The following is a 115,343-nucleotide window of genomic DNA, read 5'->3' as shown; positions in this document are numbered from 1 at the left end:
CCCTTTTTATACCCTGACCATTATCCATCACATGGATAAACAGATCTGCGTTACGCTGACGGATGACAAGTTGAACCGTTGGAGTATGCTCGCGCCGAAATTTAAAGGCATTGGAAAGCAGGTTGAGCAATACTTTTTCCAGCTGCTGAGGATCAGCCATAAAATAACCTTCAAATTGATTGTCCAAGACATAGCCTATCCCCGATTCTTCTGCTATCACAACAAAGGATTGATGTATATTCTCAAAATAACTTGTTGCGTCTATAACAACTTTATTCAAGATCAATTTTTGGGCATCCATTTTATTGAAAGACAATAGTTCTTGCGTCAAATGTAGCAGCCGCTTAATATTACGTCTCACCTGTTGTAACTGCGCATCCACCTGATTGTCGAGCCTTTTATCCAGCAATATTTTCTCTATTGGGGCATGGATTAAGGTCAGCGGGGTGCGGATTTCATGACTGATCTTGGTGAAGAAATCAAGCTTTGACTGCATCAGTGCAGCTTGATCCTGATGTAGTTTTTCCTCATAATATAACTTTGTTTTAAGCTGCTTTTTGTCCAGGTTATAGCGGTAGAAAAAATAGACAATACCCATCAGTAGCAGTGTATACCCGGTATAGGCCCAGATAGATTTATAAAAAGGCGGAGCAATGTTGAACACCACAGATTTGCTCACGCTACTCCATATTCCGTCATTATTGGCCGTCTTTAACTGAAGTGTATATCGTCCGGGGATCAGATTGGTATAAGTTATGGAAGGCTGATCGGTCAGATTCCATTCTTTTTCGAGTTCTTCAATTTTATAGGCATAGCTGTTTTTTTGCGGATTGATAAGGTTGTCTGAACTAAAGTCGATCGTAAACGTATTTTGGTCATGTTTCAGTGCAATTTCCTCCGCCCTGTCCGGATTTAGATAGCCCAACACTTTGTCGACTCTCGTCCTGGTCAGACCGTTGATAGAGAAGCCCGAGATCAACAATTTGGGCACCCCCTCATTTGACTGGTGATGAGACACATCGAGACTGATCAAGCCTTTGTGCGAACCGACGAGCAGCTGCCCATCCCGGCAAAAAATGGCATTTGGTAAGAATTCATTTGTTGGGAAACCATCCTGAATATCCATATAGCGTTTTGCTCCCGTCAGCTTATTGTAAAACACGAGTCCATTATTTGTGGAGATAATAATTTCGTTGGCATTGTTTTCGGCAATCCCCAACACATGGTAATAGCTATGCGTTGGAAATAACTCCACCCTGTTTACCACTCCTGTTTTCGGATTATAGTTGTAAAGTCCCTTTTCTTGCGTCCCAATCCATATCTGCGAAGTCCTATCTTCAAAAAGTGTGTTGATATAATGATCTTTCAGAAGATCCTCAGAGCGATAGATTCCTTGTTGTTCAATACTATTGCGGAGCTGACCAAGCCCCTGGGCCGTTCCAATAAATAGACTACCGTTTCGGCTGGCTAAAATGTGCTTGATATAATTGTTGGCGGTATTTTTTGTAAAAGTGCTGGTAGGTTGAATAGTTGTCGTAAACTGACTATTGATCATTTGTAAGCCTTTGTTGCCGGTCCCGATCCAAATATTCCCTAGGCGATCCCGGTTAATGCTGCTGATGTAATTCTGGAGCAGCGTAATGCCATTTTCACCGGTAATATTGTAATAGCGAATATCTGTGGTATTTTGACGGCTAATGCGAGCCAGACCTGCGCCGAACGTACCTACGTAAATATATTTATCATCTGTGAGCAGACATTTGATTGTATTGGACCGAAGCTCTATTTTCCGATAGACATCACTTCCCTTTTTGCGAACGTTCAGTCCGTCCCGTTCTGTTCCCACCCAAGTATTTTCATCATCGTCAACGGCAATGGCGCTGACCAAATTTCCGCTCAGATGTTTGGAATTGCCGTCTGCCAGATCTACCTTAAAGGGATATACCGATGGATGATGATAGTTTATTCCGCCAAAATTTGTCCCCATCCAAACAATACCCTGTCGATCAATATAAATCGTCTTGATGGAATTATCATTGATACTGAAAGGATTGATGGCACTCGATTTTATCTGCTGTATCTGACTCCCGTCGGGCTGTAGCAAATTGGCCCCTTCCATTGTCCCCACCCAAATATTTTTGGCTTTATCTATCGCTATCGCTCGCACATAGTCGCTTGATAGTCCTGTTTTGCCTGTATAATGCGCAGTCTGCTGAAATAAGATGTCCAATTCAAAAAGACCATGTCCATCCGTGGCAATCCATATTTTATCTGTAGCCACTCGCTTAATATCCTTCACGGATATCGCTGAGCTATTTGTATGACTCAGTTTAATTGGTTCAATTGTTTTTTGATCCCGCCAAAGATACAATCCCCTGTTTGTCCCGATCAAGATATTTTTTCCCAGCTGTAATAAGGAGTAGATTTCCAGTCCGGGGAGAATATTCACGTTTTCTATCTTTGGATGATCGGCATTTTTAATGCACATCAGACCATTGTTTGTACCGAGCAAGACGCTCGATTCAATAAAATAAATTGCTAAAACGGCAAAATGGTTGCTATTTTTAGGTTTGACATGCTCAAAGCTAATTCGCTGAAAACGGTCTTGTTTAGGCTGATAAATATTTAGGCCCTGCTGTGTTCCGATCCAAAGGGTCTTTTGGCGCGGATGTTCAACAATGGTGTAAATATAGTTGTTCGTGGAAATGGTGTTAACATCGTTATTATCCGAACGGTACTGTTTAATGCGGTTACCATCGTATCTATTAAGTCCGTCCCTGGTACCTATCCATAGAAAACCTGCATTGTCACGGCATATACTCAATACGGTGCTATTCGAGAGCCCTTTATCATAAGTTAAACTACCGAAATGATACTGGGCTTGGGCATGTTGTGCAAATAAACAGCAGATTAGCGTTAAATAAATAATGCATTGGACATATCTTTTTGTCATTTAGATCCTTCAACTGGTAGTAGAGACAAGTATACGATTTTCTCTGCAATGAATGAAAAATTACGTGCCATTAGTTGGTCCACAAATAAAAGATTTATCGCGTATATTTTGGGGCTTGCGTACCCTTTCGGTCCCAGCATCTTAGGCGTCGTTCCGGTCGCAATAGTCGCATGTAAACCCGAAATTGAACCGCAGCCGATCACGATAAAGATAAATGACAGCACAGGTCCGCCGATCAGAGGCCCAGCAACAGGGATCAAATCGGTCAACGCTGGCGTCTGTATGGTTGGATGCACAAAGATGATGCCTATGACTACGATCAGGATCGTACCGATCTTGAGATAGGTGGAAACTAGAAAAATACCTTAAAGAATTGGATACAAATCAACAAGGTATACTTAATGCTTTCCTTACGATTGCAAATTCTTTAGAAGAACCTGGATAGATACCTTAAAAAGAACACTTATTATCACTATTTTTCATATTTTGTCTTTAACTTCAATTTAAACAAGAAATTATGACCAAGTTCCTATTCGTTCTCATTTTCACCTTTTTGGCAATCAGCAATAATTATGGCCAAAACATTCGGTTAAAATTTAAAGTCTATGCAGATACCTTACCAGCATATAGTTACGTATTAATTAATAATGATGTCTTTAAAACGGAAGTTAAAAGTGGAACTGGCGAGTTTGTAATAAACAAGATTCTTGATAAAGGTAATTTCAATTTTGCGCAACTAGCCCTGTCAGACAGTGTATTCACAAACCGAGAGGATTTCTCCAGTTTTTTCCGTAGACACCAGATTTTCCCACCAAACTTCTTTTATTCTTTTATTATGGATTCCAATGATCTAACGATGGATATAAATATAAACACACATCAATTAAAAGTATATGGAAGCGATTTGAACAAACAATTTACTGAATTTGAAGCCACAGCAAAAACGCTCGATTTAACTAATATTCCAGCTTTAGAGGAACAGATTAGGGGTGATAACAATAGAATGACCGAATTCCTGAAAATTTTTACAAAATATTCGGCAAATAAGCTCAGCGAAGAGCATCTCACATTTCTATTGGAATATCCTAGCTTATCTTTTTACAATTCTAGTACTGTCTTCCAACATAAAGATTCGATTTATCAGCTCATTCAGCTGCTGAAGAAAGAAAACTCTCCATATTTTGACAGTGAACGGGTTTTAAAAAAATATCAGGATATGGTTACATTATATAAACCAAAAGAAAATGTACCTGTCCCCAATTTTACCATAATAAACTCGCGTGGAGAAAAAAAATATATCAGGGAACTTTACAATAGTACTGAATACCTAGTTATTGATTTTTGGGGTACATGGTGCGGCCCCTGTATAGCTCAGCACCCTGAGCTACAGCGCATCGTGAATGAGTATAAGGATAATGGAAAATTTAAATTTTTAGGCATAGCTGTTAATGACAAATTTACAACATGGAAGCAGTATTTGGAAACACACCAATATACCTATGAAAACTACATTTTTGAGAACAGAGATTACCCCAACCTTCAAAAGGAATTGGGTATATATTCATTTCCACGCTATGTCATCGTTAATACAAAGGAAAACAGGGTTGTCCGATCCAATTTTAAAATTGATCAACTTCGTGACATATTAAATACTTTTTAACTATACTATGGTACCTGCCTGACGAACTATAGGTCAGTTGGTTTCTTGAAGTTGTGCACGTGAAGGTCTTTTATATTTTTGTGGTCTATTGATGATATTTGCTTTTATATCTTCATGCTTTTCTAAGTTTTCATTAACACAAATATCGATTGTGGTACTAAAATGTATTCCCTACAACTGATAAAATAAGACATTCTCTTTTTCCGGCCCCTCACTGCGCGATGCTCGAAGGCTCTGCTCAAGAGAGTTCTTGCCGATTAAAGAGAATACAAAAAAAATGGTGCTGCTCTCGTCGATTTCCTTTTCGCTATACCAGGCTACTCTTTTCTCTACTAGTCAACTTCATTGATGTTGCTCACTTTTACAGCAGGCATCGTCTTGAAAATGTCCTGCATGTATTTTCTATGATTGGCCCCAGCTAGGACTACGACTCTTTTCGCCCCTACCACCTTAGCCCTGTTGACAACATTATGGCACATGCCCTCATTTCTCATAATCCACCAATGTATTTTTGACAACATTTCTTCTTTGGGAAATCCATTCATATTATATAGAACAGGCAAGTAAAAATCTCCCGAGGCGGAAATCTCCGCGGCCTCATCCGTGTTCAACCATTCCGTTACCCTATTTGAAGACTTTTCGATATGAGCATATTTTTCAAACCCCTTGTTAATAGCAATCAAAGCTGATTTTAACTGATTTTTAGAGGAATCGGCCATATCTTTCCTGAACAAGACAAATTTCGCGTCAAATGCTCCCCACGATGCTTGCCAATTCAGATCATAGTCCTGGCAATCCATAGCCATCAGTTCCTCGATGCCTAGCTCCTGCATCATCGGGAAGGCGATATAGGCATACTCAGAAGTTTTTAGCCTTTTCATACTTCGTCCAGTGGTATCTACCCCAGGACTAAGCAATTTTTCGATATAATGTTCTATTTCAGCATTAGGTTGATGCCGCAGGAAATTATAAACTTGCCAAAATTGATAATGCCCATTTGCCACATCCTGATCAAGATAATAGGCATGCGCTAAATCGGCTTTTACACGATAATCATTGGGTTGCTGATTGGATCGTTTCTTCAAGCTGTCAATAGTATGCTGCAGTAATACCTCTTTTATAGGTCGATTGCTCCTAAGTTTGTTTAGCCGGTTTATATTCGGTTGTTTGCACCAATAATCCATCAGCAACCGCTCGTCTTCGCTACTCAGGAACTCGCCAAAAAAGGCATCGGGCTTAAATTTTCTAATTTTATGATGGATGCTGGAAAAATCCTGGGTAGGATATTTACTATAATCATGGGAAACACCAATTAATAAAACCTCAATATCCTGTGCTTTTGCGTTGATCGAGATTAAGAAAAATAAATAAAAGATATACTTCATATTTTGTGCCTTCTTGTTTCGTTATTGGATGTTTCCTTATTCAGCTACACACTTGGCATTACGGTTTACAAATTAGCTTACAAGCACTTATGCCATCTACAGGATTAAAAATACAAATAAATACGTATAGTTTAACCGCATCGGCCTATAATCCTCTTTTACCCGCTAACCAGTAGCCGTGTAAAAAAACATGGCCATTGGTTTTTTGTTTAATGATTTTTCTAAGCGGCTGAGCCGATTTTGCGTTACCTGTCAACACGAAATTAGCTTCTTGCCAATCCGGGGTATTGACCATTGGTAGCTTGCTTATACACTCGATTAATCGTGGTTTTTGCTACGAAATGGCAGAGCGATGTTTACCTCCGCTCGGTAAACATCGCTAGCAAATTATCAAGTCCGCCTTCAGCGTGCAATATTTCAGTGTTTTGCAACGTATCTTTTGTTACTGCTGCCGCCCTTGCCTGCATTTGTTTTTCGTAATTTGAAATTGCAGTCTGAATATCCGGAAAATGGTCGCATGTCAGATTCTCGGCCAATTCAAAAGCATCCTGCATCGCCTGGTTTACACCCTCACCGGCATATGGCGGCATACGATGAGCTGCATCACCAAGCATGGTCAAGTTTGATAATGTTGTCCAAGTCTGGTCTAACGGAAAGTGGTATTGTGGTCGCGGCATAAACCAAATTTCATTACTTGCAAAAAGTTCCTGCCATTTTTCGCTCCAGGAGGAGAACGCGACTTTAAACCATTCAAAAACCTGTTGCTTGTTATTAAAGTCAATTCCGCTTTCCTGCCCCCAATTTTCGGGAACTTTACAACCGGTATAAAACGATAAACTGCCCTCTCCTTTTGCACTTAAAATAATGGATTGTCCGTTTCCAAGCGCAAAGACTTTTCCGCCTTTTGTTATTTTCCAAAGTTTCGGTGTGTTTTTTTCGGCCTCGTAGATATTCCCTTCAACAATTGTAACGCCAGAATAAATCGGCTTAATATCGGTTAGGTAAGGGCGAATTTTTGAGTTTGCACCGTCGGCTGCAATGACAAGGTCAGCGTAAAAAGATTTTCCGTTTTTGAAATGCAGAAGCCAGCCATGATCCTGTTTTACCATTGAAATAAACTGACTGTCCCAAACAATGGTATCTTCATGCAATGCGTTTATTAAAATATCACGCAAAGGGGCACGATCAATTTCAGGGCGATCTTCCTGATCCTTATCTTGAAGCTCGTGCTCATCCATTTTGATGATGGCCTGCTCGTCCAACACCCTTAAACGTCCCGCGTCGGGTCGAAAGCTAGCTTTAAATTCATTCATCAAATTTGCTCTTCGAAGAGCTTCCAAACCACTTTCTTCGTGCAGATCCAGTGTGGCTCCCTGCTGGCGAACTTCTTTATTGCTATCACGTTCATATACGGTTACATTTACTCCTTTTAATTGTAAGAGTTTGGCTAATGTGAGTCCGCCAGGACCACCGCCAACAACGGCAACTTTCTTGTCTTGTAATTTCATATCCAGTAAAATTTATTTTTTTGACTGAACAAAATTACGTGGGCCTGAGCGTTGAAAATTGTATAAAACGCTCATTTTGGTTCTTCAACAGTTCTTTTGGTGAAACACCAGCAAGTTTCTTGACTTCTTTAATAAAATGGGATTGATCGGCAAAATTTTGTTGTGGAAACAATTTGCCTTCTTTGATATGCTGAAAGGAAGCACGGAAGCGGATAATATTGCAATATGCTTTTGCCGTAAGTCCGAACTGCTGATCGAAATAACGGTTGATCTGTTGCCGACTCCAAAACGATTGCGCGGCAAGTTCTTTAATTGTAATCGCCCCGTTTGATGCATAAATGAGGTCGAACAGTGTCCGTTTCCTGTTGTCAACTTCAAGCGGCAAAAGCGACTGTATTTTTTTTGTCGCTTTCGCGCAGAACAAATCAAAGTTATTCAGGTCGTCGGCACTAAAGTTCCAAAAATTAGGAGGCAAGAGAGTTGCCCTGTCCACCAAGTTGGCGATGCTGGTCTGAAAAACAGATTGGACTGCAAGCGGGTTAAAACTGATGGCGTAAGTCTGTCGCAAAGGCGCAATGGTCGCCTGCCCCGGCTGAGTTTGGATACCCAAAAGCGTCACGTGGAAAGGCTCTGTTGCAGATTGCGTGAAAAATAGATCAACTCTTCCGTCTGGCAATACAACAACCTCTCTATTACAATCCGATTGGTTTTGTAAAAGCCAAAAGCTTTCAACAAAATCCGCTAACGGCTTGTCAGATTTTATTGCCTGGTATTTTAATTCATTTTCCATTGTTTTAGTCCGTTTATAAGCCATGACCTCCCCCTCAAAATTTACTAAGGCACATCCGGTTAAAAGTTCCACACCTCCAATCAAAATTAAGGATTATTATATAATCAAATATGAAATAGATCAAACACTAAGCCTATTCGGATGAGGGTAGCAGCAATCCTCGCTTTTCAATGACAAATGCTTTAAGCTCTGCCATTTTTCCATCTTCGAATCGCCAAATGTCGCAATAATCGAAATGATCATATTTCCCTTCCTTATTTCTCAACCGGATTTCTCCGGTCACCATAACAAAATCACCTTCCTCGATAGATTTTTCAACATTAAAAACTGGCGGTTCCTGATAGAACTCTTTCATATAAGCGCGAACTTCTTCTTTCCCATGGAGAATACGCTCCCCTACAAAAAACCATTTCGTCTCTGCAGTACAATAAGCTAAGAAGCTTTCATAATCTCCTTTTGCAATAAATTCATTGGCTGTGTGTAAAATCGTTATATTTTTCATTTTCAGCAATTTGTTTTGAATCATTAATTTTTGTCGGTCCACACGCTTTAAATGTTATAGTGGATCAGTATGATAACGCCGCTACGTTCATAAAACCACCCAGGGCAACAAGTTGTTTTAAACGATGAAATTAGATATATTTAATGCTACGACGAACTACGGAGATCAGGATTTAAGTAACTACTTCTCTTTCCTAAAAACAAATATCGAGCAAATCGCTGCCAGTAAAAGGCACCCGCCGAACACCTGGAATGCGCTTTCCAGACCGATATTGATAATCAGGCTCAGCAAAAGGCTCCCAAGGCCATAACCCGAGAAAAGAAAGAATGCAAAGAGCCCTGTCGCCGCTCCTTTTTGCGCACTGAATGTGGTGACAATAGCAGCAAACAAAGGATGCGAGAGGTCAAATCCGAGTGAAAGTAAAGCCACTAAAACACAGGATGCTGCAAGATTTAGATTTTGGCTGAGCAGCAATACGGTAAGTGCTCCCAAAAATAAACCTAAAGGTATTATTCTCTGTCTTCCATAGTGGTCCGCAAGCTTTCCGAGTAATGGACCTAGTAATAGGCCCGGAATACCATACCCCAACAAGGCTAGCCCAATCTGTAATTCGCCGAGGCCATAGTTTCTATAAAAAAAATAAGCCAGCCAGGCAAAAATACCACCATGGAACATACCGTTAAACAAAACATAGAAATAGGTAAACCTAGCTCTTCCGCTTGACAGGATATTGCAGAAGACGAGGAAAATGTTCTCCTTAACTCCATGGACCGTCTCATTTACTTTAAATATGTCCTTTTTATAAATAACAATCAGCAGCAAGATAAGCAGCGCAATGCTCGCAACGCCAATAAAAAGCCATTGCCAACCGACTAGTGATGTGATCAAAGCGCCTGCGCTGGATCCGAAAGCTGTGCCACCTGCCATGTTACCAAAGAATATCCCAAGCGCGTGCCCCCGTTTTTCGTACGGGTACCGATCGCTGATCCAGCTAATGGTTGTGGGGGCAATACCGGCGGCACCGATGCCGGTCAGCAAACGAAGGAAAATCATCTGGTTAATTCCATGGGCGTAAGCGGTCAGTAATGTCAATACGGAAAAGATGATTAGGCACAGCGTAATTATCCGGAACCTGCCAAAGCGATCACTTAGAGGCGCATATACCAATGTAAACAATCCATAGCCGAGTAGGTAAGATGGTTCAATAAAACTCACATGCCGGGTAGTCGTACCAAACTGTTCGGATAGCAGTGGAAGCAATGGCGCGACCATGAATCCCTGAAAAAAAACAATGAAAGTTGCCAATGAAAGAATATAAACCGGAAACATAGATACGTCTGTGGCCGTTCTGTCATTTGTAATTAATTTGTACATTTCTATTATTTGTTAAATGATACAAATTTCAAGAATGTTAGCCGCAGAAGACTTATACGGATTGAGGCGATAATTGGACTTTTTATCGATTTAAATAGTAAGTGGACTTTTCATAAGCTGCAAAGCGTCTTGACGGTATGCTGTAGGAGTTAGACCCGTCATCTTTTTAAAAAACCGGTTAAAATAATTTGCTTCATTAAATTGTAATAGATCAGCTATTTCTGACACCTGCAGATCGGTGTGTGTTAAAAGACTTTTTGCTTCCAGCACTAGCTTTTCATTAATATGAAACAACGCCGTGTGCCCGGTATATTTTTTTACTAAAAAATTCAAATGGCTAGCTGTGAGATTCAGTTCATCTGCGATTTTTCGAACCGTTGGCCTTCCTTCTTTTCGTATATCGGGGGCGTCAATAGCATAAGCATCGAGCACTTTTCTAAACTTGACCATCAGGGATGCCTGTTTTAACTGAAAAGGAGTTTTTACCTCCTTATCTTTATAATACAGACGACGGATTTGGATAAGCAACGCCTTTAATAAAGTTTGCATCATTTCAAAATTATCCTCCTGTCCCGATTTCATTTCAAGAAGCAGCGTTTCGGCTGTATGCGATACCTTGTCCATATCTTGCTGCGAAAGCCTCAGAAGTGAATTGGCCCCACGCATAAAAAATGGGTAATCTTTTTCAAATTTAGGTTTTAGAGGGTCTATTCCAGCAAATTCGGACGTAAAACAAATGAGATAGCCATAAATCGTTTCCTCACGCTGCCAGCTTTCCATTTTACCGGGATATGCGAAGTAAATACTGTTAGCTGACGTATAGATGGTTTCGTCAGGAAGCAGGAATCTGGGGCCCTGTGTCTTGCAGATTAAAATACGAAAAAAATTACCTCGGAAAAGCGGCATGAAAAGCAATTTGCCTTTTGCCTGGTCTTCAATCCGCATGACGTTAAATAAATCATTCACAGCTGTGCCAATCCTAAAAGTATCGAAAAATTGACTAATGGTATCGAGCCATGGAATTAAAGCCTGTGTCTTTTTGTTTTTCATGCATTAAAGAAATCTATCAAATTTAGCCAATAGCGCGCTATAAAATAAAAAAGTTATCAACTTTGACTTAGCGACAAGTTTAAACCTCGTTAACCCGACTAGCCATTATTAACTAAATCATATACAAGTCTTTCATACCTAGTTATTGCTGTCATTTATCAACCATTTTCTCAAAAGCTCCAGCAATGTTTCTTTAACAAAAGGCTTCACAGCAAAATCATCCATTCCACACGAAATGCACCTTTCCTTTTCGTCCTTAATATTACTGGCTGTCAATGCTATAATTGGCGTATGTATCCTCCCCTCTTCATTTCTTCTAATCAATCCAGTTAACTCATAGCCATTCATTTCAGGCATCTGTATATCCATGAAGACCAAATCAGGCCTATTCTCCTTGAACAATTCAAATCCCATTACCCCATCGACCGCCTCTATGATTTCCACATTGGGAAGAACATTCTGTACAATGGTTCTAGTAAGCAACATATTAAATTTGTTGTCTTCAATAATTAAAATCTTGTATTTTCTTTCCAAAAAGGCCGTTTCTTTTTCGGCATATTTGATCGTTTCTTCATCCTGCTGTAATGCAGCAACTAATGTTGAATACAGTTGATCTACTTTAACTGGTTTATTAATACAATGAATAATATGGCTGCTTTCAGCAATACGGGCTGGGTTGGTCTCAAGGACGGATAACATTAAAACTACGGGCTGTCCAACTCCTTTGTAGAGTAACTTTTCCCTAATTTTTTTTATCGTATCGATACCGTTCATTATAGGTAGATCATTATCAATAATAATCGCATCATACCGCTCACCTTTGGCCAACATTTGAAGAACTTCAAATCCGTTATCGGCCAACGAGACATTGACTTTCTTCATATGCAACATCAATGCAATATTAGCTCGATCGGCATCTTGTCGGGCAACTATCATAATCTTTAAGGATTCTAAAAGTTTCCATTCATACACATCACCTTTTTGCGACCTTAATGTTATTTCAAAATAAAATTGGCTCCCTTTCCCATATTCGCTTTCCAATTTCAGTTTACTATCCATCATTTTTAACAATTGATTTGAAATACTAAGTCCAAGCCCTGTTCCGCCAAATCTCTTGCTTATTGAAGCATCTTCTTGAGAAAATGCTTCAAATATTTTTTGCTGTTTATCTGGTTTAATACCTATTCCGCTGTCCGTTACACTGAAGCGCAGCGTGGTGGAGTTTTCGTCCGAGGATAGTACATCGACATGTAGTGCAACACTTCCCTTGTCCGTAAATTTTATTGCATTACTTAGAAGATTCATGAGCACCTGTTTGAGTCGAAGTGAGTCAACCCAAACATAATGCGGTAGCGATTCTGGTAAATTTACCCGAAAATCCAATTTTTTGGCCTTCCACTGAAAGTCAATCAAACTTGTAACCTGAGCAAACATCTCATACAAATCATTTTTTTCAATCGAAAGCTCCAATTTGCCAGCTTCAATTTTAGAAAAATCAAGTATATCGTTTATGATGCTCAAAAGAAGATTAGCAGACTGATCGATAATAGAAACATATTCTTTTTGTGTATCGTCTAGTTTTGTTCGACTCATCAAATCCGTAAAACCTATAATTCCGTTAAGAGGTGTACGAATTTCATGACTCATATTGGCGAGAAACTCTGACTTCGCCACGCTACCCTGGTCAGCAAGCTTTTTAGCTTTCTCTAATTCTTCTCTTTGAAGAACAATCTTCGTAATGTCTGTGGCAATGCCAAGATAACCTATAATCTGACCATAAATATCGCGCATTGCAGTGACTGCTAGAGATACGTAAAGTCGCGTAAAATCTTTTTTTATATAAGTCCATTCTCTTTGCTCGGATCCGTAGCGCTCCGCCATCTCGACAAACACCCTAAATTCACTAATCGGATACCCAAATTTACTTTCAAGTTCCTTCGCTCGATCTTTAACTTCCCTACTGCTATGAAATAATGTCGGCGTAATTTTACCGATCACTTCATCACCTTTATACCCTAATAAATTTTCTGCGCCCCGGTTGAAAAGGGTTATCAACCCTTCTGCGTCAGTTGCAATGATAGCGACTGCAGTAGTGGCATTCAATACATCTTCGAGCATTTTCTTAGAACGAATCGATTCCGCCTCAGAGCGTTTACGTTTATCGATATCCTGAAAAGTGCCATATAGTCGAACGCACTTCCCTTTTTCAAAAGTTGCTTTCCCTAGTGCTCTAACCCACAAGCTTGTACCCTGATAGGTATCAATTTCTAATTCAAGGTCCCATGAAGCTCCTGTAGCGATTGCACTATTGATAGCCTGAACAATTTTAATCCTATGTTGAGGATCTTTGTAAAACTCAATTGCTGTTTCAATAGACGGGCGATAATCCTTTGGAACCCCATGAATAATCTTCGTCATTTCAGACCAATCGATATAATCATCAACTAAATCATACTCCCAGCTCCCCACTCTGGCCACCTGACTGGTCATGTCTAGTGTAGACTTCACATATTCCAATTTACTAGTTAACTGGAGGTGCTGGTTTTTCTCTTGAAGTAAGCCAAGAACTTCTGTGCACAATAATGAAAGAAGAGTCTGTTGATTATCAGAAAGCTTGTTTGAGCTACTATCCATAACGCTTAAAAAACCAACTATTTTTCCTTCGTGATTGATGAGCGGTGCTTCATAATAATACAGTATTCCAAAATTCTGGAAAATCACTGAATTGCGCTGCGAAGGAAGTTCATTGCTAAGGTCTGGAAATTCTAGCGTGCCGTTGTCATCAAACACATAGTCCAAAAATACTTTATCGATACTTATATTTCCATCGACATCATGAAAATAGGTCTGCACAAAATTTTGACTATTGTCAAATAAAGTCAACACTGCCATTTCCGTATTACAAATCAATTTTGCTTTAAGGAGCACTCCAAAAAGATCTTTCTTAATCATGTCAGCGACCAGCTTATAATCATTATCCAAGATGAGATGGTCACTGTTATCGTTTTTGGGGTACTTTTGATTATGCATAAGGTTGTAATATGCTATAGAAATTTAAAGTTTATAACAAAACAACAATTTTATTTGAATAGTTTTTTAATAAAAAAAGAATTAATTCAAATTAAAATATTTTTGAAAAACTAGGCCGACGCGGAATCACAATAACAAAATAGGCCATTGTGACCATTGAGAAAACTATTCCTAAAAGTATATATTGCATTAATGCCGTCGTTTTAAAATTTCAATACAATCTCCATCGGAAGGAATAAATATTTTTTAACTCAAGGTAGATCGTAGGACTTCGATGCAGCGGGAAACAAGTTATACTGGCCCGGACACTTAGCACTTATCTTACAATACCGCTGGCCAATAACTTTGCGATCAATTTAGTTACTGAACCACAGCCTAACATAGAAATGATTAACAGTGTGGCCGGTATGGCAGACGAACTCAGAAGGCCTATGATGCTGATTGTGTCAGCACAAAAAAGGCCGGAATAAACCAGCCCTGATATATATAGTTATGATCCCAATAATGGGATAGTCGGTTTCAAAAAATGCTGGCGTGACAAGTGCAAATCAAGCCAGCAAAAGCAATAGTCTCATTTTTCGTATAAAGGACAACCGAAATATAATACTCGTTTGAAAAAAATAAAAAAAACCTTGAGGAGGGGGATCTCAAGGTTTTTACTACCTGTTATTAACCTAATTTATGAAAAGTACCATTATAACAATGGTTAGTTCGCTTTCGTTTTATCTTTTAGAAAAAAGTTGAATTTTCTGAGGTTCAATTTTTTTACGACGTCGAATACAAGGATCACCATATTTCCCCCACCTTCCTTACGTGCTACTTTTCACAAATATTTTTTAGTCGAAACAGCATGGGTTTTGATATTGTTATCTCTTAAAGATTTATAAAATGTGGAAAGTTTGATATTCGAAGCTTTTCAATAGCATGAATTACAAACAATAAAAAATATTACTATGTCCTTATTTTCAAACGATTTGAGCAAAGAGCCCGTATTTGACGGCATTGGTTATGAACCTTCTTTTTTTTCAAGAAAGACGATGGTTACGACCAAGACAAATTACAGCAAAAAAAAGTACAGTGATATCAACAAGGACACCAGGAAAAAGATTCTTGTGCTTTGCACAGAAGAACGGTATATGACAATGAAAAATGGAAAGAAATTTTCAACGGGCAATCATCCGGTCGAAACACTGGTTCCCATTCTTCATTTCGAACGGGCTGGATTTGAGGTTGACTTCTACACGCCAACAGGTGCTCCTGTAAAATTTGAGATGTGGGCTATGCCGTATGAAGATGAAAACATCGGTAAAATCCTCGACAAGTATAATACTCAATTTTCAAACCCGCATAACCTGAGAGATTTTATAGCTGACACGAATAAAGGATATGTTGATTACGTTGCCGTTTTTATCCCAGGCGGGCATGGCGCAATGCTCGGACTACCTGAAAATAATGATGTCAAAGAACTTATCAAATGGGTAGTAGCGGAAGATAAATATCTATTGGCAATCTGTCACGGCCCCGCAGCGCTCTTAAGCGTAGCAGATTGCGGAGACGCTGAGTTTCCTTTTAAAGGATATAAGATTAATTCGTTTCCTGATGAAATGGATAAGACTTTGCCAGAAAATGGATACCAGCCGGGAGAGATGCCATGGTTTTATGGCGAAAAACTCAAACAACTTGGGATTGAAATTTTAAATAAAAAAATTGCCGGCGATTGTCATGTTGACAGAAAACTGATTACTGCTGATAGCCCATTAGCGGCCGATAAATTCGGGAAAATCTGCGCAGATGAACTTCTTGCCTATGAAAAATCAAAAGTGGAAAATGAATAGGTAGCGGAAGCCATGCGGATCAAAAAAGGCTCCCTTATTAACCGATAAGGGAACCTTTTTGGCTAGATGTCTGCTTGAGCCAAATATTAACTACATTTGGGTTTTGCTCTAATTTAACGTTAGGTATATTTTTGAATTTCAGCTTATTCTTTCGTTAATAAAAGGGCTATCTCCTATTTTGCAAGCACACGGCCTTTATGGACAATTTTACTCTTGACACAAATTACCTCTGATCCAGGCACTCGGTAATCATCTTCGAAACCTTTCAATTATTATAGTGAAGTGTATTTACTTAAACTGCTTGAAGATGAAAATTTATACCTCAAAAGACGGCTTAGAATATCGTGATCGCATATAAAAAAAGCCTCCATTGGAGACTCTTTCATCTTATTATCTGGTTTTTATTTTACCAATTGTCATTCGACTTACTCGTATTTATACTATTTGTAATCGCTCTAATATAATTATTGATAAACTTTTCCAATTCCTGCTTCGCTGCTTCTCGTCTAACTTTACCATCGGTATTGAAAAGGGCTGTTTTTACCCAAAGATTACTTTTTTTGACTAATGGATATTCAATTCCATTGTAGTTTTCAAGGTATTTATAATTTGGAGCAAACCTCAGCCGTCCATCCTTAAAATCCATGGTAATCTTATAAAAAAAATCAAGAGCATTACCTCTACCCCAAGCCGTTGCTTTTTGTTCCATCGCATCAATAACAATCTGCTCATCTTCGATCTTGGTCGCAACTTTCTCTGGGTTATTGTAATGCGAGTTTACAAATTTCAGCACTGCTTTGTACAAATCACTTTGCGATTTTCCTGCAAAATTCAGAACGATATAATTCTTCGATTCGTCTGCAGCATCTACAAAGTCATTCGGAGTCAATTTCATCGATTGCGCATTTGCAAATGTTGTTGCAACCAAAAACAGTAAAACAACCGAAAGGCTCTTTATCATTATTAAGTGTGTTATCTAAATAGAACTTATTACATCAATATACGCTGCTAAGGCAACAGATATTGTGCCAAAATTATATATTCGAATATTTAAATAAGTAAATCCCCAACGCTTATTGGATTTTTATAAACTCAAAAGGAATTTTCCCCTCTCATTCTCGAGAATCTGAAACAGAATTATTTAACTAGCAACCACGGACTTGACTGAACAACTGGACACGATCTTTTTACCTAAATCAAACTCCGGAGGTCGTTATCTTCAATCAAACGTTTCTGATCTGCCAAAACAAGAAATCGGTTATAGATATTTTCAAAATGTTCAGCAGGGAAATCTATTTTCATACTTTTTAACCGATCTTTTAATGCTGCACGTCCACTCCTTGCGGATAAAAACAATTCAGGTAACTTTCCTCCTATGATTTGGGGATCAATAATTTCGTAGTTTCTACGGTCTTTCAGCACGCCATCTTGGTGGATGCCAGAAGAATGCGCAAAAGCATTTTTCCCAACAATGGCCTTATTGGCCTGTACAGGATTTGACATCGCCCGTTCTACCATACTACTTAGTTCTACAATATATTTTGGATCAATTCCAGTCGCAATCCCTAGATTTTCCTTTACAATAAGTGTCAAAATAATTTCTTCTAAGGCAGCATTTCCCGCACGTTCTCCCACACCATTAATCGTTCCTTCAACCTGAAGTGCACCCGCCATTAGCCCAGCTATGCTATTCGCTGTAGCCATACCTAAATCATTATGACAGTGGACAGAAAGGATTGCGTTCTCTTTTTCCCTTCTATTTTGATTCACATAGGCTATCTTTTCAAAGTACTCAAAGGGTGTACAAAAACCGTTGGTATCAGGAAGATTCACAACTTTCGCCCCCGCTTCGACCACCGTATTGGTCATTTGAACCAAGAAATCATTGTCTGCGCGGCCAGCATCTTCGGCAAAAAATTGTACTTCATCACATTTATCCGACGCATAAGACACCATTTCATAAGCTTTCGCCAAGATTACCTCACGAGTGGTATTAAACTTATGTTTAATATGAATGTCCGATGCTCCAATTCCGAGCTGAATCCTTGCCACCTTTGCCTTAACCAAGGCCGAAGAGGCTTGTTCAATATCTTTCCTATTGGCCCTAGCTAATGCACAGACTGTTGCCTTTTTCACCAGTTTACAAACCTCTGTTACAGCTTTAAAATCTCCAGGAGAACTTATTGGAAACCCCGCCTCTATCACATCTACCCCCATTGCATCGAGTTTTTCAGCAATTTCTAATTTATCATTAAGTGTCAGCTGGCAGCCCGGTCCCTGTTCTCCATCACGTAAAGTAGTATCGAAAATCTTAACTTGTTTCATATTCAACTTATTTTTATAGTTCAAAAGTACTTGAACTACAGAATTTAATATATTTGAAAATAAAACAATTGTTATTCAATAATGCCAAAATCCAACATTCCCTTCGTTCAATGTGCCAAGAACTTCCGCGATGGCACAATTGAATTACGTAACTATGGACAGTTCAATACAGAAATGCACGCTCATGAACAAGTACAGGTACTTAGCCCAACAAATGGTACCCTCTTTATCTATACAGAAAAAGCCAGTTTCTGTGTACCAAGTACTTTCTATGTATATATCCCAGCACATGTCCCACACAAACTCATTTCCCGTTCCCAGCAACTGTCACTAAAAACCATTTTTGTGGATATGAACAATATGCATGAAGAAGTTAAGGTGTATCCATCAAATGAATTGTTGAATCATTTTTTGATTTTTGGCCAGCAACATTGGAAGCTGAAAGACCACGACACGCTTACAACATCTACTTTGGAGGCCTTCAAGTCTATGCTCCCCATACTATTGGCTAAACCGATCCTATTGCAAATCACGCCGGCAAAAAGTGAATTGATGATCCAGGTATGCACGTATATCCTTCAACATCTCGACAATAAATTGTCAATCGCTGAGATTAGCGCTAATTTTTTTCTTTCGGAGCGAACACTTTTCAGACAGTTTAAGGAAGAAATGCAGATCACCATATTCCAGTTCATAAAACAGCATCGACTTCTAAAGGCGCTTCAATTATTGGAAAATAAGGATATGCATATCGCTGAAATTGTCTATCAAATTGGGTATGAAAGCGTACCTAACTTTTCCAATCTATTCAAAGAATATTTTGGACTGTCACCTCAGCAGTATAGAGCGAGACTATAATAATAAATACTATATAATTATTAACTCTATTCTCGTCAAGACCGAACTAGTATGACCTGGAGATATGAATGAAGATAGATCCTACATTTTTCGATAGTTTTTAGTATTTTGTATCGTAATTTGTTAACCCTATCTAAATATGAAGAATCCTTTAGGCATCAAGGATATCGCCAAGATGCTCAAAATTTCGGTATCGACAGTTTCGCGGGCTTTTCGCGATACCCACGATGTCAATCCCGAAACCCGAAAAAAGGTGCTGGCACTCGCCAAGAAATTAAACTTTAAGCCTAATAAAAATGCTTCCGCCTTAGCTTCCGGTTCAACAAAAAATATAGGTGTGGTCATTCCCTTTATCACCAATTATTATTTTTCGATGGTGATTTCAGGTATTCAGGAAGAAGCTTATGAACGCGATTATAATGTGATTCTCTATGTCACCAACGATCATGTCGCACGGGAACAGAACCTATTGGAAAACCTATCAACGAGCAGTCTAGATGGACTTCTTATTTCGATCTCTTCCGATTCATCCACAAACGATCATTTTGAACAATTGATGGCCAAGGGAATGCCAATCGTATTCTTTGACCGTGTACCTAAAGATATAAATGCCTCCAAAGTTGTCCAAGATGATTTTGCAGGAGCGTTACAGGCGACCGAATACCTAATCCGACAAGGCTATACGCGCATTGCTCATATTGCCGGACCCGAAAATCTGCAATTCACACAGCAACGGCTAAATGGTTATTTGCAAGCACTGGAGCAGCACAATATGGCTATCGATCAGCGTCTTATTGTATATTCAGGTTTTTCACAGGCTCACGGCGCCACTGATGCGTTGAAGTTACTTGCCCTCCCTGATCGTCCAGATGCGATCTTCGCTGCGAATGACCGCAAAGCCGTTGGTGCCATTCAGACAATCAAGCAGCAGGGGCTCCGTGTAGGCCAGGACATTGGCGTCATCGGATTTACCAATGACCCTATTGCTACTGTGGTAGAACCCAATTTAAGTACGATTGAAGAACCTGCCATGGAGATCGGCAAAAGGAGTTGTGCGCTACTCATCCGTCATATAAAAAATCGGGATTTTGAAATTCAGGATATGATATTGCCTGGAAAATTAATCGAACGGGATTCTACCAAACGATCCTCTTAGTCGTCTTTATTTACTGTACCGTAATTCACCAGCAACAAAACTGTGATGAATGACCACATCTTCATCAAAAAGTACAATATCTGCTTCCATTCCTGTAGCTATTGCTCCAATCTTATGATCCAACCCAAGTAGTCTTGCGGGGTTGATCGTCATCATCTGTACGGCTTCTACCAAACTGACGCCTCCCTTGTTGACCATGGTGCGGACAAGGCGATCTGCCGTAGCCACACTACCTGCAAAAGAAGAACGATCGGTCAGCTTGGCTACTCCTTCCTCAACGATTACTTCAGTTCCGTTACGCAAGCTTCCCAACACACTTTTACCCTCGGGCATACCAGCTGCACGCATCGCGTCAGTAATCAGGATCATTTTATCCGCGCCTTTCACTTTATGAATTAGCCTCAGAAAAGGCTCGGGCAAATGGACACCATCTGCTATAATCTCCACATCGATCTGGTCCAATAGAAAACAGCTCTCAATAACTCCGGCATAACGATGCGCGTGAATGCGCTTCATACCGGACATACCAGAGTAGAAATGGGTTGCCAGGCGATATCCAACTTCGACCGCAGGTAATATCTCCTCATACACTGCATCGGTGTGTGCCAGAGCCAATAAGATACCATGACTGCGCACAGCCCGTCCAAAGTCTAGTGCTCCGGGCAGCTCAGGAGCCGCACTCCATCGACTGATGAGATGGTGATAACGTTCAAGTATAGGCATGTATTCTTTTGGATCCGGATTACGGATATACTTGGGATCCTGCGCCCCCCGTTGATTCATCGCAAAATAGGGGCCTTCGAGATGCAAACCCAAAAATCGGCTCCCTTCGACATTCTGCTCCCTGGCTGCTTCATAGACGGAGAAAAGTTCCAATAGCTCCTCGCTTTCACTGGTCAAGGTGGTCGGCAGCATGGCAGTGGTACCATGGCGTAGATGCGTTTCGGCAACAGTTAAAAATGCAGACACACTGTTATCCATAAAATCAGCGCCGCCACCGCCATGGACATGTATATCGATAAAACCTGGTGCAAGATACAGCCCCTCGGCATCCATCCATTGGGCAGCTGACCAACCTTCTTCGACAGCTTCTTTTGCCAAATAGCCTTCGCTAATATGCACAATTTTCCCCTCGGCAATCCATACTGTCCCATCCGCGAGCACGCGGTAAGGTGTTATAATATTGGTATTTGTTATAATCCACATATCAATTCGTTGATTTTTTTGTTTGTCCTGTCCATGTCTGAATCCGATACCCTTTAAAGGCATAAAATAACAGGTATAAAAAACATGGCGTCAATATCCAATAGGCTGATTTAGGATCGATCGTATCGGCCAGTACCCCATAGAGGAGCGGAAGTAAAGCATTGCCACATAGTCCCATAATTAATAGTGCTGATCCTTGTTTGGCCAATGGACCGAGCCCTTCAAGCGCCAATGGCCATATGCCTGCCCAGATAAGTGCATTAGGAAACCCAATTAATACAATAAACCAGATAGAAATATCCAGATCCATATTAAACAGGAAAACATGTCCATGAGTCGACACGACTAAGATAGACAAAATCAGACCAACAACTGTACTGAAACGCAACATACTGCGTTGACTGAACACTTTGGGAATCAAGACAATTCCCGACATGTAGCCTAGTATTGTAGCCGTTAGCGTATAGGAAGGTAGTGCTTTGGCTTCCAGTAGGGAGAGGCCCATCGCCCCTGCATAATTGATGATCGTATCTATCGCGATAACCTGTGTACCTACATGGAGGAATATTGCCACAGCCCCCAGAATAAGGTGTGGGTATTGAAAAATACTTTTCTTGATTTCCCTACTGTCATTCCCTACTCCATCTTGTTGTTGATCCAATTCGGGAAGAATAGAAAACTTAACAAACAGCCCAATCAATAGTAAGATAATTCCGACCACCGTATAGGGGCCAACCACGCGTAAGATCAATTCATCCAAAGCCAATGTACGAGCCGTTTCTGTCATCTGTGGAAGCTGCTTAAATAGCTCATTGTCCTGAGGGCGCAAAATAATATAGGAAAATAGTAAGGGTGCCAGTATACCTGCTCCCTTATTACAAATGCCCATCATACTAATCCGTTGCGCTGCTCGTTCCTTTTCACCGATCAGGGTAATGTATAGATTGGCGACTGTCTGTAACAGGGCTAATCCACTTCCCAACGTAAATAGACCAATCAAAAAGATCGGATAGGCCCTATTATAGGCCGCAGGAACAAATAAAAATGCCCCCAATGCCATAATCCAAAAGCCTACCATAATTCCATTTTTATATCCTATTTTTTTGAGCAAATACGAGGAAGGCATCGACATCAGTAAATAAGAGATATAAAATGCAAAAGCGACAAGGTATGATTGAAAATTGCTCAGTTCACAGGCTATTTTAAAATATGGAATGAGAATGGCATTAATCCAGGATACAAATCCAAAGATAAAAAACATTGTTCCAATAATGCCTATCGATACCCAGGTAGTTTTCCTATCGCGTGCTGGTGCTGTCATAAGATACCGTCATTTTAAAAGCGATGCAGATCCCGCATCCAAGTAGCAGGTGCAGTCGTCATGCTGCTGCAGGATACTCGCTGGATTCAAATTGGAAACAGGTTGCGTGAGGCAATTTTTCACAGCAAGTGCTTTACGTTCATCCGGCACAGCGCAGATTATTTTCCGAGCTGATAGAATCTGTTGTATGGACATACTGATAGCTTGCAACGGCACTTCGGCGAGTGAGCCAAACCACCCTTCTCCCAACTGCTGCCGACGACACTGCTCGTCCAGATTGACAATTAGATAAGCATCTTTTACATCAAAATCAGCGGGAGGATCATTAAAAGCCAAATGACCGTTCTCTCCGATCCCCACAAAGGCAACATCGATGGGATGTGCTTTAATCTTGTGGTGCAGACGTTCACATTCTGCAGCTGGATCCGCTTCACCATTAATCAGTACAACTTCCTTCAGTGTCGCCACCTGGGTGATAAAACGCTCGGTTAAGTATTTCCGAAAGCTGGCTTTATGGCTAATTGGCATGCCAATATATTCATCGAGGTGGAACATGCGCACCTTGCTCCAGTCGATATTGCCAGTAGCCACCAGCGTTTCTAGTGTTTCGAACTGGCTCTGTCCGGTTGCTAAAATAATGTTGGCTTCTCCCCTCGCCGCAATAGCAGCATTAATAGCTTCAATTCCTGCAGCTCCTGCATGTTGTCCCAGCTCTAACCGGGTGTTAAAAGTTTTAATGTTCACGTCTATTGATTTAATTATAATATTCTCGTTCTGTTTGTTTATGATAATACAGTGCTCTTTTCACCTGCCAGCTCAATATCATGTACCTGATTATTTTTCCAATGACCAGCAGTAAAATCAGGCACCTCGATTGGCTGGGAACCATTGGCGACCGACCATTCACTTAAAGGGCCAATGACACTCCAACTGGCGGCATCATAGACATCCATGTCCATCGGTAAACCATTGCGCAGACAATCGATCAGGCGCCAGTCCATCATAAAATCCATGCCACCATGACCTCCGATCTGCTTAGCCAGTTCTCCGATCTTTTTTACAATACCCGGTGTATATTGCTGTTCCAGTTTGGTCATCTCTTCAGCAGACAAGAAATCGGCATGGCCAATAGCGATTTTGCCGGGCAGAGGATATTTCTGCGCAAAGGCCTTGGTACCACTAATCAGATGGAGGCGTGAATAAGGCCTTGGCGAACTCACATCATGCTGTAACATTATCGTACTGCCGTTATTGGTGAGGATATTGGAAATATTCATATTGCCCCGGAAGGGTTTGTCTATATAAGATTCAAATTGCTTATCAGTCGCAGCCATTTCTTTGGCTTTCTGCCCGAGCATAAAATCTTTTGAAGACATCGAACTCATATACTCCATCTTATTACCGCGGTTGACCTTCAGAATCTGGCAGATCGGTCCCAGACCGTGAGTGGGATAAAGATTTCCGTTGCGCGTCGCATTTTCCTTTAAGCGCCAAAAATCAAAACGTTTTTCGGCATCAAAAAAACTCTCCAGAATGTCGTGGATATAAGCCCCTTCGCAGTGGACAATATCTCCAAAAAAACCTTGTCTAGCTAGATTTAAGGTCAGCAGTTCAAAGTAATCGTAGCAACAATTTTCCAGCATGACACAATGTTTTTTGGTCTTCTCGGAGGTTTGTACCAGTCGCCAGCAGTCTTCCACCGTTGTCGCTGCAGGAATCTCCAAAGCGACATGCTTCCCTTGTTCCATGGCATATATCGCCATCTCGGCATGCAACTTCCAATGGGTTGCAATATAGATCAGATCATAATCCTCCTGTTCACACATCTTTTTCCAGTGCTCGGCATTTTCTGTAAATAGCTCCGCGCGGTGACCCGCTGATTTCATCCTTGCCTTTGCTTCAATCGCCTTTTCAGCCCGTACATCACAGATGCCGTTGATCGCAACACCTTCAATCTGGCTCATCCGTTCCACTGCAGCAGATCCCCTATTGCCGACACCGATAAAACCGACCCTTACGGTTGGTATTTTGGGGGCCGCGTAGCCCGACATATTAAATGTAGCTGTATATTTCTTTGACGCTTCCAGCCGGATATGATCCAGATTTGTCTTTGCTGAAGCCTTATTTTCCTGTCCACAGCCAGCCATCAATCCAATTCCGGCTAGCCCGGACAGTTTTAAAAATGATCTTCGATTTGTTCCCATAATATTTAATTGATAAGGAGTGTTCCTTGGTTCTTTAATTGCTTCTTATAGTGCTGCACTTTGTTTTTTAATTGCTCTTTGTTGGCTATTTTGCAAGGCTTACCGTCCAACTGGTAGAGTCCATCGATCATGACTCGCTGCTCATTAAGCGCGAGCAGCATTGGAATATCGCCCCAATGGAGAATACCGGGAATATGGATCGCCATATTGTACCTATCCAGCGCTCCCGTTGCGCCCGGCAGATAACTGATGGGGAGCTCGCGTAGCAGTAATTCCTGTTCTGGGGGATTCAGCACATTGCTGATCAATGCTGCTATGGCCGTCTCACGGTCCGCAACCAAGGTCTGCTTGCTGGACTTATATTCTTGCTGCAGATAAGCATTGATAAGCCCAATTTCAGACGCCCAAATCCCCATCATGCTACGACCCATCCAGAGCAGTGAGCGCGAAAGTGTATGAAAGCGCGGTAACGCTCCATCGATTTTATCAGCAGTAGTTGAAGAGCGCTCTCCGAGCCCAAAGAGATCTATGAGCACCACCCCCTCACCTTTGTTGCGAAGGGCCTCAATTTCCTGCATAGCGACCTGTTGCTTACCCATCGAGGGGAAATAGACATGTAGTGTATTTGAGTCGGTAAGAGGCGGACTAATCAATAACGGAATCAGCTGTCGCCTCGATGTCTCCAACATAACCCGTTGCCAGCCCTGCTGCGACTCCAACGTCTGAACACGCAGCAAACTATCGGTACCGCCTGTATAAAGTAATGCCCGCAGTTGTTTTTTATAGTCCATTTTATCCAGTGTGGATGTCGCAATCCGTGATTCAGTCCGACTAAATTCACGGCTGATAAAATCCGGTATACTGAGGATCAGCTCTTGCTTAACCCCATGTTTCAGTAATGCGAGCTCATTTGTATCCAAGAGAAGCACATTGTCCAACTGCAACCCTTTCTCACGCATCACTCCAAATGCCCCATCAAACCATTTTATCATACTTATATTCATTTCTGTGGTATAGCTATGTGGTTCATCAAAAAGCTCATAATCGATCCGTTCTGGTACCCCTTGCCGCGCAAAAGCTTCCTTGGCAATACGAAAAGACTTGAGCATCTGATGGGCGTTGAAAGCAGCGTTACCATCTTTAAGTGCCGAAATAATCTTAATAGCCTTAGGAGCCATTGTCTGTAACAGTTGTCCTTCTTCAAAATGCAGGAGCCCATTGGGATGGAGTTCGCAGACACAATTGCTGTTCATGATATACGCGCGGAAAGTTCCGACGCTGACTACAGGAACGGCCGCTTTGATCCGCGGATCCATAGCCGCGAGCCACATCGTCTGATTGCCACCACCACTGGCTCCGGTAGCCCCAATCCTTTCGGGATCTACCTCAGGTAAACTACAGAGCAGGTCAATGGCACGACTGTTTTCAAGTAGCTGTATACCCATCAGAGGTGTCCCCAGATCGAGCAGTGCCGACCCAAGATTAGCTCCATGATACTCATGCTCATGCTCACGTCCGCGCTCGCCCGACCCCATGGCATCAATACAAAGACATACATAGCCGTTGGATGCCAACATATGGGCCGTACGCTGAACAATTTCACTTCGCCGCCCCGGTGGCCAATGCCCGTGGCTATTGAGTATCGCCGGAAATGGTCCGTTGCCTTTTGGCACATATAAACTTGCAGGAACATATAGCCCTGGCAAGCTCTGAAAGATCAGGCTGTGAACGGTATAGTTGTCCTGCTCAATTGACGAAATTAGCTGCATGTCCAGTGACGGAATAGCATATCCGTCCAGTTTCAGGTTTTTTCTGACCAACTGGATAATATCTTGCGGATTTGCAGCTTTCTCGCAATCCAAAGCCCCGATAAGCTGTTCTGCTTGATCTTCCACCATAACCTTTATCGGGTCTATCTCAGCAGGTATGGCCAATACGCTGGGCAACGCCGCTCGTCGTTGTTGTTGTTGTGCTTGAATGCTCGAATTTAATCCCATAAGTATACCGAAAGAAACTAAACAGATCTTGAAGTCTATCATTGTAATTTACCCAATTTAGTCCACATCCCACCAGAGTTTGGTTGCCGCATTGTCTGTACCGCCAAGCAGTGCACGTCCTTTGCTCAGTTCAACCTGATTGTCTGTCGCCTCGGTAAGTGGATAAGGCAATCTTTTAATAAATGTCCCAATAGGCAGGTCTGGGTTGTCGGAGTGGATCAATGAATACATTTTTGGGAATCCTGTACGCCTATATTCTGCCCAAGCCTCCATACCATTGGGATAGATCGCTAACCACTTCTGTACGCCGATCTGTTCACGCTGTTCGGCCACGGTTGTTGCCCATTTGACGGGGATACTGGCTACAGCTGGCGAATTATGATAATCGCCGGGAGCGACAGGCTCATGGTTTGATGCGATATAATTACTGATCTGCGTCGCATCTGTAACGCCCCATTGTTCCATACTCGTTTTGATGCCTTCCTCGTACAGTTGCTTAGCCTCACCGCCCATATTCCAGCCATTCAATGCCCCTTCGGCTCGTAAGAAGAAAGATTCTGCAGCACACATCACATGGAAATTCTGGGTAAAATTTCCTTCAATAGCCACGCCATTGTAACGTACCCAATAGGTGCCAACATTGGAATTGGAGCCTGACTGATTACGTACGTTCCCTAGATCCGTGGCCGTAGCACCATTTCGCACGCTATTGAATGTTTTTCCAATATAACTGGGTTGAAAATAAATGCCTAAACGTGGATCGGCATAACCTTTTAGGTATGAAGCAATAGTGGAACTCATTGAAAATTCGTTCCATACGGCAACTTGCGCCAATCCATTGGTATCATTTCCAGAAAGGGATTTGAGCATACTGGCATTGTGCGTATTGCTAGACATCAGACCGGCAGCAACAGCTGCTTCTGCTTCGACTTTTGCTTGATTTGCATCTACCTTAGCGATACGCAAGGCCAACCGCAAGCGGAGCGAATTAGCAAATCTGATCCAGTTTTCGGTGTTTCCATCGAAGATCAGGTCGTATCCCTGAAAGATTTTCGTTCCGGCTGGCAAGGCCTTCAGATTGGCTACCGCTGTAGTCAATTTTTCAAAGAAATCTGCATAGATCTTATCCATGGAGTCATAAGGAATAACATCGTTGGCCTCGGCAGCACCAAAATAAGGGATCGGTCCAAATTGATCTGTTAGCCGATGAAAGGCATATACCCACATGATATTGGCCAATGCGGCCTCACCTGATTTGGATTCTGTATTTTCGAGAATGCTTTTGAGCTGTGGTGCGGTATCAACATAAATAACTGTCCAAAACCGGCGCTGCCAATCTGGAGTAAGCAGATAACGGTCCGTACTAAAGGAATTCGTAGTAAGTGCAAAGTATTGGGCATATAGATCCGGCCCCAGGTTTTGCACTGTTTGATAAAAAGATCTATTCATTGCAGCCGAAGACTGTGCCTTGGCAAACATAAAGGGCAATTCACGCTGTGTGATCACCGTGATATTGTTGGGATCGGTATTGATATCCTGAAAGTCCTTGGTACAGGACAACAAGCTTAGTACTAATAGCGAAGTAAATAGGGTACTTTTATTCATTGTTCAAGGATTTAAAAAGTTAACTTAACATTCAGTCCAAAGGAACGGACAGCAGGCGGCAATCCCACTTCAATTCCCTGAAAATTACCTGCTCCCAATGCCGCCTCAGGATCTATGGGGTTGTCTGTCTTGCCTATTCCCGGAATATCCAATTTGGATTTCCCTCGATAAAAGAAAAATAGGTTACGGCCTGTCAGCATAAGCTGTGCACTTTTGATCGCAGCGGTATTTTTTAAGTTAAATTTATAACTGACAGATAGTTCACGTAAGCGGACATTGGTCATATCATAGGTAAAGAATTCTCCCCAGGCATCGCGTCCGTTCTGCGATACACGGGTCCAAAGCTGCTGAGCTGTGATAGCCTTTGTATTAGCTGCGCCGCTCACGTCCACCGCATCCAGCACAAGCCCCCCTTCCCGGTAATCTGCGGTATAATCCGCTACTCCGAAAGCCGCTAGATAAGCTGAGGTACCCGATACGATCTCACCACCAATACGTGTATCAATCAAGGCATTGACCGTAAAATTCTTATAGCGGACCGAATTTGACCAACCCAATAAGGCCTTAGGGTTAAAATTCCCCAATTTTTGATTCGCTTCTACCACTGGCAACCCGCTGTCGTCAACCACATATTTCCCTGTCGCCGCATCCGTTTTCCATTTATAACCGTAAAGATCACCGTATTTCTCTCCTTCATTGACGACAACTGAGGCATATTTGGTATTTTCGGTAATCGTTGCTCGTTTTGTCCGCTCGTGCAGTTCAATCACTTTATTGGTATTGGCTGCAAAATTGAAAGTGGTATGCCATTCTAGGTATTCTTTTTTTATAGGCGACGCAGTTAATTGGACCTCAATTCCCTTATTTGCTATATTTCCCGCATTGATGTATTGCCTGCTAAAACCGCTTGCCATTGGCAATCCAAGAAACAAAAGCTGATTAACTGTATTACTTTTGTACATCGTCAGATCAAAACCTAATCTGTTGGCAAAGAATTTCATATCCAGTCCCGCTTCATAGGATTTGGTCAGCTCAGGTTTCAATTCTGGGATTGCCTTTATTGGTGAACGAGAGATAAATCCTTTTCCCGCACCTAGCCCAAAAGAATACAATTGTTGAAGCAGATAGGGATTCGCATCGTTACCGACCTGTGTATAGGAAGCCCTTAGTTTACCATAACTGATCCAGCTTGGCAACTTGAGCCATTCATTGAAAATAGTAGATACACCGATTGAGGGATAGAAATAACTGTGTGGAGATTTTAAGGTTGAGGTCCAGTCGTTGCGTGCCGTCATATCGAGAAAGGTATGATCAAAAAAGGCCAGCTGTGCACTTCCATAGACCGAATTTAGACGTCGTTGGTAACCATTGATCAGTAGAAATTCTGGCGTGGTAGCCATCGTTAGGCTAAACTCATTCGGTACGGACAGGCCATTGGCCATATTCTGAAAGCTACTGTACTCCCGATTTAAGGAACTTGCACCAACATTATAGCTAATTTTGACCGCCTCGTTAAGTATATTATTTCCATTGAACAACAAATCAAAGTTGCGTTCCTGATAGCGCGCATGGGTTTCATAATATTTACCTCCAGGACGGACATCGCCAAGAGAAACAGTACCTGCGTAGAAGGCCCCTGTTGTCTTATCGATGTATTTATCATAACTGAACCTTCCCATTACATTTAGCCAATCCGTCAATTGATAGGTTGCCGAACCCAATGCGGTAATGCGATCGCGCACTTCATTGACCGAGGTGCGGTTGGTACTCCAATACGGATTGTCGTATACAGCAGAACCGGACCAGTACTTCCGCTGCGGCTCACCGGTAACCGGATCAATATCCTCAAAGTCTTTAAGTTCAGACTCATCCATATCCCGCGGCATCACGTACACTTCCACGGGGATTCCCATATCGCCTAAACGCGGACGATTGTCGATCTGCTGGTTAACGTAATTGAGTTTTACATCTGTTTTTAGTTTTGGGATCAGTTCCGTATTTACGCGAAGATTCAAGTTATTACGTTTCAAGTCGTTGCCAGGAATAATGCCTCCGATTTTATTGTTTGTATAAGAAACATAACCCTGCACTTTTTCCGTCCCTCCATAGGTGCTAATGCTATTGTTGAAGGAGGCCGCATTTTCAAAGAAATCGCGGACATTATTTTTATAGGTTTGCCCTTGTGGTCCCCAGCTCTCACCGACATTCGTACCACTGACACCTCCATTTCCCCGCCCGTAGGTATTCTGGAATTTACTGAGCAAGTTGACCTGATCCAAGGATGCACTACCATTGTAATCAATATTATACCGACCAGCCTTACCTTGTTTAGTTGTAATCAATATGGCACCATTTGCGGCCCTGCTACCGTATAGCGCAGCAGCCGAAGGGCCTTTGAGCACATTGATGGATTCTATATCGTCCGGATTGATATTCGCAGCACCATCGCTCGTCCCATAATTGTAGGTTGTTCCGGTAGCTTGTTGTGCACTAGAATTATCATAAGGTATACCATCCACCACGATTAACGCATTGTTATTACCGGAGATGGACTTGTTGCCCCGCAAAACCACTTTGGCGGAGGCACCGGGTCCCGTAGCCGCTGTAGTCACGACAGCACCAGCGACTTTACCCGTCAGACTACTCATTACGTTGCCACTGTTGTCGCGGGCATCATTGACTGCACTTCCATCCAGCTGTTGTGTCGCATAGGTCAGCCCCCTGGTCTGACGTTTGATACCCAACGCGGTAACCACCACCTCATCAATCTGTTGACTTTCTTCCTTAAGAGCTATCTGGAGATTACCTGTTGAAGGAACAGCAATTTCGAGTGTCTTAAAACCCAGCAACGAAACTTTGAGCCTATCCCCTGCATTCGCTCTGATATTAAAATTTCCCTGATTGTCTGTCCGTGCTGCAACATGCATACTCAGATTAGTGATCGTTACACCTTCCAATGCGGCATGATCGGTAGCATTGGTGACACGTCCCTGTATTGTTGTAGTCTGTGCCGTAGCGAGACCTGTCCAAAGGAAAAGACAGCTCAGCATCATGCCTACTGAAAATGTTGGATTACTGTGGATACGAACTATCATAATTTATCCATTTAGGGTTAAGATTTTTAGTTTATTCAATTGCGTTATACTCCAAAGAAAAACCTAAAAGCCTAAAAATCCAACACTTTCACCGGATAAAGTAGCGGTAACGTTATCGAAAATCACAGTCCCTGTAGCACCCAACATGGCACTTAATTAGGAACACATTTCCCATCAAAAAACTTACAATATAATTTTAGGAAGTTTGAAATTTCCGCTTAACGATCAACCAATTCCTTTACAGATTCTCCATTTTGGTCGATAAATTTAGCCTCAATTTTAAACAACTGATACCATTTTCGGAACGTGCCTATAAAGACAAGCAGCATCAACAACATGGCCAAAATCGCTAAGAACGCAAATAGCAGCTGTCCCACCAACAACGCGACCGATCTCCTTGGACGCAATGGTAGCAAGACTTTGCCCTTTGTGCCGTACGGAAGCAAACAGGACAACCATATCATGAACACCACCGCCCAAGACACAGCCGATCAAAATCCAGAGTGCCCCTGGAAGATAACCAAACTGTGCCGCTAGCACCGGGCCGACCAATGGTCCTGCCGCTGCTATTGCGGCAAAATGATGCCCAAACAAGACCTTACGATCCGTCTTAACGTAATCATGCCCATCAGCAAACTCGACCGCTGGAGTCGCTACCGCATCATTGAGCCGTAGCACTTTCTGCGCCATAAAAATTCCGTAAAAGCGGTATGCGAGCGCAAATATCAAAATCGACGCAAAAACCAGTGTGAGGGCATTCATATTAGCTAAATCCATCATATATCTAAGTCTAATGCTAGCACCATATATTATTTTTGCTCCAATACTTGTCCTACTTTCAACAGTTGCTTTTTTAATAGCCCGTAGTCGACATGCTGCACAATATGATCATTATCAATCGCTAGGACTGCAGCGGCACCAGCACTCTGCCCCAACACCATAAATACGGGTTCCATACGAATGGAACCAAAGGCAATATGTGAGCTGGATACGCAGACAGGGACTAGCAAATTTGTACATTCATCGATCTTCGGGATGATTGATCCATAGGAAATGGCATAAGGCTTGGGTACCTGAACGCCAATATCGCCTTCATTTTGAACATACCCTTCTTTGGTCACATAGCGTTGTACATTGTGGGAGTCCAACGTATACGAACCCATGCCGATCGGATCTTCTACCCTGCACTTTCCTAGAATATTATGCTCAGTCGTCACATACTGCCCTATCATCCGTCTTGCTTCGCGGATATACAGCTGAAAAGGCCAGTTATCGTTATCCTTAAATTCGTCTTTTGCCAACCCCCATTCGGCCATCCTTGTCCTTATTGCGAAGGGAACAGTGGGATCATTTGCCATAAAGTAATATAGACCCTGCTGGTAATGATGATGGGCCTCGATAATGGATTTTCGCTCGGCATAACTCGCTTCGGGATAGTTATAGTTCATCCCGATAAAATCGGTACTGAATGGACCATGGTTGTTGGCATCGGTTTTATGGTTGGGCACCAGATCAAATTTTTGAAAGGCTTCGTCCCAACCGGCACGAAATAAACGTTGTAGTAAAACGTAATGTTGTGGATCGTAATCGAGAGGTTGGGCGAAGGGCTTCCGATTGCGGACATCATTGGTCAGGCACATGCGGAAGCAATAGGCCTGCAGCTTCTGATCTGCTGTGCCATATTGCCCGGGATCTTCCGCAGAAACGCCGAATACCAGTCCACTGTTGGTGTCTCCCTCGCGTTTATAGGGGCTGATCTTCGCGATAAAGTGATGCCGGTGCTGAAAGACTCCGGTCTGCACACCGCCCCACCGCTCCCCATAAGTCTTATTGGCCTCCCGCCCGATCGTATAGCTTACTTTGGCCAGCGCCATCAGATCGCCTTCATAGGTGGCATCAATAAATATCTTCGCCTCGTACACTGTTCCGTCCAAGGTCTTAATCGATTTGATGGCTGTACCTTCTTTTTTAATGGCACTTTCCTGCCGATCTAAATAGGCCTCGCGCACCACATCAATCTGATAGTCCCGCACCCATGTATCAAAAATACCCTCGGCGACATGGGGTTCGAAGATCCACATCGTCCCATGCTCACTATCCATTGCCACAGTGCCCTGCCCTCGATTGCCAAATGAAGCCCTCGATTGCCAATTCCAGCTCGATTCCTGTGAATAATGATCGTATACGTCCTGATAGAATTTTTTGGCAAAGCCACCGATAACGGCTTTATTGCCCGTGTCTGTAAAGCCGAGCCCTCCAGAACTCAGGCCTCCTAAATGTCGATCGGGCGATAAGATGGCAACAGACTTGCCGGCCTGCTTTACCTCCAATGCAGCTGTAATCGCTGCCGGGGTACCGCCGTAAATCACGACATCTACCTTTTTGGCTACGTGCTGTGCTTCGACCTGCATAAAAGCGAAAACAAGTGCTAATTTTAAACCTATTTTTATCTTTTTCATACGTTTAATTTTGATCGGTGACCGGAACCCACAATAGCGCATTTGCCGCCATAACGCCTTTTTCGGATGACATAATCTCCACATAAGGTTTGTTACTTCCTTTCTCAAATTCGTATTCACCGAGCGCTACCCAGGTACTGGTTGTCTGTCCCAGAATATGGACTTCCTTGAAATTTATATCTTTTTCGATCCTTGTCTTTCCGGTATGGATAATGAACTTTCCAGATTCCGTGCTTTCGGCCGTTTTCGGAAAATAGCTGTAAAGCTTATATTTCCCCGCGGTAAAATCCTTTCCAGGAGCAAAACGTGCTACAGCAGAAAGATCATTATCCACTTCCTGATAACTCATACCATAACCTTTTTTTGACGATTTATGCCAAGCTCCCTTCAACATAACCTGATCCTTATCATCAACATGAATGATATAATCGGCCTTACGGCCATCCGCTTTCGGGTTGTCTCGCAGTATTTTCTCCACGCGTTTAATATCAACATCCTGAATAGCTATTTTGTTATCGATCGCTTCGCAGGCAGCCACAGCACCGGATTGCCCCAATACCATAAATACGGGCTCCATGCGAATGGAGCCAAAGGCAATGTGACTTGCCGACAGGCATACGGGAACAACAAGATTGTCGATTTCCTCTTTTTTGGGCACAATAGCCCTATAGGAAATCGGGAAGGGAGAAAATCCGCCAACCTCAACGTTACCTTCATTTTTGACCATGCCATTGACGATCACACGGTCACAATTGTGCGAGTCCATGGTGTATGCAGCATAGCCTACGCCATCGGATACTAGCTCACGACCCTGACAGTGGTCTTGGGTCATAACGACATCTGCGATCATCCTGCGGGCCTCCCGAATATATAATTGTGGAGACCAATGGCTATTGTCGGGATATTCGTCTTTGGGGTATCCCCATTTTTTGAATTCGCTTCGTATCGCCTCCGGTACCGAAATATCGTTGGCAACAAAATATAAGAGACCCTTGGTGTAATCTTCGTGGGCCTTGATAATCTCCTTCCGCTCGAAATAATCGGCTTCGGGATAACGCCAGTTCATGCCGATCATATCTGTTGAAAATCCATTCCTATTATTGATATCGGTCTTTCCATTGGGCATAAGGCTCCAAATAAATACGTCCTGGATACTCTTCCAAGGCTGTATTTCTTTTTGGCGCTTTAAGAGTTCATAATTGGTTGCGTCGTAATTATCTGGTTTGGTGATTTCTATTCTGTTTTCAGGGACATTGGTCAATGTGATCCGATAATTATAAGCTTGAACCTTAGCATCACCCGTTCCATTTTGTTTTAAAGGCTCCGTATTGATCCCCCATAAAATACCACTCTGAGGATCACCTTTTATCTTATAGGGATCTACACCATCGGGAAACTGATGGCCATCAAGCAATTGAACACCATTAATCGTCTCTCCATAGGTACTATTTGACTCTCGCCCAACATGATAGGACACGCCAGCTTTGGCCATGAGGTCACCCTCGTAGCTGCAGTCCATAAATATTTTGGCGGCTACAGTTATTTTTTTGCCATCCCTGTGCTCACTTGGAAGCAGTGAAATGGTTTTAATCGATCGATTGTCAGTCTTAACGGCTACCAAACGATGTCCCATTAACATTGGTGTATTAGCATGTACCATATAGTCCTTAAAAATAGATTCGGCTACCTTGGGTTCAAAAATCCATTGTTCAAAATTGCCATAGTGCTTGCCCATTTTGCGATAAAAATCAAGAGCGAGCCCTGTGACGACATATTTGTTTCCGATATCCGTTTGCCCTAATCCACCGGAGCTGAGCCCTCCTACCCGTGTACCAGGATCGATCAGTAAGACGGATTTTCCGGCCTGTGAAGCGGTGTAGGCGGCTATTACGCCGGCTGAGGTGGCACCATAAATACATAGATCTACCTGTCTGTCGGTTTGCCCTATGACTAAATGCCAAAACATCGTCAAAAGTCCAATGATCATTACGCGTGTTTTTTTCATCATCTTAGGATTTAATAGCCTGGATTTTGTTCCAGGTTTTTATTCGTTACAATTTCAATATTCGGGATCGGCCAAAGATAATTCTTGCTGGGATCGAACTTTCGGAGCTCGATAACCCGCATGTCTTTCTGATTAGCGACATTTTTATAATTCACGTAATTATCCCCATCGATCGTCGGCGCATTAGTCAGCAAGCCTTTTGGAATGCGGCCATAGAGCGTCGAATTCATAAATTTATCGGCCAGTTTCCACCGTCTCAAATCGACTAAGCGAAAGCCTTCATTGGCTAATTCGTAAAGTCTTTCTTTCCGTATGATCTCGCGCAGCTCAGCTTGCGTTTTATTACTCGCGATTGCCGGCATATCGACAGTAGGGCGCTGCCTGATGCTGTTGATTGCGTCATAGACGGTTTTGTCGATCGTATTGTTTTCGACCATCGCCTCGGCGTAAATCAACAACACTTCGGCATAGCGGCTCTGAATAATATTTAACTCCGATTCCATCGTAAAATCTTTGTCCTTTATATCGACATATTTTTTCCAACAATAACCAGAAAAGGTCGCATAAGCATTGATCGCATCCTGATTTTGGATACGTACTGCCGTGGATGTATTGTATGTATAGTTCCAGCAGGTTATACTATCCTTATGGGTCTCAAACTGAAAACCAAAAAACGTGCTACCGGGAAGTGCGATGGTATACCCCAGACGCGGATCTCGATTGGCGAATGGTTTTTTAGGATCAAATCTGGAAGATTTGTCAATGGCAAATCCATCGGTGCAGAGATAGCTATCAACAATGGATTGCGATGGGATTTTGTTGGAAGTCCCTTGCGCGTTGCGCAACAGAAATCCGCGCGTAGCACTGTGGGTCTTTGTTTTTTGTAATCGCAGATATTGAAAAGCAAAAATAATCTCCTTGGAAGCCTGCCCATCGTACGTAAATAATTGGCCGAAATCGGCGTGTAAGGCATATACATTTAGGTCCATGACTTCTTTAGCCGAACGGGCTGCTTCATCCCAAAGTCCGTTATTAAGTGCTGCCCGAGCACGTATGGCCAATGCTGCCCCTTTGGTCGCACGCCCAACATCTGCCGAACCATAGCTTACCGGTAAAATAGCGGCAGCTTCATCGAGTTCTTTGAGGATGAAGCTAGCAATTTCAGCCTTAGACGTTTTCGGAACATTGGCATCGGCAAGGCTTATGCCGCTCGTAACCAAAGGTACTCCTCCAAAGTAATCGATCAGATATTGGTAAACATAAGCCCGGATAAACTGTGTCTCGCCTTTATAACGCTGTTGGAGTTTGGCATCCATCTTTCCATCCAACTTCTGGATATTGTCCAGGATGAAATTACATTTGCCAATGACCTTATAAGAATTGGTCCAGATATTCCGGATGTAGCCATTGTTGCTGTCGTGATCTCCCCTTCCCACAGCTTGTAAATCAGAGGTATTACGGTCCCACCCAATATCGGTGGCATCATCAAGGGTAAGGTTAATGGGCATGTCGTCCGTGGGATGAAATGCCAGGGCACTGTACAAACCATTGACAACCAATGTCAGCTCATCCTGATTTTTGAAATAATTTTCGTCCGAAGGGCCATCCAAGGGCGATCTGTCCAAGTATTTTTCGCATGCCCCCACCAAAAGGAGAACTGCAATCGATAGCATATATAACGCGAGTTTATTTAGAGTTTTCATACAAGCCAAGTTTATAATGTAATATCCAATCCAAAAGAATACACCTTTACCTGTGGGTAAAAGTTACCATAGCCTACTGGTGCTTCGACGTCATAACCGTCCCAAAATTTATCTACGCTGAATAAGTTTGAACCATTAACAAATACCCGAAGTTTATTCAGCCCGATGGACTTTAGTAGCTCAGCCTGAAAGGTATAGCCAAGCTGCAAATTTTTCAGGCGAAGATAGGCGGCATTTTTCATCCAAAATTGGGAAGACTGCTGGTTGTTATTCTGTCCGAAAGCCAATCGGGGATATTTCGCTGTAGTATTATCGGGTGTCCATCTATCTTTATTATCCTCACGAATCGTTCCACCGATTGCCCCGGTCGTCGTAAAGGGCTGAATACCGGCCCCGTATAGGTAGCCATCTGCTTTGCCTACACCTTGCAAAAGAAAACTGAGGTCGAATCCCTTGAAACTAAAATTGGAGTTGAGCGAATAGGTATATCGTGGAATGGTACTACCAATGATAACCTTATCGGACTCATTAATCACTCCGTCGTCATTCTGATCACGGTATTTGAGATCACCTGGTGCTAAGGTACCAAACTGTGTGGCATGAGCTTTTACCTCCTCCACTGTTTGGAAATAGCCATCGGAAACATAGCCAAAGATCGAATTAATGGGATAGCCTTCCCGATTGACCGTTAGACCAGTCTGATTGATTCCGCGCATATCCAACACTTTGTTTTTGACATCAGAGAGGTTGAGTGTAAAATTATATTTAAAGTCTTTGGCCGGATCGCTTCGATAGCCCATGGAAAGCTCCCAACCTTTATTCTCGACGACGCCTGCATTTTGATAAGGCTTATTTAAACCAATGATGAGCGGGATATCCAGCTGTAATAATATATCACTGGTTCTTCTATTGTAAAAATCTGCTGTAATAGTCCATCGCTTAAATAGGGTAAGATCAATACCGATATTTTTCTCCTCGGTAGACTCCCATGTAATATCAGGATTAGACATATCATTTAGCGCTGCCGTATTGACGATGCCATTGCCTAATGTGTACGAACCTAGGTTTAAAGATGCCACGGCTGGATAGGTCCCGATATTCTGATTTCCCAGTTTACCCCATGATGCCCTGATTTTCCCCTCAGTAAGCCATCCCTTGGATGCGGTTAGGAACTGCTCCTCGGAAAAACGCCATCCGGCGGATGCCGATGGAAAAAAACCATAGCGATTACCTTTGGCAAACCTAGACGAACCATCGTAGCGTGCATTGAGTTCTAAAAGATAACGATCTTTGAAAATGTAATTGATCCTTGAAAATAAAGATTGTAATGCCCACTCGGAAGCACTTCCTGTCGCTGACTGATTTAATGCCGAACCCGCATTGAGCACTTCATAGTCAGGGAGAACGTAGGTGTCCCTAAAACCCTGGGAGTAATCAATCTTGTAGTCTTCCCGCGAACCACCAACCAATGCTTTCAACTGATGTGGACCAAAATCTTTGTTTAACGTAAGGGTCGCCCGCATATTATTAAAAAGTTCTTGGCTATTGTACTGTGTAAGTGCTGTACGCACAGGGACCGAGAAGCTCGGCGTACCATCTGGAAAATAGGACTGCACTGCTTTCCGGAAATTCTTATTTACCTGTGTCGCATATTTAGGTGCATAATTGACCTCAGCGGTCAGCCATTCTTTGGGTCTATAGATCAATGATGCATTGATACTTCCAAATGGACTTTTGTTGGTAGCAACACCGCCATCAGCGGCGGCGGAGACGGGATTATTACCATTCCAGCCCAGTCCCCATGTACCATTGGAGTTTCTGAAGGATTGATTGGCAGGAATACTGCTCATCCACTGAAAAAGTTCTTCGATGCTCGCTGCTGGTGAGGTTACGATCGGATTGACGTATTGAAAGTCAAATTTAACGGCGAGCTGATCTGAGAATTTAACATCTACGTTGTTGCGGATGGTATAGCGCTTAAACGAGCTATTTAGTGTCAAACCCTTCTGGTCGAAATAACCGACCGAAGTCAGCATTTTTAATTTGTTTGTGCCAGCATTGACCGTCAGAAAATGGCTTTGCTGAAATCCATTCCCCTGCAAGGATTCCTTTTGCCAATCGGTATTGGGATACTCGTCCGAACTGCCATTGCCCTGACTACGATAGGCGGCAATGATATCCTCCGGATATAATGGACTCGCACCAACATTGGTATACGCTTCATTCGTCAGCAGCATATGGTCCAGGGCATTGACGATTTTGGGCATATTGGTCGCCGACTGCCAGCCGAAATAATTATTGTAGGCAATAGCGACTTTATCAGAACTTCCCCTTTTGGTCGTGACCAAGATGACACCATTGGCAGCTCTCGAACCGTAGATCGATGCGGAGGCGGCATCTTTTAATATGGAAATATTCTCTATTAAATTGGGGTCGATATTATTGATAGAACCTTCGATCCCATCAATCAACACTAAAGGTGCTGCGTTGCCAAGTGTACCGATACCGCGGATACGGATATCCGCACCGTCCGCTCCCGGCTTGCCAGAACGCTGTGTGACGGTTACTCCCGAGGCCATGCCTTGAAGGGCCGAAGAGGTTTGCCCTGCGGGCCTATTGTTCAGATCTTCTCCCGATACGGCGGAAACAGCACCCGTCAAATTGACCTTTTTCTGAACACCGTAACCGACGACAACAACTTCGTCTATTATTCCAGTGTGTGATTTCAGACGTATAAGCACTGTATTTTTGCTGTTAGCCGTTGCCACAAAATGCTTAACAGAATCTGTATCGTAGCCGAGATGGTGGGCATAGATCGTATAATTTTCGCCAGCAACAAGTGGAGTTAAAACAAATAATCCGTTGTTATCGGCCACAAAATGGATTTTTTTACTGCTCTTATCGTGGACAAGATCAATAGTTGCGCCGGGTAATGTATTACCTTCGTTGTCAACTATTTTACCATTTACTTTCAGGTTTGATTGCGCAAATCCTACAGAAAAGTATGGAAATAGCAATCCCACGAGCATTAATTTGATTAGAATATGCTTCATAATTGTTTACAGTTGGTTATTCTGATTTATATATTGGTTTATTTTTCTGCGTTGGGTTGATTCTCTCCTACTGTACGTCCTCCTTTCTTCCCGAATTACTGATGTTAACAATATCATTGTTCACTTGGAATGTACAACCGTTCAATTGACAGAAGCTGTTCAAAAAATTGGCTAGCGATTCTTTGCTATTTAAACTTCCTGTAAATGAACTGTTGAGCAAATCAGGATTATCACATATAATCGAAACATCATACAGGCTTTCGATTACTCTTAAGAGTAGAACGTTTTTGGTTTGGTTAAATTTGACAGACTGATTGGTCCATTCGACATTGGCAGTTAGATGTGGAATGAGTTTTCTTAACTCCTTATCCACACGATCAGGCTGAGATTTTGTCAATTCAGGCTCCGAAAACTTAATCATCTGCTGCAGTTTTAAGTTGACCAATACTTCCTCTTTTGGTTGGAGGTATATTAAATTTCGACTTTCCGCTGTAACTGATCCGACCGAGATTTTGCCCTCCATTAGTCTTATCAGTACATGATCGGCATCCTTGGGATCTACGCTAAATATTGTCCCTAAGGCAGTGGTCAAATATCCTCTGTAATTGACTTGAAAAGGTGCATTTTTGTTTTTGTGCACCTTGTAAATAACCCGACCTTGCACCTGATGTACATCGCGGTGGCCTCTGCCAGTATATTCGAATCCAATTTTTGCATGTGGATAGAGGATAACGGTCGTGCTATCAGGAAGCTGAGCATTGATTGTATAAGCATTTTTATTTTCATACCAGGTAACCTGTTCTTTTGTTGAGGTCGAGAAATTTTTCAAAAAGAGAACCGACAATACGCAAATTAGCACGGCGGCACAGGAAGCCCAGGCCCACGGGCTTATTCTCTGAATTAGCATAGGTTTTGGCGGATCTACGGCATAAATATGATCGAGCACTTTCTGATGAACCATGCTTAAATCTGGTAACGGAATTTGTTGTAATGCTTGTCCTTCATCCTGATCTAGCATCTCAGTGATCCATAACTCTAGAATTGCAGTATCCATCTCGGCCATTTCGTCAAAAAATGACTCATAATACTGCGCATCCAAGCGGTTGTGGATATACGCCAACAATTGATCTTTAAAGGATTGCTCTTTCAAAATTTACTATAATTAGTTCAATACATTGCTGTATTTGTTACTCTATACGTTTGACAAAGAGAATCACACTATTACTTTTTTTATTTTTTTTATAGCTTAAATAAAAAGGCCGCAAAAAGACTGATTATATACTCATCTCGGTAGTTTTCTTGAATATATTTTTTGATATCTTTGAGTGCACTCACCAATTGATTACTCACAGTAGATACTGAGATACCCAGTAAATCGGCTATTTCTTTATAACTTTTGTCTTCAAATTTATTGAGGATCAGAATCTCCTTTCGTTTGGGGCTCAAGGAGTCGATTGCATTGGTCAACATCTGTTGCTTATCTTTGAAAAACAGTTTTTCTTCGGTATGATAATACAATTCTATAGCTGAAGCCCATATTTCCAATTGAAGAGCCTTGTCTCTCTGTACTTTTCGAAAAAAATCCATGGCCAAATTATCCGCAATATGATTGAGAAATGAGACAAATCCCTTATTAGGGTCAATCTTTTCACGTTGGAGCCATATTTTGGTAAATACTTCTTGTAAGATTTCTTCTACAATAGTTTGATTTTTCACCAATTTGATCAATCTAACATAGATCTTTGGCGAATAATGGAAATAAATTTCATTAAACGAATTTAGGTCTCCATTTTTAAGTTTTTCCAGTGTAGCAGCTTCTTTAGGAGATTTCATTTGGCAAATTCTGATAATTGGTACGAACGACGAACTTAATATAGTGATAAATTTACTAAATCAAAATCATTGGTACCCACAATAAAATTTTATATTTCCTACGAATTGACCTCCCTCCGCAAAACAGGACATTTTAAAAGTAGAGAATTCGGGCCATATCTTCCCTAGTTTCCTTAATTAAAAATTGATTTACCATATCTTTCGTTTTTATGAGTAAAGCAAAAATATGAATGTAGAACTCGCTATCTATGGAAAACAATATCTATCTAAGCGATATGAAGGAGATATCGAAAAGTCTGTTAAAGGATGATGTTTTCTTTAATTGAGATGAGGCAACCGGTAAAAGACATTTTTAGTTAGTAGCAGGATTCTTTCCCTACCTGTAACGCATAAAAATCGAACATTTTAAAGGAGGAGCTATTATTCTCTATTTTGAAATAAAGATAGAAGTTTCTGAAAAGGTGTAATCAATTCCTAAATTTCTTAATTTAGGAAAATAACTAAACAATGAAGATCTCCATTTAAATAAAGACCAAAAGCTATGAAATACCTTATTTTACTTCCATTTCTATTAATTTTTAGCAATACTTTTTCACAGGAAAAAAATATCAAAAAAGAAAAGTGGCATTGGAACAACAACAAAATAAAACAGGATACAACAGCGGGATATTGTCAAGTTTTAAAAGTTGATAACATTCTTTATATATCGGGCGCCGTAACGACGGATCTTTCCCCTAAAGGAATTCAAGCAGTTTACACTGATTTAAAAGCGTCTTTGGCCAGTTTTGGAGCAACATTTCAACATGTGGTAAAAGAGAATTTGTACACGACAGACATTGAAGCAATGAAGAAATATAATGATGTAAGGAAAAAGTTTTACAATCATGACTTTCCTGCCGCTACCTGGATACAGGTACAAAGATTGTATATGTCAGATGCTAAATTAGAAGTCGAATTGATTGCACACTTACCTAAATAAAAATAGAGAAACTGTAAATTTGCATCTGACCTCTTCCCGAAAAACCGAAACATTTAAATATAGTTTTTGAATTTGGAAGGCTATGAAAAACAGTAAACTTTCAGAAGTTCAGATCATCAAGATTTTATCTGAACAAAATCAGGCCCTCAGCCCTCAACAAATCCCAAAATGTCTCAAGGCTGGCATTCCAATACTTTACAGATTGCTTCCAATATGCTAAGACCTTACGCCAATTGAAATGGTTCTTAAGCTATTTAATGCAGTAAATTACAGTGTTTATACCACGAATACCTTTATTGATGCTTAAAACTTTATACCTACTTATCTTTCCCCTAATATTGCACGAAATAAGAAATAAAATCACTCATACAGAATTAAACAAATGAAAAATTTATTGATCAAATCGGTTGCAATGATTGCCTTAGCCGCCACCTCTTGTTCTGCTCCATCTTACTTTGGGAAAAGTTATGCTCCAACCCAGCATGTGGATGTTTTTTTTGATGTAAATGACATTAAAAAAGGATACGAAGTAATGGGAACAACGGATATAGGCAAAGGTTTTGGCTCCATAGAGGCCGCGCAGCAAAAGGTAATAACACTCGGCCAATCCAAAGGTGCGGATGCTGTGGTCATGAAACTCACCGAGGAAGTAACGGGATCATCAAAATCAGATTTTGGAAATCTGCAGAATGGCAAAAAGAATAATACTTATACAGGCGGTTCAATCACAAATAATATCAAGGTTAAAAAAATTGTAGCCACATTTGTCAAATATAAATAAATCGCATCCCTGTAATTTTATGCTCATCCTGCTAATACAGCTGTCAGGTCTTCAATTAATTTTCTAGTTACTCAATTAATATCCGAGCGCGCAACAATTTAACAAATACATGATTTCCTAATGTATCAATTTCCGGTCCTTGTACTTCGGGCCGGAAACTATTATATTAATATCACCATTGCACGACATCTAGCCACCTGTCCGATATCGCTTATCCGTTTTGATGTAACCAATAGTACCGTTCATGCCTATAATCTTATTGTCAATAGATAAAACTTTCAATCATCATCCATTTCAACTAATTTTGTTTAAAAATAAGAACAGCAATAAGTTATTCAAGGTTTAAATGTCATTAGCAATCAGGATAAAGTGGAAGGAGTTTTTGGTTATTTTTCTGATTTATGGAATATGGAGTATCGCCGTATTTCTCTTTCTGGTACAACTTCAGGGCTTTGATAAAACAGTTGGTCAATTTGAAGGTGAAATTAATCTCTATGTAAGTTTTACTCATACAATCCTAAAAGGCACAGTAGTTTTCTACGTGCTTATATATCATTTTGCTATACCCGCGATTATGGATCGACGCTGGGGAAAAGTATCAGTCCAGGTGATCGCCTTCTTCACCGTGCTAACTATTTATGAATATTACTGGACATTTTTCGTGCACAGAAGCGATCGAGAAAATACCGGCAACCTAAGTCCGGATTCATTTTTTATCACAACAACAATACTAAATATTGCCTCTACCGTTATATCCTATTTTGTGGCCGTAGCTATTTGTTCAAACGTGATTCGCAGGAGTAAAGAACAGTTGGAGCGTGAAAAATTAAAAGCGGAATTGGCGGCAATAAAATATCAGATCAATCCTCACTTCCTTTTTAATTCATTGAGCTTAATTTACACAAAAACGTATAAGAGCAATCCTGAAGCGTCACAGGCAGTCCATCTGCTATCAGAAATAATGAGTTACGCATTGGAGGATTGGGGTGAACAGGGAATTGTACCGTTAGCTTTAGAAGCTGAGCAAATAAAAAAAGTTATTCAGATGAACCAAATCCGGTTCAATAACAACATAAAAATCAGCTACAGCGAAGATATTCAACTTAAGAACGCTAAAATCCCCACCTTAACTTTAGTCACGCTGGTTGAAAACGCATTTAAACATGGTGAACTTCATGATGCAAAAAATCAGGTCTCAATTGAAATTAAGGCCCGAAACTCCAAAATAAACTTCTTGGTAAGTAATAAAAAAAGAAATGGTCCAAAAGAATTATCAAAAGGTATCGGCGTAAATAATGTGCAACAACGCCTGAATCTGATGTATGGCAGCACACACACATTTACAATTAAGGAAGACGAAAATTATTACATAACCGAAATAGTTATAAATATCTAACATATGATAAATTGTATCGTAGTTGACGACGAACCACACAATATCGAACTGCTGACACTACATATTGAACAGATTCCCTATTTAAATTTAGTGGGTACTGCAGCCGATCCAATAGCTGCATTACAGTTACTTAACAACACGGAGGTCAATCTGTTGTTTTTGGATATTCAAATGCCGGGAATAACCGGATTGGAATTTTTGAAGATGTTGAATGAAAGATATAAGGTAATTCTCACGACCGCATACAGAGAATATGCCCTTGAAGGATTTGACCTGAATGTTGTGGACTACCTATTAAAACCCATATTTTTTCCACGTTTTCTACTAGCGGTGGAAAGGGCGCAACAACAGCTTTCAATCGACGCTAAACAAGAGGAAGAATTTATATTTGTCAAAACAGAATATAAAGGGAAGCTGGTCAAAATTAAGCTTAACGAAATCGTATACATTGAAGCAAAAGCAAAATATGTATGTTTTTACACCGCTGATAATAAAAGCATTATGGTCCAGCTCAACATAAGTGCTTTAAACAATATATTACTACCTGATCGCTTTGTGCGAATCCATAAGTCTTTTATCATTGCTATTCCATTTATTGTAATGATCAATGGAAATATGGTTCAATTAGAACATTATAAAAATGCCATCCCTATCGGACAGACCTATCGAGATTCGTTCATGAGCCGAATGACAAAAAAAGTTCTTAATAATATGGTAAAAGATCCGCTCAACTCAGCTATTTCAAAAGACTAACTTGAACACAATAAAATGGACACGTAGTTAAGCTGCAATATTTTTTTATTGATCTTTCTAGCAAACTCCTCTGGTGACAAGTATCTTAATGCAGAATGTTGTCTTAGGTTCTCATCCTATTTTTGCCGTAAGAAATTGTTTTACATCTTCACCTATATTCGCATCCCATTCTTTTAATGCAGTAGTAAAAAAGCTAGAAACAATATGGAAATATCCAATTTAACACACTAGATTCACATACTAGGTTAATTATTATATTTTAAAAATAAACAAACAAACCTATCAGTCAAAATTAATTACATGATTAATGTTAAGTAATGATAGGAAATTAATAACAATAAAACTTATTAAATAACAACAAAATTCAATTTATTTAAATTATTTTGATATTTTATTAAAAATTATTACATTTACTTTTAATAGCAAAACAACACATAAAATCTATTCAGTAACGCTGGAGGGATATACGCTCTACAACTTTGCGGCAATGATGTTGTTATTAACCATTTTATAATAAATAGATTAGGATATTTTTAAGACCGATAATGGTTTTATTAATCTTCTTAGAAGCCATATATAATCAAGAAATAACAAGACTCTACACCATTTCTTAAAAGAGTTTAAACTATATTATGATATGTCATCATCAGAAAAAATTACCTCAGAAGCAACCAAGGTGTCAGCCAAAGAGATTGTTTTTCCTAAGGGAGGCGGAGCTATAAAAGGCCTCGGGGATTCCTTTAAGACCAACCTGTTCTCTGGTGCGGGCACTTATGCAATCCCTGTACCTATTACCCCAGCGAGAGGCTTTGAGCCCCAACTTAGCTTGAGCTACAGTTCGGGTTCGGGTAATGGTGTTTTTGGGATGGGATTTTCCTTGTCTTTATCGAAGATTTCAGTAAGTACCAATAAGGGGATTCCCAGATATGATGGTACGGACTCCTATGAACTGGATGGAGAACCTTTATTAGTACAACAAAGCAGTCAGCTGGTACCAAACCCACGTAATGACCATTATCAGGGTCATAATTATCAGGTGACACTTTATCTATCACAGATAGAAAACACCTTTTCACAGATCGAACACTGGCAGGGAGAGGAAAAAGATAGCAACCTCTCGTTCTGGAAATTGATCACCGCGGAAAATACCGCCAGTTATTATGGCACGAAGAACCGAATTACCAACCCAGATGATCCTTCACAGATATTCGAGTGGCTTATTGACGAATCAACGGACAATAAGGGCAACTTGATTTTGTACAGCTATGTAGCCGAGAATGCACTTAATGTCCCTGACCAGCCGTACGAAGTGAACCGTAACAACAAAGCTAACCGTTATATCGACCGTATCAGCTACGGCAATTACAGGGATGCAGACAAAGATATCCAGTTTGCGTTCCAAGTTGTGTTTAATTACGGTCAGCTTGATGGGCAGGAATCTCAGGCCGGTTGGTCATGCAGGCCCGACCCATTCTCCCTTTATAATAGCGGTTTTGAGATACGAACATACCGCCTATGCGAGAGTATACATATGGTACACTATTTTCCTGAAGAACTGGGTGACCCTTTGATTGTAAAGGAGCTGTCATTTAACTATGAACATATCCAGCAATATACTCCCGTATTGTTCCATGGCATGTCTATGCTGACCAAAGCTACCCTCAAAGGCTTTAGAAAGGAACTGACAGAACCACAGATCTTACCGCCTCTGGAGTTTAATTATTCCACTTTCAACCCGCCACTAACGCCGACGTTTAAAACATTGGATATGGGTGAAAACAGCATTCCGGGTTATCTGAATCCGACCCATTTCCTACCCGTTGATCTGAATGGTGATGGCTTACCGGGTTTTTTAATCAGTGATGATGAGATGAGCCTATATCTGGCGCCTCTCGGTGAAGGGAAATATACAATGCCACAGGCCAATGCCAGTTTTCCACTCAATAGAAATATACAACAGGGAAACTCTATATTGACAGATCTGGACGGGAACGGGCAGTTGGAACTGGTGATCAGTAATGAAGTCATTTCTGGTTTTTACGCCAGGGCACAGGATAATGGTTGGGACAACTTTGTTCCTTTTGAAAGCTACCCAACATGCATTTCAAGCTCAGAAATGGAGCTGACAGACCTTTCAGCAACAGGTAAAAATGATTTGGTGCTACCTGGAACGAATCAGATCCAATACTATCCTTCGGAAGGAAAAAAAGGCTACGGCCCCGCCCGCGACACACCCAATGATAACAATTTTCCGCCAGTTAAACCTAACTATACAAAGGAGCTAGTCACTTTTGCCAATATATTCGGTGACGGGCTTTCCCACCGGGTCAAAATCAGCAGCGGAAAAGTAGAATGCTGGCCCTGTCTTGGGTACGGACAGTTTGGAAAAAAGATAATACTTGGCAATGCTCCAATATTTGATAAAAATTTTGATACCAAAAGGCTTTTCTTAACAGATATTGATGGATCAGGTACCACTGATCTGGTCTATGTCTATCCTGATCGCGTAGAATTATTTATCAACCAGTCGGGAAACTCATTTTCAGCACCTCTCATTGTTTATCTCCCCGAATTATTTGATATCACTGATCAAATCAGCTTTGCCGATATACTCGGAAATGGCACAAACTGTCTGGTTTTCACTAAAATGAACACTACACCAAAACATTATTATTATAATTTTTCAGGCGGATCTGCAACCAATGGAGAAGAACAGAAATCCGTACTAAAACCTTACCTGCTCTATAAAATTGACAACAACATGGGTATGGTAAATTATATCAAATATTGTAGTTCCACAAAATTTCTTCTGGAAGATAAACAGAAAGGAAAACCATGGGTCACCAGTTTACCATTTCCAATACAAGTTGTAGAAGAATTGATCCAATATGAAGCTTTATCCAAATCCAGGTATGTGACCCGTTATCAATATCATGATGGATACTACGATACTGATCAAAAAAAATTCAAAGGTTTTGGTTTTATTGAATCCTGGGACACGGAAAGTTATGAAGAATTCCAGTCGGGCTATCACAATCCGGACTATACCGTAGCCGAACTGAACAGAGAATTATTTATTCCACCGGTTTATACAAAGACCTGGTACCTGAACGGTGCAACAGGCCTAGTGTATGAGCTATTATTGACAAAATATCAGAACGAATATTACAGCCAGGATACAGAAGCCCGTTCCCTTCCCAATAGTGTATTATCTCCGGATATCTATAGCAGCTCCGAAAAAACTTTTTCAGAGGCTTATAAAGCGATGGCTTCAAAAGTACTGCGTACAGAAATATATGCACTGGATGAAACGGCAGCTTCTGCAGCACCTTATTCAGTTGAAGAATCAAATTACTCTGTGGTATTGATCCAGCCCGCAACGGAAAACCAGGAAGCCGCATTTTTGGTAAATTCTCGTGAAAGCATTACCTATCAATATGAGCGTGACCATACAGACCCGAGGGTGCAGCAGCATTTTGTATTGCAAACGGATCCGCTTAATGGTCAACCGTTAAAATCCTGTACCATATACCTCCCCAGAAGACAAGCACATACACCACATTATCCAGAACAGTACCTCTGTAAGGCCATTATAGAAACATTTAACTATTACAATACACCGGCTTCTGAATTCAATATTCGTTTGCGGGCAATTGAATATCAGAGACAGGCTTTTGAGCTATTAAATATCAATACCTCTCCTTCCGGATATTTTTCATTTGAGATGATTGATCTTGCTGTCCAATCTGGACTTCAGAATATCGTTCCTTATCTTGCGGCACCATCAACAGGCTTACAGGCACAACAGTATAGCAGGGTGATTTCCTATTTCTGTGACTCCGATACGGGCATGGCATTGCCGTTTGGGATAGTGTCTCCGCAAATATTGCTGCATCATATCTCAACGGCAGAATTTACCAATGATAACATTACGGCTATGTTTGGCCAACGTCTCACACGAGATACAATTGAACAGTTTGGCGGTTACATATACGACGAGGTGAGCGGCTACTGGGAAAACCCGGGGCTTACCCAGCACTACGCTGGAGCGGAAGGTTTTTACATGACCTGCGGTACAAGTTCCGATCTGGGCATCAAAAATACAATAAGCTACGACAACTATTATCTAGTGCCCCTCAGCGCTGCAATGTATGTTTCCATTCTTCCACCCATAACAAATGTGATAACCGCTGTTATGGATTATCAGGCTATGGCCCCAAGACAACTGGTCGATATGAACGGTACAGTACATCAAGCGCTATTTGATGCGCTGGGCCAGGTCGTAGTCACCTCCATATTCGGCACAGAAAACAATTTACAAACGGGAGGTATGCGCTTGTATGAATACAATGGCAACCCCGCTGAATATCAACCAAGAACAGTCGCACCGGACGGCAAACCGGTTGATTTCAATTCCATCATTAAGGATCTCAAAAATAAAGAATACTACCTCCAAGGTGCCTCTGCTTATTTCTATTACGACCTGAATGCTTACATGAAGCAGCAGCAACCGGTCAACTCAATTCATTTGCAGCGAAATCATTATGCAATGGAAAACGATCTTTTTTCCTGTCAAACCGCTATTGCCTACAATGATGGCATGGGCCGTTCCCTGGCTGCAAAAACAGAAGTAGAGTCTACCACACTTAACAGCCGATGGCTAGTTTCAGGACGCAGTGTATATAACAATAAAGGTAAAGTCTGCGAAAACTATCTTTCTTATTTCAGCGACACTCCTTTTTATCAAACACAGGAAGAAATCACCCGCCTTTATCAGGTTCCTCCACCCACCATTACACATTACGACCCGCTTTCACGGGTGATAAGGATAGACACGCCCAAGGGATTTTTCTCAAAAATTGAATTCAGTCCATGGGAACGATTCGATTTTGATGAGGATGACACAGTAAAAGATGCTGTGTATTATAAAAACTTTATGGCTGCTTACCCTGAACAGCCAACCCGAGCCCAAGCCGAAGAGAAAAAAGCCCTGGAGATGGCAGCCGACTTCTATGGCACCTATACTACATCAGTAATGGACAATATGGGAAATGTAATCAGGACGGTACAATTGCTCAATGAGCAGAACAACATGCGTTCCCTGGTTACCTTTTTCTCCTTCGATATTCAGGGAAGAAAGACCGTAGAAACAGATCCACGTTTATACGCAGACAACATTAACCAGGGTAAAACATATTATAATTTCAAATACCAGTACGGCATGGGTGCTGAACAGCCCATGGTTACCGACAGTGCAGATGCCGGCCTGCTCAAACACTTCAGCACGATTTTCGGGAAGCTGGTATGGTCATTAAGTGCAAGGGAGTATTGCCAGGTGCTTCTTTATGATGGTTTACAAAGAAAAACACAGGTACTGGTCAAAAAAGTTCCCGGAACTGGCCCTATTACTGGTTTTGATGATTTTAACCTAGTAGAACAATTCATCTATGGCGAGACTGAAGGTGCGGCCGCAGGTCATAACCTGCGTGGACAACTTTATATTCTCAAAGACCTCTCAGGCATTCTGATCAACTCCTCCTACAGTATGCTTGGCAACGTATTGCAAAGCAGCAGGCAAATGACCTCTATGTATAAATCGGCTGTGAACTGGCACGATACCGTTCCGCTGGAAACCAACAGCTGTGTAAAAACATATGTATACAATTCACTTAACCTGCTGCTGAGTGAAACCATAAAGGATCATGATCAAGAATGGAATACAACTATCAATACATATAATCTAGAAGGTTTGCTCAACTCTATTTCAGTGAACACAAATGGTGTCAAAACGCCGATCATTAAAAATATCAACTACGATGCCAACCGACAACGCACAAAAGTATTGTATGGCAACAATGTAATAACAACCTATAGGTATGAACCCTCCACATTGAATCTGTTACAAATCTTTACCAACTCAGGATCAAATCAAGTGCAAAATATTAACTATACTTATGATCCCGTTGGCAATGTAACCTGCGCCTTCGATACTTCAATTGAAACGATATTTAATAATAACCAGAAAATAGACCCAGTTTTTGATCATCAGTACGACTCGCTGTACCGTCTGATACAGGCTTCCGGAAGACAACACAAGGGAATCAATGCCAATACCAACATGCCCGCTTTCAGCCAATCGCCTATCAATGATGGGCAGGCTATAGAGAACTATACAGAATTGTATAGCTACGACGATTCAGGAAACCTGATAAAAAAACAACATGTCACATTATCCTCCGCCTGGACAACTGAAACAGGGGTATTACAAAATTGTAACCGCTTGCAAGGACTGGAATACGATGCATCTGGCAATCAGCGGCAATTGACTATAAATAATGGAACTGTTTTAAACTATAACTGTTGCGAAAATTTGGTTTCGGCAAAAATTATAGCGCGCGCTGATTTCAGTGACGATGCCGACTATTATGTATACGATAAACAAGAACAACGTACAAGAAAGGTATATGAACAATATCTGAACAGTAATTCGGTAAATTATACGGATACCATATATTTTGATAATTATGAACACCAGCGCAAAGGTGTTCAGACTACAGATGGCACCAGAACAATTGCGATCGACCGGCAGACACTACGCATTATGGATAAAGACACATGCGTTGCGATAATTTATCATTGGAAAAAAGGAGGGCCAGACAGTACAGCAGCCATTCCTGCCTCCGATCAGCTACGGTACCAAATGGACAATAGCCTTGGTTCTGTTAGCGTGGAACTGGATGAAACAGGGATGTTGGTCACTTATGAGGAATATTTTCCATATGGGGGCACTTCGTTTATCGCCGGGCCTAACCAAGTTGACGTTGCTCTTAAAATCTATCGATATTCAGGCAAGGAACGCGACAACAGCACAGGGCTTTACTATTTTGGTATGCGATATTATTTACCGTGGTTTGGCAGGTGGCTTAAACCAGATCCGGCCGGTACCGTAGATGGACTGAATTTATACACTTTTGTTGCCGGCAATCCTGTCTCCAATACCGATAAGACAGGGCTTATGCTGCGTACCATAGCAACTAAAGTCAACCCCTTCAAAATGAGGGATGTTCCCAAAAGGTATTACCATATCGTGGTAGGCTCGGGCAAAGCAGATAAAATGGAATTACCAACAGTCATTAAATACCCCAGTAAAATATTTGACAACAAGGTTGATTCCACGGTAATACACACCGATTATTATAGCACGACGACCTCGCCTGCCACACCTACTTATACTGTAAAAAACAGCTCGGCCCCTGTTGATCATCACTATATCGTGGAACCTTTTGACGTTACCAAATTACATGACCCAAAAACAATGTCCATGTTTAAGAGTATTGAAAAACAGACAGGTACTCCACTGGAAGGTATTATCTGGAGCTTCCCCCGTTCTGCAGAAGCGACTAAAGCAAAAGACCTCGCCCTAATAAGAAATCTGGTAGAATCCTATCGTAGTTCACCGATCGATGTCCCACTATACATTTCAACGACTGAAGCACATCCAACACTTCCACCTTTGGTATTGGCCGCCGAATTTGAAAAAGCAGGAATATCTACTAAAATTAAAACACTTCAACCCAATAAAAAAGGAGAAAGAACAACCTTCAGTAACGACGGCACCAAGTCTTTGAAAATTTCTTATTCAAAGATTGTTACCACCATTGCTTCGAAAAAAACATCTCAACCACTATAAAACAACCATTATGAAAAGAACAGTCAAAAAAAATATATCCAAGGATTTTTCACTGGAAAATCTTTATAAAAAAGACCCCTCTTTTGATATTCTGAATTTCGATTTTCATGATCCCGAAAAAGTTTCGGAATTAAAAGCCTTTCTAACAGCTCCGCCAAAATCAAAAAAAACAAGATTGCTGAAAGCAATGTCTGAACCGACCTCTTCTATATCAGAAGTGGATACCAGCATAGAAAAAATGAAGACGATGCAGAGAACGCTTAGGATTACAGCAGACAACTCAATCGCAGAAAAACTGATGGAAATGGGATACGACTCGGCCAACAAGATTGCTGCTATACCGCAACGCAAATTCGTCAGACTCTTTGCGCCACACATCGACAGTGAAGAAAAGGCAACCGAGATCCATCAAACAGCCGTGCACATTGCCGAAGTAACCATGCAGTTATATGGAAACATTAAAGATACCGTGGCCTCCCCTCATTACAATGCAGCTAACTTCAAAACTACCGATAGCGATGTAGATAATTATTTTAAAAGTATTCCCAATTACCAGGAACTTTTTGGGTCACTCAATTACCTGGAGGGCGATGAATGTTTTTCTATTTTCAGCCCGGCAGCATATTTTCTGGATATTATGCGTATCACGGATGAATATATTTCAGAACCAAATATCAATCCGGTTCGTACTATAGCACCACACTATACCCTTCAGGAAAGGAGACCAGATCTTTTTGAACTGGAATTAAACTCCGAAAATACCAATACCGTGATCCCCTACCTGGAATTAGTAAACGGGATTTTGAAGAAAAATGTTGAACACAATGAAAACATCAAAAATGCCTATCAGGCTCTTTCTATAGGTAGCTATCCTTTCCAGCTTCCTTTTAACTTGCCGCTGGCGAAAATAAGGAGCTACCTTAACAGACTGGAAATACCTTTATACCAACTCTTTCAAAGTATCCTTACAAAAGATAATAAAGCCACCAACATCAGTCCTTTTGATACGGCGCTTGAACAGCTTAATATCTCCTACCAGCAATTCAAGCTCATTTCCGAAGAAAACTACAGTGTTGATGCGCTCACGGCCTACTATGGGTATAATATTTTTTACCAGCCGTCATCCTTCGAAGCCAGTGGAAAGCTATTGTTCCTAAAAGACCTAAATACAGTAACGGGTGTAGGTACACTGTTTAAATCCGAAATAAAAGTAAACGATCAGATCAATGTTGCCAATGAAATTAAAACCGTTACAGCCATTTCTTCAGATACGCAATTAACAGTAAACAGCAACTGGCTGCAAACTTCGGGTTCTGTTTATACAGTGAAGCCACTTTCTTCCCAAACCACGGATGGGTCAGGGAAAATAAGTTTTGATCCTGACAACATTAAAATTACAGGTAATGGCACCGCCTTTATCAAACAAATAAACATAGGTGATACCATCACTGCAGCCAAAAATGATCGCACGGTGGTGGCCGTGATTTCGGATACAGAACTAACAGTAGATAATCCATGGCCCATGTTTGGAGATGAGGCTTCCTATAAGATTACGCCACAGACAACACCTCCTTTTACTGGGCAGGGTGCAGTTGTGGTGGTGAAAGGAAACGCTTCGGTGACGGGTATGGGCAGCCACTTTGATACCGAATTCAAGATAAATGATTCAATAGATATACAAGGTGTTACAAAAAAAGTCATTGCTATACAATCTGCAACTTCGTTAACCGTTGATACCCACTGGGACCTAGATGTTGGTATGGTTAGCACCGTAATTCCGCAACGAGCTTTGAAAAAAATTGCCGCTTACCTACCTTCCAAGGGAACCGGAACGCTCGAATTCACCACAGACGAAAAGACAGTTAAAGGAACCGGTACCCGTTTCAAAACAGAACTAGCCATAGGCGATCAGATCAAAACTGCTAAAAACATCAGAACAGTGACGACTATTTCGTCAGATACTGAACTGACCGTTTCCGCTAACTGGGAGATCATGGGCAGCGGTGCTTCCTTTGAAGTACTTCCTGCACAGGGTTTGGATATTGTTGAAAATTTTATTGCCCATACCAGTCTTAATCGTACTGAGCTAGACAATCTACTGACACAAGATCTCTCATCTGAAGAATTGAAAGCCGATGTTGCTAACGACTTTTTTATCAATAAAACAGGGGAAAAGCTTCCATACCTTCAAACCTATTTTGCAAACGACCCCGACAATCCGGTACAGCGTATCAACGGGATAAGCCTGAAAAGACTTGACCGCCTACACCGCTTCATCCGTTTGAAACAAATCACCGGCTGGAGCTTTAAAGATCTGAACTGGCTTTTCGCAACCGCCACTCCAGCCGTATCCTCCACCATTGATCAAAACCTCATTTTATATCTTTCCCAGGTCAAAAGCCTACAACAATCCCTTTCTAACAGTACCGTTCCTGCGCTTACCGCATTTTGGTCGGAAATGAAAACCAGCGGCAAAGTGAATGATAATGCTCCTCAGGATATTTTTGACCAGGTATTCAACAACCCATTGCTACTGGACGGTAAAAACCCATACAAAGACGATGTTCTCTTTAATCCATTTAAGAATCCGGCAGAGCCATGGAAAGTCACGACTATTGATGGTATCAACGGAACCATCAGGGATAGACTGTCGGCTGCATTGAACCTCGATGCTGATAGCATCGTTTTACTCGGAAATTATATCTGCACACTGACAGGGGCTGATGCCACTACACTCTCACTGAACCTATCCAATCTTTCCTGGATGTACCGCATTAGCCAATGGAGCAGCTTGCTCGAGTTAAGCCTTGAGGAACTGCTGATCTTATTAAATCTGCAATATTATCCAACCCTGCCGTATCTGCAACCTCCGGTGAACAGTATCCCGCTAACGACCGGAATTTATTCCATTTTAAACAATGCTGTACAGAAGATTGCGGATGCCAACCTTGATGTTTACCAGTTGAACTATATCTTAAAAGGTGAAACTGGCCCTCACTACGAACCACCTTACCAGAGCTCCGAAATTACATCTTTTATTAATGAACTGGCTGTTTCCGCCATTCCTACACAGTTAAAAGCCGCTGATTTCGCTTTTGAAAGCACCGACAAAGAAGCCGCTGATTTTGTTTTCAGCACCATGCAGGAACAGTACATTACAACTTCCGGGATTTTCAGGATGTATGAGTTTAACTATGATAATGCAGCCGTTTATTTCCCTGTAACGAGCAAGGATCAGCAATTCCTTTCGGGATTTTACACCGATATCTTCAGCACAAGCTATGCCGATATTACTGCCGAAGAATCGAAAAAGGTATTTGACGAACTCGTCAGCAAATCGCTGCTAATCCCAAAAGGCAATTCTCAAATGGCTCTGCTGGCCGAAAAATATCAGGATGAAACAGATTTGTCTTTTCTTAAAGCTATTTTCGGCCCCGATACTGCAGACTTCAAAGTCAGCGAAGTTGGATTACTCCTTTTGCAGGCTAAAAGCGCCATAACACATACACTCAAAGTGTGGCGGGACACAGAAAAGAAACAGCAGGAACTGCTGAATAATAATCTAGCAGCCTTTATCAGTAGTAGCCAGGAAAGCATAAAAGCCCTCAAGAAATACGTTTCGGCCAAGAGCCATCTCCCGGAATATTTAGTTGCCTTTTTAACACCAACCGCTGCTGCTAAACCAGAAACAGAGGCTTTCGTTAAAATGCTTTCACGAAATTCCTTGCTAACCGATAATTTATCGCTCAACGAAAAAGAAATAGACTACATCACCGACAAAGATGGCTCCCTGCATTTTAACATAGATAACATTGATAACCCAACTATTAATGATGTATTGTCTTTGATTGCATATCGTAAACTGGTAACGGGCCTTGGAGATGTAAAGGACGAACTGATCACTTATTTCAAGCTACCAAAGGATGCCGGCTGCCCTGGTGAAAAAATAAAAAAACTCAGTTCCATTACCGGATGGGATGCGGATCAGATCTGTATGCTCAACAAGCTTTTCTGGCCAGAGATTTCTGATCAAAAAAGCGATTTTGATACTGTTGCCGGTATTATCCGGTTACAGGCCGCTTTCAGTACCTCAAAAAAACTTGGCACAGACATTTCCACACTTCTTACATACTCGAGCATTGGACATCTAGACCTTGATCCTAAGGGTTTATTTAACGATACCAACTGGACGGTTTACCAGAAAATGGCTGATAAAACCATGAGCCTCGCTGCAGGTGTATTTGATGAAATCGCTTTTACAGAAGTGAATGGTAATGTCCAGGGTATATTGAATACTCAAACCAGGGATGCCTTACTTCCATTCTCCATCTGGATGATGAATGCCCGTAATCCCTATATCTCAAAACCTGCTGACCTGTACAATTATTTGCTGATTGATGTAGAAATGAGCAGTTGCGCTCTGACATCAAAAATAGCACAAGGCATTTCTTCTGTTCAGCTTTACATGCAGCGCTGCCGCATGATGCTGGAACCCGGTGTTAACCTGATCGACGTTCCAAAAATATGGTGGGATTGGATGTCAAATTACAGAATTTGGGAAGTAAACAGAAAAATATTCCTATACCCTGAAAACTATATTGAACCCAGCCTCAGAAAAAAAATAACACCTCCGTTTAAAGATTTTTCGGACGATCTCCTTCAAAATGATTTAAATAAGGATACAGTTCAGGAACCCTATGAAAAATATCTCCAGCAAGTCAACATGCTTGGAAACCTTATACATGTGGCCAGCTACAATACTACCCGTCTGGATGCCAATACTGGTGAGAAAAAAGAAACATTGTTCCTATTTGGCAGGACCAACACCCAGCCTTACTCCTATTATATGCGTAAGCTCGATGATTTTGAGGACTGGGGCGCCTGGCTCAAGATCGACATTGCCATCAATTCGTCCAACATCACACCTGTATATGGTTTCGATAGGATTTTCATTTTCTGGAGCGAAAAGAATCTGACCCAAAGCAGTGTGGTAGATGGCCAGAAATCAAGCACCGAGACCGTAGAAATGGTAGATCTGAAGTATTCATTCTACGACGGAAAAAAATGGGTACACCCACAAACATTATACAGCAATATACCTATCAATGCTTTTCCAACCAATTACCCATCCATTGAAAATGATGATATTGCCAGATTACTTAATGACCAGAATGCCCCGTGGAATATTCCTTATGTACTTTCGGTTGATAAGGGTTTTGTAGGAAAAGGGAAAATCAGCACCTCAGAAGGCATGCAGGTGATCACTGGCACAAAAACACAATTTCTGCGCGAAATCAGAAAGGGTGATACCATTTTATGTATGGGAGAAAAACGGGTCATCAGAAGCATTATCAATAACACTAATATGCTGGTAGCTGAACCATGGCCATTTAATGCAGACGGATGCAGTTACAAAATTATTCCACGCAATGATTCAGCCCAGACACCACCATTTTCCGGAACAGGTAAATTAACCGTTACCGCAGATCTTCAAAATGTATCTGGTAACGGTACTAAATTCACGGAAGAACTTGCTTATCGGGATAATATCGTTATTGGAGATCAAACACGCATGGTATTGAATGTCATTTCTGATACCGACCTTATTGTAGACAGTGTCTGGCAGAAAGATGCTGTAGATGCTAATTTTACTATTGTGCTCAACAGGCATTCAGACGAGCAATTGATGGTTATGCTAGGCTCCGATCTGTCAACTTCCTATAACGGTCTGGTGGAACAACCCAAAAACCAGGATAATCCGACCAAGAACATATTCATAAAGGAAAGAAATGCACTTAATCAAGCTCTATTTTCTTCCCTTAATCTAGCTAAACGTGTAAAAGGTAGTATTAGTGGTAGTGTAACCCTGGGTCCGACTCATGTCCTCGACAGCAACCTGCTTAATAGCAGCACAATTTTGATAGTAGCTGATTACAAGTATAGTTCGGCAACAAACCCTCAACCCTACCGAGCCAATCTAGACCGGAAAATGGGAAACCTTTCGGTTATTAATGACAATAATTTATTACGCAACAACTATTGGGGAAATAATATCTCCGGAACGACTAACAATTCGGGTAGCATCAATGCAACAAATCCGCTTAACCTGCTTTCTTTTATAGATGGGGAAAAGTCATCGCTCATCAATGTAGGAAACCAACCTGGCTGGTTTATCTACGACAATGGAGATGAAGCTTTCCTAGTGGTTGCCAGTGACCAGATAAACAAGTTATCTGATATGGCTCTGGTAAATGTTATGCCCAACTACAGGATAGTAAGTACACTTGCTTATGCTGCAAAGCCTGGCCCATTCAAAGATTTAAAATTTAAATTTACCCGCCTCACCACCAATACCACTTCCCTATTTATGCAAAAACTTTTTGCTGGCGGTATTGATCACCTCCTGAGCTTGCAATCCCAGGAAATACCAGAACTGCCTTTTAACAGATTCTATACATCTCTGAACGATACAGCTCCTGAAAATGTAATCCCGCCCGAATCTTCTTTAATGGATTTTGATGGTGCCTATGGCATTTATTTTTGGGAGATCTTTTTCCATGGGCCGTTCCTTGTGGCTGACAAATTGAATGGGAACAAGCGGTACGAAGATGCCAAACAATGGCTAGAATATATCTTTAATCCCACTATAGATGAAGATAATAGTAATGATCCGAGTCCTGAAAAACGGTATTGGAGGTTCCGTCCTTTCCGTACCATGAGTCGGGAAACCTTACACGAACTGCTGACTAATCCAGCACAAATCAGGCGTTATAATTTTGACCCTTTTGATCCAGATGCTATCGCCAGATACAGACCTGTAGCCTATGCCAAGGCTACAGTTATGAAATATATTAACAACATTTTAGACTGGGGTGATTTCCTGTTTACGCAAGACACTTCCGAATCAGTAAACCAGGCCACCAACCTGTATGTCCTGGCCTCTGACATCCTGGGTAAACGTCCTCAATCTGAGGGTAAAATCCCAAATCCTGAGTCGAAAACGTTCAATGACATTAAAAAAGAATATGGGAATGATATCCCTCAATTCCTGATTGAGCTAGAGAACACCCCCGAAGTATTTTCTCTTAAAAAGCCAGTCACCACTTTTGCTGATGTTCCTTTCAATAAGATCAACTCCTATTTCAATATTCCGGAAAATTCCGACTTTATAGGCTACTGGGACAGGGTTGAAGACCGCTTGTTTAAAATAAGACATTGCCAGAACATTGATGGCGTATTCCGTCAACTGCCATTGTTTGCGTCTCCAATCGACCCAAGGGCATTTATCCGTGCCTATGCATCTGGTAGTAGTAGTATCGGCCTGGCCTCTTCTTTCAGTGCGCCAGTACCTTTTTACCGTTTCAACTACCTCATTGAAAAAGCTCGTAACCTCACCGCACAAGTAACTTCTCTTGGATCGGCACTTCTTTCTGCACTTGAAAAGAAAGATATAGAGACGCTGAACCTGATCGGTCGTCAACAAGAAAAAGTGGTTCTGCAAATGACTTCCAATATCAAAGAAATGCAAATCAAAGCTATTAATGAACAGATTGCTTCTCAAATGGCCAGTTTGAACAGCGCAGACTATCGTTACAAACATTACGACAAGCTGGTTACTGACGGTATTTCCAAGCGGGAACAAGTGAGTATGGATGCCGCATTAGCTGCTATGATTCTCAATACACTTGGAGGGATCACTAAAACTGCTGCTTCGATTGGCTATGCAGTTCCGCAAGTAGGTTCGCCTTTTGCAATGACTTATGGCGGACAGCAGATTGGAAATGCTTTAAATGCTGCTTCTGGTGCCTTTGAGATTGGTTCCATCATTTCGAACTATGTTTCCCAGCAATCACTGACCATGGCTGGATATGATCGCAGAAGTGAAGAATGGACCCTGCAGCGCGACATTGCAGGTTACGATAAAACACAGATCGAAGCTTTGATGAAGCAAAGCAATATCCAGAAACAGATTGCAGAACAAGATTTGGCTATTCACAAACAAACTATAGTCAACAATGAAAGTCTAGAAGCCTTTTATAAAAGCAAATTTACCAATAAGGAACTTTACCAATGGATGATCAGCCGTATTTCGGCAGTTTATTTCCAAGCCTACAACTTAGCTTTTACCATGGCAAAGGCCGCTGAATGCGCCTACCAGTTCCAGTCTAATAGCAGTCGTTCATTTATCAATTACGGCTATTGGGACGATATACACAAAGGCTTGCTGGCCGGTGAAGGGCTTATGCTGGCACTCGATCAGATGGAAAGTGACGATATTCTCGATACTAGTCTCCGCAGGCTTGAAATAGAAAAAACCATTTCACTTCTCCAGCTCAATCCAAAAGCATTGCTGGACCTAAGATCAAAAGGAGAATGTATACTTGAACTCAATGAAAAACTCTTCGATTATGATTTCCCTGGTCACTACAGCCGAAAAATCAAAACAATTTCGGTATCAATACCAGCCGTTGTCGGTCCTTATCAGAACATCCATGCAACGCTTACACAATTGAGCAACCAACTGATAATCAAAGCAGACAAACAAGGTCTCGATGCTGTAAATTATTTACTGGGGGGTGCCATTACCAAAATACCCGATAATAGTACACTTCGATCCAACTGGTGGATAAACCAGCAAATTGCTATATCAAAAGGGATGAACGATTCAGGTCTTTTCCAGCTCAGCTTTGAAGATCCACGCTACCTCCCATTTGAAGGAACGGGAGCGGTATCCACATGGAAGCTCTCCATGCCAATGGCCAATAATCGGATCAACTTTGACGCCATTTCAGATGTGCTGATTCATTTAAAATACTCAGCCAAAGATGGAGGCGATAGATTCAGGAACGATGTAATGAACCTCAAAGCATTTAAGCCTTATACCGGTGTGGGCTACTGGAATTTCAATCAGGCATTTTCTGGGGCATGGTATATGTTTATAAATGATCACTCGACTCCAGGTACACAAACACTGAATTACGACCTAATCAATTTTGTTCCTCCACATATCCTAAAAACAAAGCTAATTGGTTTTTACTTTAAAGTCGATTCCACCATTGCTGCCGAGGGGACATACATTACATTTAAGCTATCTGACAGCCTCAGTATCCCAGTAAAAATAGGACCTGGAAATGATTGTAATTATACTTTTAAGGCGGATAAGAAGCCTGAGCCTGATATAAGTAAACTACTCGGCAAACGTTCCATAGCCGTTGACCTCAGCAAAACACCATCTGATTTAAAGAAAGACAATTTCCTTGATTCAGCGGTATTCCGAAACATAGAAATCATTTTCTATTATACCGGAGAGACTGGAAATTAATATTCAACAAAAAACAAATATTATCCCAATGAAAACAAGACATTATTTAAACCTATTTAAACCATCGTGATGATTTAAATATCCCCCGATCTCATCTATTTCAATTTTTGAAAAAAAATCAATCAACAAAAATAATAACTCTTAAAAAAATACATTATGCCAACTACACAATGTTTAAAAAATATCGAGTCAGAACCGGCTCCATACAATAGGCCTTGCTCAGACGCGTATTGTGCTAAAACCAGTACCCAGCGTGGCAAGCACTGCAGCGCGAAAGGTAAACCCATGGACGCACCAGTATCTGCCTGGGATGAAAGTATCCCTCCTATTGGCGGCGACGATTATTCTTGCTATTGCTGCTGCTCCTGCTACGCGTTGAATACGCCTATTGAAGCGACCAAAGGAGAATTTGTACTCATACAGGACATTCAGCCTGGAGATTCTATTTTAACAACAGGCCTTGATCTTCAATGGAAACCAGGGATTGTGAAAAACAGGTCTGGCGACATCAATACCTCAATGGTTCCAGGCCTCTACTTAGTCAAATACCTGATGCCAGGAGAAGAAAACGCAAGAGAACTTCTGGTTACACCGGATCACCTTTTCTTAATGTATACCAGCAAATCCCTGAAAAAAGTACAGCACCTGATCCCTGGAAACAAGTTGATGACTGCTGATGGAAAAGCGGCCAATGTTGTATTTGTAGCTCATGGCGACTACGAAACCTCTATCCAAAGCATCAATATGAAGGAAAAATTTGATGGAAAGGACCTGACCGGCCACCTTATAAATGCCAATGGAATTGTTTCTACAGATTATGCAGTACAAAGCCATTACGAAACCGATAATATTGACGATAAACTGGTCTTCAAATTCTCGAATGATAAAGAAGTACATGATGTAGGGACAGAAGAATATATCGATAAATTTGAAAGCCCTGAACTGGAATCTTTTCTTTCTAATCCGGAAGAATGGCCAAAAGGCTTTAATCCTAAACGCAAAAAACTTATCAATATCCCTGCTACTGCACATGGCTTCGTAACAAATAGTCAAGCTGCCGACATCCGAAAGACTTCTGAATTTAACGATTACAGTAACGGGGTACCTAGAGATACGATCAATAAGTTGTTTAGAATCTTCTCCTCAAATAACCATAACATAAACTTTATTCTTGACTGGAACAATGAAGAGGTAAATGCTTATTCATGGGTACAGGGTGAACAGAGTTATCTTGTTATTACCGGCGGACTGGCGCGTATAAAAGAACTATTTATGGACGGTCTGTCGCTCATTATAGCTGACATGCTAACCAGATTAACCCAAAAGATATGCGTTGCAGAAGCCGACTATGCTTCCTTTGATATCCTGAGTTCTGTATTCCCGAGCACTCTGTATTCAAAACTTGCATCAAACGGAATCAGACAGATCACCGCACGATTATTTGATAAAATTAATAAAAATCATGCCACAGGAAATCCTTCGGATGTGTGTGACCTCCCATCTATCGATTGCCGTAAAGATGCTTTCTGGAACGGGATAAGCTTCTTTGATATGCCAAAATGTGGTGTACCAATAGCCCAATTCTTCCACTTGAAAACAGCATATGCAAGCTTTGACCTCAAATCTATAAATGTGGTATTTGATAATTCAGTTAATATTCCAACCGCTGAAGCACTTATTAATTACAACATAGAGCCTGGGATTAGGGTAACTTCGGCTAAAGTGAGTGAGCGCGAACCAGGCACTGTAACACTCCTAGTTGAGGGGATTAAACCAGCTAGCAAATACATTTTATCTATAACCAATGTGACTTCAATTGACAATCAGCCGCTTGCTGAAGGGGCATATACAATCATAGCAACAGCTTAACCAGATTATCCATTTTTAGATTAAAACATCATGGTTGATATTATAAAAGACATAGAAACCACCGGGTCCTGGAACGACATGCGCAGTGCACTCGGAAATCTGCTCGGACTTGACCATCCTGTAAGTTCGGCCGTGCTTGCAAGGGCAAGAGAGGACGATAAGTTTGCGAGTCACTTATTCATCAGCAGGTTCGACCTTGATCTGCTGAACCTCTTTTTGAACGACAAGAGGAACATAGAATATGAGCTGTATCAGATACCTGAAAATCATAGCAATATGCAGTTGGCAAAAAAAGCCACTAAAGCGTTACTGGAATGGGGAAAAACAGGTTTTCACACTGTTTCAAAAGAAATTTATGAACAACGCTTGAATAGCTGCAACACCTGTGAATTCATAAGAAACCCGCCCCACCAGCTGGCTTACAAGGTTAAACTGAAAAGCGAAAGTGACCCAAGAATCTGCGGTGCATGTGGTTGTGGCATATCTAGAAAAGCCCGGCTGGCTACAGAAACCTGTCCGGTACAGGACCCATCAAAGAAAGGCTTCAATCTGTGGAACGAGCCTGTCAGATCTTAACTCTTTTTTAATAAGCAGAGTTTAGATTGAATTGATGTTTTGGAATGGGACGGATAAAATATATCCAGCCCATTCTTTATTTGTAGAAGTTAAACATTCTTCGATCAATATAAAAATATGGACAGATCCATTAAAGGTCTTGAAGGTGCCGGAGAACGGCATGCGTTAAAAAATATCCTTCCTAGCTTTAATGGCAAAAACGTACTGGACCTGGGATGCGGCTTTGGCTGGCATTGCAGCTATGCCAAAAAAAATGGAGCCAAAGCGGTAACAGGTGTCGATCTTTCCGAAAAGATGCTCAATAACCTTGCGTCCTCTAAAGAGTTCGTTTAAGAAAGCGATCAGGAGATCTTTATTGGTATCTGATCCGAAAACTTTTTTAAAACCATAATCTTGTTGTAATATCGATATATTTCGATTGTTTCAATTCACTCATAATAAATTGTTCTTAAACTGGTTAACAATACAAATATGTGTAAACAAATATTTTAATACTAATATTTTTAGTATTAAAATGTTATTCTGTATATGAATTAAAACAAGGTCCCCGATGAAGAAAAACATTTCCCTCCTATTCACTCCTCGGATCGGGTTTTAGCGGCATCTTGCCACAGCGGATCACCTCAATAGAAGACAACCTATTCTAGGATCTTTGCCTTCCAAAGGCGGAAGAATAGACTTGCGACTCTCGGTCTCAAAGAGGGCCATACCTGCTGCGAAAGGCTTATGCTTGTGCATTGATAAGCTTAAAAATTAGATATTGGCTCATTGTTTTGATTATCTATGTCCTAGTTTTTTAAAGCTCGATTTAAGGGAGAAAAAAAATGATTTATGCTACTAATAAAAATCCTTTATTGTTAATCAATAAGGGAGGCAATTTTAGCTAGATGTCCGCTTAAGCTAAATGTTAACGGCTTTGGGCTTCGATCTAATCGAAAGGTCGTAAGATTAGCTGAAATTACATCTATTCATTTCCTTGAAATATTGTTTAAAAGGCGCGAAAGGGTTTTAAGAAAGCGTTAGTTCTCATTGGGATTTTAACGATACTTAATGACAATTGGGCCAATAAATTATAATTTCATCCACAAAATAACACATATATAAGACATTTGTCATACATTTGTGCCAAATGAATAGGGAAAAGCTAATTTATAGTGCAGTAAAAGTTTTAAATGAAGACTTTCACGCTCCTTTAGAGCGAGTGGCCGAGGTTGCACAAATCAGTAAGCGAACTTTGTATCGGTATTTTAAGGATAGAGATTCACTTATAACTGCCTGCTATGTCGATATGCTTGAAACCTGGTATATCGCCATGGTTTCTGCTTTTAACAGCGATACTGATCCGGTCAAACAATTGGAAGCAATGCTATACGCAGCTATCGACAACGGTGTAAAATATATTTTCTTACACGCCCTTGAGGAGAGGCAGGTTGATGTCGCGGCGATGGACAAAGAAAAAGTTATTGCCTATGAACAAGCAAAAGAAAAGTGGTTTGGTATAGTTCCCCAGCTGCAGGTGAAACATATTATAGACAATCGTTTGTCATCAGCCTGGATCAGACATCTCTTTGCCAGTGTGGCAAGAGCAAGTGTGAAGGCATTAAATTCTGGCGACGTCGCTCCAAATGATCTTAAAAAATTTGCCTGGCTATCATTTAGCCGCAGTATAGGAATCGTGGAGTCTTAAATATATAATCAACTATGATACAATCTTTTTTGCTAATAGGGCAATCAAATATGGCCGGCCGCGGAATTCCGGATTCAGTGCCGCCTATCATCAACGAATCAATAAAGATGCTTCGCAATGGACGCTGGCAGATAATGGCCGAACCCATACACAATGACAGGCCTATGGCTGGTGTGGGGCTCGCATCATCATTTGCTGCCTCCTGGCATGCGGATCACATTGGCGAGGAGATCGGCCTTATCCCCTGTGCTGATGGCGGTACCAGCTTAAATGACTGGCAGGTTGGTGGTGCACTCTTTGACCACGCTATTTTTCAGGCTAAACTTGCTCAACGTAGCAGCCAGTTGACAGGAATATTGTGGCATCAGGGAGAAAATGATTCTTCCGCCGAACTGGCCGCAAAATACGGTGAAAAGTTTGATATTATAGTCAATGAGCTACGGAAGCAATTAGGGGCTCCTGAAGTTCCCCTGATTATCGGCGCGATAGGCGATTTTTTGCCTTATGGTCTATTTGGAGCACATTTCAATGATTACCATTTGGTCAATAGCGCCTTACAAAAATATGCAGCATCGCACAACAATTGTAACTTCGTTTCGGCAAAAGGGTTAACTGCAAACGAAGACCAAATTCATTTCAACGCGTCGTCGCTTAGAAAGTTCGGACTACGATACTATCAGGCATTTTTAAATGCAGCAGATGTAACCGAAGCTTTACCTGATGAAGATGGATTATTAGGGAAGATTTATGGACGTGAACTGTCCCCCAACGAAAAGAAGTTTATTTTAGATGTCAACTTTGCATCTGGGAAAATCTCATTAAGTGAATTCCAGAATCAACTGAAATTGATCGATAAATAATTCAAGATTCATGTTAATCCAAATGGCATAAAAAATAAAGTAAGAATATAAAAACCTTAACAATCAGTTATGGGTGGTATGTACCTTATTCAGCTACACATTTGGCATTACGGATTACAAATTATCGTCCAGGCACTTATGCCATCTACAGGACTAAAAACACAAATAAATACGTACAGTTTAACCGCATCGACCTATAATCCTTTTTTACCCGCTAACCAGTAGCCGTGTAAAAAAACATTGCCATTGGTTTTTTCTTTAATGATTTTTCTAAGCAGCTGAGCCGATTTTGCGTTACCTGTCAACACGAAATTAGCTTCTTGCCAATCCGGGGTATTGATCATTGGCAGCTTGCTGCCCCATTCCTCCATGCTGAACGAAAAGTTTTTGGGAAATATCAGGCAATTTTCCAGACCCAATAATTTTGGAACGTTTTTGTTCTCTTCATCCAATTCAAAAAGGAACACAAACTGATGGTTGTTTTTCTTTAACATTGGAAGAAAAGAACAAGCAAGTGCTAACGAGGTTTCATCTCCAAAAATTACAAACCTTTGAGTCCTTTTATCATAATACCTGCTTTCTCCTCTCGGCTTATACATCACAATGTTGTCGCCCACTTTTAAATCCGACATATAATGACTTCCGCAACCTTTACCATTCAAATAAACGATGAATTCAAACAAGCCCTTTTCAGTATCTGCATAAGAAACGGTATATCTCCGCGCCTCTGTAGCATTAATTCTAAAGTCGATGAACGAACCTACCGCGAATTGTACATTTTTTAAATCCCCTTTAAAACAAATCTTCTTGACAGATTTTGATAAAGAGACGACTTCGACAACCTCGGTCAAAGGTAGCTTGGGCGTTAAGAATTCTAAGGTATCAAATAACCATTTTGGTGCACTTGGCATAGTATTATATTTTGTTCAAAGCAAAGTACAGCAGAATCAATCGTATAAAATAGAACGGAAAAGAGTAGGTATTGGATTAATCGTGGTTTTTGCTACGAAATGTCAAAGCGGTAATTCCTGCAACTTTTACAAATAGTCGTGAAAAATAGGGATAGTCATCGTAACCTAATTCGGCTGCAACCTCTTTTACCGATTTATCGGAATGATATAGCAGGCGCTTTGCCTCTAAAATAATACGTTGTTGTATATGATGTGAAACAGAAAAACCCGTTACATTCTTTACACATTCATTTAGATAAGCAACGGAGATGTTTAATGCTGCGGCATAGTCCGCGGGGCGTTTCATGTGCACAAAATTTTGCTCGAGTAATTCTGAAAATGCCTTCTGAATTATTTCAAAACGCGACAATTTTTCTGCTGGTTTTGACTGCTTGAGGAACTGCGACATAAATAGGGCGACCAATGTATTGCAACTGTCTTTCAGCTGCAAATGATATAACTTATCTTCTTTTCTGTCATACAGGTTTCTACATAAAAGAAAACACGCTTGGATAATCGCTAAATCTGTGCGTGAGCATAACGATAATGGCTCGATAGGTGTATTGCGCTGCAATAGTTTTAGGTAATCCGCATTTAAGTTTTCATTGGATATTGTTAAAATAAATCCACTTATATTTTCGACTTTCAAGGCTCTGTGAACCTGATTTGGCGATTGATATAGTATAGTTGGCTTATCTATCAAATATTTTTTAAAGTCTATTTCGGTATGCGAGATACCACTTTCCTGCAATACGAAAAGGTGATAGTCGTGTCGATGTGCATGATTAAACTCTTTACTCCCGGGAATTTCTGATGCTATACGAACAACAGCTATTCCATTACCAAAATTGCTGTCCCAGCTCCTGACAGGAATGGATGCGCTGTGTTTTTGCATAGATTTTAAACTATTGTTAAATACAAATGTAAAAAATAAATGCCCTATAAACGGTTCAACCGATCTATTTATTCAGAATAAAAAGCATTGCGATAGCGACTCAAAGGTGGTATTCATCTTGTTATATCGGCGAGATATTAAACGATGTTATGATCTAAAGACGTTTATTCCTAAAGTATTCACAGAGTTGGACGAAAAGTTAATGAGAAGTATAGACTTGGAACAGTAAAAACAACCATGATTAATCTTATAATGATTTATTATTCGTGACTGTTCATTTATTATTCGTAGCAGATAAGCAATCCCTATTTATTAGTTTCGTGAATTATTTATTTTTAACACTATTGTATGCAAAATTCTTATTTCACTAAAATTTTCACGGTCCTTTTTCTGATACTTTTTCAATTTTCAGTGCTATCGGCTCAGGAGAAAATAAAGGTTATTTTATTCGGAACCTATCATTTCAATAATCCAGGAAACGATATGATTAAAGTGCAGGATAGAAATATCCTATCCCCAGAAAATCAAAAGGACCTGGATAATGTCGTGGAAAAAATCTATTCATCTGATTATAAACCTGAACAAATATTTGTTGAAAGCAATTTTAATGAAAAGAAACAGTTAGATGCAAATTACAAGTCTTATTTAAAGAATCAATATAACGCATTCACCGATACAATAAAAAACGAACGGATGAGAAGGTTTTTTAAGGAAGGTGAAACGGTTCAATTGGGATTTCGATTGGCAAAAAAATTGAAACATCAGGAATTGTATCCAATTGATACACTGATCGAAATGAGATTTGATATCTTGATGAAAGAGGCTAATTCCAATCCTACCTTAAAAAAAGAACTTGAAGAAATAAAATTATCAATGTCGGATAAGTGTCTGGAAGAAAAGAATTTGAGTCAAATCTTTTTATGCATGAATGAAAAATCGAAACTAGACAACAATATTGGCTTTTATTTTTCATTCGCAAACAAAATTATGATCGGGAAAGATTATTTTGGTGCTAGACTCGTTACTGACTGGTATAAAAGAAATTTAATTATGTATGCCAATATCCAAAATCAAATTAAGCCTGGTACAAAAACCATCTTTATTTTGGTTGGAACCGGACATGCTTCAATATTTAGAACATTTTTTGAGGTTGATAAAAAGTTTGAATTAGTGGATCTAACAAAAATCTTTAATTAATATTAGGAGATCAGAGTTGACAACTCTTACTCCTTCCATTTCCATAGGGTCCCCCTTAGGCATTTTCGCTAATAAAACTTTATTTTCCGCCTATTTAAGGGACATGGTTTAAGAGTGTTGAGTCTAAGCTTTCGATATATTCTTTGAATTCAATCGTACCTACACAACATTTTAGGCTACTTTTCTCAAATAAAAGGCTCCCTTCTTAACCGATAAGGGAGCCTTTTTTGGCTAGATGTCCGCTTGGGCCAAATGTTAATCGGCTTTGGGCTTTGATCTAATTTAAAGTTAGGTATATTTTTGGATTTCAGCTTATTCTTTCGTTAATAAAAGGGCTATCTCCTGTTTTGCAAGCACATGGCCTTTATTGATAATATTACTCTTGAGATAAAGGAAACATTGATCGATACGATCGAGTTTGCCTATTAACACTTCTATAGACTTTATATCCAGTTCTCCCATTTCTGCTGGAACGACCTTATTCGGATCTGAAATTAATTGTCCGTCTTTTTTAAATTCTTCGAGTTGCCAGGAGTAACCTGCCCAAGGCCCTGCGACCAATGTTGTCTGTTTGGCATCCAAACTGATCTGTCCTTTATATTCCAAGCCCAGACTATCAACCCTAACCCGCTGGTCTTTTAAATCGATGACTAGATATTTTAAATAATCGCCGAAGTCTTTAGGCTCGAAATGGATACTATTGTCCTTGCGAGTGATCTTGAGCTCCATAGCCCCTATTTTGTCTATTTTGATAGATTGGGAGAACTCCATTAAAGCAGCATACTCCTCTTCGCTAATACCTAGATTTTTGTGATATGGTATAGGCTCTCCGGGTTTTAACTCCTTCATGGTTTTGAAAAACCAATCTTCATTGGCTTTCATGGCTTGTTTCATCTTCCCAACAATTGCAAGCTGCGATGCATTCGGTCGGGGAATTCCCAACACCGCAGCCGTATAGTTGCCTTCAGGAAGTTGCCCGTCAACGAACTGAATTGCCAACGCATTGCTGTCCACCACTGATTGCTTTTGTGCAGAAACATTGAAGGAAAATATGAATGCCACTAGCACCCCATAAAAACGAAAATATTGGTATAGAATTGTCATGTTCAATGTATTTGATCGATGAAATTACGGTTTAATCCTGACAATCGCCATCTTCAGCGCCAAAGGTACATCTTTAGTGAAGAGGCTAGACCAGCCTGGCAGGATCCCTCTCCAACTATTCTTCCTCCTTCAATAAGTATGCATAACAAACCTTATCGTCGTCTTCGCTATATCGTTATGATCCTCATAATGGAAGGGTCGGTTCCTAAAAAAATAAAAAAACCTTGAGGAGAGGGATCTCAAGGTTTTTACTACCTGTTATTAACCTAATTTATGAAAAGTATTCTTATAACAATGGTTGATTCCTTTTCGTTTGATCTTTTATAAAAAACTCACCGACCCGATCACGGGTCTGTTGTCTAATTCGTTCCCTCGATCGCGGTGCCGGGCGACTGAGTCATTGTTGTCGCGATATAGCTTGAACAATACGCCCAATTGTCCTAAAAATTCCATTGTTCTATTAGAGCCCAGTTGTGGTTGTTCCAAATTTTTCTTTAAACGAAGCATAAAAATGGGATAAGTTCTCAAACCCTAGATCCAGATAAAAATCGGATGGCTTTTGTTTTTTGTGCCTGATTAAATAATGGGCTTCGTCCAAACGCTTTGCCAATAGCCATTTTTTTGGCGTTGTACCAAATGCTCTAGCAAAATCTCGCTTAAAGCCGGAAAGACTTCTTCCGGTCAGTTTTGCAAAAGATGTTACTGATACATTAAACATAAAATTCTGGTTCATAAATTCTTCCAAATCTATTTTGTAGGGTTCGGAAAAATCGAACAGAATTTGTTTAAAATCAGGGTTGCACTGTAATAATAACTCGATGGCTTCCCTGATTTTTAAATCTGCCAATCGTGGCGTTGCTTCTTTTTTCTTATTGATATATGGAGCCAATGAAACGAAATAATTTTGCAGAAAATCATCCGGTTCAAATAACAATTTCTGTTTGCCGGTGTATTTTTTGTCCACCACAATTTTATTTTCCAAGGCATACTGTTGCAATGTTTCCCTGTCCAACGTAATGGATACAAATTGGTATTTCCCCGATTTTGCAGGATATTTTATCGTTCTTATTAATTGATTTTTCCTGACCAATACGACGACGTTTTCAGGAATCATGCTATTTCCATCAGCGTGAAAAGCGTGTGTTTCTCCCGATAATTGAAATCCTAAGAAATGCTCGGGAATAAACTCTTCATTTCCTCTATGCTTTTCAAATACACAGGAATAGACCAACTTATCAAAAATAATTTCACGCTTTGCTTCCATACCACAAATATCTTAAATTTTAATTCAACCCGACAGCTCCTGCACCCGCGATTTCTTTATCCTGTTCTGGAGAGCCCCCCGAAGAAGCTACAGCCCCAATGATATTCCCGTTTTTATCCTTTATCACAACACCTCCAGCTATGGTCAATAGTCCATCATTTGAATTCAGCATTCCATATCCGTGAATATCTGCGCCGGAAACGATTGTGCCCATTATGTCACTATCTAAACCGAACATTACGGCGGTTCTGGCTTTTTTTACGGCAAATTCTATTACACCAAAGACACTGTCTAATCTTGCAAAAGCAAGCAGATGTCCCCCAGCATCAACCACTGCAATGCTTACGGGAATGTTTAAAGCTTTCGCTTTTTCTATGGAAGCATTTAAGGCTTTCGTTGCTTCGTTATAAGTTATGTTCATTTTTCAATATTTTATGATCCGTGCTTTGTGGATTTCTATTTAGCTTTTAGCCGTCCAGGCTTCTGCCTGTAATTGTTTTACAAAATCTTCAGTTTCTTTTGGATGCACATTTCTGAAGTTCGAATTTTCATCTAGAGCCACATCAACGATGCACTCCGCCATCGATTGAGGATCTAACTGGTTGGCCAAAGCTTCGGCAGTACCATCGAATGCTGATGGAGGTGTAAAATTGGTTTCGGGATTGTACCAACGGGAAATTGTATCAACACCTCGATCATTAAAACCGGTTCCAAAAATACCCGGATTACAGGTTGCAATCTTGATATTGAATGGCGCCAATTCTGTTTTCAACCCCTCAGCGATTGATCCCATTGCGTGCTTGGATGCACAATAAGCGGCCACATAAGGAACAGTCCATAATTCTCCCATAGAAGTTGTGAAAACAATTTTACCAGGTCTTTTTTCGTCAATAAATTTTTTGATAAAACCTTGTGCCAGTTGCAATCCACCAAAAACATTGACATCAAACATCGAACGGATTAGATCTATAGGCTGCTCCGCAATCGGACCACCTTCCATAATTCCCGCATTACTGATCAAAATATCGATATCGTATTTTTTAGTGATATAAGCGATATCTGTAGCATTGGTTACATCCAATTTATCCACAGTCATTTCTACGCCTTGCTCTTTGGCTTCTCTTATCAAGTCGCTCATTTGCGGATAAACTTGCGCTGTTGCAATCACCTTATGTCCTTTTTTTGCTAAATCAAAAGCGGCAATTTTTCCAAATCCACTTGCAGCTCCTGTGATTAAAATTCTCTTGCTCATATTTTCTGTATTTAAAAGTTATACAGCAAAATTGGACTAATTAGCGATGAAATTAATTCGTGAGAAGTTCAAAATTATATTGGCAGAAAGTCCAAGCAATTGTTGGGTGTTAGCTATTTATCATTTTTTGTTTCAGATAACCTATGGAGCAAGAAATGCAATAGCCTTTGTTAAAAAAGTCTCATAATTTTGATAAAATGCGGCGTGCCCAGAATCTGAAAATTCTAAAAGTATAGCGTTTTCTAAATTTTGTTTCATATTGTGGGCATTTTGAATGGAAATTGGAAGGTCCTGATCACCATGTACGATTAAAACAGGTTTTTTGATAGCCTTAATTTCATCCAGTGCTCCAGGGTCTGGCTGTGCCCAGGTTAGTACAGCCGTAAACTGAGCAGACGAACTAGCATCGCTAAGCACTGGATCTCTATCAATTATCCGTTGATGAACTCTAGCATAAGATGATTTTCCAGACGCAATACTTGACTGTGAATCGGTAAATCCGAATTTTAAGTAGGAATCTTCGGGACTAAGTCCTGCACTTCCAGCAATTATATTTGGAAGATTGGAAAGACCAATAGCTCCCTTGGGCCCACTATCAGCTAAAATTATTTTATTAATTAGTTTGGGATCCGTCAAAACAATTCTTTGAGCCACGAATCCGCCCATGGAAAATCCCATAATATTGACCTTCCCTAAATTCATTGCTCTGATAAAATCAATGGCATCGTTAGCCATTGCCTGAATAGTATTGGGGGTAGCTCCTTTGGAAGATGCCACTCCTTTATTATCAAATATGATCAATTTGTATTCTTTCGCGAGACCGTCGGTCACGGCAGGATCCCAATCATCCATAGAACCACCTGTTCCAGGTAGTAATACTAGCGGAATTCCTCCATCTTTACCCCAACTTCGGTAAGCGAAATCTGTTCCTTTCACATTGATAAAGCTGGTCTTCGCATTTTTGTGATTTACAATGGTCGTCTCCTGCCCTATTGGTAAATCATTATCGTCGCTACACGAAATCGATATTGCGAAAAAAAGGCTTAAACATAGTGCGCCTGCGATAGTAAATTTTCTGATTGTCTTCATTTTATTATTGTTTTAATGATTATGAAGCAAACTTAAAACGATCCTCAAAGCACTACATACCCAAAACAGTTGAACCGGACAATTTTGTAAGTGAATTAGTCAATTCCGCGGCTCATATAGTTTCATAGAAAAGTACCTCTACGTTGATTACAGGACAATGCTTTCTATCAAAATCCTTCATAGCCGGTTCTTTTATCTACCGATATCTTACTTTCAATCCGATTTATAAAAATGGAACTTCCTGTTCGAGCTTTAAAACTCCCAGCTCACCTGTGAATATGTCCACTTGAACCTATTCTCCGTTTAACACCCACGCCGCCCCACATATATTTGTTGCAACAAAAGAAATCAGATCGTAAAATCTAAAACAAAAAAGAAATGAAGACAAAAATAACAACAATCCTTATGGTAGCGACATGCGCACTATGTATTCCTACAATTACAAATGCACAGCGCACCATACCAAAAACGGAAAGCGTAAACTCAGAAACTGGTATCAGACCTTACAAGATCAATATTCCACAGGCTAAACTTGATGAACTGAAAAGACGTATTTCGGAGACCCGGTTTCCAGATAGCGAAACGGTAAACGATGAATCACAGGGCATACAGCTAGCCCAGTTAAAAGAACTGATCAATTATTGGGGAAATGGCTATGACTGGCGTAAGCTTGAAAACAAACTGAACGCGCTGCCACAGTTTGTCACCAAGATTGATGGACTTGACATACAGTTTATCCACGTGCGTTCAAAGGAAAAAGGTGCCTTACCCCTCATCCTTACACATGGATGGCCAGGATCACCCTTGGAATTTATCGATGCTATAGGCCCACTTACAGATCCCGTCAAATACGGTGGTAAAGCTGAAGATGCCTTTGATGTGATCATTCCCGCAATTCCAGGGTATGGATTTTCCGAAATCCCTAAAGAACTTGGCTGGAACCCTGACCGTGTTGCCAAAGCCTGGGATATTTTGGTAAAACGTCTGGGCTACACAAAATATGTTTCTCAAGGTGGAGACCATGGGTCTGTAATCTCCGACGCGCTTGCCAGACAGGCTCCTTCGGGGCTATTGGGTATCCACCTGACCATGCCGGCCACAATCCCTGCAGACCTGGTAAAACCAATCAACGCCGGTGATCCCGCTCCGACAAGTCTTTCTCCAGAAGAAACAAAGGCTTATAATTCAATGCGCACTTTCTTTGGCAGAAACGCAGCGTATGGCGGGATGATGGTGACTAGGCCACAAACTACAGGCTATTTGCTTTCTGATTCTCCAACTGCACTAGCAGCGTTTTTATACGAAAAGATCGCTGAGTGGTCAGAAAGTAACCTCCAGCCAGAAAAGGTAATTAGCCGCGATGCGATCCTTGACGATATAACTTTGTATTGGCTAACCAATACCGGAGCATCCTCGTCCCGCTTTTACTGGGAAAATAATAACAACAATTTCAGTTCCGAACATCAGGAAACAAAGCGCATAAAAATTCCTGTAGCTATTTCAGTATTTCCGCATGAAATCTATCAAGCACCAGAAAGCTGGTCGAGAGCGGCTTATCCTTCTTTATACTATTATCATATCGCACCAAAAGGTGGGCACTTTGCGGCATGGGAACAGCCGAAGCTCTTCACCCAGGAAATGAGGAACGCTTTTAAAACGCTGCGGGATCAACTGTGATGATTTTCCTTTATGATCCAAACTGTCCATTTCAGGGCTTAAAACGTCTATTTCAAGCAGTTTACAGTGGCAGCGAGAGCATAATTCCGGTCTATTTGTACAAAGAATTTAAGGTTTAACAATTAAAAATATAGAAATGAACAGATTAGCAATTTTAGTAGTGACAGTTCTAATGATGTTCTGCTCACATTCAAAAGGACAGACCTTATCCGGTCAGGTGATATGGGAATGCACGCTTAAAAGGAAATCCCCCGAAGAAGGAGAAATCCGGATGAAGGCCAGGATCGCCCCCGGATGGCATATGTATGCACTGGGCAACAGCACCCTGAGCCCGATCAAGATGAATTTTAAATTCGAGCCTGACAGATCTTACCAATTGGTGGGAAATGTGAGCCAGCCCAGCCCACTGTTGAAGTTTGATAAACTTCTGGGCATGCCAGTTACCTATTTTGAAAATGAGGTCGAGTTCGGTCAGAAGATCAGATTAAAGGGCAAAAATGGAACAATCCGGGGAACCATTCAGTTTATGCAGTGCAGCGATCAGGTATGTGTTCCGCCACAAGATTTCGGCTTCTCCCTAAAAATCTTCAACTAACAACAAACTATAAACAGCTTAAAAATTTAGATCATGAAATCAATAAAAGAAATACTATACGTTTTGAGTCTGCCTTTGATCATTGCCCTGATCATGGCCTTCAAGGGTATCAATAATGATAAAAACCTGCAGAAGATCAAAAGCAGCAACTCCGACAAAAGCTTCGCCGTGGTCGAGCTCTTTACTTCAGAAGGTTGCTGGAGTTGCCCTCCCGCAGATGAGCTTATTGCAAAACTTGAGAAGGATAACCTGAATAAAAAACTTTATATCATGGCCTTTCATGTCGATTACTGGGATCATCAGGGATGGAAAGATCGCTTCAGCAAAAGCAGTTTTACCGAAAGACAGAAACAGTACGCCACATGGATGAATCTAAGTACCTTATATACCCCCCAGATGGTCATCAATGGCAAACAGGAAATGGTCGGATCGGAAACAGGCAAAGTCATCAGCGGCATCCAGTCCGCGATGCTGAAACAACATACTGAAACCCTTGCTTTAAAAGTATTGAAAGCCGAAGGCAAAAATATCCAGATCGCTTATGTATCATCCTCTAGCTCCAAAAATTCGGACATCCTGGTCGCTCTTGTCCAGAAACATGCTTCCTCTCAGGTATCTGCGGGAGAGAACGCCGGAAAAGCTCTCTCCCATGTGCAGGTTGTACGCGAGCTGAAGAGCATGGGCACTAAAGCCCAGGACAGTTTTTCTTTTAAACTTCCGGAAACCGGTCATGCATGGGAAATCATCGCTTTCGAGCAGGACAAGAAATCCGGAGAAATACTAGCTGCCACAAGCATAAACCTTTAGGAAATAGATTGTCCACTTCGGGGATCCAAAAGAAGAATTCAAACTGCAATATGTCCGGTCCAACTGTTTTAAGCTTCCCTAGGGTAGTACTTTACCTTAATTTTAACATAACAAAAGAGCAAAGATCATGAAACTCCTAAAGCGAATCCAACTGATACCCACCATATTCATCTGCATTGTGGTCGGTCTTATCGCCCTTCAATTTTTCAATAGAACCATTGAACAAAAAGCCGTAACCGGACATATCAGAAATGTGCCTAAACAGGTCCAGCTTATCCTAGAACGTTCCTGTTTCAACTGCCATTCCAATGAGCAGCGGCTATCGTTCTTTGATAAAATTGCCCCGGTATCGTGGATCGTGAACAGGGATATTGACCGTGCGCGGGAAGTGATGAATTTTTCCGAGTGGGATAAGCTCTCCGATGCGGAACAGAAAGGTAAATTTTATGCCATTTACAATATGGTAAACGCGGGTAAGATGCCCCTGCCTTCCTATGCGCTCACACATCCGGACTCAAAACTATCTGCTGTTGAAGTAGCGACCATAAAACAGTATACCCTTTCGCTATCCGCAAAAGATGGTTTGCTACCTGCACATCAGGGTATTGCGAACGTACTAGAAACAACAGCTGCCCTTGCCCCGGTATCACCGAACGGAATCCCGTACAATGCCGATTTTAAGAACTGGAAAGTGATCGGGATGAGCACGCTTATCGACAATACACTACGCGTGATTTACGGAAATGACATCGCAATCCGCGCTATCGAAGAGGAAAACTTCCACCCCTGGCCCAATGGCAGTGCAGTGGCGAAGGCGGTTTTTAAACAGACCCGAAAATCCAATGGAGATATCGTGCCCGGAGATTTCGTAAACATGCAGTACATGGTAAAAGACGGAAAAACATATAAGGAAACCGAAGGCTGGGGCTTTGCGAAATTCAATGGTCAAGATTTAAAACCTACCGGAAAGACCGCACTGTTTGCCCAACAGTCCTGTATCAGCTGTCATAGGCAGCTCGGAGAATCGACGGGTTACCTGTTCAATGTTCCGCCGAAAGTGAACTCCAAAAGAATGATCCAGCAATATTTAAAAACTGTCCAAAAATGAAAAAGATCTTATCCGTACTATTTCTATGTAGTTTAATCTTCGGCTCATGCAGCAAGAACATATCAGATAAAGAGAATGGAAAAATACGGTTCATGTTTGAACCCGGCGAACTGAAATTTATCTCATCATCTTTTAATATGGACCGGCAGACGATGTCGGCATTATACGGGAATAAAGAAGCCCTGTCCCTCCTGGAAGGAGCCCGACATAGTCACGACCGCGTTTCCCTCAAGCTTGTTACCTATAAAATGCTGGAAGACCCGCAATATTTTGGGAGTAAAGTAAACGGTGAACTCTTGCGTGTAGAGACGGTAAAAGCTGGCGGCGATGGCAAACTGGACTATACCACAGAATATGGTGAAATACCCTCCGGGGAATCCAGAGAGCAGCGTATTGCCGACATAATAGATACTGATCCCGTAAATTTTCCACAATGATAGCTTCAACTCAATAATTTAAAATCGACAAAAAACAGATCCAATGAATACAATAGCAAATTTTGGCAAAAAGGTGATTTTCACCCTCTCGTTATCCCTGCTTGCCACAGCAGGTATATCATTAGTCCACGCCCAACAGCTTTCTCAGGATAAACATGTACAGGCTGACAACACCGTAGACTCCGCATTCCAGCATACAAAAAAAATAAAGGCAGGACTGCTTGATATAGGCTACGCAGAGGTCGGTCCAAAAACTGGAAAGCCCGTTATCCTGCTCCATGGATGGCCATACGATATCCATAGTTTTGAAAAATCCGCTGAATTACTTGCAGCAAAAGGATACCGAGTACTTGTGCCCTATCTCCGGGGTTACGGAACAACAACCTTTATTTCTCCAAAGACTGTACGTAACGGACAGCAGTCAGCTGTGGCGCTCGATATCATCGCCTTCATGGATGCCTTGAAAATAGATAAAGCTGTTGTTGGGGGCTTTGACTGGGGCGCCAGGACTGCCGATATCATGGCTGCCCTCTGGCCTGAGCGTGTTTCTGCGCTGGTAGCTGTAAGCGGGTATCTGATCGGAAGCCCCAAAGCAAATGAAATCCCACTTCCACCGGCTGCTGAATTCTTGTGGTGGTACCAGTATTATTTCTCAACGGAGCGGGGTTACAAAGGTTACAAAGCACATACAGCGGCTTTTAACAAACTGATTTGGAAAACAGCCTCCCCGAAATGGTCTTTTGATAAAGAAACCTATCAGCGCTCGGCCAGATCGTTTGAAAATCCTGACCATGTTGCTATCGTGATCCATAATTACCGCTGGCGGCTGGGGCTGGCTCCCGGAGAGAAACAGTACGACGAACTTGAAGCAAAGCTCGCCAAATCACCGGATATCACCGTACCGACCGTGACCCTGGAAGGTGATGCCAACGGTGCGGCGTTTCCACTCCCTGAAAACTATGCTTCCAAATATAAAGGAAAGTACAAACACCATAACCTGACGGGTGGGATCGGACACAACCTGCCACAGGAAGCTCCCAAAGAATTTGCGGATGCCATTATCGAGGCCGACTCACTTTCTAAATAATAAAGAAATTAATCACAAAAAATATTATGAAAAATTCAACATACAAAAAGATTTATTTTACAGGAAGTATTCTGATATCAATATGGTTTGGGCTCAGCGGCTTTTTTGAACTGACACATAGCCCTGCAGTATGGGACATCACACAAAAATTAGGCTATCCAGCGCATTTTATATACATTCTCGGCGTATTCAAAATTTTAGGTGTTACCATATTACTGATCCCGAATAGATTTAAAAGGTTTAAGGAATGGGTTTTCGCAGGTATGTATTTTGATATTATTTTTGCGTTCTTCTCAAAAATTGCTGTTCTTGAACCTTCTTCCGTCATCGATACATGCGTTGCCATTACTATACTTTCAGTGACCTATTTTTCATTTAATAGGATAAATCATGTCATTTATACAGCAAAAGATCTAAATACTTAAATTACAAGTATCAGGTATTTAGATATAAAACATTTTTCGCTAATTTGCTGGCATTTCAAACAGCCCGAAATACCAGCAAATTATATAAAACATTATCAGCTTAACAACCGTGAGCAAAGTATGAAGACACCTTTTTATATATCCCATAAACTAATCTGGATCAGTTCAATATCATTGGGTATACTAACATCTATCCCAAAGATTGTGGACCATAATTTTATTCTTTCTGAGGGTATTGCCGACTTTGGTGTAACCACGGGTTTTGCCCTTTTGATCTGGTACTACAATATCCATTCGATACCAGCCTATACAAAGAAAACGGGCAGCAAAAATGTGATATCACCTCAACTTTTCAGAGGTTTAGGAGTTGGTTTGGTATTGATGTTCGTACTTTCCTCAATACAGTATTACATCCTTTCACATCTCAATTTTGGACCTAAAATGCTGATGTATGAGGTCAGAGGTGTACTCATCAACCTGACTTTCTATATGTTTATACATCTCCTATACCAGACTTATCTCAACCAGCAGGTGGTACGGGAACTTGAGCGTTCGATGTCCGCGAACCTCGCAGCACAGTATGAGCTTTTAAAACAGCAGGTAAATCCGCATTTTCTGTTCAACAGTCTCAACACGTTAAAATACATGGTGGAAAGCAATGACACTCAGTCAGCGGAATTTATCATCAAGCTTGCTGATTTTTACAGGTTTACTTTGGGCAGACTCAAACTGAACCTACTTCCACTCGGAGAGGAGCTACAGATCATGGACTCCTATATTTACCTATTAAAAGCACGTTTTGAGGAAGGTTTAGTTGTTTCACTGAATCTAGGACGTGAAATTTATGGAAGTTTTATTCCTCCTTTTACATTGCAGCTCTTGGTAGAGAACTGCATTAAACATAATATAGTTTCACTTGAGAAACCCCTACATATATCCATTGGGCAGGAAGGTGATTACCTTATTGTCAGCAATAATATGCAGCCCAGGAAAATATCGGAACCTTCTACCGGTTTAGGACTTGAAAATATCAACCAGCGTTATCTTCATCTATCCGAAAAGGAGATCAGTATCCTAATGGATACTGAAACATTTACTATAAAACTTCCCATTATATATGAACATACTAATAATTGAGGACGAGATTAAAGCTGCCCGTTCCCTCGAGAACCTGATATCGAAACTTCGTCCAGAGTCTAAGATCATGGCAAAGATCCAGAGCGTTGAAGGAGCTATAGATTACCTCTCTGACAGTGCCACGCCGGATCTTATCTTTATGGATATACAACTTTCTGACGGGATCAGTTTTGATATATTCAAGTCGGTAAAGGTTGTATGTCCTGTTATCTTTTGCACAGCATTTGGTGAATACGCAATGGAGGCTATAAAAGAGAACGGAATTGATTATCTGCTTAAACCCTTTTCAGAAACAGACCTAAAAAACGCTTTTGAAAAGGTAGATAATTTCAAGAATTTCTTTCAGAAAACCACCGAAAATAATCTTGTTGAACTGATCCAGAAGATCAGTGGCGAAGACAATAAAAAGAAGAGCTTTCTCGTGTTCAAAAACAATAAGTACATGACGGTGAAGACAGAAGATATTGCTTTTATCTATATTAACTACACCTCTCCGACCATGGTGACTTTTAAGGGTGAGCATTTTGATCTCAGTCAATCCCTGGATCAGCTGGCTACCCAATTATCTGGCAAAGATTTTTTTCGGCTGAACAGACAGTATTTAATCAGTTTTTCGGCCGTTAAAGAGGTTGAACATTATTTTGCCAGGAAGCTATATGTCAAATTGACTGTCCCCACAGACGATAAGCTGCTTATAGGCAAAGAAAAGACCGCCCAGTTCCTCAGTTGGCTGGAAGATCGTTAAGATACAAATGTCCGCTTTATGCTCGAATATGTCCACTTAAAAGTTAACCGGTTTTGGTCTTCGATCTAATTTAAAGTTCGTAAGATCATTTGGAATAACAGAATAGATCCTTGCATTAGGAATTAAAGCTTGATCTGATAAAGCTGCTTACGCATGTCAACCAATTGCTGCATTAGCTTATCCTGATCTGGCGCTACCGGAAGTAAACTGTGCAAGCAGAGTTCCTGCACTTCCTGAAAGAGCTCTTGCGACCAGACAAAAAGTTCATCATAGCTATAAGCACCATTTTTGATGCGCAGGAGCTCTTCCCTATTGAAACGTTGTAGCTGTAGTTCACTTTTAGACAAAATCTCTTTTGCCTGTTGCAATAGACCTATGGTATGCATCATATTTTTGGCATCATAGCCCTGCCCGTGATTCATTGTCCCTCGAAAGCGCGCTTCATTGCGTTCTGAAACCCAGCTAAAATATTCATTATAGGACTTGCAATACGAAGAGTAAGCTTCGTGATTAACAAAGAGATACGCACAAAGTGTTTCTTCCTTACGGATAGAACTGCAGGAAACCTCAGTACTCTCTGGTGTAGCAACGATGCCTTTGTAACCCAAAGTCTGGGTCTCATCATAATACAGGGCATACATCCCCTTTGCATGTTCGATCTTCGCCAAACCACAGTTTTCCTGTTTCCACAACTGCTTACTTAACCAAGCTCTTAACGATAAACTACCATTACCAGCTATGATAAAGCAGAAATCCAGCAAACTTTTACGTTCTTCAATGATTAACTTTAAAGATCTGGAAGAGCTTCATAAAAAAAATACGTTATCGTACTTCAACACCACTGTGAAGCAAACAACAAAGTATTTTAATGATTATAAGCTAATTATAAAAAAAGGAGATACTTATTATGCACCAAAACACTGTTTGTTACAGTTTTATGCAGTCCGCAATCGTCCGCAAGCTTTTACGAATGTCTTAGGGACTATCAATACACAAGATTCGGCCTATAGTGTTCTTCAATTCGAAAAAATTTTTAAAGGCGCTTACCCTAGTTTACAATTCCCTTTATATCGGATAGGTGAAGACCCGCTCTCCTTTTTAGATTGGTCCCGGGACAGAAGAGAATATCTATCCAAAAAAATTACCTTAGTACCACATGCAACAGGATATCAGTTTTGGACCTATGTGGATTGGACTCAACATGAGTATAATTATGATTTTGAGCGAGGAATTGATCGATTTGTATATGCTCCGGAAAAGGGAATCATCGGGGGCTCATTTGACTTCTATTTTTATTACCATAGAAAAAAGCTACCCATAAAATACACGGATTTTCTAAATAATATCAAGGAGGAAAAGGTGATGATCGCTGAGTAATTTAATTTTAATGCCAAAATTTAAAAGCGGACTCCTAAGTTTAACTATTGGTTATCTATTCGAATTACCCTTCAAGATTGATATGATTTAAATGAAGAAGTATTGTCAAGTTGCGGCTTCCAGTTCTTCCGACCACAACTCATATCAGTCTATCATTCCACTTCAATAATTTCTTGATGAATTATAGCCCCATAGTAATCTCTCTTGAGATATCTATATATTCCCTTTGGAAGCTCTATCTGTACCGAATCCTTTTGGGAAAGTGACAAGTAAACTGGGATCGCTGTTTTATCCAATTGATATTCCTTTTCATGATAGATGTAAATGGCAGATTTGCCTGATTTGGTCGAATCAGTACTCAATAGACGATATCTTCGATTTAAATCATTTGATCCAATCACTATTTTATCGCTATTCAGATTATTTGATAAATACAAGTCATTACCATTCAACACCTTGTTATCCATAACGTATATTGAATCGTTAATTTCTTGCATAGCTAAAAATTTAACTTGATTAATCGTATAAGGATCAATTTTAGTCAGTTTCTTAAAATACTGATCCATACTTTTATTTTCTCCAGTATCCCCCTCATCAATATGTCCTCCCCCGGCTAATACAATAACTTTAACTTGATTTTTTGTAGCGATTTCACTTTTTTGAATAAGATTCTTAGCTTGTTGGAGATCTCTTTGACTTGCATTGCCAAAATCCTCATAGCCAATCACTTTTAAGCCATAAATTCTTGCCGTTCTAATGAGATTCGCCATATTTGGGTCCCTAGTGTAAAATCCACTCTCAACATTTGGGAATCCCAACCTATTAATCCGGTCTTCATCTTCAGATAAACTTTCTAAAGCAAGGACATTAAAACCTTCTTTGGAAAGTTTTGATAGCAAAAGATTGATTAACAAACGGCAGCGTGGTTGTAAATGATTCTCGTTAAACATAAGCACTCGATGTGCCTTAATTTTTTCGACTATCTCGTCGATTGTAATAGCCGTTTTTTCGACTGCTTGTTGTTCTTGTTTAGTCGCGCTATCATATTGAACACTTTCACCAAGAAACGAACTATATGATTTAAATAACTCGTTCGCAAATTGGCTGTTTTCATTTTGCAGAACAAGCTTTTCTAAGGTATCTCTTGGATATACATAGTTAACATATCCCCTATCTTTAAAAGCTGATTCAGCTATACTAAAATAATCGGGTTCTTCATCTGGTTTTTGCTCGGCAAATTTTGCTCCGTAAGCCAAAGAATTGTAGGAAGTTTTTATGCTGTTTAAAACACCCTTAACACTTTCTTGCATATCGGTGATCTCCGTCCTAACCTCGCTAATCAAAAGAAATGAATCTTTTTTATATGGGATCGCTACAATACTTATTATATTATCTCTATTTTTTTGAATACTTCGATAATAAATACAATGATACATAGAAGTATCTGCAGTGAACTTTGAGACATCTAAAAAAGTTTCCAAGCTACCCACAAAATACATCGGGTTTCTTGTCACATCATATGTACCCCACAAAACAATATTCTTTGATGGAAACTTTATTTTTCTCTTTCGAAAAACAGACCTAACATCTTTTAAATCTATATACTTAGATCCGAGGTTTGCGTTCCCATAGAAATCAATCTTTAATCCTAATGAATCATTTGTCAATTGATTCATTCCCCCTTGAGTAAACTTATTTAATTTAGCTATTGGTCTATTTACAGTTGTACAGCTAGAAAGAAAAAAAATAAATACCAAAATCTTATAGTGTATATTTAGCTTGAGATAGATCATAATTACAAGATTTTGGTTTAGAATATTTATTAACTGGACTTTGAATATTTACTCGTTAATATATGTATATCAGATGAAATTCACAATGAGTTTATTAAATTAATTTAAAGTATTAACCAATACTATGACGAATGAATTATTTGAATTTGAAATTTTAAAAGCCAGCAGAACCAGGTTATTACAATTAATGGAAACAGTTGATAATAACATATTATTTAAGATTCCAGAAAGCTTTAACAATAATATCGTTTGGCAAATTGGTCACTGTATCACTTCCCAACAGCGACATATGTATATGCGTAGTGGACTTCCAATGCATATATCACAGGATTTTATGGAAACGTTCAAAATTGGAACCGCACCACATACATGGAAAAATACGCCAGACCTTGATGAAATAAAACATCTATTGCTTTATACAGTAAACCAACTTAGTAAAGATTTAGCATCAGGTGTATTTGTTGAATACCAACCGTTCAGCTTACCAATTGGCTTCTCTATCAATAATCACATCCAAGCACTTCAAGCGGCTAACTTTCACGAAGCCGAGCACAGTGGAATAATATTAAGTTACTTAAAACTTCTAAGGCAATAAGATGTTTACGATTTTCATAAAAGTCCTGAATTTGAGAAATTCACTAGTGCGTCGCGAGAAATAAGGAACTTCTTATTTTATTTTTTACTTTCATTCAGGAACTTTGGTTCACGAATTAAGCGACGATAAGCATTTCGCTACAAATTGCTCAAACTTTCGGTCCGTATTTCGCATCACCGGGCCATGACCGAAACATATGATGGAGGGATTCAGTCCTGCCAACTTCTGAAGCGATCTAATATTGTGCTGTTGATCCGACGTGAATATTTTTGGAGGGAGCCCTAGGCCAGTCACTGTTGTGAGCAGGTTCATATTTGTAGCGGCATCCCCGATTATCAATACACCATCTCGCTCACGAAATAAAGAAATATGACCGCTTGAATGGCCTGGAGTTTCTATGACCCGAAAGTTTCCGATGCTACCATTTTCAACGAGTGTACCGTCGACTTTGTGACCCTGTCCTGCCCAGTATTTTTGTTGAAGTTTTGCAATCCAATGTTTGGGATTTGGGTAGTCATTGGTTACCATACCTGTTTCCGTCCTAGACACTTCATTTCCATGGCAAAGTAAAGGTATTCCAAACTCATCACAGAGCTGATCACTACAGCCCTGATGGTCTGCATGCGCATGCGTAAGTACATGTTGGTGGACAGGTATTTTCTGAAGGGCATCCTTCAGCACATTATATGAACTGCGTATCCCGCAATCAACTAATACACCCTCTACGATATAGCAGTTGATACTGTTTCGTGGCATCAATGGAACATGGAACACTTCTTGGGCAATTTGATGTAACATAGCTTTTTTGTGCAAATCTATATCACTGAACAGAAATACATAAGGACATTTGTCCTATAATACTTTGGGGCTGTGTATTTGTCCCTTCGCCCGTGTAAGAGATCTCTGTGTAATGCCCAAATAGGATGCCAGGTCCTGTGTCGCTATGCGCTGAACGAGCTTGGGTTCATTCGAAAGAACATGGTGATATTTCTCCAGAGCTGACTTATTATTGTAATTCAGGAGATATTGTTCCTTTTGGCTATATTCCCGTTCCATCACAGCTTGTATAACCTTGTGCCAAGAAGTCACTTGACCAAGCAGGTATTGATAATCAGTATAGCTTATCCTATGGATCATACTATTTTCCACCGCCCTGATGCTCCTTCTGGATTTTTCCTGAGCGACAAACTCAGGGAATGAGGTTACAAATTCATTTTCAAATTTAAAGCAGGTTATATTTTCTTTACCCTCCTTGTCAATAGCATATGCTTTTACCGCACCACAGGATATGAATCCAATATGACGACAGGGTTCGTCCATATGAATAAAAAAATCACCCTTCTTCAAACCAAGTGATTTGAAGAACTGAACAGAAAAATTTATTTCGTCAGCAGACAACATCCCTATCGAGAATAGATATTTTTCAAGCACATCCGTCATATCATCTTATTTTGTCCTCTATTGCCGATCTTAAAAAATTTGGGGCCTATACAAAATCTAGCATACAAAATTAATAATAATTGCCAAGCTGCACTATTTCATTACACGAATTGTTTTCGCATTGGATTGCTTATTGAAAATGTCTGTAATGGTCAGACGCACATTATAATTACCCGTGGCTAAGGTATTGTTCAACGTATCGGCACGTTTCTCGGGCCTAATTAATTCCTTATTTGCAAGGATCGCTCCCTTAGGATCGAGTAGTTCAATTTTATAACTTAACTGTGGGGCACCGGTATCACTGATCGCCCAGGAAACAATGACTTTACTATTTTGGTATCTTGCGGACTCATTGCTACTGCTAAGTGCCATTAACATTGGAGTAGCCCCTTGATTAGTTTGTTCCGGTAAATCTAACTTACGACCTGTCCCAAAGGCCACATCTGGCGTTACAGAACCACCATGCTCCATAAAATGTGCATTCTCTGTAGCATCATATCCGGCATTAAAGGCGCGGTCGAAATACCCATTACGACCGGCGTCATTGGCATTCGCTGAAAAATATCGACTTGTCGATTTCTCCCAAACGTTATCTACACCTAAGTTCCAACAATCTTTAAAAAATGCTTTGCGGTGAAATCGACCATCCCACAAAGGGTTGTCTCCTACCCAATTTTCAAGAAATGCGCCATTGCCAGCCCCCAAAAATCCTGATTCCACCTGTCGTCCAATTGTAGAAGTATGAAACCACTTCCCTGTCGCTTCATTATGGATAAAGTTAGCGATGTAAATCTTTCCATTCTCCTTCCATGACCGTAGAACCACGTTATACCAGGTGTTCAACTCCCATCCGTAAGGATTTACGGTTTTCTGTCCATCTCCTTCTCCACCAAAGCGGCTTGTCACCGTTGTTGGTGCTTTATAAGAATAAAAAGCATAGTTAGCAGCGCTGGTATTGAGGTCCCATAATGATGCAATCAAGGTATAGGGTGTGGGCGTATTCTTATCCGGTGTATCTTGCAATCCAGCATACCCACCATGATAATTGAGTACCGAAAAGTATTCAGTCTTCGCGGTATTGGTGATTTTAATCTTGTGCATCTTCAGTATAGCATCATTCTTAAAAACATAAACTAGGTGTTGCGAAGGTGCAGCATTACTTCCCGACAGGCTCAAATTGGGCAAGTCTTTTCCGCTTGTTTCTTGTGCGTTGTATTCCTTGGGTTTTAAATCAGATCTGATGCTTTTAGAACAGGAACTGCTCAATAGGGCACTTAATAAGGTCGCACACAGTGTAGCTCTCATCATAATAACAGGTTATAGTAAAAATCAATTAACACATTTGACTGCTAAAAAAGGCGTCATTACGACAAATTATTTATAAAATTTGGGATCAGAAAATTTCCTTCAAACGAAATCGGTTGCGTAATCTTGTAGCCCATAGGCTCATGCGCCAACTGTTCGATCCCGGCCTTGGAATTACATAATACTTTGCTTTGATAATTTCTGAAATAACAATACCTTAATAAGGAACATTTCCTTTTCTTAATCTCAAAACAACATGTTGAATTTGAGGCAAAAGCAGCAGAATAATGATGACAAAAATCAAACCTGTCAACATCAGATCATAATAGTCCCTGATAGCGCGAGCCAATATTTGCTGACCGATCATTTGATTAAAATAGCCGGAAGATACTGTTTTTGACGTATACATATCACTGCCTGCATTTATGTACTGGTTTTGAATATCCAGTAAGGTAACAGGCAATTGAGGGCTGGTTTCGGTGAGCGATTCCCGCACCTTTTCCCTTACGGATGATTTTGCAAATAATTGAAGCTCATTATTAAGTGCCAGACTAGCTGTAAAGCCTATGAACCTTGAAAATATACCAATCAGAGAGGCATTGACGGCGATTTTGGAAGGCGCTGACGATGCCGCAAATGAAACAATCGGGACAAACAATACACCTGTTGCCACACCATAAATAAACATGGGCAGAAAGAAATCGGCCGTTTCGCCCTGTACAGAAACAAATAGTATCATATAGGCATAATATACTGCCATCAACCCAAAACCAACAATAATCATCCGGATCAGGTTATAGCCCATCAAGACAAATCGGGAAATGATAAACATACTCAAAACAGTTCCAACAATTACGGCAATCCATATCGGAATGGTACTCAGTGGATGGTTTCCTAAAATCGCTTCAAGATAACCATAGGCAAGCCCAGTACTTCCTTTAAAGATATAAAAGGTAAAAAGAAGCAAAAGCCCAATAACGAAATTCTTTGTTCTAAAGATCTGTAAATTGATTAATGGTCGCTTAAGTTTCAATTCTCTGCTAATAAAAAGAGAAAGAATAATTAAATTAACTAAACAAAGTGTGCTGATTAATGAACTATCAAACCATCCCAATTGTCGTCCGTACACAAGGATGTATCCAACTATCAAGATAAAAGACACATAAAATAAATAGCCTATCCAGTCCACCTGATACAGTGGTATTTTTCTGGTAAACCGGGCCTTACTGTTCATGGTAAGTAAAACAACACCTGTCAGCATAATGACTACAATAATAAATCCGTAGAATATCCAGTTGAAATCAAAGAAATGAATGACGACACTGATATAGATGGAGTAAAATGGTACAGCTATTTGTATACTGCCATAAAGGAGACTATAAGCAATCACACGGGCACGTACAGACTGTAACCGTGGAAAAATAAGCTGTAACACAATTCCCGACATCAATGCACAGGTAATACCCTGCAAAAACTGACAGAAAACAAATAATGCCCAATCTCTGAAATAAAAACAGACCACAGCACATAGTACATTTACCGCAAGTGCCAGCAGTAGATATTCCCTTGGTGCAAAATATTTTACGATTCTAAAATCCAGAGCCAGAAAGGCTACGGTAGAACCATAAATAACGACCATACCATATTGTACATCGGTAGCTTGTATTCCGTAAAAGCCCATCGCAGCAACCGGACTTCCGTAAAAGGCAAAACTAAACAGACTGCTCATGAGAATAGCAAATATGACTGACCTTGCCATCCATTCTGATACCCAGGATTTAAAAATTGGTATTTTATGTGCTTGCATCGTTAGTTTTTTAAAACGTAAACATTTGCATTCATTCCGGCAGAAAGCTTAGTTAATTTTTCGGACATATCGGTCAGTTTAATCCGAACAGGAATACGTTGGATGATTTTAACAAAATTACCGGTAGCATTATCTGGCGGAAGCAGCGAATAACGGGAGCCTGTGGTTGGCGAAAGGGACTCGATTGTACCTGTGAATTTTTCATTTGGAAAAGCATCGACTTCAACAGATACCGCTTGACCGATTTTGAATTTCCCAATCTGTGTTTCCTTAAAATTTGCTATTACCCACTTTTCCTCGGCTCTGTTCACCAAGAATGCCAAAGTCTGTCCGGACTGTATCAGTTGTCCTGCCTGAATGGTCTTCTTCCCGATTTGTCCATCAAAAGGTGCTGTGATAACGGTATATCTAATGTCCAATTCTTGTCTTTCGAGAAGTGCTTCTTTTATCTTTATCTCTGCCTCTATGGCATTGCGCTGTACCCTGAAATCGTTTAGTTTAGATTCGGCGACCTGCAAAGAAGCTTTTGTCTGGTCATAATCTGATTGGGTGATGGATAAAGTAGCACTGATGTTGTCGAATTTTTGTTGTGTGGTCGATTCGTCCGCCAGTAGATTTTTATACCGATCAAATTCTTTTTGCTGCTGGTTCAATCGCGCTTTAGCACCTCCCAATTGGGCTTTGATGACTGCAATGCTCTTAACATGCGTTTCTTCACTTGCCGCCAAGATCGGTAATTTGGCCTGTGAGCTCATGAGTTCTGCGGACGCAGCATCTCTTTTCAGCCCGTACTCATCCAATTCAATCACCACAAGTGTATCGCCCTTTTTAATCTGTTGATTGTCCTTATAATATATTTTACGGATATAGCCCCCTACTTTTGCGTTTATCGGGGAAACATAGGCATCAATCTGAGCGTCGTTGGTCTGTTCATAGCGATATCCCTCGAAAAAATAAGCTGCTGTCCAAATAATGATTCCTACGAATAATGTGATACCAAACCATTTGGTTAAGCTTACAACAATTTTATCTGTTTTATTTTTGTTCATGATATTTGTATTAAAGAATTCCGATAATTGCCAATAGCCTGATATGCGCAAGTTTGACGTTTGTTTGTGCCGTTGTCAGATTAAACTTAGCTTCCAGTAAAGCATTTTCGGCTTCTAGAAGATCGGTAAGAAGTGATTCCTGGTTTATGTAGCTACTTCTGATAACACGAACAGTTTCGGCGGTTTTAATGATATTTTGCTCCGCTGTTTCCATACTCTCCAAAGCCTGTTGCCGCTGCAAATAAGCTTCTTTTACCTGAAGATAGATTTCATCTTTTTTAATGTTCGCTTTTTCTCTTGCCTCATTACTGACCACTTGGGCATGAGCGATGGAATGCTTGCTTTTGTATAGATTATCGATAGAAAACTGGACTTTAACCCCTGTCTGACCAAATCCCCATAAATCATTGGAATACGGATAGAATGAAATCTGCGGATAGGTGTAATTGTAAGTCGAATACAAGGAGACTTTAGGTAACAGCATCGCTTTTACCTGTTTGATGTTCATTTCGCTCAATTTGACAGTGCTATAGGCGATCTTGTATGCCGGCGATTTGTTAAAAGCGATGTCTACATAATCCTCATAGTCACCTTCAGTGATAGCGCTTAACTCGATTGTATCTTGGTATTTTATTGCCAGCTCAGCATCATTTTCACGCCTCATCAGAATATTGAGCCGTTGTTTAGCGATTTCAATCTTCTTCGTAACATCAGAAAGGCTGAGCTCCAGTTGCGCTAATTTTACGGAGGTTCTCAGTACATCGCTCTTTAGCACAGTGCCGTTTTTATGCAGGCTTTCTACGAGTACCTGTTGTTTTTTTTCTGCACCAATTTCTGCATCAAGAAAATCATGGAAATGCAGAAACTTGTATAGATCAAAGTAAGCAGCTGCAACCTTATATTTTACACTGTGCTTTTGCAGATCAACTTCATATTGTATGCGTACCGCTTCTTCCTTTTTCATGACAATGTTTCTTTTGTCTTTACCACCATTGTAAAGATTGACGTTCAGGTTGTAACCCACGCCATAACCATAACCTTTTACAGGCACATCCTGTGGAGAAGAAAATAATCCATTGTCATAGATCAGGAATTTGGAATTGAGTTTTGCATCTCCACCAACCGAAAGCTCCGGCAACAAACGGTCTTTCGCTTCCAATATTTCTAAATTGCTCTGCTGGAGATGTAGGTCGGATAGTTTCAGTTGACGGTTATTTGTTTCGGCTACTTTCCAAATTTCTTCCAAACTTAATACCCGCGCATTTTCTATATGCTGGGCATAGAGTGATTGTACAAATAGGGCTAACAATATGCCCAAAATAGGGACTGTTCTATATTGTTTCATCGGTTTTCTTTATATATTTCTTGCCTTTTACTAGCCATGGTTTTACGATCTTTTTCAATTCATCAAAGGCAAAAGTTAAATCTACCATTGGCATAAAAGCATAGTTATACCCATAAGCAAACCAGAAGATATATGCACTGTCAATTTCTTCATCTGAATGATGTGATTTATTATCAGACTTTTGAGCTTGTGTTTCAAGTTTAAAATCTTTGTGAGATGTTATAATTTTATATTTCATAATGACTTTACTATTATTTACACTGCAAAATTATCCAGCATGGCGAAGTATGGTTTCATATAATTAGCCTAATATTTATTAAATTTGGCCACATGGAATTTCTTAGTCAAATAATACATATTGTTGATCAAAACCCTGATTCAATCCTCGTGATGCGACAGCAAACGGAGCAGCGTTTGCCTGCTCACCAGCACAATAAAGCTCAGTTGTTATTAGTTTATGGCGGGATTGCTTACTTGCAGACTGACGAAAAGGACTTCTATATTCCCTCAAATCATTATATTTGGATACCAAAAAATTATCGGCACAACCTGATGTTCAATACGCAGGACCTGTTTATTATCAATATCTATTTTCCGGAAGAAAGTGCTGGTAATTTTTATGAGGAATTGGGTATTTATCCAGTGAGTAAGCTCCTGGCAGAAATGCTCTCATTTAGTGAGAAGTGGCAAGGTGATTATTACAAAGGTTCGTGGGAGTATGAATTTTTAAATACGCTGAAAGGCGTATTATCAAAAGAAAATCTCAAAAAATTCTCCATACAACTTCCTACAACAGACGATCAAAGGCTCAATACCATAATCGACAGTTTTAGAAATCGGTTAAATGAAAATCTAAGTTTAGCGATGATTGCTCAGCAATCTGGAATGAGTGTTCGCAGTCTCACCAGATTATTCCAGCATAAATTGCACATTACATTTGTTCAGTACTTAAAAATGCTACGAATTATTAAGGCAATGGAATTAATCAACGATACAGATTTCAATATGACTGAGATTGCCTACGAGATTGGCTATTCAAATATAGCGGCTTTTAGCAATAACTTTTATCTGCTCACCAATATGAGACCTACGGAATTTAAAACGAAATAGCCTCTTTCCATTATGCAAAGCAACAATTGGTTCAACAAGTTTAAAAACATCCAGCGAAAAAGATTTTTTTTGTTAATTACACTATTAACTATTTTTCACCATATAAGCTCTGCGCAAAGAGATCCGCAGCTCAGGGAAGCACTTTCAACCATGACAAAAGCGTCTATTTCCGGAGATATCGAAGGTATTCTAAGTCAAACATCGCCCCGTATAATTGAAAGCATGGGCGGCGTTGAGCAAGCAACAAAGGTGACCAAAGAACTTTATTCTTCTCTTATAAAATACGGGGTTAAAATTGATTCCATGATTAACTATGTCGATATGGATATCTCGAAGATTGATGGAATAGCGTATTGCTTTATTCCCCAAGTACTGGTCATGTCCATGCCTGAAAAAAACAAAATGGCTATCACTTCAGCTAACTTATTAGCGCTAAAAGAAGACGAAACCAAAAAATGGACTTTTTTTAATTTCAATAAAATGAATCAGGAAATGATCAATATGTTTCTTCCTGAATTTAATGGCAAGATTTCCCTTCCTCCAGATCTAGAAAAAAAGACATTAGTTGTGCGGAAAGAAGAAGTAGCTAAAACTGTCGATCATCTAATGAAACTTATAGATGAATCTGTCAAAAAGCATCATTAGTTTTTAAGTTATTTGATCCATCTGCTATACTTTTTATTTAATACCGTTTTCCGCAGGTCCTTTACTCTTGGTGCATCAGTCCTATTATCTGCCATAATACTAAATTAACTTTACCCCATTTTCCACTATAACACAATAGCACGGTAAAAAAGTTTAAAATACAATAACTTATTAGTACAGCTCTATAGAATTTACCGCTGCATGCTATAAAGAATGAAGCTAATCTTCATGAATTGAATTAACGTTGCAAACGACAGAAATTTACCGATCACCCTCAATCGATAGCATCTTTATCGATACAGCATCTTTTATTTTAAACGATTGAAACTTAGTTTCGTTTATAAGACATTGGTTGCGGTTTCAGCTGGAGCAGTGCTTTTTATTCAGAAGAAAGCGATTGCGCACCTTCGCTACAACCGCTTTCTGTGGTCTGTTCGATTAATTCTCGTAAATCACACCTTCGTAGCAAGCGCTATAAAGGTCTTTTAAGTCCTGTAGGCTAGGCTTACGCGGGTTAAAGCCAGTACATGGATCTTGCAAAGCATTTTGGGCCATATAATCCAGATTTTTGTCCCAGTCTTCCTTGGAAATGCCAAATGCCTTAAGGGAGCCAATATTGTTGACCGCAGCTCTTAGTTTTTCAATTTCCTGTGCCAATCCTTCGGCCGAATCTCTACCGACAAGTTTAGCCAAATCAGGATATCTTGTTGTAGCTGTCAGATTAAAACGGATCACATTGGGCAAGAATATCGCATTGGAAGCTCCGTGAGGGACGCCGTAGAGTGCACCTACCTGATGCGAGAGAGAGTGGACAATACCCAACCAGGCATTGTTGAAAGCTAGTCCGCCCATAAAAGATGCATCGTGCATATTTTGGCGTGCTTTAATGTTTGTCGGGTTATTGACCGCCTCTTCCAGATTTTCGAAAACAATTTCCAGTCCCCCTTTAGCCAAGGCATCGGCATAGTTATTTTCGATGTTGGACACATAGGCTTCCACACAGTGTGTAAGAGCATCTAGACCAGTATTGGAGGTAATATGTGCAGGCATCGTGGTACAAATTTCACCATCGACAATAGCGATATCCGGCGTCAATTCATACGATACGATTGGATACTTCACCCCTTTTTCCCGATCGGTGATCACAGCCAATCCTGTGGTTTCCGTACCTGTACCGCTTGTTGATGGAATGGCAATGAATTTAGCCTTTTGACGCAATGTTGGAACGTTAAAAGGTTGGGTCATCGCTTCAAAATTTGCATCGGGATATTCATAAAACACCCACATCATCTTTGCCGCATCAATTGCAGAGCAACCTCCTAGACCAATGATCCAATCAGGCTGAAAATCAGTCATCACTGCAGCACCTCGAAGGCTTGTCGCCGATGATGGATCTTCTTCGACACCGTCAAAAACAGCAGTTTCCAATCCTGCTTCGGTCAAATAACTTATGGCACGGTCCAAAGTTCCGCTTTTTTTCATGGATTGACCACCAGTTACGATGATGGCTTTTTTTCCAGTTAGATTTTTCAATTCCGACAATGTACCAGCCCCGTGGAATACTTCGCTGGCAACAAATAACTTGCTCATATATTTTACATTAAATTTCTGATGCAAAGTTACTGTGCCCGGGAAGGCAAATGTTATACTTTACTTACGATATGATATACATTTGATCCAACACAACCACAGCATAGAAACGTATCAAATCACATAATAGACTTAAGTCTTATACATTTGTGCCAATTGCTGCTGCAGATTGGTTGGCGTTTCATCCAGTTTGGCGCGCACAAACTTGTTCAGTGCCGCAGGTGAATTGAATCCGAGTTCAAAGGCAATCTCCTTATGTGAGTAGTTGGATAACAGCAGCAGTTGTTTGATTTCATTCATAATCCGCGCATGAATGGTTTCTATAGAGGTCAGTCCTGCAATCTTGCGGGTAATTTCATTTAACTTTTTTGGAGACAGCTGTAATTTTTCTGCATACCAGCCCACGGTACGCTCCGTTTTATAATGCCTTTCCAACAATTCCAGAAATTTACCATAGATCTTTGCGTTCTCATTACTGAGCTGGCTGTTTCCCCATTTGGTATGGACAAATTCCACCAATTTGAGTAAGATGATTTTGATGTAGAAACGCGCTTGCTCCTTCTTGATCGATGTTAAATCCTGATATGATTTTTCGACCTGCTCCAGCAGCATCTCTATTTCTGAGGTTTCTGCCTCGGGCAATTCAATATGGTTGAGTTTTACGGAGATATTGTAGTTGTAAATACTCAATTCGTTTTTCAGGATATCCGAACAGAATAGTACTTCGTCAAACAGGATCAATTTGCCTTCAAAGTCGTCGCTTAGCAACTCTTTGGAGGAGAGCTGACCGGGAAAGATGACACATATATGAGGTGCATTGACGGTATAACGGCGGTCTTCCACCTGCAGATTGAGCCGACCTTTTTTAACAAACAAAAGGCAAAAATGGTCTTTTGTATGAGGTTCTCTATAAGCTGCGAGAGCTTCCCTGTCCAAATCAAAAATATGAAAAGGGGTGATCGCCCTTTCAGCTTTATATTGTATATCTTTTAGATGATAAACTATCATAGAAGCCATGATAAGCATTTATTCTGAATTCGTCAAATTTACTTTTTCGTCAAGCTAGCGTGAATAGAAAGCCTATTTTTCTCCTTCACATCAGAACATTCGAAGCTCTTCAATGAACGTTATCCAGTGAGAATTGTTCCTTAATTTTTAAAAAAAGGACTAATCTTTCGACTAGCCCCTTAACTAAATTATAAACGAATCCTTTACGGATCGGAGTATACTTTCTAAAAGCCCAGTCCCTAAACCTAAGCTTAAAAATGGCCAGGCATTAAACCTGACCATACAATTAAATCAACCGAAACTAAACTTCCTAAATTGAATCGATCGTCAATAAATAGACAAATGCTTGAAGTGATTGGTTTGATAAAAATAAAAAAAGGTCGAGTTTAGCACTGTGATAATACAGCCGTTGAGATAATACAGCCGTTTATTTAGGTTGTTTTTGCACTAAATACAACGTTATATTTGAATTTCTTAACTTTGTTCTATGGAAACAAAAATAGTCCGAAGTGTCTCTGAATTCAATAGTGAACTGAGATTGCAGGGTTTTAAAGCATTTCAGATTGAGGATGACAGTAATGCTACACGTGTTTATAGTCGTAAAGATTTCTTTAAAATATGCCTTACAACTGGTAAAAGTAAGATTCATTACGCAGATAAAAGCTTTGAACAAGAAGGCACGATACTATTTTTTGGGAACCCGCATATCCCCTATTCCTGGGAAACCATTTCTACGACCTATGCAGGTTATACATGCTTGTTTTCGGAAGACTTTTTAAAACAGGCCGACCGCGCGGAAAGCTTGCAGCAATCGCCTTTCTTTAAAATCGGAGGTACGCCGGTCTTAAAAATCACTGAGGATCAACGCTTGTTGCTTAACACACTTTTCGAGAAGATGATCGAAGAGCAAGAAAGTGATTATACGTTTAAAGATGAACTCATACGCAATTATATCAACCTGATCATTCACGAAGCCCTTAAACTTCAACCGTCAGAAGTGCATACCCCTAACAAGAATGGTACAGCACGTATCGCATCGGTATTTTTGGAACTATTAGAACGTCAATTTCCCATCGAAACACCTGCAAGTCCCCTCAAAATGAGAACAGCGCAGGATTATGCGCAAAATCTCAACATCCACGTCAACTATCTGAATCGTGCTGTAAAAGAAATTACGGGCAAATCTACAACGACGCTGATCTCAGAAAGAATCTTAACAGAAGCAAAAGCCCTGCTGCTGCACACAGACTGGAATATTTCAGAGATAGCCAGCGCACTGGGATTTGAATATCCTACTTATTTCAATAACTTCTTTAAAAAACTGACGGGAACAAACCCGAAATCGCTCCGGGAATCTGAGATTTGAAATTCTTAAGTTTTAGTTTGATAATCGTTAACACCTCCCCTTTATCCTGATCTACCTTTGTATCTGTAATAATTAATGTAATACAGATATGAAAATAGCAGCAACATTATTGGTCTTGTCTTTCCTGTTTTCTGATAGGACTTCCGCACAGCATGTACAAGCAAACCAAAATTTAAAACCAATGAATACTTCATCAGATCATTATACTTTTCAATTAAGCAACAAGGTAACCCGCAAAAAAGTAAGTTTTAAAAACCATTATGGCATCACGCTTTCTGGCGATTTATACATCCCTAAAAACACAGACAACACAGCGCTACCGGCACTTGCCATCAGTGGCCCTTTTGGTGCAGTGAAAGAACAATCTTCCGGATTGTATGCCAACCAAATGGCGGAAAGAGGATTTATTGCCTTGGCGTTCGACCCTTCCTACACTGGTGAAAGCAGCGGTTCACCTCGTAACGTAGCATCGCCAGATATCAACACCGAAGATTTCAGCGCAGCTGTAGACTTTCTAGGGTTGCAGAAAAACATTAACAGGAGCAAAATCGGAATCATTGGCATCTGTGGATTTGCTGGCTTTGCATTAAATGCAACGGCAGTAGACAAACGTATAAAAGCAGTAGCAACGACCAGTATGTACGATATGACGCGCGTCATGTCAAAAGGCTATAACGATGTGATAACTGCTGCGCAACGTACACAAACATTGGAACAATTAGGCCTGCAGCGCTGGAAAGATGCTGAAAGTAGATCTTACGCATCTTCAACAAACAATTTACCGGAAAAATTGACTGGCAGTGAGCCTCAGTTTGTCAAGGAATATTTTGATTATTATAAAACAGCTCGCGGATTTCATCCTCGTTCTATCAATTCAAATGCTTCATGGACGGCAACTTCCCCCCTGTCGTTTATGAATATGCCGATTCTCTCTTATATCAAGGAAATTGCACCTCGCCCCATGCTAATCATTGCAGGTGAAAATGCTCATTCAAGATATTTCAGCGAAGATGCCTATAAAGCTGCTGCCGAGCCAACGGAGCTAGTGATTATCCCAAATGCAGTTCATGTTGATTTATATGATCAATTCGATAGAATTCCCTTCGATAAACTGACAGCATTCTTTATCGCTAATTTAAAATAACGTACTTATTTCATTAAATATAAAATTTAACTAGCTATTCTATGAAAACATCAGATAATAGTTATCAGGAAGATATTTTTGAACGATTGAAAAGGAATAAAAATATTTCTTCCGATGATCCCCAAGGATACCGTTTGCGGGAAGCTTCTTTTGCTACAAAAGCATTATTGGTGCCTATGAACAATTCGGCTGATCCCAAAGAGATAAGAAATCTATTAAGTCAGATTACTGGTTCAGCTATAGATGAAAGCACGACTGTATTTACACCATTATATATCAACTATGGCAAGAATACAACGATAGGAAAAAATGTCTTCATCAACTTCGACTGTGTTTTTTTAGACTTAGGTGGTATAATTATAGAAGATGATGTGTTAATAGCTCCCAAAGTGAGTTTATTAACAGAAGGCCATCCTATTGAAGCTGAAAACAGACAATCGTTAACTGTGGCTCCGATCCATATAAAAAAGAATGCTTGGATTGGGGCAAATGCAACAATCCTGCCCGGCGTTACGATTGGAGAAAATACGGTGGTAGCAGCTGGTTCCGTAGTCAGCAACGACGTGCCGGATAATACAGTTGTTGGTGGAATTCCGGCAAAAATTATTAAAAACATATAATAAAGAATTCGGATCATCTTTATATCGGATCGTCTTTATAAAGACCAAATTGCAAACTATATGCACGGGTTATTCGTTATCCCAATTATGGCGATAAGTTTATTCGCCTGTAACACTAAAACAGATCATACAATGAATACAACAGAAATATTTCCCAAAGGGGAACCATTACCTAAGGAATGGTTTACTGGAGATGCATTTTTAACCCCCTTGGTAGCAAAAGATAAAAACAATGATTTCTCGGCAGGTAGCGTAACTTTTGCACCTGGTGCGAGAACAAACTGGCATACACATCCTAAAGGTCAGGTTTTACTGGTAATCGAAGGAAATGGACTCTATCAGGAAAAAGGAAAGCCGGCACAAGCAATCAAAAAAGGTGATGTTGTCAATATTCCTGAGAATATAGAACACTGGCACGGCGCAACTGCTGCTACTAAAATGGTGCATGTTGCCATCACTAATTTTAAAGAAGATGTTCAAGTTACTTGGCTAAATCCCGTAACAGAAGAAGAATTCAGTTTAGCCAATAGATAATGAAGCCTGTACTTGTTTTGAACAGCGCTTTATTGTCAGAACTCTGTCGTAGTTCGATATCGATAGGCCCATGGTTACTTACAATTGACTTCTAATCCCTGAAAACTAACTGGGTGACTTTAGCTTAGCGAAATTCTTGATCCATGTCAATCTTTTTTTTCGAAAAATAAAAGAACTTAGTCTATATATAAAAACAAAAGAAATAATATAAACAGATTTAAAAGGAATAGGATGAAAAAGATAGCAATTAATGGATTTGGTCGCATCGGACGTGCTGCCTTAAAAATAATAACAGAAACTGCCGATCTTGAGGTCGTTGGAATTAATGATCTGATGAGTATTGAAAACGCTGCATATCTACTTAAATACGATAGTAACTATGGGAAATATGAAAAAGATGTGCGTATCGAGGGAGATACACTTGTGGTCGATGGAAAGGCGGTTAAATATACAAGTATCAGGGAGATTGAAAAGTTACCTTGGAAAGATATTCAAGCAAATATCGTTATAGAGAGTACGGGTATTTTCACGAACAAAGCGGACGCTGAAAAACATTTAACCTCTGGAGCAAAATTTGTCGTCATCTCGGGTCCTACCAAAGATACGCCGACAGTGGTCCATGGGGTAAATACCGAAGATGGAAGGGTTTCTGTCTTTTCGTGCGCAAGCTGTACGACAAACAATATAAGTCCAGTAATCGAAATATTGGGCAGGAGACTGGGAATAAAAAAAGCAATACTAAATACCACACACGGTTATACAGCTTCACAGGCATTGGTCGATGCTCCATCTAAAAAAGAACCGCGTATGGGACGGGCTGCAGGCATTAACCTTGCCCCCGCGGCTACGGGTGCTGCAATAGCGACGACAAAAGCGCTTCCGCAATACACCGGAAAGTTTGACGGTATAGCTGTGAGGGTACCTGTTCCAGTAGGATCCATCTCCGATATTACGTTCATTGCAGAAAGATCCACCACAATCGAAGAGATCAATCAAATCTTGATCGAGGAATCAAAAACTGATCGCTATAAAAAGGTACTTACGGTAACCGACGAGCCCTTGGTATCTACCGATATTATCAAAAGTCCATTTGCAGCGACAGTAGATCTAGAAATGACTCGAGTTGTCGATGGCGACCTGGTGAAAGTGATGGCTTGGTATGACAATGAATGGGGATTTACAAACCAAATGGTCAGACAAATTCAATCGATTTAGCGCGACAGCAACGAAAAGCTGAATATGCAAAGGGCTATCTAAAGGTTAGATAGCCTTTTTTCTACAATTTTATACTTATCACCCTCACAGTATCTTGTCAGATAGCCTATTCTTAAACAGCTTGAGCTGTTGTTGCCTCTTATAAAAATTTCTATGCAAATATGTTTTTTATTTCATCAATAATCCCTAGGTATTGTTTTTTAATGCGGTGTTGCCTATATAATTTTTTACCATTCCACTGTTTACTCCAATTCATACTACTGAAAGACCATGCCTGAAGTTTCGACAATTGATCATTCAATGAAGTTAAGGCTAAGTTTAACCCTTTTATAGAACCTAGATTGGTACTTAAAGACATCCCTTTCCATGCTGAAACATTTTCGGCAGCGGAGAATGGTATTGGATAAAGTTTAATTTGATGATCCTGATGGAATAATTCCCGAGCACTTTTATCGTAACTGAATACGAGATATTTTGTTCGTCCTGGTTTGGTAAAAACGATTTCGTTGTCATATATCGAACTTAATGCACCTTGTTCGGGACCGAAAGCCAAGATATCACCATCTGGGGTCAATAAGGGCAGTACCTTATAAGCGCGGCTAAAAACGGTGTAGTTTTTTCCTTCAAAATCACATGCTACCAACGAATATGCCTGACGGGTGCCCAAGCTTTTCTGATCTGTATTTTTCAGTGCGGGACCTATCGTTTTCTTGTCTTTGATTAGGCCCAGCCCCAACTCACAACTCCTCAGAAATGAAACCTCATTCCACAGCTTATAAATGTTTTTTGTAGCCTCATTTAAGTCCTTATAGCTCTGCTCTACCTTGCCAAAATCAGAAAATTCAATAGCCTTCTGGACTTCCGCAGCAGCATGAGCAAATGCATCTCCAAGACTTAAAGTCGATACATTGACTTGCGCAGGATCTTTTCGCTTAAACTCAGCAATACCGGCATTGTGAGCGATATAATACATGCGACTGAGCGTCAGATAATCCTGTAGCATAACACGTAATCGGATGATCTCTTCCCCCTCGATGCCATCGATACTGTTGTAATATCCCTGCGCCATCCAGGGGAAAAGTGCAGACCAATGACTAATCCATGCGCCTAAAGGAACGTATCCCTCTGTACTCACTTCCTGCCCAGCATGTACGATTCCCTGAGATTCTGACAGATTTGAGGCTGTAAAATGTGCTTTCTTAGTTTTATTTTTATTTGTAAAATTCAGCGTATCAATATCATTTGCCTTTATTTTTTCTTGAAGATTTTTCAATTTGTCTGTATTTGCAGGTTTCTCAGCGTTATTGATAAACTCGTCAAAAGAGAGCTTTGGATTTGTTTTTAATGTTTTTTTATAAGCCGATGCTTCCGCCATTTCTTTGAGGTCATCCAAATTCTCTATCTTCTCCACCTCTTTTTCAATTTTCTCGTCGACCTCGGGCTTGTGGAATTCGGGTATCGTCGGTGCTCCACGACTGATTTCCATCTTAGGCGCTTTCTCAATAACACTCACATCGGCAAGCTCACTGAATGATTTGTTTTCCACGCTATCCAGCCATTGTTTTACCTGTTCATCAAGGACTGTCCCCCAGGAAAAACTTCTGCTAGTCACATTGACCTTGGCCTTACCGTGCGACTGGCCTCCATCATAAGTCGCCTGCACAGCGACAGCGGCAAATGCATTTGCGTAGGAAAAATCAGCAGAACCACCGTACTGCCAAGACTCCGATTCACTTTGAGAGGTCATTTTCATGGTTACTCCCCCTAGTCCACCCCAGATAACACCAACGACTAAACCATCGCCAAAATCATGTGCAAAATCTTCCGAAGCTTCCACCCATATATTGACCAGTTCTTTTAGCTGTAACGATTCTGCATCGGTATCTTTTAGTGCCGTTCGTATATCACGTTTTGATTCGGCGGCATACTTGATCACATTATTATAAGCGGTTAATACTGCTTGTGCACCTTCCTGACATGCGCCATTCAGACTGGCAATAAGGTCACTTGCTGTCAGATCTTCGAAATTAACATATTCTATACCCCCGATAGCAATCGCACTATAATTCACGACAACAGACCTATCCGTGGCTGCCTTTGACTCTCCAACATAAGCCGACAAGGATGACTTGAGCAGACTCATTCCAGAAGCACCATATGCACCGGACATTCCGAAAGTACCTTGATTCATCCTTTCAGAATACAAATAACTGCTTTCACCAGACATATATTTTTCGGACTGCTGCTGTGCAATCATCCGGCTGATGGGTGCCCGAATTACACTTGGAGCAAATTTTCCACTTTGAGAATAAATAATTGAGCCAATTGTCACCCCGTACAAGGGGTTATTTGTTTCAGATTTTTCCATAAGACTTTACAATTAAAGGGTTAAAGAATCGCTATTTAAAGAAAATTAAGAGCAATGACGCTTCTTGTTGTTTGTTCATTCACATAGTCCATGTACACGATATTGGGTTTGGGAATGTGGACTTGTCGAAGGTATCCGTCCGCTAGCTCCTCCAGCGCTCGATTAGCTTCTTTTGCCAGATTTTTTATAGAACTGGTCAAGAATGTGCTGCTATCGGGCGTCAGTGTCCAGGACAATAAAAAGAAGTAATTCTTATTCAGACCGCCGTAAGCAATCAATTTAGCCAACTGATCCTGTTTCATTTTTTCGAGCGAAACTGTATTTGCGTACGAATCATACACGCTAATATTGGGATCACAAGATCTGCTTTGCTCATGAGCCGGATCCATGCTTTTATCCTGATCATAATAGCGAAACCGTCCACTTCGCGCACTGATATGTTCGGGATAATCGAAGACCAAAATAATCTTACCGCGACATGCTTCCAGACTTACTTTTGCTAAATTGACATCGTAATGTGCATTGTTATAAAAATATTTCCGGTATTGCATGTTGGCCAAAAACTGATCTATTCGATCTTTTATTTCTCGCTCTTTATTACGATTCGTACGGATATGAGAGAATTTTAAAATACAGGTTTCCGACCTATGGTTATCAATAAATGCAATGGCTTGTTCGATCATATCGACCAGCGGCTGTCCATTACATCCAGCATTCCCTGTCCGATGATAGCTTACCAGTCTACCTTGATCATAATCGACACGAATATCAAAGTAGCGCGCTCCTGCCACTAATTGCCCCAACATATCCAATGCTTGCGTTTGCACGATTCCTTTATTTAAATCGGCCCCAGCACCACAATGATCCGTTTGAGACATTCCTGCATCGTGACTCCCCGGCATAATAATCCCATTCAAGAATAATGTAGTGTCGAGCCCTTCCATCCAGCTAGCTGTATGTATTGAACCCGTATCCGGCTTCTCATTGATTAAACTTCCCATAGCCTAATTCCATATTTGCTCAGATCAGATATAATTCAAACGTGATATCTTGATCATGTCCTTCAAAACTACCTTTGATGTCGTATCCAATCGAATCGGATGGGCTAACCGTCACTCTATAGGAACTCTTGCTATGGTTCATCGGATGATTGTAGTAGAACTCGATGGTTATTTTTCCGCCATCAGTCTGATAAATCACTGTACCTTCGGGACCAAATGTGCCCCCTGTTCTTGTGGTACAGACCCAACTTCCAGAAGATTCAATCGTACCTGGAGGATCTGTGGTGAATTTCCCATGTTTTGGTGTGCTAGGTTTTAACGTCAACACCTTACCAGTGTTGTTATTTACCGTCATTTTCACTTTTCTAGCCATGATGCATTTATTTTAATTTGTAAATATGTTTTTATAAAATTCGGAATGGTTAGCGGCGTGACTTAGGCCCAGGCTATTTTGATGTCTTCACCGGTAACAGTCGCGCTGTATGTTAACGCTCCTGCAGGAATATAAACAACAAAATGGGCCGGATTTGCTGAGAGATTAAAAACTTTATAGGAGCTTTTATTCTTATCATCCGAAAATTTAAGACTTACTTTGGTTGTTACCGAAGTAACTGAATCGACCAGTGCCGCAGTCATTTGATCTTTTTTCCTTGCGCTGATGTCAACGGTTTCGTTGACGCTACCAGCTCGCATTAAATTTGTTGGCATAACATATTTATTTATATTTCCGCCTACTCTATATCGTTTTCGGCATCCCTTTTTTTAACAAGTGGCTCGTTTTTTTAGATTGAGCTATTCAGCCCATTATGTGCCTTATTCAAAGCCAATGGCAGTCTTCAGTCCAGTATTTTTCACTTTGAACTTGAACTTACGATTTAAGGTATATTCAGAACCTAATTTCCCTTTGATTGTACCCGTCAAATACTGGCCATTCGGTTGATTATCATCTCCATAATAGTGGATTTCATAATAGCCGGTCTGCCCGGCACCCATGGGATCAAAATCAATCCTAAAAATACCAGGACCGAATAGTCCGGATTCTTGACCTGGTTGTAATGTGACATGTTTCATGATTTTTATTTTATTAGTAAAATTTATCCTAAGAAAGATATAACAATAAACAGCGCATAATATTTAATTCACAATTGGAAACGTATCGTTATTTATAGCAAATTTAGCTTGCGATGCCCGAAAGGCTGTTCATCAAAACGCATTATTTTTGCATCGAAACGCATTAATTTTTTGTATATTCATTGCATAAATTATTGATATGAAAGCTCCTATTGTTATCAAAGAATTGAGAGAGCAGCCATTTGAAGAGATTGTACGGCAAAATTGCGAAGACGAAATATTAAAGTTTAAAGCCCCCATACTTGGAAGAGGACAAACTGCTCTTATTCCCCTTGTACCCAATATTACTTTAGCCTATTTATCCGGGGTTCCCCTTGAAACCTATAAGATGCAGTACAATCAATATTATAACAATAATATTTTACTGACGATTAGTCTAAAGGGAGATATCGTTCATGAATGGAATCACACTACGACTTCCAAAATAAGTACACGGCAGAGCTTTATGTATAATCCGCAGGGGGAAGATTCTTTTTTTATAGCTGAGAAAGGGAAAAAATTCGAACAGGTAACCATCATCTTTAACAAAGAGGACTTTCTTTATGTGGTTGATAAATTTTTCGATGTCAGTCAGAAGACCGAGAAGAGAAAATGTATTCATGCCGTCTTTTCAAAAACAGCCGAGGGAATAGTTTTTGATATTTCTAAAGTCATTACCGTCATCATTAAGCAAATACTGGAATGTAGGCTCAAGGGCAATTTTAGGCGGGTATTTATGGAATGTAAACTATATGAGATCATGGCACATTACTTAAATGCCATTTCATCAGCCAAACATCAAGAATTGAAATTTAGCGCATTAGATATTCAAAAATTACAGGAAGTCAGAAAGCTATTGCAAAATCTAGATCAGATATTACAACTTTCTATTAACGATTTATGCAAAACTATTGGTCTGAACCGCTTTAAACTAACTACTGGCTTTCAAGCGATCTATAATATTTCCGTTATTAAATTTTACCATCAATCAGTTCTGACCAAAGCCTTTGAAGAACTGCAACAAAATGATGTTGATTCGATCAGCAATATTGCGTTAAAATACGGATATGGTAGTACGCAAGCTTTTTCAACGGCTTTTCAAAAACAATTTGGAATGCGCCCCAGTCAAATAAAGTAAGTAGCATGTTTATTCAAATATTCTGCTTTTAAACAAATCTTTCATTTTGTTAAAGTCCTGTTTAGGTCTTTTACAGATATAAATCGTCTGCAGCACCCAACCTTCGCTACTTGCATAGGGGCTATATAGCTTTCGTACAGGAACAACTTCTTCAAAAAAAGGATAAAAGAAGTCATCACTGGTATCGTTATAACAAATGGCGATCACCGTTTGGGGCATTCGACCCGATGGTGCCCAGCTATAGAAACTACCATGATAACAAAAAGCATTCGGGAGCCCAAATGTACTCTTCATCAGTTCAACCGCACCAGCCTGCGAGTAATGTTTGCCCCAAATAAGACAACTTGTTTTTTCATTAGGGGGTAAACTGTCGTATACTGAGTGTAGTTCATGCATGCTCGTTTCCCATTTTTGCTTGGTAATATACTCTTGCATAGGAAGAATCTCCTTACCGTTTTTTACATTTTTAGGAAAATATTTATGAATCCGATCCATATAATGTGCATAAGAATATATAGGTAGACCAAATGGTATCAAAACAGTTCCAAGTAATAAAATGACACTCAGTGGAATTAACAACCATTTTCTCTTTGGCAGAATGATATGTTCAAACAAAATACCACAAAAGGGCAATAACGTAAGAACAATCGGGAAAAAGTAATAAGCTTTACCCTTTGAATAGGCCAAAAATACAATAGACAGTAGAATTGAACTCGCTATAGGCCTATAATAGTGCTTTGTTTTTTGACCACCCCAGATAAAAATCAATGTAGGGATAAGCATAATGGCTGTAATAGGATTGACATCTAAAAAAAGTCCAAAAACAACTTTGCTGAAAGTTAGTTCATCCAATTGCGTCTCATAAAGCCTAGCAAACATCTGCAACGCTGGAAAATTGTTCGCATATTGCCATACAATATTTGGCAATAAAATAAGAAGAGCAACAACTATACATTGCCAGTACCTAGCAGCTACTAAAGCCTTTCGAATTCTCCGAAAGAACAGTAGCGCGGCAATGCCCACCAAAAAAAACAGTGCATCATATTTCGTAAGAAAAGCAAGGGAAATAAAGACCGTTAAATACCAGAGGTATTTTCTGTCTTCATATTTTACAAACCTCACCAACTGATAAAATGAGATCAGCCAAAAACATTGGCTAAATACAACGGGCTGAAACGACTGCTGTGACCCTCCGAAGCCCGGCGATATCAATAGGCAGGATAATGTGATAGCGGTAGCTATACTCCCCCCTCCAAGTTCAAATACTGTCTTACCAAGGAAGATGACGATGAGTATTGTCGCGATATGTGGAAAAAGATGATGAATGAAGACCGATTGAGCGTGAAACAAATTTTGGATAAATGCCAAAACTCCGATGACAGGCGGAAATTCCATATAGCCAAAGGCCAGATGGTTTCCGGTTTCTATATGTAGCAGTTCGTCGCCCTGAAAACCTGAATGGAAATCGGCTATAATGTGAAGTGTCAGTTTAACGAGACAGAAAATGATAATAATAATCCGAGTACTTTTAGTCATCAATTGGTATGAGGGTTAGCTTTATGATTGTTTTTATTTTAAATGTTCAATCTTTTTTAGTCGATATTTTAAACGTTTTGTTGGTTTGTCCCCATTGAATATGGAAAGTTGCAAATCTGTTATCTTCCAAGTTGAGACAGCTTCCTCCCCTGGATCGGTAACGACATATGCAATTCAAAGACGGATAATATAATTACTCGGCCTTATTAAAGTCTTTCAGCTCAAAGTAACAATCTTCACAAACAAGTTTGATCTTCGCAAATTCTTCTGAGTCTTCGTTCCAACCATTATATTTCATTCTGACCCTTTCACATTCATCGCACCAAGCTGCAAAATCATCTTCTTCATCAAGTTCCATCCCTTTATAGGTATCGAAACTTTCTTCAAAACCTTTAGGATTTTTCAGATCAAGATGCTGGCATATAAATGCTGGTCTCGACAAGCCATGGATTTTGCATGTTACTTTTGCTTGGTTGAAATGGACAACTTCCCGAGAATTTTCATCCAGAACAGCAGTGATCAGGAAATAACTTTGGAGATTTCCTGTGCTTACCCTATAAAGCCCCATGCCATCCAACATATCCAAAGAAATCGCCGCAAACTCCCAACAATCGAATTCATCTGCCGGGAAAGTTCCTTCTGTCAATTTGGTATAATTGTTTTTGATTCCAAATTCTTTAACAGCAAGTATATTCCCCTTGTTGGGTTCGACACTATGCTCATTGAACCAGCTCCACATCCATGTTTCTGATGTAAACGAAAAAGTACCTATCGGAATATATTTTAGATAAATCTGATCTTCATCGTTATTGTATAACCTCAGAAGCGCAAGTTCAGCATCATAATACCATTGCTGATAGTTGCCTAGCTCAAACTGCGCTCTAAATCTTTCCTGGATCTGTATAAGTTCCTGACATTTTTTACCAGCAAACTGTTCGTAATCTGTTTTTTTCAACCTTTTACATTTTAAATTTATAGCAGTTAAGAAAATATTTCTATCACATTATTTAGGAATCGATATAAAAATGATGAAAATAAATAAGCGCAGCAATACTTGTATGATATATTTAAGATCGTTTTTACTTTATCTTAAATGTTGTCACTACAAAACCATGATCAGAAGGGTATAAAATTTCTTTACCGTTCAGTTTGATTGGCTCATTAAAGAACACCTTATAAGACTCAGATTTTAACGCTTTTAACTTTGGGCTTTTGTAAAATATATAATCTATCCGATGGTCATCATTTTCCCCTTTCGTATGCCATGTAATACCTGGATGTGTGATGGGATTGGGGTTCAAGGTTCTATAAGTATCCACCAGTCCGATATCGGCCAATACTTTTGTTGAATACCAGGGAACCACCAGATTATTATGTATTTTCTTAGTATCCTTGCCCCAATCCAAATGAGACGGCGTATTGAGATCTCCACCAAGAATCATAGGAATTGAATCCGCTTGTGCAGCATATTTTTTTAGATAGGGCAATACCTTTTGTATCATTTCATATTTAGCTCCCGATCTTTCCCAAACAAGAAGTTCGGCAGCTGTTTTACCCAAATTTTCGGGCTCGTTTTCCCATGGTAAATAATGAAACCAATTCGAGAATAATCTAATTTTCTGCTTGTGGATGATAACTTCTCTTCCTCCTAGATAAAATGGAAATTCAGTGTCAATCCGTTCACCAAAAGGGTACCTAGATATGATGGACAAATTAACACTCTTATCATTTAAAGCTGTTCCTTCGGGAGCAATTAAATGAAAATTGTACCCTAAGGAATCGGCTATTTCTTTACCGGAACCGTAAGTTTCCACCATCAATATGATGTCCGGATTTATTTCTCTTATAATCTGTACCGCATGGGCTTTGCCATCCTCACTATCATTTGCTCCGTGCAATATATTCCATGACATCACCTTGAAGATCTCAGCTTGCTTTTGGGCTTCGCAGTTAAAGCAAAGAAATGTCAATGTTAAAAAGAAAATAGTAAACTTCATGTCGTGTCTTTATTAATTTATAGATTTCAAATTTAGAAGATTCATCAATGTATTGCAGGGCCAATATTAAAAAATAAATATGTACAAACGGTGCCGATATCTTATTGTATCCGGCCGCTTTCGCTTTCGAGAGCCGATTTACGATTACGTTGATCCTTAGTCGCTCCACTGCTGAACCTATAGTTGAAACTCAGACGTACCTGTCTTGATTCGTAGTAGCCATAACTTGATGAAAGCAGTCCTGGTAAATTTTGCGTGTATTTAACTTGGTTACCTTTATAGATGTCGGTGATAGCCAGTCGTATTGTTGCTTTGTCTTTTAATACAGATTTTTGGAACGCGATGTCCGCTTGACTAACCGGTCTACTGATGGTATTGGCCCCACCGAGTCGTTTTGAATTGTAGACCACCGAAACTTCCGCCCTCGTCTGAAAGGGGAGTTTGAAGGTCTGAAGGAGACCGGCTCCCGCAGTCTGCCTCAAGTTGAGATTTTGGTACTGGTCAAAGGAAACGTCATTATGGATATAATACAAGAGGCCATTGAAAGTCATGTCCCACCAGGGCCTAGGCGAATAAGTCTGCGTCAGGGACAGGGACCAATGTTGCTGTGTCCCCACATTTTTACTGATCATCATGATTTTATCCTGTTCCAGTGTATCTGTTACTTTTGCATTCAATTGGTCTGTATAGGCATAGTTTATGCCTATTATTGTCGAATTTTTCACGGAATAAAGTAACGAAAACCTTTGGGTCAATGAAGGTACCAGGAAGGGGTTCCCTTTCCAGAATGAAAGCTCGTCAAGCATATATACAAAAGGATTGAGATCCTGATATGCTGGTCTTTCTATACGTTTGGCATAAGACAAAGACAGTGTCTGTTTAGCAGTCAATTGTGTGGCAATGGAAAAAAAAGGGAAAAAGTTAGTAAACTTTCTATTGATATGCTCGTTAAGACCTGCCCCATACTCCTGATAAAGTAGAGTACCATTGGAGCTAGCATATTCTAGTCGCAGCCCGCCCTGTAGAGACCAGGCACCGATGGACCGTTTGTAGTCAACATACGCACTGCCGATATGCTCATCGAAGTGGAAATCATTTGAACGTCCATTGTCTAGGCTATCTTTCGATTGTTTAACATGATAAAAGTTTGCGTTATTTTTCGAGCCTACTGCGGAGTATTTGGCACCTGTTTCCAACTTCCCGCCCCACAACCGTGTCGCATAGTCTATTTTTAATCCTTTTAGATCAATATCGATATCATTAAGAGTACGGTAAAGATTTTCGTCAGTAACGACATGCTGATTGTCACGGTAAATATTTGACTGCAGGTTTTTGTTCCATTTACCGAAGAGACCGTAATCGGCATCAATATTTAGACTATGCCCTATTGTATCTTCGTATTTGTAGTTCAGGTTAAAATTGTAGCGTTTCGTATTCTGCCCGTAATAATCGTTAATGGCATCCAGCGTTTCCTCAACCGTGGTGGAAGGCGGTGTCGTAATGGCTGTAGCGGTATTGGTGAGACCTCCTCCAAAGATAAAATTGCCATTTGCCAAAAAACCGACCGTATTCTTTTCGTCAATAAAATAGTCGACCCCGACTTGAGCCGCCATTTTCTGACGTTTGTCCACGTCGATCGTATGGCTGTCATACGACTTTCC

The 115,343-nt window shown here is 40.4% G+C and carries 87 protein-coding genes and 3 pseudogenes (2 of these 90 only partly in view); 37 read left to right on the top strand and 53 right to left on the bottom strand.

Going from position 1 to position 115,343, the window contains the following annotated elements:
• Both A9970_RS03380 and A9970_RS03375 read right to left on the bottom strand, forming a co-directional pair.
• Positions 1–2,953 carry the 5' portion of a two-component regulator propeller domain-containing protein gene (locus A9970_RS03380; RefSeq protein WP_182981294.1) on the bottom strand. 1,034 nt of this gene lie to the left of the window's left edge, so 2,953 of the gene's 3,987 nt are visible here — the first part of the coding sequence; the start codon lies at positions 2,951–2,953; the stop codon falls past the left edge of the window.
• Positions 2,950–3,249 (bottom strand): carbon starvation CstA family protein, encoded by a 300-nt coding sequence (locus A9970_RS03375; protein ID WP_310889263.1) that lies wholly within the window; start codon positions 3,247–3,249, stop codon positions 2,950–2,952. The genes A9970_RS03380 and A9970_RS03375 overlap by 4 nt, the downstream gene beginning before the upstream one ends.
• A gap of 221 nt (positions 3,250–3,470) precedes the next feature.
• On the opposite strand from A9970_RS03375, the gene A9970_RS03370 reads away from it, so the two are divergent.
• A complete protein-coding gene (locus A9970_RS03370) occupies positions 3,471–4,613 on the top strand; it encodes a TlpA disulfide reductase family protein (protein ID WP_182981293.1) in 1,143 nt (380 codons plus the stop codon).
• Positions 4,614–4,945: 332 nt separating this feature from the next.
• Here the strand turns inward: A9970_RS03370 and A9970_RS03365 are convergent, their stop codons facing one another.
• The 7 genes from A9970_RS03365 to A9970_RS03335 all read right to left on the bottom strand — a co-directional run bounded on the left by A9970_RS03365 (position 4,946) and on the right by A9970_RS03335 (position 14,252).
• Positions 4,946–5,998 (bottom strand): DUF5694 domain-containing protein, encoded by a 1,053-nt coding sequence (locus tag A9970_RS03365; protein ID WP_182981292.1) that lies wholly within the window; start codon positions 5,996–5,998, stop codon positions 4,946–4,948.
• Between the two features lie 356 nt (positions 5,999–6,354).
• Positions 6,355–7,506: an NAD(P)/FAD-dependent oxidoreductase gene (locus tag A9970_RS03360; RefSeq protein WP_182981291.1), complete on the bottom strand. Its 1,152-nt coding sequence runs from the start codon at positions 7,504–7,506 to the stop codon at positions 6,355–6,357.
• A 34-nt stretch (positions 7,507–7,540) separates the two neighbouring features.
• A complete protein-coding gene (locus tag A9970_RS03355) occupies positions 7,541–8,296 on the bottom strand; it encodes an AraC family transcriptional regulator (protein ID WP_182981290.1) in 756 nt (251 codons plus the stop codon).
• A gap of 133 nt (positions 8,297–8,429) precedes the next feature.
• Positions 8,430–8,798, bottom strand: a complete 369-nt coding sequence (locus A9970_RS03350) for a nuclear transport factor 2 family protein (protein ID WP_182981289.1) — start codon at positions 8,796–8,798, stop codon at positions 8,430–8,432.
• Between the two features lie 180 nt (positions 8,799–8,978).
• Positions 8,979–10,172, bottom strand: a complete 1,194-nt coding sequence (locus A9970_RS03345; protein ID WP_182981288.1) for an MFS transporter — start codon at positions 10,170–10,172, stop codon at positions 8,979–8,981.
• 90 nt (positions 10,173–10,262) lie between these two features.
• A complete protein-coding gene (locus A9970_RS03340) occupies positions 10,263–11,222 on the bottom strand; it encodes an AraC family transcriptional regulator (protein ID WP_182981287.1) in 960 nt (319 codons plus the stop codon).
• 138 nt (positions 11,223–11,360) lie between these two features.
• Entirely contained in the window at positions 11,361–14,252 is a 2,892-nt protein-coding gene (locus tag A9970_RS03335; protein WP_182981286.1) for a PAS domain-containing hybrid sensor histidine kinase/response regulator, read from the bottom strand.
• 302 nt (positions 14,253–14,554) lie between these two features.
• Here A9970_RS03335 and A9970_RS28605 point away from each other — a divergent pair.
• Together A9970_RS28605 and A9970_RS03330 are read left to right on the top strand one after the other, a co-directional pair.
• Positions 14,555–14,722: pseudogene (locus tag A9970_RS28605) on the top strand (class I SAM-dependent methyltransferase); the annotation flags it as partial.
• Positions 14,723–15,205: 483 nt separating this feature from the next.
• Positions 15,206–16,087, top strand: coding sequence for a DJ-1/PfpI family protein (locus A9970_RS03330; RefSeq protein ID WP_182981285.1), 882 nt, complete (start codon positions 15,206–15,208; stop codon positions 16,085–16,087).
• A gap of 406 nt (positions 16,088–16,493) precedes the next feature.
• Here A9970_RS03330 and A9970_RS03325 read toward each other — a convergent pair whose 3' ends face one another.
• Both A9970_RS03325 and A9970_RS03320 read right to left on the bottom strand, forming a co-directional pair.
• Positions 16,494–17,048, bottom strand: coding sequence for a DUF4468 domain-containing protein (locus A9970_RS03325; RefSeq protein ID WP_159732290.1), 555 nt, complete (start codon positions 17,046–17,048; stop codon positions 16,494–16,496).
• 230 nt (positions 17,049–17,278) lie between these two features.
• Complete coding sequence (locus tag A9970_RS03320; protein ID WP_182981284.1) at positions 17,279–18,412, bottom strand: 2-isopropylmalate synthase; 1,134 nt, start codon at positions 18,410–18,412, stop codon at positions 17,279–17,281.
• Positions 18,413–18,493: 81 nt separating this feature from the next.
• On the opposite strand from A9970_RS03320, the gene A9970_RS03315 reads away from it, so the two are divergent.
• Positions 18,494–19,270, top strand: a complete 777-nt coding sequence (locus A9970_RS03315; RefSeq protein WP_153845567.1) for an AraC family transcriptional regulator — start codon at positions 18,494–18,496, stop codon at positions 19,268–19,270.
• A gap of 139 nt (positions 19,271–19,409) precedes the next feature.
• A complete protein-coding gene (locus A9970_RS03310) occupies positions 19,410–20,426 on the top strand; it encodes a LacI family DNA-binding transcriptional regulator (protein WP_182981283.1) in 1,017 nt (338 codons plus the stop codon).
• A 6-nt stretch (positions 20,427–20,432) separates the two neighbouring features.
• Here the strand turns inward: A9970_RS03310 and nagA are convergent, their stop codons facing one another.
• The 14 genes from nagA to A9970_RS03240 form a co-directional block, all read right to left on the bottom strand.
• A complete protein-coding gene (gene nagA, locus A9970_RS03305) occupies positions 20,433–21,632 on the bottom strand; it encodes an N-acetylglucosamine-6-phosphate deacetylase (RefSeq protein ID WP_182981282.1) in 1,200 nt (399 codons plus the stop codon).
• A 1-nt stretch (position 21,633) separates the two neighbouring features.
• Complete coding sequence (locus A9970_RS03300) at positions 21,634–22,953, bottom strand: sugar MFS transporter (protein WP_182981281.1); 1,320 nt, start codon at positions 22,951–22,953, stop codon at positions 21,634–21,636.
• Between the two features lie 9 nt (positions 22,954–22,962).
• Positions 22,963–23,697, bottom strand: coding sequence for a glucosamine-6-phosphate deaminase (locus tag A9970_RS03295; protein WP_200845709.1), 735 nt, complete (start codon positions 23,695–23,697; stop codon positions 22,963–22,965).
• A 38-nt stretch (positions 23,698–23,735) separates the two neighbouring features.
• Complete coding sequence (locus tag A9970_RS03290) at positions 23,736–25,157, bottom strand: Gfo/Idh/MocA family protein (RefSeq protein ID WP_182981280.1); 1,422 nt, start codon at positions 25,155–25,157, stop codon at positions 23,736–23,738.
• Positions 25,158–25,162: 5 nt separating this feature from the next.
• Positions 25,163–27,196, bottom strand: a complete 2,034-nt coding sequence (locus tag A9970_RS03285) for a S9 family peptidase (protein WP_182981279.1) — start codon at positions 27,194–27,196, stop codon at positions 25,163–25,165.
• 15 nt (positions 27,197–27,211) lie between these two features.
• On the bottom strand, positions 27,212–28,759 hold the full coding sequence (locus A9970_RS03280; protein WP_182981278.1) for a SusD/RagB family nutrient-binding outer membrane lipoprotein: 1,548 nt from the start codon (positions 28,757–28,759) through the stop codon (positions 27,212–27,214).
• 11 nt (positions 28,760–28,770) lie between these two features.
• Positions 28,771–31,854, bottom strand: a complete 3,084-nt coding sequence (locus tag A9970_RS03275) for a SusC/RagA family TonB-linked outer membrane protein (protein WP_220801504.1) — start codon at positions 31,852–31,854, stop codon at positions 28,771–28,773.
• Positions 31,855–32,133: 279 nt separating this feature from the next.
• Positions 32,134–32,616, bottom strand: a complete 483-nt coding sequence (locus A9970_RS03270; protein WP_259655347.1) for a carbon starvation CstA family protein — start codon at positions 32,614–32,616, stop codon at positions 32,134–32,136.
• A gap of 47 nt (positions 32,617–32,663) precedes the next feature.
• Positions 32,664–34,313 (bottom strand): FAD-dependent oxidoreductase, encoded by a 1,650-nt coding sequence (locus A9970_RS03265; RefSeq protein WP_182981277.1) that lies wholly within the window; start codon positions 34,311–34,313, stop codon positions 32,664–32,666.
• A 4-nt stretch (positions 34,314–34,317) separates the two neighbouring features.
• Entirely contained in the window at positions 34,318–36,321 is a 2,004-nt protein-coding gene (locus A9970_RS03260; protein ID WP_259655321.1) for an FAD-dependent oxidoreductase, read from the bottom strand.
• Between the two features lie 8 nt (positions 36,322–36,329).
• Entirely contained in the window at positions 36,330–38,021 is a 1,692-nt protein-coding gene (locus tag A9970_RS03255) for a RagB/SusD family nutrient uptake outer membrane protein (protein ID WP_182981276.1), read from the bottom strand.
• 11 nt (positions 38,022–38,032) lie between these two features.
• On the bottom strand, positions 38,033–41,074 hold the full coding sequence (locus A9970_RS03250; protein WP_182981275.1) for a TonB-dependent receptor: 3,042 nt from the start codon (positions 41,072–41,074) through the stop codon (positions 38,033–38,035).
• Between the two features lie 67 nt (positions 41,075–41,141).
• On the bottom strand, positions 41,142–42,224 hold the full coding sequence (locus A9970_RS03245; protein WP_182981274.1) for a FecR family protein: 1,083 nt from the start codon (positions 42,222–42,224) through the stop codon (positions 41,142–41,144).
• A gap of 89 nt (positions 42,225–42,313) precedes the next feature.
• Complete coding sequence (locus A9970_RS03240) at positions 42,314–42,907, bottom strand: RNA polymerase sigma factor (protein WP_153845555.1); 594 nt, start codon at positions 42,905–42,907, stop codon at positions 42,314–42,316.
• 541 nt (positions 42,908–43,448) lie between these two features.
• Here A9970_RS03240 and A9970_RS03235 point away from each other — a divergent pair.
• The 10 genes and pseudogenes from A9970_RS03235 to A9970_RS03190 form a co-directional block, all read left to right on the top strand.
• Entirely contained in the window at positions 43,449–43,886 is a 438-nt protein-coding gene (locus A9970_RS03235) for a RidA family protein (protein WP_182981273.1), read from the top strand.
• Positions 43,887–44,268: 382 nt separating this feature from the next.
• Positions 44,269–44,667 (top strand): hypothetical protein, encoded by a 399-nt coding sequence (locus A9970_RS03230; RefSeq protein ID WP_200845708.1) that lies wholly within the window; start codon positions 44,269–44,271, stop codon positions 44,665–44,667.
• 120 nt (positions 44,668–44,787) lie between these two features.
• Complete coding sequence (locus tag A9970_RS03225) at positions 44,788–44,940, top strand: hypothetical protein (protein WP_182981272.1); 153 nt, start codon at positions 44,788–44,790, stop codon at positions 44,938–44,940.
• Positions 44,941–45,013: 73 nt separating this feature from the next.
• Positions 45,014–46,063: a sensor histidine kinase gene (locus A9970_RS03220; RefSeq protein ID WP_182981271.1), complete on the top strand. Its 1,050-nt coding sequence runs from the start codon at positions 45,014–45,016 to the stop codon at positions 46,061–46,063.
• Positions 46,064–46,066: 3 nt separating this feature from the next.
• Complete coding sequence (locus A9970_RS03215) at positions 46,067–46,816, top strand: LytTR family DNA-binding domain-containing protein (protein ID WP_182981270.1); 750 nt, start codon at positions 46,067–46,069, stop codon at positions 46,814–46,816.
• Between the two features lie 637 nt (positions 46,817–47,453).
• Positions 47,454–54,506 (top strand): SpvB/TcaC N-terminal domain-containing protein, encoded by a 7,053-nt coding sequence (locus A9970_RS03210; protein ID WP_182981269.1) that lies wholly within the window; start codon positions 47,454–47,456, stop codon positions 54,504–54,506.
• Between the two features lie 10 nt (positions 54,507–54,516).
• A complete protein-coding gene (locus A9970_RS03205; protein WP_182981268.1) occupies positions 54,517–63,828 on the top strand; it encodes a neuraminidase-like domain-containing protein in 9,312 nt (3,103 codons plus the stop codon).
• A 156-nt stretch (positions 63,829–63,984) separates the two neighbouring features.
• Positions 63,985–65,697: a hypothetical protein gene (locus A9970_RS03200; protein WP_182981267.1), complete on the top strand. Its 1,713-nt coding sequence runs from the start codon at positions 63,985–63,987 to the stop codon at positions 65,695–65,697.
• A gap of 30 nt (positions 65,698–65,727) precedes the next feature.
• On the top strand, positions 65,728–66,273 hold the full coding sequence (locus tag A9970_RS03195) for a hypothetical protein (protein WP_182981266.1): 546 nt from the start codon (positions 65,728–65,730) through the stop codon (positions 66,271–66,273).
• Between the two features lie 117 nt (positions 66,274–66,390).
• Positions 66,391–66,573: pseudogene (locus A9970_RS03190) on the top strand (class I SAM-dependent methyltransferase); the annotation flags it as partial.
• Positions 66,574–66,615: 42 nt separating this feature from the next.
• Here the strand turns inward: A9970_RS03190 and A9970_RS28865 are convergent.
• Positions 66,616–66,678, bottom strand: a pseudogene (locus A9970_RS28865) (hypothetical protein); the annotation flags it as partial.
• A 724-nt stretch (positions 66,679–67,402) separates the two neighbouring features.
• On the opposite strand from A9970_RS28865, the gene A9970_RS03180 reads away from it, so the two are divergent.
• Both A9970_RS03180 and A9970_RS03175 read left to right on the top strand, forming a co-directional pair.
• Positions 67,403–67,960, top strand: coding sequence for a TetR/AcrR family transcriptional regulator (locus A9970_RS03180; protein ID WP_182981264.1), 558 nt, complete (start codon positions 67,403–67,405; stop codon positions 67,958–67,960).
• Between the two features lie 14 nt (positions 67,961–67,974).
• The gene (locus A9970_RS03175; RefSeq protein WP_182981263.1) at positions 67,975–68,820 is read left to right on the top strand and encodes a sialate O-acetylesterase; all 846 of its coding nucleotides are present in this window, start codon (positions 67,975–67,977) and stop codon (positions 68,818–68,820) included.
• A gap of 194 nt (positions 68,821–69,014) precedes the next feature.
• Here the strand turns inward: A9970_RS03175 and A9970_RS03170 are convergent, their stop codons facing one another.
• Both A9970_RS03170 and A9970_RS03165 read right to left on the bottom strand, forming a co-directional pair.
• A complete protein-coding gene (locus tag A9970_RS03170; protein ID WP_182981262.1) occupies positions 69,015–69,731 on the bottom strand; it encodes an FAD-binding oxidoreductase in 717 nt (238 codons plus the stop codon).
• A gap of 76 nt (positions 69,732–69,807) precedes the next feature.
• A complete protein-coding gene (locus A9970_RS03165) occupies positions 69,808–70,665 on the bottom strand; it encodes a helix-turn-helix transcriptional regulator (protein WP_153845537.1) in 858 nt (285 codons plus the stop codon).
• A 348-nt stretch (positions 70,666–71,013) separates the two neighbouring features.
• Between A9970_RS03165 and A9970_RS03160 the strand changes: the two genes are divergently transcribed.
• Positions 71,014–71,862: a DUF5694 domain-containing protein gene (locus tag A9970_RS03160; RefSeq protein ID WP_182981261.1), complete on the top strand. Its 849-nt coding sequence runs from the start codon at positions 71,014–71,016 to the stop codon at positions 71,860–71,862.
• 312 nt (positions 71,863–72,174) lie between these two features.
• Here the strand turns inward: A9970_RS03160 and A9970_RS03155 are convergent, their stop codons facing one another.
• The 5 genes from A9970_RS03155 to A9970_RS03135 form a co-directional block, all read right to left on the bottom strand.
• Positions 72,175–72,966 (bottom strand): hypothetical protein, encoded by a 792-nt coding sequence (locus A9970_RS03155; RefSeq protein WP_182981260.1) that lies wholly within the window; start codon positions 72,964–72,966, stop codon positions 72,175–72,177.
• A 460-nt stretch (positions 72,967–73,426) separates the two neighbouring features.
• The gene (locus tag A9970_RS03150; protein WP_182981259.1) at positions 73,427–74,230 is read right to left on the bottom strand and encodes an AraC family transcriptional regulator; all 804 of its coding nucleotides are present in this window, start codon (positions 74,228–74,230) and stop codon (positions 73,427–73,429) included.
• A gap of 19 nt (positions 74,231–74,249) precedes the next feature.
• Entirely contained in the window at positions 74,250–74,651 is a 402-nt protein-coding gene (locus A9970_RS03145; RefSeq protein ID WP_182981258.1) for a heme-binding protein, read from the bottom strand.
• A gap of 39 nt (positions 74,652–74,690) precedes the next feature.
• Positions 74,691–75,482, bottom strand: coding sequence for an SDR family oxidoreductase (locus tag A9970_RS03140; protein WP_182981257.1), 792 nt, complete (start codon positions 75,480–75,482; stop codon positions 74,691–74,693).
• Positions 75,483–75,623: 141 nt separating this feature from the next.
• Positions 75,624–76,571 (bottom strand): alpha/beta fold hydrolase, encoded by a 948-nt coding sequence (locus A9970_RS03135; RefSeq protein WP_182981256.1) that lies wholly within the window; start codon positions 76,569–76,571, stop codon positions 75,624–75,626.
• 378 nt (positions 76,572–76,949) lie between these two features.
• Here A9970_RS03135 and A9970_RS03130 point away from each other — a divergent pair, with 378 nt between their 5' ends.
• The 9 genes from A9970_RS03130 to A9970_RS03090 all read left to right on the top strand — a co-directional run bounded on the left by A9970_RS03130 (position 76,950) and on the right by A9970_RS03090 (position 84,589).
• Positions 76,950–78,248 (top strand): epoxide hydrolase family protein, encoded by a 1,299-nt coding sequence (locus A9970_RS03130; RefSeq protein WP_182981255.1) that lies wholly within the window; start codon positions 76,950–76,952, stop codon positions 78,246–78,248.
• Positions 78,249–78,384: 136 nt separating this feature from the next.
• A complete protein-coding gene (locus tag A9970_RS03125) occupies positions 78,385–78,843 on the top strand; it encodes a protein-disulfide reductase DsbD N-terminal domain-containing protein (protein WP_182981254.1) in 459 nt (152 codons plus the stop codon).
• Positions 78,844–78,876: 33 nt separating this feature from the next.
• The gene (locus A9970_RS03120) at positions 78,877–79,650 is read left to right on the top strand and encodes a thioredoxin family protein (protein WP_182981253.1); all 774 of its coding nucleotides are present in this window, start codon (positions 78,877–78,879) and stop codon (positions 79,648–79,650) included.
• Between the two features lie 127 nt (positions 79,651–79,777).
• Complete coding sequence (locus A9970_RS03115; RefSeq protein ID WP_182981252.1) at positions 79,778–80,758, top strand: heme-binding domain-containing protein; 981 nt, start codon at positions 79,778–79,780, stop codon at positions 80,756–80,758.
• Positions 80,755–81,195, top strand: a complete 441-nt coding sequence (locus A9970_RS03110) for a hypothetical protein (protein ID WP_182981251.1) — start codon at positions 80,755–80,757, stop codon at positions 81,193–81,195. The genes A9970_RS03115 and A9970_RS03110 overlap by 4 nt, the downstream gene beginning before the upstream one ends.
• 43 nt (positions 81,196–81,238) lie before the next feature.
• Positions 81,239–82,282, top strand: a complete 1,044-nt coding sequence (locus A9970_RS03105; protein WP_182981250.1) for an alpha/beta hydrolase — start codon at positions 81,239–81,241, stop codon at positions 82,280–82,282.
• A 26-nt stretch (positions 82,283–82,308) separates the two neighbouring features.
• Positions 82,309–82,707 (top strand): DoxX family protein, encoded by a 399-nt coding sequence (locus A9970_RS03100; RefSeq protein ID WP_182981249.1) that lies wholly within the window; start codon positions 82,309–82,311, stop codon positions 82,705–82,707.
• A 120-nt stretch (positions 82,708–82,827) separates the two neighbouring features.
• Positions 82,828–83,844 (top strand): sensor histidine kinase, encoded by a 1,017-nt coding sequence (locus A9970_RS03095; protein WP_182981248.1) that lies wholly within the window; start codon positions 82,828–82,830, stop codon positions 83,842–83,844.
• Positions 83,825–84,589 carry a LytTR family DNA-binding domain-containing protein gene (locus tag A9970_RS03090; RefSeq protein ID WP_182981247.1) on the top strand — a complete coding sequence of 255 codons (765 nt, stop codon included), beginning with the start codon at positions 83,825–83,827 and terminating at the stop codon, positions 84,587–84,589. Before A9970_RS03095 ends, A9970_RS03090 begins: the two co-directional genes overlap by 20 nt.
• Positions 84,590–84,711: 122 nt before the next feature.
• Here the strand turns inward: A9970_RS03090 and A9970_RS03085 are convergent, their stop codons facing one another.
• Entirely contained in the window at positions 84,712–85,350 is a 639-nt protein-coding gene (locus A9970_RS03085; protein ID WP_182981246.1) for a hypothetical protein, read from the bottom strand.
• 16 nt (positions 85,351–85,366) lie between these two features.
• Between A9970_RS03085 and A9970_RS03080 the strand changes: the two genes are divergently transcribed.
• Positions 85,367–85,966: a hypothetical protein gene (locus A9970_RS03080; protein ID WP_182981245.1), complete on the top strand. Its 600-nt coding sequence runs from the start codon at positions 85,367–85,369 to the stop codon at positions 85,964–85,966.
• A 152-nt stretch (positions 85,967–86,118) separates the two neighbouring features.
• Here A9970_RS03080 and A9970_RS03075 read toward each other — a convergent pair whose 3' ends face one another.
• Positions 86,119–87,759, bottom strand: coding sequence for a hypothetical protein (locus tag A9970_RS03075; protein WP_182981244.1), 1,641 nt, complete (start codon positions 87,757–87,759; stop codon positions 86,119–86,121).
• Between the two features lie 124 nt (positions 87,760–87,883).
• On the opposite strand from A9970_RS03075, the gene A9970_RS03070 reads away from it, so the two are divergent.
• On the top strand, positions 87,884–88,354 hold the full coding sequence (locus A9970_RS03070) for a DinB family protein (RefSeq protein WP_182981243.1): 471 nt from the start codon (positions 87,884–87,886) through the stop codon (positions 88,352–88,354).
• 108 nt (positions 88,355–88,462) lie between these two features.
• Here the strand turns inward: A9970_RS03070 and A9970_RS03065 are convergent, their stop codons facing one another.
• The 7 genes from A9970_RS03065 to A9970_RS03035 form a co-directional block, all read right to left on the bottom strand.
• A complete protein-coding gene (locus A9970_RS03065) occupies positions 88,463–89,152 on the bottom strand; it encodes an MBL fold metallo-hydrolase (protein WP_182981242.1) in 690 nt (229 codons plus the stop codon).
• 54 nt (positions 89,153–89,206) lie between these two features.
• Positions 89,207–89,794, bottom strand: a complete 588-nt coding sequence (locus A9970_RS03060) for a Crp/Fnr family transcriptional regulator (protein WP_182981241.1) — start codon at positions 89,792–89,794, stop codon at positions 89,207–89,209.
• Between the two features lie 93 nt (positions 89,795–89,887).
• The gene (locus tag A9970_RS03055) at positions 89,888–91,102 is read right to left on the bottom strand and encodes a DUF3472 domain-containing protein (protein ID WP_182981240.1); all 1,215 of its coding nucleotides are present in this window, start codon (positions 91,100–91,102) and stop codon (positions 89,888–89,890) included.
• 214 nt (positions 91,103–91,316) lie between these two features.
• Positions 91,317–92,906 (bottom strand): MFS transporter, encoded by a 1,590-nt coding sequence (locus tag A9970_RS03050; RefSeq protein WP_182981239.1) that lies wholly within the window; start codon positions 92,904–92,906, stop codon positions 91,317–91,319.
• A 2-nt stretch (positions 92,907–92,908) separates the two neighbouring features.
• Positions 92,909–93,955 (bottom strand): HlyD family secretion protein, encoded by a 1,047-nt coding sequence (locus A9970_RS03045; protein WP_182981238.1) that lies wholly within the window; start codon positions 93,953–93,955, stop codon positions 92,909–92,911.
• Positions 93,956–93,965: 10 nt separating this feature from the next.
• The gene (locus A9970_RS03040; RefSeq protein WP_182981237.1) at positions 93,966–95,300 is read right to left on the bottom strand and encodes a TolC family protein; all 1,335 of its coding nucleotides are present in this window, start codon (positions 95,298–95,300) and stop codon (positions 93,966–93,968) included.
• A complete protein-coding gene (locus tag A9970_RS03035; protein WP_075992144.1) occupies positions 95,287–95,538 on the bottom strand; it encodes a hypothetical protein in 252 nt (83 codons plus the stop codon). Before A9970_RS03035 ends, A9970_RS03040 begins: the two co-directional genes overlap by 14 nt.
• A gap of 92 nt (positions 95,539–95,630) precedes the next feature.
• Between A9970_RS03035 and A9970_RS03030 the strand changes: the two genes are divergently transcribed.
• Positions 95,631–96,410, top strand: coding sequence for a response regulator transcription factor (locus A9970_RS03030; protein ID WP_182981236.1), 780 nt, complete (start codon positions 95,631–95,633; stop codon positions 96,408–96,410).
• A gap of 69 nt (positions 96,411–96,479) precedes the next feature.
• A complete protein-coding gene (locus tag A9970_RS03025) occupies positions 96,480–97,055 on the top strand; it encodes a hypothetical protein (RefSeq protein WP_182981235.1) in 576 nt (191 codons plus the stop codon).
• Positions 97,056–97,493: 438 nt separating this feature from the next.
• Here the strand turns inward: A9970_RS03025 and A9970_RS03020 are convergent, their stop codons facing one another.
• Positions 97,494–98,645: an iron-containing alcohol dehydrogenase gene (locus A9970_RS03020; RefSeq protein WP_182981234.1), complete on the bottom strand. Its 1,152-nt coding sequence runs from the start codon at positions 98,643–98,645 to the stop codon at positions 97,494–97,496.
• 132 nt (positions 98,646–98,777) lie between these two features.
• Complete coding sequence (locus tag A9970_RS03015) at positions 98,778–99,662, bottom strand: AraC family transcriptional regulator (protein WP_182332561.1); 885 nt, start codon at positions 99,660–99,662, stop codon at positions 98,778–98,780.
• 478 nt (positions 99,663–100,140) lie between these two features.
• Between A9970_RS03015 and A9970_RS03010 the strand changes: the two genes are divergently transcribed.
• From A9970_RS03010 to A9970_RS02990, 5 genes are all read left to right on the top strand, one after another.
• Positions 100,141–101,019 (top strand): AraC family transcriptional regulator, encoded by an 879-nt coding sequence (locus tag A9970_RS03010; RefSeq protein WP_182981233.1) that lies wholly within the window; start codon positions 100,141–100,143, stop codon positions 101,017–101,019.
• Positions 101,020–101,107: 88 nt separating this feature from the next.
• On the top strand, positions 101,108–102,163 hold the full coding sequence (locus A9970_RS03005; protein ID WP_182981232.1) for an alpha/beta hydrolase: 1,056 nt from the start codon (positions 101,108–101,110) through the stop codon (positions 102,161–102,163).
• 41 nt (positions 102,164–102,204) lie between these two features.
• Positions 102,205–102,783 (top strand): sugar O-acetyltransferase, encoded by a 579-nt coding sequence (locus A9970_RS03000; RefSeq protein ID WP_153845514.1) that lies wholly within the window; start codon positions 102,205–102,207, stop codon positions 102,781–102,783.
• Between the two features lie 132 nt (positions 102,784–102,915).
• On the top strand, positions 102,916–103,317 hold the full coding sequence (locus A9970_RS02995) for a cupin domain-containing protein (RefSeq protein WP_153845513.1): 402 nt from the start codon (positions 102,916–102,918) through the stop codon (positions 103,315–103,317).
• 231 nt (positions 103,318–103,548) lie between these two features.
• A complete protein-coding gene (locus A9970_RS02990) occupies positions 103,549–104,532 on the top strand; it encodes a type I glyceraldehyde-3-phosphate dehydrogenase (RefSeq protein ID WP_182981231.1) in 984 nt (327 codons plus the stop codon).
• 151 nt (positions 104,533–104,683) lie between these two features.
• Here the strand turns inward: A9970_RS02990 and A9970_RS02985 are convergent, their stop codons facing one another.
• From A9970_RS02985 to A9970_RS02965, 5 genes are all read right to left on the bottom strand, one after another.
• Positions 104,684–106,900 carry a hypothetical protein gene (locus A9970_RS02985; RefSeq protein WP_182981230.1) on the bottom strand — a complete coding sequence of 739 codons (2,217 nt, stop codon included), beginning with the start codon at positions 106,898–106,900 and terminating at the stop codon, positions 104,684–104,686.
• Positions 106,901–106,935: 35 nt separating this feature from the next.
• The gene (locus tag A9970_RS02980) at positions 106,936–107,901 is read right to left on the bottom strand and encodes a hypothetical protein (protein WP_182981229.1); all 966 of its coding nucleotides are present in this window, start codon (positions 107,899–107,901) and stop codon (positions 106,936–106,938) included.
• Positions 107,902–107,920: 19 nt separating this feature from the next.
• Complete coding sequence (locus A9970_RS02975; protein WP_153845509.1) at positions 107,921–108,274, bottom strand: hypothetical protein; 354 nt, start codon at positions 108,272–108,274, stop codon at positions 107,921–107,923.
• A 62-nt stretch (positions 108,275–108,336) separates the two neighbouring features.
• Positions 108,337–108,609, bottom strand: coding sequence for a hypothetical protein (locus A9970_RS02970; RefSeq protein WP_182981228.1), 273 nt, complete (start codon positions 108,607–108,609; stop codon positions 108,337–108,339).
• Between the two features lie 105 nt (positions 108,610–108,714).
• Complete coding sequence (locus A9970_RS02965; RefSeq protein WP_182981227.1) at positions 108,715–108,972, bottom strand: hypothetical protein; 258 nt, start codon at positions 108,970–108,972, stop codon at positions 108,715–108,717.
• A 199-nt stretch (positions 108,973–109,171) separates the two neighbouring features.
• Between A9970_RS02965 and A9970_RS02960 the strand changes: the two genes are divergently transcribed.
• Entirely contained in the window at positions 109,172–110,149 is a 978-nt protein-coding gene (locus A9970_RS02960) for a helix-turn-helix transcriptional regulator (protein WP_182981226.1), read from the top strand.
• 9 nt (positions 110,150–110,158) lie between these two features.
• Here A9970_RS02960 and A9970_RS02955 read toward each other — a convergent pair whose 3' ends face one another.
• The 4 genes from A9970_RS02955 to A9970_RS02940 form a co-directional block, all read right to left on the bottom strand.
• The gene (locus A9970_RS02955; protein WP_182981225.1) at positions 110,159–111,685 is read right to left on the bottom strand and encodes a glycosyltransferase family 39 protein; all 1,527 of its coding nucleotides are present in this window, start codon (positions 111,683–111,685) and stop codon (positions 110,159–110,161) included.
• Between the two features lie 193 nt (positions 111,686–111,878).
• Complete coding sequence (locus tag A9970_RS02950) at positions 111,879–112,640, bottom strand: DUF6882 domain-containing protein (RefSeq protein WP_120334558.1); 762 nt, start codon at positions 112,638–112,640, stop codon at positions 111,879–111,881.
• A 124-nt stretch (positions 112,641–112,764) separates the two neighbouring features.
• Positions 112,765–113,682 carry an endonuclease/exonuclease/phosphatase family protein gene (locus A9970_RS02945; RefSeq protein WP_182981224.1) on the bottom strand — a complete coding sequence of 306 codons (918 nt, stop codon included), beginning with the start codon at positions 113,680–113,682 and terminating at the stop codon, positions 112,765–112,767.
• 101 nt (positions 113,683–113,783) lie between these two features.
• Positions 113,784–115,343, bottom strand: the 3' portion of a protein-coding gene (locus tag A9970_RS02940; protein ID WP_182981223.1) for a TonB-dependent receptor. Its footprint extends 891 nt past the window's final position; only the last 1,560 of its 2,451 coding nucleotides appear in the window; the start codon falls outside the window, past its right edge — the gene reads right to left on this strand; the stop codon is at positions 113,784–113,786.

It is taken from the genome of Sphingobacterium sp. UME9 (assembly GCF_014170215.1).
GTDB classification, from domain to species: Bacteria; Bacteroidota; Bacteroidia; order Sphingobacteriales; family Sphingobacteriaceae; genus Sphingobacterium; species Sphingobacterium paramultivorum.
This window is presented reverse-complemented; position numbering and strand designations above follow the sequence as displayed.

Excerpts from the sequence above, each read along its gene's own strand:
- A9970_RS03255 (WP_182981276.1), bottom strand. The coding sequence starts at position 38,021 with ATGAAAACTCTAAATAAACTCGCGTTATATATGCTATCGATTGCAGTT.
- A9970_RS03260 (WP_259655321.1), bottom strand. The coding sequence starts at position 36,321 with ATGATGAAAAAAACACGCGTAATGATCATTGGACTTTTGACGATGTTT.
- nagA (WP_182981282.1), bottom strand. The coding sequence starts at position 21,632 with ATGTGGATTATAACAAATACCAATATTATAACACCTTACCGCGTGCTC.
- A9970_RS03370 (WP_182981293.1), top strand. The coding sequence starts at position 3,471 with ATGACCAAGTTCCTATTCGTTCTCATTTTCACCTTTTTGGCAATCAGC.
- A9970_RS02990 (WP_182981231.1), top strand. The coding sequence starts at position 103,549 with ATGAAAAAGATAGCAATTAATGGATTTGGTCGCATCGGACGTGCTGCC.
- A9970_RS03165 (WP_153845537.1), bottom strand. The coding sequence starts at position 70,665 with ATGCAAAAACACAGCGCATCCATTCCTGTCAGGAGCTGGGACAGCAAT.
- A9970_RS03065 (WP_182981242.1), bottom strand. The coding sequence starts at position 89,152 with ATGTTACATCAAATTGCCCAAGAAGTGTTCCATGTTCCATTGATGCCA.
- A9970_RS03045 (WP_182981238.1), bottom strand. The coding sequence starts at position 93,955 with ATGAACAAAAATAAAACAGATAAAATTGTTGTAAGCTTAACCAAATGG.
- A9970_RS03300 (WP_182981281.1), bottom strand. The coding sequence starts at position 22,953 with ATGACAGCACCAGCACGCGATAGGAAAACTACCTGGGTATCGATAGGC.
- A9970_RS03350 (WP_182981289.1), bottom strand. The coding sequence starts at position 8,798 with ATGAAAAATATAACGATTTTACACACAGCCAATGAATTTATTGCAAAA.
- A9970_RS03335 (WP_182981286.1), bottom strand. The coding sequence starts at position 14,252 with ATGCATAATCAAAAGTACCCCAAAAACGATAACAGTGACCATCTCATC.
- A9970_RS03235 (WP_182981273.1), top strand. The coding sequence starts at position 43,449 with ATGAAATACCTTATTTTACTTCCATTTCTATTAATTTTTAGCAATACT.
- A9970_RS03215 (WP_182981270.1), top strand. The coding sequence starts at position 46,067 with ATGATAAATTGTATCGTAGTTGACGACGAACCACACAATATCGAACTG.
- A9970_RS03210 (WP_182981269.1), top strand. The coding sequence starts at position 47,454 with ATGTCATCATCAGAAAAAATTACCTCAGAAGCAACCAAGGTGTCAGCC.
- A9970_RS03120 (WP_182981253.1), top strand. The coding sequence starts at position 78,877 with ATGAAATCAATAAAAGAAATACTATACGTTTTGAGTCTGCCTTTGATC.
- A9970_RS03240 (WP_153845555.1), bottom strand. The coding sequence starts at position 42,907 with ATGAAATCTCCTAAAGAAGCTGCTACACTGGAAAAACTTAAAAATGGA.
- A9970_RS02980 (WP_182981229.1), bottom strand. The coding sequence starts at position 107,901 with ATGGGAAGTTTAATCAATGAGAAGCCGGATACGGGTTCAATACATACA.
- A9970_RS03015 (WP_182332561.1), bottom strand. The coding sequence starts at position 99,662 with ATGGCTTCTATGATAGTTTATCATCTAAAAGATATACAATATAAAGCT.
- A9970_RS03055 (WP_182981240.1), bottom strand. The coding sequence starts at position 91,102 with ATGATGAGAGCTACACTGTGTGCGACCTTATTAAGTGCCCTATTGAGC.
- A9970_RS03155 (WP_182981260.1), bottom strand. The coding sequence starts at position 72,966 with ATGACAATTCTATACCAATATTTTCGTTTTTATGGGGTGCTAGTGGCA.
- A9970_RS03320 (WP_182981284.1), bottom strand. The coding sequence starts at position 18,412 with ATGAAACAAGTTAAGATTTTCGATACTACTTTACGTGATGGAGAACAG.
- A9970_RS03150 (WP_182981259.1), bottom strand. The coding sequence starts at position 74,230 with ATGGAAGCAAAGCGTGAAATTATTTTTGATAAGTTGGTCTATTCCTGT.
- A9970_RS02995 (WP_153845513.1), top strand. The coding sequence starts at position 102,916 with ATGAATACAACAGAAATATTTCCCAAAGGGGAACCATTACCTAAGGAA.
- A9970_RS03005 (WP_182981232.1), top strand. The coding sequence starts at position 101,108 with ATGAAAATAGCAGCAACATTATTGGTCTTGTCTTTCCTGTTTTCTGAT.
- A9970_RS03100 (WP_182981249.1), top strand. The coding sequence starts at position 82,309 with ATGAAAAATTCAACATACAAAAAGATTTATTTTACAGGAAGTATTCTG.
- A9970_RS03365 (WP_182981292.1), bottom strand. The coding sequence starts at position 5,998 with ATGAAGTATATCTTTTATTTATTTTTCTTAATCTCGATCAACGCAAAA.
- A9970_RS03105 (WP_182981250.1), top strand. The coding sequence starts at position 81,239 with ATGAATACAATAGCAAATTTTGGCAAAAAGGTGATTTTCACCCTCTCG.
- A9970_RS02945 (WP_182981224.1), bottom strand. The coding sequence starts at position 113,682 with ATGAAGTTTACTATTTTCTTTTTAACATTGACATTTCTTTGCTTTAAC.
- A9970_RS03280 (WP_182981278.1), bottom strand. The coding sequence starts at position 28,759 with ATGAATAAAAGTACCCTATTTACTTCGCTATTAGTACTAAGCTTGTTG.
- A9970_RS03130 (WP_182981255.1), top strand. The coding sequence starts at position 76,950 with ATGAAGACAAAAATAACAACAATCCTTATGGTAGCGACATGCGCACTA.
- A9970_RS03050 (WP_182981239.1), bottom strand. The coding sequence starts at position 92,906 with ATGCAAGCACATAAAATACCAATTTTTAAATCCTGGGTATCAGAATGG.
- A9970_RS03160 (WP_182981261.1), top strand. The coding sequence starts at position 71,014 with ATGCAAAATTCTTATTTCACTAAAATTTTCACGGTCCTTTTTCTGATA.
- A9970_RS03325 (WP_159732290.1), bottom strand. The coding sequence starts at position 17,048 with ATGATAAAGAGCCTTTCGGTTGTTTTACTGTTTTTGGTTGCAACAACA.
- A9970_RS03090 (WP_182981247.1), top strand. The coding sequence starts at position 83,825 with ATGAACATACTAATAATTGAGGACGAGATTAAAGCTGCCCGTTCCCTC.
- A9970_RS02975 (WP_153845509.1), bottom strand. The coding sequence starts at position 108,274 with ATGGCTAGAAAAGTGAAAATGACGGTAAATAACAACACTGGTAAGGTG.
- A9970_RS03270 (WP_259655347.1), bottom strand. The coding sequence starts at position 32,616 with ATGAATGCCCTCACACTGGTTTTTGCGTCGATTTTGATATTTGCGCTC.
- A9970_RS02960 (WP_182981226.1), top strand. The coding sequence starts at position 109,172 with ATGAAAGCTCCTATTGTTATCAAAGAATTGAGAGAGCAGCCATTTGAA.
- A9970_RS03315 (WP_153845567.1), top strand. The coding sequence starts at position 18,494 with ATGCCAAAATCCAACATTCCCTTCGTTCAATGTGCCAAGAACTTCCGC.
- A9970_RS03220 (WP_182981271.1), top strand. The coding sequence starts at position 45,014 with ATGTCATTAGCAATCAGGATAAAGTGGAAGGAGTTTTTGGTTATTTTT.
- A9970_RS03040 (WP_182981237.1), bottom strand. The coding sequence starts at position 95,300 with ATGAAACAATATAGAACAGTCCCTATTTTGGGCATATTGTTAGCCCTA.
- A9970_RS03340 (WP_182981287.1), bottom strand. The coding sequence starts at position 11,222 with ATGAAAAACAAAAAGACACAGGCTTTAATTCCATGGCTCGATACCATT.
- A9970_RS03170 (WP_182981262.1), bottom strand. The coding sequence starts at position 69,731 with ATGCCAAGTGCACCAAAATGGTTATTTGATACCTTAGAATTCTTAACG.
- A9970_RS03205 (WP_182981268.1), top strand. The coding sequence starts at position 54,517 with ATGAAAAGAACAGTCAAAAAAAATATATCCAAGGATTTTTCACTGGAA.
- A9970_RS02955 (WP_182981225.1), bottom strand. The coding sequence starts at position 111,685 with ATGACTAAAAGTACTCGGATTATTATTATCATTTTCTGTCTCGTTAAA.
- A9970_RS03230 (WP_200845708.1), top strand. The coding sequence starts at position 44,269 with ATGAAAAATTTATTGATCAAATCGGTTGCAATGATTGCCTTAGCCGCC.
- A9970_RS03115 (WP_182981252.1), top strand. The coding sequence starts at position 79,778 with ATGAAACTCCTAAAGCGAATCCAACTGATACCCACCATATTCATCTGC.
- A9970_RS03330 (WP_182981285.1), top strand. The coding sequence starts at position 15,206 with ATGTCCTTATTTTCAAACGATTTGAGCAAAGAGCCCGTATTTGACGGC.
- A9970_RS03345 (WP_182981288.1), bottom strand. The coding sequence starts at position 10,172 with ATGTACAAATTAATTACAAATGACAGAACGGCCACAGACGTATCTATG.
- A9970_RS03125 (WP_182981254.1), top strand. The coding sequence starts at position 78,385 with ATGAACAGATTAGCAATTTTAGTAGTGACAGTTCTAATGATGTTCTGC.
- A9970_RS03000 (WP_153845514.1), top strand. The coding sequence starts at position 102,205 with ATGAAAACATCAGATAATAGTTATCAGGAAGATATTTTTGAACGATTG.
- A9970_RS03010 (WP_182981233.1), top strand. The coding sequence starts at position 100,141 with ATGGAAACAAAAATAGTCCGAAGTGTCTCTGAATTCAATAGTGAACTG.
- A9970_RS03030 (WP_182981236.1), top strand. The coding sequence starts at position 95,631 with ATGGAATTTCTTAGTCAAATAATACATATTGTTGATCAAAACCCTGAT.
- A9970_RS02985 (WP_182981230.1), bottom strand. The coding sequence starts at position 106,900 with ATGGAAAAATCTGAAACAAATAACCCCTTGTACGGGGTGACAATTGGC.
- A9970_RS03275 (WP_220801504.1), bottom strand. The coding sequence starts at position 31,854 with ATGATAGTTCGTATCCACAGTAATCCAACATTTTCAGTAGGCATGATG.
- A9970_RS03285 (WP_182981279.1), bottom strand. The coding sequence starts at position 27,196 with ATGATAGACTTCAAGATCTGTTTAGTTTCTTTCGGTATACTTATGGGA.
- A9970_RS03310 (WP_182981283.1), top strand. The coding sequence starts at position 19,410 with ATGAAGAATCCTTTAGGCATCAAGGATATCGCCAAGATGCTCAAAATT.
- A9970_RS03175 (WP_182981263.1), top strand. The coding sequence starts at position 67,975 with ATGATACAATCTTTTTTGCTAATAGGGCAATCAAATATGGCCGGCCGC.
- A9970_RS02965 (WP_182981227.1), bottom strand. The coding sequence starts at position 108,972 with ATGAAACATGTCACATTACAACCAGGTCAAGAATCCGGACTATTCGGT.
- A9970_RS03250 (WP_182981275.1), bottom strand. The coding sequence starts at position 41,074 with ATGAAGCATATTCTAATCAAATTAATGCTCGTGGGATTGCTATTTCCA.
- A9970_RS03080 (WP_182981245.1), top strand. The coding sequence starts at position 85,367 with ATGATTAACTTTAAAGATCTGGAAGAGCTTCATAAAAAAAATACGTTA.
- A9970_RS03070 (WP_182981243.1), top strand. The coding sequence starts at position 87,884 with ATGACGAATGAATTATTTGAATTTGAAATTTTAAAAGCCAGCAGAACC.
- A9970_RS03110 (WP_182981251.1), top strand. The coding sequence starts at position 80,755 with ATGAAAAAGATCTTATCCGTACTATTTCTATGTAGTTTAATCTTCGGC.
- A9970_RS03180 (WP_182981264.1), top strand. The coding sequence starts at position 67,403 with ATGAATAGGGAAAAGCTAATTTATAGTGCAGTAAAAGTTTTAAATGAA.
- A9970_RS03060 (WP_182981241.1), bottom strand. The coding sequence starts at position 89,794 with ATGACGGATGTGCTTGAAAAATATCTATTCTCGATAGGGATGTTGTCT.
- A9970_RS03095 (WP_182981248.1), top strand. The coding sequence starts at position 82,828 with ATGAAGACACCTTTTTATATATCCCATAAACTAATCTGGATCAGTTCA.
- A9970_RS03290 (WP_182981280.1), bottom strand. The coding sequence starts at position 25,157 with ATGGGAACAAATCGAAGATCATTTTTAAAACTGTCCGGGCTAGCCGGA.
- A9970_RS03135 (WP_182981256.1), bottom strand. The coding sequence starts at position 76,571 with ATGAAGACAATCAGAAAATTTACTATCGCAGGCGCACTATGTTTAAGC.
- A9970_RS03140 (WP_182981257.1), bottom strand. The coding sequence starts at position 75,482 with ATGAGCAAGAGAATTTTAATCACAGGAGCTGCAAGTGGATTTGGAAAA.
- A9970_RS02970 (WP_182981228.1), bottom strand. The coding sequence starts at position 108,609 with ATGCCAACAAATTTAATGCGAGCTGGTAGCGTCAACGAAACCGTTGAC.
- A9970_RS03360 (WP_182981291.1), bottom strand. The coding sequence starts at position 7,506 with ATGAAATTACAAGACAAGAAAGTTGCCGTTGTTGGCGGTGGTCCTGGC.
- A9970_RS03195 (WP_182981266.1), top strand. The coding sequence starts at position 65,728 with ATGGTTGATATTATAAAAGACATAGAAACCACCGGGTCCTGGAACGAC.
- A9970_RS03225 (WP_182981272.1), top strand. The coding sequence starts at position 44,788 with ATGTATCAATTTCCGGTCCTTGTACTTCGGGCCGGAAACTATTATATT.
- A9970_RS03265 (WP_182981277.1), bottom strand. The coding sequence starts at position 34,313 with ATGAAAAAGATAAAAATAGGTTTAAAATTAGCACTTGTTTTCGCTTTT.
- A9970_RS03075 (WP_182981244.1), bottom strand. The coding sequence starts at position 87,759 with ATGATCTATCTCAAGCTAAATATACACTATAAGATTTTGGTATTTATT.
- A9970_RS03035 (WP_075992144.1), bottom strand. The coding sequence starts at position 95,538 with ATGAAATATAAAATTATAACATCTCACAAAGATTTTAAACTTGAAACA.
- A9970_RS03200 (WP_182981267.1), top strand. The coding sequence starts at position 63,985 with ATGCCAACTACACAATGTTTAAAAAATATCGAGTCAGAACCGGCTCCA.
- A9970_RS03145 (WP_182981258.1), bottom strand. The coding sequence starts at position 74,651 with ATGAACATAACTTATAACGAAGCAACGAAAGCCTTAAATGCTTCCATA.
- A9970_RS03355 (WP_182981290.1), bottom strand. The coding sequence starts at position 8,296 with ATGGAAAATGAATTAAAATACCAGGCAATAAAATCTGACAAGCCGTTA.
- A9970_RS03020 (WP_182981234.1), bottom strand. The coding sequence starts at position 98,645 with ATGAGCAAGTTATTTGTTGCCAGCGAAGTATTCCACGGGGCTGGTACA.